Origin of the sequence: Bradyrhizobium sp. AT1 (assembly GCF_001590795.1) — a bacterium.
GTDB lineage: Bacteria > Pseudomonadota > Alphaproteobacteria > Rhizobiales > Xanthobacteraceae > Bradyrhizobium.
The window spans coordinates 105,911-217,968 of sequence record NZ_JXDL01000001.1 but is presented as its reverse complement, the minus strand read 5'-3'; the positions used below and the strand labels follow the sequence as shown (position 1 = coordinate 217,968).

111 protein-coding genes and 1 pseudogene (1 of these 112 cut by a window edge) are annotated in these 112,058 nt (G+C 64.0%); 43 read left to right on the top strand and 69 right to left on the bottom strand.

Features of this window, described 5'->3' with window-relative positions:
* The 3 genes from SE92_RS01035 to SE92_RS01025 all read right to left on the bottom strand — a co-directional run.
* Nucleotides 1-523: the 5' portion of a GNAT family N-acetyltransferase gene (locus SE92_RS01035; protein ID WP_063194078.1), read on the bottom strand. It extends 170 nt beyond the left edge of the window; only the first 523 of its 693 coding nucleotides appear in the window; it begins with the start codon at nucleotides 521-523; its stop codon lies beyond the left edge, outside the window.
* Between the two features lie 4 nt (nucleotides 524-527).
* Nucleotides 528-875: a Lin0512 family protein gene (locus tag SE92_RS01030; protein WP_018646107.1), complete on the bottom strand. Its 348-nt coding sequence runs from the start codon at nucleotides 873-875 to the stop codon at nucleotides 528-530.
* 213 nt (nucleotides 876-1,088) lie between these two features.
* Nucleotides 1,089-2,753, bottom strand: a complete 1,665-nt coding sequence (locus SE92_RS01025; RefSeq protein ID WP_063203273.1) for an acetolactate synthase large subunit — start codon at nucleotides 2,751-2,753, stop codon at nucleotides 1,089-1,091.
* 312 nt (nucleotides 2,754-3,065) lie between these two features.
* On the opposite strand from SE92_RS01025, the gene SE92_RS01020 reads away from it, so the two are divergent.
* A complete protein-coding gene (locus SE92_RS01020) occupies nucleotides 3,066-3,938 on the top strand; it encodes a bifunctional helix-turn-helix transcriptional regulator/GNAT family N-acetyltransferase (protein WP_063194077.1) in 873 nt (290 codons plus the stop codon).
* A gap of 58 nt (nucleotides 3,939-3,996) precedes the next feature.
* Nucleotides 3,997-4,383, top strand: coding sequence for an ester cyclase (locus tag SE92_RS01015; protein ID WP_063194076.1), 387 nt, complete (start codon nucleotides 3,997-3,999; stop codon nucleotides 4,381-4,383).
* Between the two features lie 21 nt (nucleotides 4,384-4,404).
* Here the strand turns inward: SE92_RS01015 and SE92_RS01010 are convergent, their stop codons facing one another.
* The 3 genes from SE92_RS01010 to SE92_RS01000 all read right to left on the bottom strand — a co-directional run bounded on the left by SE92_RS01010 (nucleotide 4,405) and on the right by SE92_RS01000 (nucleotide 7,421).
* Entirely contained in the window at nucleotides 4,405-5,625 is a 1,221-nt protein-coding gene (locus tag SE92_RS01010; protein WP_063194075.1) for an MFS transporter, read from the bottom strand.
* Nucleotides 5,626-5,889: 264 nt separating this feature from the next.
* On the bottom strand, nucleotides 5,890-6,873 hold the full coding sequence (locus tag SE92_RS01005) for an NAD(P)H-quinone oxidoreductase (RefSeq protein ID WP_063194074.1): 984 nt from the start codon (nucleotides 6,871-6,873) through the stop codon (nucleotides 5,890-5,892).
* Entirely contained in the window at nucleotides 6,870-7,421 is a 552-nt protein-coding gene (locus tag SE92_RS01000) for a hypothetical protein (protein WP_063194073.1), read from the bottom strand. Before SE92_RS01000 ends, SE92_RS01005 begins: the two co-directional genes overlap by 4 nt.
* 122 nt (nucleotides 7,422-7,543) lie before the next feature.
* Between SE92_RS01000 and SE92_RS00995 the strand changes: the two genes are divergently transcribed.
* Nucleotides 7,544-8,461, top strand: coding sequence for a LysR family transcriptional regulator (locus SE92_RS00995; RefSeq protein WP_063194072.1), 918 nt, complete (start codon nucleotides 7,544-7,546; stop codon nucleotides 8,459-8,461).
* 57 nt (nucleotides 8,462-8,518) lie between these two features.
* Entirely contained in the window at nucleotides 8,519-8,980 is a 462-nt protein-coding gene (locus tag SE92_RS00990) for a cupin domain-containing protein (protein WP_063194071.1), read from the top strand.
* Nucleotides 8,981-8,997: 17 nt separating this feature from the next.
* Here the strand turns inward: SE92_RS00990 and SE92_RS00985 are convergent, their stop codons facing one another.
* Entirely contained in the window at nucleotides 8,998-9,576 is a 579-nt protein-coding gene (locus SE92_RS00985; RefSeq protein WP_063194070.1) for a hypothetical protein, read from the bottom strand.
* 82 nt (nucleotides 9,577-9,658) lie between these two features.
* Nucleotides 9,659-10,243, bottom strand: a complete 585-nt coding sequence (locus tag SE92_RS00980) for a TetR/AcrR family transcriptional regulator (RefSeq protein WP_063194069.1) — start codon at nucleotides 10,241-10,243, stop codon at nucleotides 9,659-9,661.
* A gap of 76 nt (nucleotides 10,244-10,319) precedes the next feature.
* On the opposite strand from SE92_RS00980, the gene SE92_RS00975 reads away from it, so the two are divergent.
* From SE92_RS00975 to SE92_RS00965, 3 genes are all read left to right on the top strand, one after another.
* Entirely contained in the window at nucleotides 10,320-10,820 is a 501-nt protein-coding gene (locus SE92_RS00975) for a peptide deformylase (protein ID WP_063194068.1), read from the top strand.
* A gap of 275 nt (nucleotides 10,821-11,095) precedes the next feature.
* Complete coding sequence (locus SE92_RS00970; RefSeq protein WP_063194067.1) at nucleotides 11,096-12,142, top strand: permease; 1,047 nt, start codon at nucleotides 11,096-11,098, stop codon at nucleotides 12,140-12,142.
* Between the two features lie 11 nt (nucleotides 12,143-12,153).
* Nucleotides 12,154-12,390, top strand: a complete 237-nt coding sequence (locus tag SE92_RS00965) for a thioredoxin family protein (RefSeq protein WP_063194066.1) — start codon at nucleotides 12,154-12,156, stop codon at nucleotides 12,388-12,390.
* 129 nt (nucleotides 12,391-12,519) lie between these two features.
* Here SE92_RS00965 and SE92_RS00960 read toward each other — a convergent pair whose 3' ends face one another.
* Complete coding sequence (locus tag SE92_RS00960) at nucleotides 12,520-12,882, bottom strand: ArsR/SmtB family transcription factor (RefSeq protein ID WP_063194065.1); 363 nt, start codon at nucleotides 12,880-12,882, stop codon at nucleotides 12,520-12,522.
* A complete protein-coding gene (locus SE92_RS00955) occupies nucleotides 12,882-13,544 on the bottom strand; it encodes an SRPBCC family protein (protein WP_063194064.1) in 663 nt (220 codons plus the stop codon). The genes SE92_RS00960 and SE92_RS00955 overlap by 1 nt, the downstream gene beginning before the upstream one ends.
* 174 nt (nucleotides 13,545-13,718) lie before the next feature.
* Between SE92_RS00955 and SE92_RS00950 the strand changes: the two genes are divergently transcribed.
* Nucleotides 13,719-14,078: a EutQ-related cupin domain-containing protein gene (locus SE92_RS00950; protein WP_063194063.1), complete on the top strand. Its 360-nt coding sequence runs from the start codon at nucleotides 13,719-13,721 to the stop codon at nucleotides 14,076-14,078.
* Nucleotides 14,079-14,245: 167 nt separating this feature from the next.
* Here SE92_RS00950 and SE92_RS00945 read toward each other — a convergent pair whose 3' ends face one another.
* From SE92_RS00945 to SE92_RS00930, 4 genes are all read right to left on the bottom strand, one after another.
* A complete protein-coding gene (locus SE92_RS00945; RefSeq protein ID WP_063194062.1) occupies nucleotides 14,246-15,493 on the bottom strand; it encodes a serine hydrolase domain-containing protein in 1,248 nt (415 codons plus the stop codon).
* A gap of 102 nt (nucleotides 15,494-15,595) precedes the next feature.
* Nucleotides 15,596-16,099, bottom strand: coding sequence for a PIN domain-containing protein (locus SE92_RS00940; RefSeq protein WP_198172514.1), 504 nt, complete (start codon nucleotides 16,097-16,099; stop codon nucleotides 15,596-15,598).
* A complete protein-coding gene (locus SE92_RS35470) occupies nucleotides 16,033-16,338 on the bottom strand; it encodes a hypothetical protein (protein WP_063194060.1) in 306 nt (101 codons plus the stop codon). Before SE92_RS35470 ends, SE92_RS00940 begins: the two co-directional genes overlap by 67 nt.
* Before the next feature lie 90 nt (nucleotides 16,339-16,428).
* The gene (locus tag SE92_RS00930) at nucleotides 16,429-16,869 is read right to left on the bottom strand and encodes an SMI1/KNR4 family protein (RefSeq protein WP_063194059.1); all 441 of its coding nucleotides are present in this window, start codon (nucleotides 16,867-16,869) and stop codon (nucleotides 16,429-16,431) included.
* Nucleotides 16,870-17,242: 373 nt separating this feature from the next.
* On the opposite strand from SE92_RS00930, the gene SE92_RS00925 reads away from it, so the two are divergent.
* Both SE92_RS00925 and SE92_RS00920 read left to right on the top strand, forming a co-directional pair.
* A complete protein-coding gene (locus SE92_RS00925) occupies nucleotides 17,243-17,542 on the top strand; it encodes a hypothetical protein (RefSeq protein WP_063194058.1) in 300 nt (99 codons plus the stop codon).
* Complete coding sequence (locus SE92_RS00920) at nucleotides 17,539-17,967, top strand: type II toxin-antitoxin system VapC family toxin (RefSeq protein WP_063194057.1); 429 nt, start codon at nucleotides 17,539-17,541, stop codon at nucleotides 17,965-17,967. Before SE92_RS00925 ends, SE92_RS00920 begins: the two co-directional genes overlap by 4 nt.
* A 32-nt stretch (nucleotides 17,968-17,999) precedes the next feature.
* Here SE92_RS00920 and SE92_RS00915 read toward each other — a convergent pair whose 3' ends face one another.
* The 8 genes from SE92_RS00915 to SE92_RS00880 all read right to left on the bottom strand — a co-directional run bounded on the left by SE92_RS00915 (nucleotide 18,000) and on the right by SE92_RS00880 (nucleotide 25,788).
* On the bottom strand, nucleotides 18,000-18,509 hold the full coding sequence (locus tag SE92_RS00915) for a hypothetical protein (RefSeq protein WP_063194056.1): 510 nt from the start codon (nucleotides 18,507-18,509) through the stop codon (nucleotides 18,000-18,002).
* 375 nt (nucleotides 18,510-18,884) lie between these two features.
* Nucleotides 18,885-19,346, bottom strand: coding sequence for a Zn-ribbon domain-containing OB-fold protein (locus SE92_RS00910; RefSeq protein ID WP_063194055.1), 462 nt, complete (start codon nucleotides 19,344-19,346; stop codon nucleotides 18,885-18,887).
* The gene (locus SE92_RS00905) at nucleotides 19,343-20,539 is read right to left on the bottom strand and encodes a thiolase C-terminal domain-containing protein (RefSeq protein ID WP_063194054.1); all 1,197 of its coding nucleotides are present in this window, start codon (nucleotides 20,537-20,539) and stop codon (nucleotides 19,343-19,345) included. The genes SE92_RS00910 and SE92_RS00905 overlap by 4 nt, the downstream gene beginning before the upstream one ends.
* The gene (locus tag SE92_RS00900) at nucleotides 20,536-21,825 is read right to left on the bottom strand and encodes a CaiB/BaiF CoA transferase family protein (RefSeq protein WP_063194053.1); all 1,290 of its coding nucleotides are present in this window, start codon (nucleotides 21,823-21,825) and stop codon (nucleotides 20,536-20,538) included. The genes SE92_RS00905 and SE92_RS00900 overlap by 4 nt, the downstream gene beginning before the upstream one ends.
* Nucleotides 21,826-21,878: 53 nt before the next feature.
* On the bottom strand, nucleotides 21,879-23,018 hold the full coding sequence (locus tag SE92_RS00895) for an ABC transporter substrate-binding protein (RefSeq protein ID WP_245324412.1): 1,140 nt from the start codon (nucleotides 23,016-23,018) through the stop codon (nucleotides 21,879-21,881).
* 115 nt (nucleotides 23,019-23,133) lie between these two features.
* On the bottom strand, nucleotides 23,134-23,949 hold the full coding sequence (locus SE92_RS00890) for a PDR/VanB family oxidoreductase (RefSeq protein ID WP_245324410.1): 816 nt from the start codon (nucleotides 23,947-23,949) through the stop codon (nucleotides 23,134-23,136).
* 171 nt (nucleotides 23,950-24,120) lie between these two features.
* The gene (locus SE92_RS00885; protein ID WP_063194050.1) at nucleotides 24,121-25,440 is read right to left on the bottom strand and encodes a Rieske 2Fe-2S domain-containing protein; all 1,320 of its coding nucleotides are present in this window, start codon (nucleotides 25,438-25,440) and stop codon (nucleotides 24,121-24,123) included.
* A 27-nt stretch (nucleotides 25,441-25,467) separates the two neighbouring features.
* Nucleotides 25,468-25,788 (bottom strand): type II toxin-antitoxin system HicB family antitoxin, encoded by a 321-nt coding sequence (locus SE92_RS00880; protein ID WP_063194049.1) that lies wholly within the window; start codon nucleotides 25,786-25,788, stop codon nucleotides 25,468-25,470.
* Nucleotides 25,789-25,995: 207 nt separating this feature from the next.
* Here SE92_RS00880 and SE92_RS00875 point away from each other — a divergent pair, with 207 nt between their 5' ends.
* On the top strand, nucleotides 25,996-26,490 hold the full coding sequence (locus tag SE92_RS00875; RefSeq protein ID WP_063194048.1) for a MarR family winged helix-turn-helix transcriptional regulator: 495 nt from the start codon (nucleotides 25,996-25,998) through the stop codon (nucleotides 26,488-26,490).
* A 46-nt stretch (nucleotides 26,491-26,536) separates the two neighbouring features.
* Here SE92_RS00875 and SE92_RS00870 read toward each other — a convergent pair whose 3' ends face one another.
* The 6 genes from SE92_RS00870 to SE92_RS00845 all read right to left on the bottom strand — a co-directional run bounded on the left by SE92_RS00870 (nucleotide 26,537) and on the right by SE92_RS00845 (nucleotide 34,294).
* Entirely contained in the window at nucleotides 26,537-27,529 is a 993-nt protein-coding gene (locus SE92_RS00870) for a cytochrome P450 (protein WP_245324408.1), read from the bottom strand.
* Between the two features lie 271 nt (nucleotides 27,530-27,800).
* A complete protein-coding gene (locus tag SE92_RS00865; protein WP_063194046.1) occupies nucleotides 27,801-28,916 on the bottom strand; it encodes an NAD(P)-dependent alcohol dehydrogenase in 1,116 nt (371 codons plus the stop codon).
* A 32-nt stretch (nucleotides 28,917-28,948) separates the two neighbouring features.
* Nucleotides 28,949-30,157, bottom strand: a complete 1,209-nt coding sequence (locus SE92_RS00860) for a CaiB/BaiF CoA transferase family protein (RefSeq protein ID WP_063194045.1) — start codon at nucleotides 30,155-30,157, stop codon at nucleotides 28,949-28,951.
* Between the two features lie 9 nt (nucleotides 30,158-30,166).
* On the bottom strand, nucleotides 30,167-31,984 hold the full coding sequence (locus SE92_RS00855) for an acyl-CoA dehydrogenase family protein (RefSeq protein WP_245324407.1): 1,818 nt from the start codon (nucleotides 31,982-31,984) through the stop codon (nucleotides 30,167-30,169).
* A gap of 430 nt (nucleotides 31,985-32,414) precedes the next feature.
* Nucleotides 32,415-33,197 carry an enoyl-CoA hydratase/isomerase family protein gene (locus SE92_RS00850; RefSeq protein ID WP_245324404.1) on the bottom strand — a complete coding sequence of 261 codons (783 nt, stop codon included), beginning with the start codon at nucleotides 33,195-33,197 and terminating at the stop codon, nucleotides 32,415-32,417.
* Between the two features lie 86 nt (nucleotides 33,198-33,283).
* Nucleotides 33,284-34,294, bottom strand: a complete 1,011-nt coding sequence (locus SE92_RS00845) for a FadR/GntR family transcriptional regulator (protein WP_198172512.1) — start codon at nucleotides 34,292-34,294, stop codon at nucleotides 33,284-33,286.
* Here SE92_RS00845 and SE92_RS00840 point away from each other — a divergent pair.
* Nucleotides 34,232-35,371 (top strand): acyl-CoA dehydrogenase family protein, encoded by a 1,140-nt coding sequence (locus tag SE92_RS00840; RefSeq protein ID WP_063194041.1) that lies wholly within the window; start codon nucleotides 34,232-34,234, stop codon nucleotides 35,369-35,371. The two genes, SE92_RS00845 and SE92_RS00840, sit on opposite strands and share 63 nt — an antisense overlap.
* A gap of 65 nt (nucleotides 35,372-35,436) precedes the next feature.
* Nucleotides 35,437-36,621, top strand: a complete 1,185-nt coding sequence (locus SE92_RS00835; RefSeq protein WP_245324790.1) for an ABC transporter substrate-binding protein — start codon at nucleotides 35,437-35,439, stop codon at nucleotides 36,619-36,621.
* Nucleotides 36,622-36,756: 135 nt separating this feature from the next.
* Here SE92_RS00835 and SE92_RS00830 read toward each other — a convergent pair whose 3' ends face one another.
* Nucleotides 36,757-37,929, bottom strand: coding sequence for a phosphotransferase family protein (locus SE92_RS00830; RefSeq protein ID WP_063194039.1), 1,173 nt, complete (start codon nucleotides 37,927-37,929; stop codon nucleotides 36,757-36,759).
* Nucleotides 37,930-38,198: 269 nt separating this feature from the next.
* Between SE92_RS00830 and SE92_RS00825 the strand changes: the two genes are divergently transcribed.
* A complete protein-coding gene (locus SE92_RS00825; RefSeq protein ID WP_084251948.1) occupies nucleotides 38,199-39,395 on the top strand; it encodes an ABC transporter substrate-binding protein in 1,197 nt (398 codons plus the stop codon).
* Between the two features lie 107 nt (nucleotides 39,396-39,502).
* Here SE92_RS00825 and SE92_RS00820 read toward each other — a convergent pair whose 3' ends face one another.
* Both SE92_RS00820 and SE92_RS00815 read right to left on the bottom strand, forming a co-directional pair.
* A complete protein-coding gene (locus SE92_RS00820; RefSeq protein WP_063194037.1) occupies nucleotides 39,503-40,693 on the bottom strand; it encodes a CaiB/BaiF CoA transferase family protein in 1,191 nt (396 codons plus the stop codon).
* 25 nt (nucleotides 40,694-40,718) lie between these two features.
* Entirely contained in the window at nucleotides 40,719-42,101 is a 1,383-nt protein-coding gene (locus tag SE92_RS00815; RefSeq protein WP_283806750.1) for an enoyl-CoA hydratase-related protein, read from the bottom strand.
* A 45-nt stretch (nucleotides 42,102-42,146) separates the two neighbouring features.
* Here SE92_RS00815 and SE92_RS00810 point away from each other — a divergent pair, with 45 nt between their 5' ends.
* From SE92_RS00810 to SE92_RS00790, 5 genes are all read left to right on the top strand, one after another.
* Complete coding sequence (locus tag SE92_RS00810) at nucleotides 42,147-43,328, top strand: acyl-CoA dehydrogenase family protein (protein ID WP_063194035.1); 1,182 nt, start codon at nucleotides 42,147-42,149, stop codon at nucleotides 43,326-43,328.
* A gap of 63 nt (nucleotides 43,329-43,391) precedes the next feature.
* Nucleotides 43,392-44,150 carry an SDR family oxidoreductase gene (locus tag SE92_RS00805; RefSeq protein ID WP_063194034.1) on the top strand — a complete coding sequence of 253 codons (759 nt, stop codon included), beginning with the start codon at nucleotides 43,392-43,394 and terminating at the stop codon, nucleotides 44,148-44,150.
* An 18-nt stretch (nucleotides 44,151-44,168) separates the two neighbouring features.
* On the top strand, nucleotides 44,169-44,963 hold the full coding sequence (locus SE92_RS00800; protein WP_063194033.1) for an enoyl-CoA hydratase-related protein: 795 nt from the start codon (nucleotides 44,169-44,171) through the stop codon (nucleotides 44,961-44,963).
* 7 nt (nucleotides 44,964-44,970) lie between these two features.
* Complete coding sequence (gene kce, locus SE92_RS00795) at nucleotides 44,971-45,900, top strand: 3,5-dioxohexanoate:acetyl-CoA acetone transferase (protein WP_063194032.1); 930 nt, start codon at nucleotides 44,971-44,973, stop codon at nucleotides 45,898-45,900.
* A 23-nt stretch (nucleotides 45,901-45,923) separates the two neighbouring features.
* A complete protein-coding gene (locus SE92_RS00790) occupies nucleotides 45,924-47,069 on the top strand; it encodes an acyl-CoA dehydrogenase family protein (RefSeq protein WP_063194031.1) in 1,146 nt (381 codons plus the stop codon).
* Between the two features lie 18 nt (nucleotides 47,070-47,087).
* Here SE92_RS00790 and SE92_RS00785 read toward each other — a convergent pair whose 3' ends face one another.
* Genes SE92_RS00785 through SE92_RS00775 form a run of 3 tightly spaced genes read right to left on the bottom strand, consistent with a single transcriptional unit; the run spans nucleotide 47,088 to nucleotide 49,598 of the window.
* The gene (locus tag SE92_RS00785; RefSeq protein WP_063194030.1) at nucleotides 47,088-48,275 is read right to left on the bottom strand and encodes an acyl-CoA dehydrogenase family protein; all 1,188 of its coding nucleotides are present in this window, start codon (nucleotides 48,273-48,275) and stop codon (nucleotides 47,088-47,090) included.
* Nucleotides 48,265-49,149: an HpcH/HpaI aldolase/citrate lyase family protein gene (locus tag SE92_RS00780; RefSeq protein WP_063194029.1), complete on the bottom strand. Its 885-nt coding sequence runs from the start codon at nucleotides 49,147-49,149 to the stop codon at nucleotides 48,265-48,267. Before SE92_RS00780 ends, SE92_RS00785 begins: the two co-directional genes overlap by 11 nt.
* Nucleotides 49,146-49,598 (bottom strand): MaoC family dehydratase, encoded by a 453-nt coding sequence (locus SE92_RS00775; RefSeq protein WP_063194028.1) that lies wholly within the window; start codon nucleotides 49,596-49,598, stop codon nucleotides 49,146-49,148. Before SE92_RS00775 ends, SE92_RS00780 begins: the two co-directional genes overlap by 4 nt.
* A 128-nt stretch (nucleotides 49,599-49,726) precedes the next feature.
* Here SE92_RS00775 and SE92_RS00770 point away from each other — a divergent pair, with 128 nt between their 5' ends.
* Together SE92_RS00770 and SE92_RS00765 are read left to right on the top strand one after the other, a co-directional pair.
* Complete coding sequence (locus SE92_RS00770) at nucleotides 49,727-50,740, top strand: NADP-dependent oxidoreductase (protein ID WP_063194027.1); 1,014 nt, start codon at nucleotides 49,727-49,729, stop codon at nucleotides 50,738-50,740.
* 152 nt (nucleotides 50,741-50,892) lie between these two features.
* Nucleotides 50,893-51,478, top strand: a pseudogene (locus SE92_RS00765) (NAD(P)-dependent oxidoreductase).
* A 177-nt stretch (nucleotides 51,479-51,655) separates the two neighbouring features.
* Here the strand turns inward: SE92_RS00765 and SE92_RS00760 are convergent.
* Nucleotides 51,656-52,531: an SDR family oxidoreductase gene (locus SE92_RS00760; RefSeq protein WP_063194026.1), complete on the bottom strand. Its 876-nt coding sequence runs from the start codon at nucleotides 52,529-52,531 to the stop codon at nucleotides 51,656-51,658.
* Nucleotides 52,532-52,583: 52 nt separating this feature from the next.
* Between SE92_RS00760 and SE92_RS00755 the strand changes: the two genes are divergently transcribed.
* The gene (locus SE92_RS00755; protein ID WP_245324400.1) at nucleotides 52,584-53,465 is read left to right on the top strand and encodes an enoyl-CoA hydratase/isomerase family protein; all 882 of its coding nucleotides are present in this window, start codon (nucleotides 52,584-52,586) and stop codon (nucleotides 53,463-53,465) included.
* Between the two features lies 1 nt (nucleotide 53,466).
* Here SE92_RS00755 and SE92_RS00750 read toward each other — a convergent pair whose 3' ends face one another.
* From SE92_RS00750 to SE92_RS00740, 3 genes are all read right to left on the bottom strand, one after another.
* On the bottom strand, nucleotides 53,467-55,092 hold the full coding sequence (locus SE92_RS00750) for an AMP-binding protein (RefSeq protein ID WP_063194024.1): 1,626 nt from the start codon (nucleotides 55,090-55,092) through the stop codon (nucleotides 53,467-53,469).
* A 113-nt stretch (nucleotides 55,093-55,205) separates the two neighbouring features.
* Nucleotides 55,206-56,006, bottom strand: coding sequence for an enoyl-CoA hydratase/isomerase family protein (locus SE92_RS00745; RefSeq protein ID WP_063921200.1), 801 nt, complete (start codon nucleotides 56,004-56,006; stop codon nucleotides 55,206-55,208).
* A 53-nt stretch (nucleotides 56,007-56,059) separates the two neighbouring features.
* The gene (locus SE92_RS00740) at nucleotides 56,060-56,941 is read right to left on the bottom strand and encodes an SDR family oxidoreductase (protein WP_063194022.1); all 882 of its coding nucleotides are present in this window, start codon (nucleotides 56,939-56,941) and stop codon (nucleotides 56,060-56,062) included.
* 227 nt (nucleotides 56,942-57,168) lie between these two features.
* On the opposite strand from SE92_RS00740, the gene SE92_RS00735 reads away from it, so the two are divergent.
* Complete coding sequence (locus SE92_RS00735) at nucleotides 57,169-57,693, top strand: MarR family winged helix-turn-helix transcriptional regulator (protein ID WP_063194021.1); 525 nt, start codon at nucleotides 57,169-57,171, stop codon at nucleotides 57,691-57,693.
* A gap of 47 nt (nucleotides 57,694-57,740) precedes the next feature.
* On the opposite strand, the gene SE92_RS00730 is transcribed toward SE92_RS00735, so the two are convergent.
* Entirely contained in the window at nucleotides 57,741-58,643 is a 903-nt protein-coding gene (locus SE92_RS00730) for an SDR family oxidoreductase (protein ID WP_063194020.1), read from the bottom strand.
* 53 nt (nucleotides 58,644-58,696) lie between these two features.
* Nucleotides 58,697-59,905: an ABC transporter substrate-binding protein gene (locus tag SE92_RS00725; RefSeq protein ID WP_063194019.1), complete on the bottom strand. Its 1,209-nt coding sequence runs from the start codon at nucleotides 59,903-59,905 to the stop codon at nucleotides 58,697-58,699.
* A 247-nt stretch (nucleotides 59,906-60,152) separates the two neighbouring features.
* Here SE92_RS00725 and SE92_RS00720 point away from each other — a divergent pair, with 247 nt between their 5' ends.
* Entirely contained in the window at nucleotides 60,153-61,007 is an 855-nt protein-coding gene (locus tag SE92_RS00720) for a MaoC/PaaZ C-terminal domain-containing protein (RefSeq protein WP_063194018.1), read from the top strand.
* A gap of 1 nt (nucleotide 61,008) precedes the next feature.
* On the opposite strand, the gene SE92_RS00715 is transcribed toward SE92_RS00720, so the two are convergent.
* From SE92_RS00715 to SE92_RS00665, 11 genes are all read right to left on the bottom strand, one after another.
* A complete protein-coding gene (locus SE92_RS00715) occupies nucleotides 61,009-61,983 on the bottom strand; it encodes a Bug family tripartite tricarboxylate transporter substrate binding protein (RefSeq protein WP_063921199.1) in 975 nt (324 codons plus the stop codon).
* Nucleotides 61,984-62,141: 158 nt separating this feature from the next.
* Nucleotides 62,142-62,921 carry an SDR family oxidoreductase gene (locus tag SE92_RS00710; protein ID WP_063194016.1) on the bottom strand — a complete coding sequence of 260 codons (780 nt, stop codon included), beginning with the start codon at nucleotides 62,919-62,921 and terminating at the stop codon, nucleotides 62,142-62,144.
* A gap of 20 nt (nucleotides 62,922-62,941) precedes the next feature.
* Nucleotides 62,942-63,439, bottom strand: coding sequence for a hypothetical protein (locus SE92_RS00705; RefSeq protein ID WP_063194015.1), 498 nt, complete (start codon nucleotides 63,437-63,439; stop codon nucleotides 62,942-62,944).
* Nucleotides 63,436-64,446 (bottom strand): amidohydrolase family protein, encoded by a 1,011-nt coding sequence (locus tag SE92_RS00700; RefSeq protein WP_063194014.1) that lies wholly within the window; start codon nucleotides 64,444-64,446, stop codon nucleotides 63,436-63,438. The genes SE92_RS00705 and SE92_RS00700 overlap by 4 nt, the downstream gene beginning before the upstream one ends.
* Before the next feature lie 17 nt (nucleotides 64,447-64,463).
* The gene (locus SE92_RS00695) at nucleotides 64,464-65,315 is read right to left on the bottom strand and encodes a VOC family protein (RefSeq protein ID WP_063194013.1); all 852 of its coding nucleotides are present in this window, start codon (nucleotides 65,313-65,315) and stop codon (nucleotides 64,464-64,466) included.
* 27 nt (nucleotides 65,316-65,342) lie between these two features.
* Entirely contained in the window at nucleotides 65,343-66,215 is an 873-nt protein-coding gene (locus SE92_RS00690; RefSeq protein WP_063921198.1) for a VOC family protein, read from the bottom strand.
* Nucleotides 66,202-66,528, bottom strand: a complete 327-nt coding sequence (locus SE92_RS00685) for a non-heme iron oxygenase ferredoxin subunit (RefSeq protein WP_063203272.1) — start codon at nucleotides 66,526-66,528, stop codon at nucleotides 66,202-66,204. The genes SE92_RS00690 and SE92_RS00685 overlap by 14 nt, the downstream gene beginning before the upstream one ends.
* A gap of 8 nt (nucleotides 66,529-66,536) precedes the next feature.
* Nucleotides 66,537-67,274 carry an SDR family NAD(P)-dependent oxidoreductase gene (locus SE92_RS00680; RefSeq protein WP_198172510.1) on the bottom strand — a complete coding sequence of 246 codons (738 nt, stop codon included), beginning with the start codon at nucleotides 67,272-67,274 and terminating at the stop codon, nucleotides 66,537-66,539.
* A gap of 44 nt (nucleotides 67,275-67,318) precedes the next feature.
* Nucleotides 67,319-67,828: an aromatic-ring-hydroxylating dioxygenase subunit beta gene (locus tag SE92_RS00675; RefSeq protein ID WP_198172508.1), complete on the bottom strand. Its 510-nt coding sequence runs from the start codon at nucleotides 67,826-67,828 to the stop codon at nucleotides 67,319-67,321.
* Nucleotides 67,825-69,102 (bottom strand): aromatic ring-hydroxylating oxygenase subunit alpha, encoded by a 1,278-nt coding sequence (locus SE92_RS00670; protein WP_063194011.1) that lies wholly within the window; start codon nucleotides 69,100-69,102, stop codon nucleotides 67,825-67,827. The genes SE92_RS00675 and SE92_RS00670 overlap by 4 nt, the downstream gene beginning before the upstream one ends.
* A 22-nt stretch (nucleotides 69,103-69,124) precedes the next feature.
* Nucleotides 69,125-70,354, bottom strand: a complete 1,230-nt coding sequence (locus tag SE92_RS00665) for an NAD(P)/FAD-dependent oxidoreductase (protein WP_063203270.1) — start codon at nucleotides 70,352-70,354, stop codon at nucleotides 69,125-69,127.
* A gap of 212 nt (nucleotides 70,355-70,566) precedes the next feature.
* Here SE92_RS00665 and SE92_RS00660 point away from each other — a divergent pair, with 212 nt between their 5' ends.
* On the top strand, nucleotides 70,567-71,298 hold the full coding sequence (locus SE92_RS00660) for a TetR/AcrR family transcriptional regulator (RefSeq protein WP_063194010.1): 732 nt from the start codon (nucleotides 70,567-70,569) through the stop codon (nucleotides 71,296-71,298).
* A 1,103-nt stretch (nucleotides 71,299-72,401) separates the two neighbouring features.
* On the opposite strand, the gene chcB2 is transcribed toward SE92_RS00660, so the two are convergent.
* From chcB2 to SE92_RS00635, 5 genes are all read right to left on the bottom strand, one after another.
* Nucleotides 72,402-73,145 carry a cis-4-hydroxycyclohexanecarboxylate dehydrogenase gene (chcB2, locus tag SE92_RS00655; RefSeq protein ID WP_063194009.1) on the bottom strand — a complete coding sequence of 248 codons (744 nt, stop codon included), beginning with the start codon at nucleotides 73,143-73,145 and terminating at the stop codon, nucleotides 72,402-72,404.
* Nucleotides 73,146-73,177: 32 nt separating this feature from the next.
* On the bottom strand, nucleotides 73,178-73,972 hold the full coding sequence (locus SE92_RS00650; protein ID WP_063194008.1) for an SDR family NAD(P)-dependent oxidoreductase: 795 nt from the start codon (nucleotides 73,970-73,972) through the stop codon (nucleotides 73,178-73,180).
* Between the two features lie 35 nt (nucleotides 73,973-74,007).
* Entirely contained in the window at nucleotides 74,008-74,346 is a 339-nt protein-coding gene (locus SE92_RS00645; protein ID WP_063194007.1) for an NIPSNAP family protein, read from the bottom strand.
* Between the two features lie 24 nt (nucleotides 74,347-74,370).
* Entirely contained in the window at nucleotides 74,371-75,603 is a 1,233-nt protein-coding gene (locus SE92_RS00640; protein WP_063194006.1) for an ABC transporter substrate-binding protein, read from the bottom strand.
* A gap of 67 nt (nucleotides 75,604-75,670) precedes the next feature.
* Nucleotides 75,671-77,374 (bottom strand): FAD-dependent oxidoreductase, encoded by a 1,704-nt coding sequence (locus tag SE92_RS00635; protein WP_063194005.1) that lies wholly within the window; start codon nucleotides 77,372-77,374, stop codon nucleotides 75,671-75,673.
* 181 nt (nucleotides 77,375-77,555) lie between these two features.
* Here SE92_RS00635 and SE92_RS00630 point away from each other — a divergent pair, with 181 nt between their 5' ends.
* A complete protein-coding gene (locus tag SE92_RS00630) occupies nucleotides 77,556-78,443 on the top strand; it encodes a helix-turn-helix domain-containing protein (protein WP_063921196.1) in 888 nt (295 codons plus the stop codon).
* Nucleotides 78,444-78,458: 15 nt separating this feature from the next.
* Here SE92_RS00630 and SE92_RS00625 read toward each other — a convergent pair whose 3' ends face one another.
* The 4 genes from SE92_RS00625 to SE92_RS00610 are packed head-to-tail and all read right to left on the bottom strand — an operon-like array spanning nucleotide 78,459 to nucleotide 82,122.
* Entirely contained in the window at nucleotides 78,459-79,289 is an 831-nt protein-coding gene (locus tag SE92_RS00625; RefSeq protein ID WP_063194003.1) for a sugar phosphate isomerase/epimerase family protein, read from the bottom strand.
* Entirely contained in the window at nucleotides 79,286-80,179 is an 894-nt protein-coding gene (locus SE92_RS00620; RefSeq protein ID WP_063203268.1) for an NAD-dependent epimerase/dehydratase family protein, read from the bottom strand. Before SE92_RS00620 ends, SE92_RS00625 begins: the two co-directional genes overlap by 4 nt.
* A 21-nt stretch (nucleotides 80,180-80,200) precedes the next feature.
* Nucleotides 80,201-81,049 carry an IclR family transcriptional regulator gene (locus tag SE92_RS00615; protein ID WP_063203267.1) on the bottom strand — a complete coding sequence of 283 codons (849 nt, stop codon included), beginning with the start codon at nucleotides 81,047-81,049 and terminating at the stop codon, nucleotides 80,201-80,203.
* Between the two features lie 17 nt (nucleotides 81,050-81,066).
* Complete coding sequence (locus SE92_RS00610; RefSeq protein ID WP_063194002.1) at nucleotides 81,067-82,122, bottom strand: Gfo/Idh/MocA family protein; 1,056 nt, start codon at nucleotides 82,120-82,122, stop codon at nucleotides 81,067-81,069.
* Nucleotides 82,123-82,312: 190 nt separating this feature from the next.
* On the opposite strand from SE92_RS00610, the gene SE92_RS00605 reads away from it, so the two are divergent.
* From SE92_RS00605 to SE92_RS00565, 9 genes are all read left to right on the top strand, one after another.
* Complete coding sequence (locus tag SE92_RS00605; RefSeq protein ID WP_063194001.1) at nucleotides 82,313-83,575, top strand: ABC transporter substrate-binding protein; 1,263 nt, start codon at nucleotides 82,313-82,315, stop codon at nucleotides 83,573-83,575.
* Between the two features lie 74 nt (nucleotides 83,576-83,649).
* On the top strand, nucleotides 83,650-84,519 hold the full coding sequence (locus tag SE92_RS00600; protein WP_063194000.1) for a branched-chain amino acid ABC transporter permease: 870 nt from the start codon (nucleotides 83,650-83,652) through the stop codon (nucleotides 84,517-84,519).
* Nucleotides 84,516-87,047: a branched-chain amino acid ABC transporter ATP-binding protein/permease gene (locus SE92_RS00595; protein WP_245324397.1), complete on the top strand. Its 2,532-nt coding sequence runs from the start codon at nucleotides 84,516-84,518 to the stop codon at nucleotides 87,045-87,047. Before SE92_RS00600 ends, SE92_RS00595 begins: the two co-directional genes overlap by 4 nt.
* Nucleotides 87,048-87,063: 16 nt before the next feature.
* A complete protein-coding gene (locus SE92_RS00590) occupies nucleotides 87,064-87,873 on the top strand; it encodes a shikimate dehydrogenase family protein (protein ID WP_063193998.1) in 810 nt (269 codons plus the stop codon).
* A gap of 4 nt (nucleotides 87,874-87,877) precedes the next feature.
* Nucleotides 87,878-89,602 carry an FAD-dependent oxidoreductase gene (locus SE92_RS00585; protein ID WP_063193997.1) on the top strand — a complete coding sequence of 575 codons (1,725 nt, stop codon included), beginning with the start codon at nucleotides 87,878-87,880 and terminating at the stop codon, nucleotides 89,600-89,602.
* Between the two features lie 8 nt (nucleotides 89,603-89,610).
* Nucleotides 89,611-91,338 (top strand): FAD-dependent oxidoreductase, encoded by a 1,728-nt coding sequence (locus SE92_RS00580; RefSeq protein ID WP_063193996.1) that lies wholly within the window; start codon nucleotides 89,611-89,613, stop codon nucleotides 91,336-91,338.
* Nucleotides 91,339-91,355: 17 nt separating this feature from the next.
* On the top strand, nucleotides 91,356-91,970 hold the full coding sequence (locus tag SE92_RS00575; RefSeq protein ID WP_063193995.1) for an NIPSNAP family protein: 615 nt from the start codon (nucleotides 91,356-91,358) through the stop codon (nucleotides 91,968-91,970).
* 10 nt (nucleotides 91,971-91,980) lie between these two features.
* Complete coding sequence (locus SE92_RS00570) at nucleotides 91,981-92,811, top strand: sugar phosphate isomerase/epimerase family protein (protein ID WP_063193994.1); 831 nt, start codon at nucleotides 91,981-91,983, stop codon at nucleotides 92,809-92,811.
* Nucleotides 92,808-93,515: an SDR family oxidoreductase gene (locus SE92_RS00565; protein WP_063193993.1), complete on the top strand. Its 708-nt coding sequence runs from the start codon at nucleotides 92,808-92,810 to the stop codon at nucleotides 93,513-93,515. Before SE92_RS00570 ends, SE92_RS00565 begins: the two co-directional genes overlap by 4 nt.
* A 597-nt stretch (nucleotides 93,516-94,112) precedes the next feature.
* Here the strand turns inward: SE92_RS00565 and guaA are convergent.
* A complete protein-coding gene (gene guaA / locus SE92_RS00560; protein WP_063193992.1) occupies nucleotides 94,113-95,711 on the bottom strand; it encodes a glutamine-hydrolyzing GMP synthase in 1,599 nt (532 codons plus the stop codon).
* 146 nt (nucleotides 95,712-95,857) lie between these two features.
* Here guaA and SE92_RS00555 point away from each other — a divergent pair, with 146 nt between their 5' ends.
* From SE92_RS00555 to SE92_RS00545, 3 genes are all read left to right on the top strand, one after another.
* Entirely contained in the window at nucleotides 95,858-96,229 is a 372-nt protein-coding gene (locus SE92_RS00555) for a nuclear transport factor 2 family protein (RefSeq protein ID WP_063193991.1), read from the top strand.
* Nucleotides 96,230-96,399: 170 nt separating this feature from the next.
* Nucleotides 96,400-96,732, top strand: a complete 333-nt coding sequence (locus SE92_RS00550; protein WP_063193990.1) for a DHCW motif cupin fold protein — start codon at nucleotides 96,400-96,402, stop codon at nucleotides 96,730-96,732.
* Nucleotides 96,733-96,996: 264 nt separating this feature from the next.
* On the top strand, nucleotides 96,997-97,206 hold the full coding sequence (locus SE92_RS00545; RefSeq protein WP_008141931.1) for a cold-shock protein: 210 nt from the start codon (nucleotides 96,997-96,999) through the stop codon (nucleotides 97,204-97,206).
* Between the two features lie 210 nt (nucleotides 97,207-97,416).
* Here the strand turns inward: SE92_RS00545 and SE92_RS00540 are convergent, their stop codons facing one another.
* Nucleotides 97,417-98,718 carry an RsmB/NOP family class I SAM-dependent RNA methyltransferase gene (locus tag SE92_RS00540; RefSeq protein ID WP_063193989.1) on the bottom strand — a complete coding sequence of 434 codons (1,302 nt, stop codon included), beginning with the start codon at nucleotides 98,716-98,718 and terminating at the stop codon, nucleotides 97,417-97,419.
* 46 nt (nucleotides 98,719-98,764) lie between these two features.
* Nucleotides 98,765-99,187: an MAPEG family protein gene (locus SE92_RS00535; protein ID WP_063193988.1), complete on the bottom strand. Its 423-nt coding sequence runs from the start codon at nucleotides 99,185-99,187 to the stop codon at nucleotides 98,765-98,767.
* Nucleotides 99,188-99,340: 153 nt separating this feature from the next.
* On the opposite strand from SE92_RS00535, the gene SE92_RS00530 reads away from it, so the two are divergent.
* Both SE92_RS00530 and SE92_RS00525 read left to right on the top strand, forming a co-directional pair.
* Complete coding sequence (locus SE92_RS00530; RefSeq protein ID WP_063193987.1) at nucleotides 99,341-99,967, top strand: hypothetical protein; 627 nt, start codon at nucleotides 99,341-99,343, stop codon at nucleotides 99,965-99,967.
* Nucleotides 99,968-100,036: 69 nt separating this feature from the next.
* Nucleotides 100,037-100,879: a metallophosphoesterase family protein gene (locus tag SE92_RS00525; protein WP_063193986.1), complete on the top strand. Its 843-nt coding sequence runs from the start codon at nucleotides 100,037-100,039 to the stop codon at nucleotides 100,877-100,879.
* Between the two features lie 13 nt (nucleotides 100,880-100,892).
* Here SE92_RS00525 and SE92_RS00520 read toward each other — a convergent pair whose 3' ends face one another.
* The 3 genes from SE92_RS00520 to guaB all read right to left on the bottom strand — a co-directional run bounded on the left by SE92_RS00520 (nucleotide 100,893) and on the right by guaB (nucleotide 104,141).
* The gene (locus SE92_RS00520; protein ID WP_063193985.1) at nucleotides 100,893-101,201 is read right to left on the bottom strand and encodes a hypothetical protein; all 309 of its coding nucleotides are present in this window, start codon (nucleotides 101,199-101,201) and stop codon (nucleotides 100,893-100,895) included.
* 170 nt (nucleotides 101,202-101,371) lie between these two features.
* Nucleotides 101,372-102,394: an NADPH-dependent curcumin/dihydrocurcumin reductase gene (gene curA / locus SE92_RS00515; protein ID WP_063193984.1), complete on the bottom strand. Its 1,023-nt coding sequence runs from the start codon at nucleotides 102,392-102,394 to the stop codon at nucleotides 101,372-101,374.
* A 256-nt stretch (nucleotides 102,395-102,650) separates the two neighbouring features.
* Nucleotides 102,651-104,141, bottom strand: a complete 1,491-nt coding sequence (gene guaB / locus SE92_RS00510; protein ID WP_063193983.1) for an IMP dehydrogenase — start codon at nucleotides 104,139-104,141, stop codon at nucleotides 102,651-102,653.
* Nucleotides 104,142-104,650: 509 nt separating this feature from the next.
* Here guaB and SE92_RS00505 point away from each other — a divergent pair.
* Complete coding sequence (locus SE92_RS00505) at nucleotides 104,651-106,141, top strand: DHA2 family efflux MFS transporter permease subunit (protein ID WP_063193982.1); 1,491 nt, start codon at nucleotides 104,651-104,653, stop codon at nucleotides 106,139-106,141.
* Between the two features lie 56 nt (nucleotides 106,142-106,197).
* Here SE92_RS00505 and SE92_RS00500 read toward each other — a convergent pair whose 3' ends face one another.
* Entirely contained in the window at nucleotides 106,198-106,896 is a 699-nt protein-coding gene (locus SE92_RS00500; protein ID WP_063193981.1) for an RlmE family RNA methyltransferase, read from the bottom strand.
* 1 nt (nucleotide 106,897) lies between these two features.
* Complete coding sequence (locus SE92_RS00495) at nucleotides 106,898-107,983, bottom strand: Ppx/GppA phosphatase family protein (protein ID WP_063203266.1); 1,086 nt, start codon at nucleotides 107,981-107,983, stop codon at nucleotides 106,898-106,900.
* 209 nt (nucleotides 107,984-108,192) lie between these two features.
* Here SE92_RS00495 and SE92_RS00490 point away from each other — a divergent pair, with 209 nt between their 5' ends.
* Entirely contained in the window at nucleotides 108,193-110,565 is a 2,373-nt protein-coding gene (locus SE92_RS00490; RefSeq protein WP_063203265.1) for a xanthine dehydrogenase family protein molybdopterin-binding subunit, read from the top strand.
* A gap of 45 nt (nucleotides 110,566-110,610) precedes the next feature.
* Nucleotides 110,611-111,468 carry a tetratricopeptide repeat protein gene (locus SE92_RS00485; RefSeq protein ID WP_063193980.1) on the top strand — a complete coding sequence of 286 codons (858 nt, stop codon included), beginning with the start codon at nucleotides 110,611-110,613 and terminating at the stop codon, nucleotides 111,466-111,468.
* A 195-nt stretch (nucleotides 111,469-111,663) separates the two neighbouring features.
* Here the strand turns inward: SE92_RS00485 and SE92_RS00480 are convergent.
* A partial coding sequence (locus tag SE92_RS00480) for a hotdog family protein (protein ID WP_502686744.1) occupies nucleotides 111,664-112,058 on the bottom strand: 395 nt, incomplete at its 5' end.

Below are 112,058 nucleotides of genomic sequence, written 5' to 3'. Positions count from 1 at the left end.
CGCGCCCGCGATAGTCCGGGTGCACGCAGACCGCCGTCATCTCGACGAACTTGCCCGGCTTCATTCGCTCGCCCGTCATAGCAACCAATTCACCGCCGACGCGGATGCCGAGGAACGTGCCGAGCTCATGGGTACGCAGCGCGAATGGACCCGGCTTCGTCAGCTCCACCAGCGCCACCATCGCGGGCACGTCTGCCGCTCCCAGTGTGACGATCTCGGCGTCGCGCAGCGGACTGTCGGCGGGCGATCCGATCATCTGCTCGCCGGTCTCGGCCAGCACGACCTTGAAACCGGCGGGCATCTCGACCGGCTCCGGCGTGAACAATGCGGCGACCTGCGTGCCTGACAAGAGATCGCGCAGCGCGGCAAAGCTCGCTGCGGACATGTCGGCCATGTCGGCGAACGGCGTCATGTCGACGGGATAGCGCAGCGCTCGCGGGCCGCCCTCGGCCAGATGCTTGTGGCTGGTCGTCAACGCGCTCCAGATCGGATGATCCAGCAGCGCCTCATCGCTGTCGGACACCGGCCTAGTCCTTGTCGAAGCTGACGATGACGGCGGCGTTGGCGATCAGGATGGGGTCGTTGGCCACTTCCGTGGCCGAGGGGATCTCCAGCCCGCCCTTGACCGCGGTGACGGTCACCGTGCCGTAAGGCAGCTCCTTCGCAACCGCTTCCTTGTCCACCGCCTCGGGGTTGGGCACACCGATCGTGACATCGACGAACATGTCGTTCGCGGTCTTGCCGATCATCCGGAAGAAGCCGAGGCTCGAATGCCTGATGGCATCCGACACCGCGCGCTTCGCCGCCTTGGTGGCGTCCCTGCCGTGGACGTCGACGCCCATGCCCATCTCGGTGACACAACGAACGCGGGTCATTTTTTCATTCCTGTGGTTGTAAAGCGGTTCGGAGTGTCGGCGATCGGAGAGCGCGACACAAGTGTTCCTCTCGTGTCCCGGACGCGCTGCAACGCTCTTCGCGTTGCCGCGCAGAGCCGGGACCCAGGAAGCCGCAGAGCTCGCGGATGCGTGGGCCCCGGCTCAGCAGCGCACCGCCAAGGGCGCTGCGTCCGGGGCGCGAGATCGCTGTCGTCACCCCTTCGCCTTCTCATGCGCCCGCAACTCGTCCACCAGCACGCGCACGTTCTCCGCATAGTCGATGGGGATCACGACCAGGTGCACGCCGCCTTGTTTGAAGGCCCCGTCCAGCGTCGGGCCGAAGCTGTCGATGCTCTCGATCCGATGCCCCTTCGCGCCATAGGCCTGCGCGTACTGGACGAAATCCGGATTGCCGAAGGTCATGCCGTAATCGGCGAAACGATCCACCGCCTGCTTCCAGCGGATCATGCCGTAGGCGTTGTCCTCGAGCACCAGCACGACGAGGTTGAGCTTGAGGCGGACGGCGGTCTCCATCTCCTGGCTGTTCATCATGAAGCCGCCGTCGCCTGCGACCGCGAGCACGCGGCGGTCGGGATAGAGCATCGCGGCCATCATCGCCGACGGCAGGCCGGCGCCCATGGTCGCCAGCGCGTTGTCGAGCAGCAGCGTGTTGGCGAGGCGAGTACGGTAGTTGCGCGCGAACCAGATCTTGTACATGCCGTTGTCGAGCGCGACGATGCCGTTCTCGGGGATCACCTGGCGGATGTCGTGCACGATGCGCTGCGGCGTCGGCGGCCAGCGCGCCTCGGTGGCGCGGTCGGCAATGTGCCCCAGGATCTCTTCGCGCAGCGGCAGCAGCGCCGCAGCCTGCGGCAGCTTGCCTTCGAGCCGGTCGGCGAGCAGCTCCAGGCTCGGGCCGACATCGCCGACAACCTCGGCATCCGGAAAATAGACCTGCTCGACGCTGGCCGAGGTGTAGCTGACGTGAATGACCTTCGGCCCGGACGGACCCATGATGAAGGGCGGCTTCTCGATGGGGTCGTGACCGATCGCGACGATCAGGTCCGCGGCATCGATGGCGTCGTGGACATAATCACGCTCGGAGAGCGCGGCGGTGCCCATATAGAGATTGGTGCCGCCTGGCACGGTGCCCTTGCCCATTTGCGTCGTGAAGAACGGAATGCCGGTGCGCCGCACGAAGCTTGCGATGCCGTGGGTCGAGCGTGGCCCGCTGGTCGCCGCGCCCATCATCACCAGCGGGCGCCTTGCAGCCATGATCATCTCGGCGGCACGGTCGAGCGCGGCGCGATGGGCGACCGGGATCTCGATCGGATGCACCGGGATCGCCGGCGCCGCCGTCACCTCATCGCCGGCGATGTCCTCGGGCAGTTCGAGATGCACCGGGCCCGGCCGTTCCTCCATTGCGACACGAAAGGCATCGCGCACCACGGTTGGAATGCTGGAGGCGCTGACGATCTGGCGTGACAGCTTGGTCAGCGGCTTCATGGTCGCGACCACGTCCACGATCTGGAAGCGCGCCTGCCGGCTGCTCATGATCGGCTTCTGGCCGGTGATCAGGATCATCGGCATCGCGCCGAGATGCGCATAGGCCGCGCCCGTCGACAGATTGAGCGCGCCAGGTCCAAGAGTCGACAGGCAGACGCCGGGCTTGCCGGTCAGCCGCCCATGCGTAGCGGCCATGAAGGCGGCAGCCTGCTCGTGACGGGTCAGCACCAGCTCGATTTTGGAGGTACGGAGCGATTCCACGAGATCGAGATTCTCCTCGCCGGGAATGCCGAAGATGCGATCGACGCCCTCGTTCTCCAGCGCCGCGACGAACAGATCCGATCCCTTGACCTTGCGTTCCTGTTCACTCATGTCGCCTCCCAGTGCTTGTGCTGGCTGGTCCGTGTTCGGCGCCAGCCAGCGCATGGTAGCGGTCTCCAGCACGGGCACAAATCACAATGCATCCGTCACGGCACAGACGATTGCCGGAGCGATCCGCGTCGCCCCGCCATCACGGGATCGTCAAGCTGTCCCACCGCGCAAGCTCGGGGCAAGCGCGGAGAGCACGTCGGCCAGCCGGTTTGCGATCTCGGGAGACGCCCGAACCGCCACCGTTCGCCGGCGGGAACCCCGCTGCCGTCGAAACCATTGACTGAGCATGATATCTGACTAAAGTCAGACATCATGCTCGATCCCGTCTCCCGTGTCCGCCGCTTCAATCGTGCCGTCACCTCCGCGGTCGGCGCGCTCGATACCTCATTCCTGGGCCGTGGCCGGCCGCTGGGCGCGGCACGCGTGCTCAATGCGATCGGTCACGGGCGCTCGGACGTGGCGGAGATTCGTGACTATCTCGGCCTCGATTCCGGGCTGATGAGCCGCCTGCTGCGCAGCCTCGAGGACGAAGGGCTGGTCGAGACCGAAGCGCATCAGGACGATGCACGCCGGCGCGTCGCCAAATTGACGAGGACCGGCAAGCGCGAGTTCGCATCCTATGAGGCGCTGTCGAACGCGCAGGCCGAAGGTTTCCTCGCGCAACATTCGCAGGCCGAGGCACTGCTGGCGGCAATGGATTTGATCGCCTCCACCCTGACGCGCGAGCGCATTGCGCTGGACGAGATGGATCCGCGCAGCGAGCAAGCGCGCCACTGCCTCGGCGAGTACTATGCCGAGCTCGGCCGCCGCTTCAGCCAGGGTTTTGACGTTTCTCTTTCGAGAGATCCGGATGCCAAGGACATGCGGCGGCCGCGCGGCAGCTTCATCGTCGCGATGTCGGACACGCTGCCGATCGGCTGCGTCGGCCTGAAGGGAACCGATCACGGCTACGCCGAGATCAAGCGTTTGTGGGTCGCCCCCGCCGCACGCGGATTGCGGCTCGGCCGGCGCCTCATGGATGCAGCCGAGGATGCCGCGCGCGGGCTCGGCATTGCGCTCTTGCGGCTCGACACCAACAGCGCCCTGCCCGAGGCCGGCCAGCTCTACCGCAGCACCGGCTGGCGCGAGATTCCGCGTTTCAACGACGACCCTTATCCCGACCTGTTCTTCGAAAAACGCCTCTGAGCTGGACCGGTTCGCGACCCCTGCGCGTTAAGGTCGAAGCCGCAAGGGGAGCTTCGACATGACCAGAGACGACCTCGCCGAGACTTACCGCGCTTACATCGCCTGCCTGAACCGGCAGGACTGGCCGTCGCTCGGCCGGTTCGTTGATGACGATGTCGTCCACAACGGCCGGTCGGTTGGCCTCTCCGGCTATCGCGCGATGCTGGAGCGGGATTTTCGCGACATCCCGGACTTGCGCTTCGACATCGCGCTGCTGATCTCGGACCCGCCCCGAATCGCGGCGCGGCTGCAGTTCGATTGCACGCCGGTCGGGACGTTCATGGGACTTGCCGTCAACGGAAAGCGCGTCTCGTTCTGCGAGAACGTGTTCTACGAATTCGGCAACGACAGGATCCGGCAGGTCTGGTCGGTGATCGACAAGCCCGCAATCGAGGCGCAGCTCTGACGCCGCGCCTCGATCCGACACTCACGCCGCCGCCGGCGCCACCTGCCCTTGCGGTTTTGCGAACGGCTTGAAGGTCATCGCCATCAGGAACGCGCCGAGGCCCATCGCCCAGGAGGCAATGTAGAGCCAGGCGTAGCTGGAGAAGGCGTCGTAGATCATGCCGCCGGCGAGCGGGCCGGTGGCCATGCCGAGGCTGCCGGCCATCGCGGTACCGCCGATCACCGTGCCCATCATGCGCAGCGGAAAGTTCTCGCGCACCAGCACCGCGTAGAGCGGCATGGTGCCGGCATAGATGAAGCCGAAGATGGCGCCGACCGCGTAGAAGGTCGCGAGCTGGTGCGCGAAGACGTAAGCCAGCGCGCCGAACGCCTGCAACAACAGGCCGGACACCAGCACGCGCTTGGCGCCGAACCGGTCGCCCATCAGGCCGAAGGCGATGCGCCCGCCCATGCCGGCAAACCCCTCGATGCTGTAGATCGTCACCGCCGCGATCAGCGGGATGCCGCAACTCACCGCATAGCTGACGGTGTGGATGATCGGACCGGAATGGGTGGCGCAGCAGAAGAAATTGGTCGCGAGCAGGACCAGGAATTGCGGCGAGCGCAGCGCCTCGCTTCGCGACATCTCACCCGGCCCGGCCCCCTCGCCCGACGGGGCGGCCGCGGCCTGCATCAGCGCGGGCGGACGGCGCACCAGGAACGAGACCGGGATCATGATGGCGCCGACCACCAGCGCCATGATCTGCATCGAGGTGCGCCAATCGTGGCCGGAGACGAGCCAGGCCGCGAGCGGCGCCATCGTCATCGGCGCCATGCCCATGCCGGCCGACACCAGCGACACCGCGAGGCTGCGATGGGTCTCGAACCAGCCGGTGACGGTCGCCATCATCGGCGCGAAGATCGCCGCGCAGGACGCGCCGGTCAGGAGGCCGAACACGAACTGGAACGCCAGAAGCGAGGTCGCATGGCTCGCGGCAAACAGGCTGACCGACAGCACGGTCGATCCCGTCAGCACCACCGGCAGCGGCCCGAAGCGGTCCGACAGCGTGCCCCAGACCATGCTCGTGAACGCCATCGCCAGAAAGCCGATCGTCATCGCGCTGGAGATGCCGGTCACCGACCAGCCGGTGTCCTTGGCGATCGGCTGCAGGAACACCGGCAGCGAAAACATGCCGCCGATGGCGACGCAGCCGAGCAGGCCGCCGGCGGCGACGATCACCCAGCGATAGGGGGATTGGGTCATTTGGGTCTCCCGTGAGATCTGTCTGGGGAGAAGACGAATGGGAACTACGTCGGCCGACAATGGAACGACATTTTTGCCGAGCCCTTTGTCACCTGCCAATAGAAAAGTCGAAAAACAACCCCATGCACAGTAGGCGGACTCAACGGGATCAAGGACTTGCGAGCCCTGTGCTTTGCGAAACCGTGGGGGCGATTTGACGTGTCGGGCAAAACACGGGCACGATGTCATGATCCCGCCAATCACAAGCGCGATGCTCCCGCGCGCTCAGTCCACCGCCAAGACCACCTTTCCGAATCCTCCGCCGCGCTCCACGCTGCGATGGGCATCGGCGGCCCGTTCCAGCGGAAACACCCGGTCGACCAACGGTTTCAGCCGACCCGACTCGAACAGCGGCAAGAACGCTTCGGAGAAACGACGCACCATCGCCCGCTTCTCGTCCACGCCTCGCGATTTCATGACGGTGCCCACCAAACGCAGGTGGTTGTGGAGCAGCAGGTTGAGCGGAATCGAGGGGGCGTGCTGGCCGCTCAAGATGCCAACTTGAACCAGGGTGCCGCCGGGCCGAAGGCTGCGGAGGTTGCGCGGCAGGTAATCGCCGCCGACGAAATCGATGACGGCGTCAACGCCGCGATGATCGGTCAGTCCAGTGACGACACTTTCGAAATCGTCGCCGCGGTAGTCGATCACGGCGGCGGCGCCGATGCCGGCGACATCCGCCAACCGCGAAGCGCTCGCCGTTGCGTAGACGGTGGCGCCCAGGGCATGGGCGACCTGCACGCAGGCGGAGCCCACTCCGCCCGCCGCCCCGTGAACCAGGACGGTTTGACCTTGCCCAACGCCCGCAACATGTGAGACCGCCTCGACCGCCGTGACGAATGACTCCATGATCGCCGCGCCCTCGACGAACGAGATATTGTCCGGAATCCTGGTCGCCATGCGACGGTCGACCCGAGCGAATTCGGCATACGCGCCGCCGCCGACGATCGCCATCACACGCTGTCCGATCGAGACGTCGTCGACTGCGCTGCCGACGCCAACGACCTCACCCGCCAGTTCGAGGCCAAGCAGAGTGCTCTCGCCAAAGCTCTGGTTGCCGTAGGCGCCGTTTCGCTGGAGAATATCCGCGCGGTTGACGCCTGCCGCCTTGACACGCACCAGGAGATCGTGAGGGCGAACCTCCGGCCTCGATACTTCGGCCAGGCGGAGAACCTCCGCCGGACCGAAGCCGTCATAGACGACGCCCTTCATTTTGCCTGCTCCTTCGTATGGGCCTTGGCGCGCCGCGCGATGCTGGCGGCGAACAACGGCGTCTCCCGCCGATTGTGGTCGCTTCCGGCCGCCTGGCGCGCGTTGGCGGCGTCGTCGAAGGAAATGCCGTGCTTGTCCAGGAATGCCATGAAGACATCGGTCGGGTGTGCCGTCACGCTGTTGGTGTAGCGTGTGTGGCCTTCATCAATTGCTTCGGCCTTCAGCTCCCAGATCACGTTGACCTGGGTCCGGCCATTTGTCGTAAACACGTCGGAGATCGAATTCATGCGGCAGTAGCTCTTGCCGGCCTCCTCCGCGACATAGTGCTGTATGACCAGCCCGGTGCCGATTTGCTCGACATTGATCATCATCCGGCGCCCGTCGTCTGTGGAACTGACGCCGGCCGCAATGTGATCAGGCGGGCAGCAACGCAGATATTCGGCTTCAGAGAGCGTGAACAGCCATTCGGCGATGTCCACTCGGTCGAGAGGCACGTCAATGACCGCGGTATAGGCCGATTGCGACAGGATACGATCGAGAACCTTCATGATATCTCCTTCCATTCAAGGGCTTGGGCCGGTAAGGCCCGCCTTGGGGAGACGAGATACGGTTTTCGAGAGGTGATGATAATGAACGTTGAGCTCGAAACCCTTTTGCGAAAGGCGCAAAGATGAAAGACCCGCGTTTTGCGGAACATCTGGCAATCTATGTCGACGTGGTTCGTGGTGGGAGCTTCTCCAGCGCCGCCCGTCATCGCGGTGTCACGCCCTCGGCCATCGTCAGGCAGATCGACGCGCTGGAGCACAGTGTCGGCGTGCCGTTATTGGTGCGCTCGACCCGCGCGCTCGCGGTGACCGATGCCGGAGAACGACTGTTCGAACGCGCGCAGCGGCTGCTCGACGACCTCGCCGACACGCATGCCGAGATCGCCGCTTTCGACGGTGCGGTCGCCGGCGTTCTTCGCCTTGCCTGCTTTCCGACCTTTGGCAAGCGCTACGTGATCCCCACGCTGGAAACGGTGATGCGGGATCATCCCGGCCTCACGGTCGAGCTCGATCTCACGGAAAGGCTCGCAGATCCCGTGCTGGAGCGGCTCGATGCGGTGATCCGGATCGGCGAACTTGCAGACAGCACGCTCATCGCGACCAAGCTGGCTTCGCAGAACAGGCTGCTGGTCGCCACCCCTGCTTATCTCGATCGTCACGGCACACCGGCCGCAGCGAAAGACCTCACCGGCCATCGGCTGATTGACAAATTGCACGGCGCCGACCTGCTGGGCTGGACGGACGTGCTTGGTCACCCCGCGGGCGCAGCGCCGGGACCACAAGCCGTGTTTCGATGCGACGACTTCGAAGCGATGCGGCTCGCGGCACTCGCCGGCATCGGCATCGCATTCCTGGCAGACTGGGTCGTCGGGACAGATGTGCGTGCCGGTTCATTGACACGAATCCCGCTCGATGGCGAACGGTGGAACGAGACGAAGGCCGGTGTCTATCTGTTGCGTGCCCTCGCTCAGCCGTCTGCCAAACTGACGATCCTGACTGCCGCGCTGCGGGACTCAATCGGGTCGCCGCCGGTGTGGGCATAGTTGCCGACGCCAACACCATCATGACCATCCCTGCCCAAAGTTACAGGGGATTCCTCCATGCCAAAGATCGACATCGCTGCCGTGCCGGCCCGCAAAGGCTCCGGCTATCCGACGCCCTTTGACGCGCCTTGCGCCGAGCGCATCCGCAAGCGGCTCGGCGACGCCGGCGGCCTTAGGGATTTCGGCGTCAATCTGATGCGCCTGCCGCCGGGGGGCTGGTCGAGCCAGCGGCACTGGCATTCGCACGAGGACGAGTTCGTCTACATCCTCGAAGGTGAAGTGACGCTGGTCGAGGACGGCGGCGAAACCGTGCTGCGCGCGGGCGATTGCGCCGCCTTCCCGAAAGGCAGCGGCAACGGCCATCACATGATCAACCGGTCGGACGTGACGGCGGTCTATCTCGAAGTCGGCTCGCGCTCGCAGGATGACCTCATCACCTGCTCCGACATCGACATGATGAGCCCGGCGTCCGACGGCCGGTTCCTGCACAAGGACGGGACCCCGTATCCAGACAAGTGAACGTCCGCAATAAAACCTCAGAGGGCTGCGCCACGGCGCCACGTGCTGATCGTGAGCCAGACCGCCGAGACCAGAAAGTAGAGCGCGCCGACCGCGGCATAGCCCGCGACGTTCGCGATCGACGGGATTGCTGGCATGGTGGCCTGAAAGATGAAGAAGCCGCCGGCGAGCGCTGACTGCCCGCCGCTGAGCACCATGGCCCATTGCGCGCCGAAGCGCTTCCAGCGCCGCACGGCCGTACCAAGCTGGAGCAATCCGGACAGGATCGCCCAGGCGCCGAAAATCCCGAGCACCCAATTCATGCTGACCTGCAAGGCCAGCACGACCGCGAGTGTAGTCGTGAGGCTAACCAGCACGTTCAGGCCCTGCGTGCGGTTTCGGTTCAACCCGCCGCTGCAGAGCGCGTCGAGATAATTGGCCGCGGCGTCCCACGCGGGATACGCGACCAGCAGCGTTGCAGAGACCACCGCCGACGACGGCGCGATCGCAAAGGCCGCAATGACCCAGGCGACCGAAAACGCGGCGCGAAGGAAATAATACTGCTTCAGCCATTGCGCATGGTCGGCAATGTCCGGAGTCATCTCACGAGCTTTCATTGTCTTCTCCTTACCTACTAGTTGGTAGATTACGCGCGAAAGTCAGCACGGAGCGGCCTCGCGCCCCTGGCACGTCTTGTCTTCAGTGTCTGGTGGACAGCCGGTCCAGCAGCGGCCGGGTGATGGTCCCGAACATCCTGGGATCGCCATAGGCGCGGGCCGACAGCATCGCGCCGTGAACGGTCGCCATAAATCCCTCAGCCTCGACCTTCGCAGAGCTGGACAGATGCAGCCGTCCCTTCCGCTTGCCCCGCTCCAGCACCGAGGTCAGCCACGACGCCAGGGAACGGAAATGGGCACGGACCTCCAGCGCCACCTCCTCGGGGAGGATCGGAAGCTCGCTGGCGAGCAGCGCGCAGACGCAGAAGGGAGCGCTTGCATCCGTGATGCACGCCTCCCAATAGGCCACATAGTTTTCGAGCTGGTCGCGCGGGTCCGGGATGTTGCGCTCGAGGGCCGCCAATCCCGCCTGCGCCTCCTCGCGATAGCGCGACACCAGGGTGCGCACCAGATCGACCTTGCTGGCGAAATGATGGTGGATGCTCGGCTTGCGAATGCCGACCACGTCGGCGATGTCGGCGTAGCTGAAGCCGTTATATCCGCCCGCGATGATCAGCGTGCGTGCACAGGCCAGGATGTCGTCGGCGGTGGTGGAGACGTTGCTCATGGAGATTAGCTACCTTCCAGTTGGTAGGCAGTCAAGGCGGGATGCTTCAATGATCCGTGAGTGGTAGGAGCTTCCCATGACCATCCGCCTTATCCTCCGCTATCCCGACCGCCGGCTGGCGTTGCCGGCCCGCCCTGTGACTGCGTTCGACGACGGCTTGCGCGAGCTCGCGCAGGATCTGTTGGAGACGATGCGCGCTGCGCCCGGGATCGGCATCACCGCGCCGCATGTCGGGGTGCCCTTGCGCGTTGTGGTGCTCGAGCTGGACGCGAAGGACGGCCCCCTCACCTACGTCAATCCGGTCATTGAGTGGGTCTCCCCCGAGATGATCATGCACCGCGAGGGCAGCGTCTCGATGCCCGGCGTCAACGACGAGGTGCAGCGGCACGCGCGGGTGCGGATCAGCTATCAGGATCTCGACGGCAGCATTCGAACCGAGGAGTCGGAAGCTTTGCGCGCAGTGTGCCATCAGCACGAGATCGACCAGCTCGACGGAATGTTCTGGATCCAGCGGCTGTCGCGGCTGAAGCGGGAGCGGCTGGTGAAGAAGTACGAGAAGATGGGGCGGAATGCGTAAGCTTTGCTTGCGGCGGGTCCGGGCGGCGCGATCGCCAGGGCACGGGCTGACCGCCGGTCCAAGAACCCGCCGCTGACCTCGCAAACGTCGCGGCCGATTGAGGCCCGGTGAATTGACAAAGGTCAATGCACGCATGCCGGTCGGCGCGTAACCACTTTCCATGGTTTGCCCGCACAAGCAACAAGCCAGACGCGTCGCCAGAGTTGCCAGACGCGGCGCGACGCGCTTGGCCTCGTCCGGATTGCCATGTTCGATCAAGCGCAAGGTCGCGTGACATGACCACCCAGGCACTCGGATTCAGGCGTTCTCCCGTTGCATGGATCGGCGGCATCGCAGTCGCGATCGTCGCATGGTTCGCAATTTACCGACAACTCGAGGATTTTTCGCGATCGGCGGTCGCGCGAATGCCGATCCCCCAGGGCAGCGCGCTCGCCTCCTCGATCGAGTTCTTCCTCTACGACACACCCAAGGTGCTGATGCTGCTGGCCCTCGTGGTCTTTGCCATGGGGATCGTGCGAACCTTCTTTTCGCCGGAGCACACGCGCGCGATGTTGGCGGGCAAGCGCGAAGGGTTGGGTAACATCGCAGCGGCCGGCCTCGGCGTCTTCACGCCGTTCTGTTCCTGCTCGGCGGTGCCGCTGTTCGTCGGTTTCGTCTCGGCAGGTGTTCCGCTGGGCGTGACCTTCTCCTTCCTCATTGCCGCTCCCATGATCAACGAGGTCGCACTCGGACTGCTGTTCGCACTCGTCGGGTGGCGCGTTGCCCTCACCTATCTGGCCTTCGGACTTGCCGTTGCCGTCGTTTCGGGCTGGGTCATAGGTCGCCTGCATCTCGAAGGCTGGTTGGAGGAATGGGTTCGCAATGTCCGCGCGGGAGATATCGATCTCCAGCCCGACCAGATGAGCTGGGTCGATCGGTTCGAGGCCGGCTGGAACGCCGTCAAGGAGATTGTCGGCAAAGTCTGGTACTGGATCATCGCCGGGATCGCAGCCGGGGCCTTCATCCACGGCTACGTACCTGCCGAGTTGCTGTCGCGGATCATGGGCGCCGACGCGTGGTGGTCCGTGCCGGCCGCAGTCGCCCTCGGCATCCCGATGTATTCCAATGCAGCAGGCATCATCCCGGTGGTCGAGGCCCTGTTGGGCAAAGGTATGGCGCTCGGTACCGTACTCGCCTTCATGATGTCGGTGATCGCGCTGTCGCTTCCCGAAATGATCATCCTGCGCAAGGTGCTGAGCCTAAAGCTGATCGCGGTCTTCGTCACCGTGGTCGCTTGCGGAATCCTTGCGGTCGGCTTCCTTTTCAACGCCCTGTTTTCGTGAAAGGACACGTCATGAGAGACATCAAGGTACTGGGCCCGGGCTGCGCCCGCTGCAAGACGACCGAGGAGATGGTCAAGGCCGAAGCGGCAAAGCTCGGCGTTGACGTGACCGTGGAGAAGATCACCGACTACGAGGCGATCGCCAAATTCGGCGTCATCTCGACGCCGGGCATCGTCATCGACGGCAAGGTCGTCCATGCCGGTGGCCTGCCAAAGACGGACGACCTTCAGCGCTGGCTCCGGGCTTGAAGCTTGGAAACGCCGCTCGAAGGGAGGATTTGCAAAGCCATCTAGCCGCACGACGCGATGAGGAAATGGTGGATCGACCCCCGACTGCGCTGCGCGCAGCCGACAGCCAATCCACCCTACGCATCGCACTCACGCCCTCTTCCCGCTCCGCTTGGTGACCGGCGCGTTGCGGCGCTCGCGTTTACCGCGTGCGATCTCGGTCGCCAGCGCGTCCAGCTTCGGCTCCCAGAAATTCCGGAACTGACCGACCCAGTCATCCACCGCGCGAAGTCCTGCGACATCGACCGAATAGAGGCGCCTTTGCGCCTCGGCCCGGACGTTGGCAAAGCCGCTCTCGCGCAACACCTTGAGATGCTGCGAGACCGCCGCCTGGGTGATCCCGAACTCGGCGCCGATCAATTCGACGACCTCGCCGGACGCCATTTCGCCACGCGCCAGCAGTTCGAGGATGCGGCGGCGCACGGGATCGGCAAGGACCTCGAAGATTTGCATCAGCTTCCCGTGCCGGGATGAGCGACGTCGGGCGGCATCTCGCCGCGATAGAACGCGATGGTGCGGTCCGAGCGCAGCTTCGCCTCGTCAGGATCGACGCCGCTTGCGACATGCGCCGCACGCCAAAACCCGCCGCTGGTCGTCATGAAGTCCTTGCCCTCCGGGGAGCCCATCCACGCTTCGGCCGTCTCGTGGTCGACCGATGCGCCGGTCGCAACATATCGCTCCAGCCCCGCAAGGGCGAGATCCCAGCCGATCCCCACCGCACCCGGGCCGAACTGATTCCAATGATCCTCGATGATCGCGGTGTGCTCGAGCGTCAAACGCGCCTGGCTTCGTTCTACCGCCAGCTTGACGTCGATCCAGCTCACCGCGCCGCCGAATTCCCACGTCGCCGCAAAATGCGTCGGCGGCGAACAGGCCGTGATGGTGCCGCCCGCATTGCCCTTGACCTGGTATCGTCCGCCGAGCTGGAGATCCCCCTCGATCGCCGCGAACCAGCGCGGGATGCGCTCCTTGCTGGTCACGGCGTCCCAGAGATCGTCGACGCTGGTGTCGTAAAGCCGCGTCAGGGTCACCGTGCTTGCAGGTTTGCCGTCCTTCTCGAAGTTCGTCACCGAACGCGTCACAAGGCCCAGAACTCTGGCGACATCGAACTGCATGGCGTTCCTCCCGGTCGTTTCGTTCGATCAGGAATATCGCTCTCTGCTAATATAAGTCAATTCTTATATTAGAGCTGGTTGCTGCGTCAAACCGCCCCGCAGGCCGCGTGAACAATACACGCGCTGGAGCGTCTATCCGTCCTCGCCCGCCATGGACCAGACGGAAGGCTTTTCATGAAAGTTCGCAAATTCGCCATCGCCGACGCATCGTTCGAACGCTCGCCGGGACAGAACAGTGACATCTTCGCCGCCAACGTGATCGACCAGCGTCACGGTGGCCCCATCACCATCGGCTTCGGCCGCTACGCGCCGAACCAGAGCCTGGACGAGAAGCTCGGCGTCGACGACGTCATGCTCGTGCTGGAAGGAAAGCTCTCGGTCACCAGCGCAGGCACGACCGTCACCGCAGGTCCCGGCGAGATCGTTTACATGCCGAAGGGCGAGACCGTCACGATCCGCTCACACGAGCAAGGCGCCGTGACCGCCTACGTCACCTATCCGCATTGGCAAGAGGCGCATGATGGCGCCGCTTAGCGGGTGACGGACGTGATCGACGGAGGTTGCGGCTTTGGCTGACCTCGTAGCCCGGATGGAGCGCAGCGCAATCCGGGGTTCGTTCTGCACGGGCAATCGCGCAAATGCAGTTGGTCAGTCCCGGATTACGCTTTCGCTTCATCCAGGCTACGAAGAGGCCCGCGCCCTCACCCGCCCGCCATCAGCGCCTTGGCCAGCGCCATGTAGGCCGGTAGCGTCACGGGATCGTTAGCGGCGTTGCCCGCGACGGGATGCGAGGCGTAGCGCGCGATCACCATCTCGGCTTTGGGGTCGACATAGATGCCCTGGCCGTAGACGCCGCGCGCCATGGTGGCGCCGTGCGAATTGTGCGTGACCCACCATTGATTGCGATAGGACGCGCCGGGCAGCGTGGTGTAGCCGGCCGGCTTGAATTTTTCGGGGTCGCCGCCGCGCGCGATGTCCTCGACGACTTGAGACGGCACGATCTGGCGGCCGTTGAAGCGGCCGTGGTTGCGCATGGTCTCGCCGAAGCGGGCGAGATCGCGCAAGCTCGTGGAGAGACCGCCGCCGCCGCTCTCGGTGCCGATGCAGTCGACGTGATAATGCGCGTCCTCCTCGGCACCCATCGGCTGCCAGATCCGCTCGGACAAGAGCTCCGCCAGCGTCAGCCCGCTGACGCGCCGGCAGATCCACGCCAGGACGTCGGTGTTGACGGTCTTGTAGGCAAACACCTTGCCGTGCTCGCCCTGCTTCTTCTGCGCAATGAGGAAATCGAAGATGTTGGTCGGGCCGTCATAATCCGGCGGGATCGGCGCCATGCCGTTGGCGCGCCGCAGGCCCCAGACATCCGAATTCTTGTCGGTGTAAACCTCGGTGTAGGCGAGCGCCGTGGTCATATCCATGACCTCGTGCACCCGCGCATCGCCGAACGCGCTCGCCTTCAGCTCCGGCACATAGTCGGTGACCGGCGCCTGCGGATCCATCTTGCCCTCGGCAACCAGAATCCCTGCGAGCACACCGGTGAACGACTTCGTGACGGACATCCCGATATGCGGCTTGTGCGGCTTCAACGCGCCGAAATAGCGCTCGTAGATCAGCTTGCCCCGATGCAGCACCGCGATGCCGTCGGTGTAGGTCTCCTCCAGCATCTTTGCGAAGGTCATGGGCCGGCCATCCATCGTGGTCGAGGCGACCGCGCCGATGTCCTGCTCCGCCCGCGGCAGAGGTGATGCCGGCCCTACGCCGCGCCAGACATTCACGGTCGGCACCAGCTGGCGGATGTTGCTCCAGGCCCAGCGCAGTTCGGGGAAGTTGCGGAAGGAGCCGTCCTGGAAGGTGATGAGGCGGTCGGGGGATGGCGGGAAACCGCGCATCCAGCCGAGGGTTTCGGGATCGGATTCGGACGCAGTTGGCTGGGTGGGCGGGACGGACATCAGGGGTAGCTCCGGGACAAATACTCTCAGCCTCGTACCACGGGGCGCCGCGGCGGAGATCCCGCGTTTCCGCCGGTGGGCTGCGCGATGAACTGGAGGCTTCTATTGCGGATCAGCTTCCGCAAGTGCCCGCATGAGGTTGGGCGTCGACCACGTCGCGACTCCCGTTCCCGCAAAGTCGCGGTGGGTTGTCCAGACGTCGGCATCCACACTCCAAGCCAAAGCCAGCACGTGAGCATCGCGTAACGACCCATTGCGGCTCGGCACCGCATCGCGAAGGGTCTCTTCGCAACGGCCGAGAAAGGGCTCCAGCGCGACGACGGGGACAACCGTCAGCAATTCCGCGAGATCGTCGAGCACGGCGAGCAGTTCCGGCCGTTTCAAACCCAGCTCGATCCGCCGGCGTGCTTCCTGAACCACACGGTCCGTCGTGACAAGGATAGTGCCTTCAGCCGCTCGAAGCATGGCGCCGGAGCTGCGGCCCCGCACCGCGGCGATCAGGATGGCCGCGTCAACGACAAGGGTTGTCGACGGCGCTCTCACGGCTTCGGCTTGCGCCGCTTGCCAGGCTTGCCGGTCAGGGCCTTCACCGCTGCGGGCGACCAATCGACCGGATCGACTTCGCCGAATCCAGCCAGCGCCGCATCGTCCGCCTTCGCATCACGTCCCCTGCCCAACGCCTCAGCGCGCCGCAGGACCGCCGCAAGACGATCCGGATCGGCCGCCTTGAGCGGAATGAGCAGCCCCACCGTCCGCTCGCCCGACTTCACCGGCGTCGGGCCCGGCAGGGCTCCGATGGCTTCGCCGGAGATTTTCTGGAGATCGCGGATGCCGATGTAGGCCATGCAGGTTACATACATCCATATGTAAGTCACCGCAAGTTAGAGGAACGGCCTCGTTTGCCGCTCACCCTATCCCAGCGCCCCACCCCCCTCCTATTGCTTGTCTTCGTCACCCGGAAGCTCGTCGGGATCGGGGACCAGAACCGCGAGAAACTCCGGGAAGCTCGCCGCCACCAACTCCACGCGATCCTCACCGAGCTCCTGTTCGTGATCCCACCAATAGACGGCACCGGTACCCGGTACGTCGCGGCAATCCAGAAGATAGAAGTTGCCACCCCCGTCCTCGGCAAACGGCAACATCCCTTCGGGAAGCACGTCCCCGACCAGCTCATAACAATGATCGATCTGAAGGTAGCTGTCCCCATCGCCGATTTCGAAGAATTGGTCGACATCCCAATAGTCCGGATTGGTCGAAACGACCTGAACCGGGCGAGATGGGTCTTCCCTATGCGACTCCAGGAAAGCACGATAGGCCGCAGGCAAGCTGGCCCCTAGCGCCCCTTCCAGGTGTTCAATTCGTCGTTCGGTATCCATGACCCAATGCTAGATCGCGGTCCGATCTGGATCAATCGTCATCCTTGCATGCACCACCTGGTTCGGTTCACGCCCCTCACCTCGTCGATGACGCGCGTGGCGGTCTCATGTCGAAGGGGTCGTGATCGGCAACGATGCCGCCGGTGGAGGTTACACAGAGACGGGTCTTTGCATAACCCGAACTTCACGCAATGCCAGGGTTTCGCAGGAGGGGAGAGCGAACGCGAAACTATCAACTCTCGTTCTAGCGCGATGGGTTTCGCTGGGCTCAACCCATCCTACGGGCTGCGCGCCGATCAGGAAGAGAGCGGCGGCTCGGGCGGTTGTAGACCTCCGGATTTCCGGCTATATTACTGGAAATAGTCGAGGCTCCATGGGAAACTCACAGAAGCGCGCCATCCAGAACTATCGGTCACGCCTCGGTAAGCGCGGCTTGGCGCGTTTCGAGGTGCTCGGCCGGAACGCCGACCGCGATCTGATCCGTTCGCTTGCCAAACGACTGTCGGAGGATACCCCGGAGGCTATGGCGCTTCGCGCCACCGTGAGCAAATCGGTCGGCGGCCAGTCGCCGAAGCCCGGTGGCATTCTCGCCGCATTGCGTCGCTCCCCGCTCGTCGGCGCCGATCTCGATCTGTCTCGCCCCCGTGAAAAGGGCCGCAAGGTCGACCTGTGACGCGCTATCTCCTCGACACCAACATCATCAGCAACGTCGTCAAGCCGCACCCGTCAGAAAATCTACTGTCCTGGATGTCGGCGCAGCGCGACGAGGATCTGTTCGTTGCCTCGTTGACCGTCGCTGAAATCCGCCGCGGCATTTTGGAGAAACCGCGCGGCAGGAAGCGCGACATCCTCGACGTCTGGTTCTCGGGACCCGAAGGACCGCAAGCGCTTTTTTCGGGCCGCATCCTGTCCTTCGACGACAAGGCGGCATTCGTCTGGGCACGGCTGATGGCCGAAGGCAAAACGGCGGGCAAACCGCGAAGCGCGCTCGACATGATCATCGCCGCGGTCGCCGACGTAAACGACTGTGTGGTGGTGACGGACAACGAAAAGGACTTCGTTGGAATCAAGGTTTTCAATCCGGTACGCGGCGCATGAGGCGGTGCTCGCCGACGTCGTGAGCCGGCGCGTTAGTTCAATACCTTGAATGAAGAGATGAACTTCTTGCCGACGTCATCCAAGCCTGTGGAAGGTTTCCGGACCACCACCTGGATGAGGTAGGTGTGTCGACCGGACATCACGATGAGACCTTCGCCCCAAACCTTCGAACTGGCGAACGTAAAGTGCTTGGCGGCAAGTTTCTTGCCGGTCGCGGAAATGAAGTTCCTCTTTTCGATCGAAAGCAGCTCGCCCGAAATTTGGTCAGTGAATCCGTTCAGGACCAATTGCATTGCAATCGTGGGATCCGCATCAGTCGACCAGAGCGCATGCGACATCATGAGAAACCTCTCCTTCTCTGGCGAAGAGTAGATGGTGTGTACCACCCCGGCTTTCTCCGAGATCTTTTGGCTCGGTTGCTTGGGAAAACTCGCAGAGAAAAACTGGCCCTCCGGCGCGAGGAGGACAGTCGCGCTCGCGCCATGGGAAGCAGCGATCATGACAATCGCGAAGACGGCCGCTCGCTGCAGAATGCGGAGCAATCCCCCTACTCCCACTCAATCATTTCGAACGACGCCTCGCCGTTGATCTGCAAGCACATTTTTTCAGATCTGACGGACAAACGCCGACTGTACATCCGCCTCAATTCTTCAGTCTTGAATTCACAGAAAAATTCGAGCCGCGCGCAATGCTAGCCAATCCGCCAACTATCGGAGTCAATCGACTAATCAGGGCTGCCTGCCTAGCCAAGATTGCCATGCCCACACTGGTGCGCCGCAGCTTCAAATACCGTCAAAGATCAGGAACGCGCTGGTAGGTTCTGCGCAAGCACCTCATGGCATTCGCGGCCAGATCGAACGGGTGCTACTCTCGCACTCAGACAAACCGTAGGACCTCCTAGAGGCTCTCGTCTCGCGTCAGAGGGCAGAGGAAAGCCGCCAGTGCAGCAGAGAGTACGGCGGGTCAGAACTGAGATGATGCTCGAACACCCCTTCGACCTGCGCTCCGATCGAGATGTTCTGCATCGGGTCACCCAGCAAATTGCCGACCATCCGCACGCTGCCAGCATGCGGAATCTCCACGAGCACGGCGAGATACGGACCGTGCTGCTTCAGGACCGGGTGCGAAGGATGCCAGACCCGCTCCCAACTGAAGATCCGTCCTTGAGGATCGATCTCTGTCCATTCGGGATCGAAGGCATAGCAGCGATGACAGATCCATTCCGGTCCGAATTGCCACGTTGTGCAATGGCCGCACCGTTGCACCATTAGCCTGTTGCGGCGCAGCCCCGCCCAGTACGGTGCCGACAGGCCATCGGGCTCCGCAACCGGAATGGGCAGACCGTCGGGAAGATAGGTCAGGCGCCTGTTGCTGCTCACAGTGTCGCCTCCGAGCCGAGGAGAAGATTGCTGACCGGCGTCACCATGGGACCGCCGATGACCATCGCCACATCGTTCCGCTTCGCCTGGCTGGTCGACACGCCGCGCACCTGGCGTACGGCCTCGAGCACCAGCTCGAAACCGTGCATGTAGCACTCGGCGAGATTTCCGCCGCTGGTGTTCAGCGGCAGGCGACCGGATGGAGCCATCAAGTTCTCAAACTTCAAGAACTCGTTTGCTTCCTCCGGCTTGAAGAACCCGTGCTCCGCCAGCGCCATCACCACGCCGCCCGTGAAGTTCTCATAACACTGAACGACGCCGACATCGGATGGGCCGAGACCGGCCATCGCGTAGAGATCGGGCGCCACCGTGTCGAAGCTGGCGCTGGCATAGCGCGGCGAGTTATGCGGAATAGCTCCTGTCCGATATCCGGATCCGACGGCCGCACCGAGCACGTAGACCGGCGTGTTTTTGAACTCCTTGGCGCGCTCAGCAGGCACAAGCACGAGCGCGGCCGCGCCGTCGTTTTCCATGCAGCAATCGTAGAGATGAAACGGTTCGGCAATCCAGCGCGACGCATCGTATTTGGACTCGTCCAGCGGTTTGCCGTACATGACCGCACGCGGATTCGATTGCGCATGATGATAGGACGCCAGCGCGATCGCCCGCAGAGCCTCCTGCTTCACGCCGTGCTCGTGCATGTAGCGACGCACGCGCATCGCAAAGCGTTGCGGCGGCGCCAGCACGCCGTACGGCATCAGGTACGCCTTCTCGCCCGAAATCGTATCGATGCCGGTCGCCTGCCCGAACCGGCCATACTGACCCTGCGCGAGCGAACGAAACACGACCACGCAGTCCGCGAGGCCTGCGATGATCGAGGCCGCTGCATTGGCGACCGCAGCGCAGCAGCCACCGCCTCCCCCGCCCCACTGCATCGTCGCAGCACGAAGCCGTCGTGTGCCGAGCGCTGCGGCAAGCCGGGACGCTTCGCTCCGTTCCTCGCTATAGGAGGCGAACCCATCGATGTCGCGCGGATCGATTCCCGCATCGCCGCACGCCGCCAGAATGGCCTTCAGCGCCAGCTTGAATTCCGGGTCCGGCGATGCGCCATGCCGGTAGTAATCCGTCTCGCCGATCCCGACAACGGCGACGCGGCCTCTGAGCGTGCGTTCGGCCCGCGCTGCCGCGTTCACGTCTTTGCCTCCTCCGCCGGTTTTGCCACGTCGGCACCGAAAGCACCGGCCGCTGCGAGCCGCGCGAGACGGGCACCGTCGTAGCCGAGCAGCTCCCGCAGCACAGTTGCGGTGTGCTGTCCGACTGCAGGCGCCGCCACGGGGTCCACGATGGGTGTTTGCGAATAGCGGATCGGCAGGCTGACGTTCGGGATCCAGCCCAGCTTGTCGTCCGGGATGCGGGTGACCAGACCGCGCTCCCGCGCTTCGGGTGACCGGATCGCCTCCCCGACCGTGCGTACCTGTCCGCAGGGAACGCCGGCTGCCCGCATCCGCGTTTGCCAATGGGCCCAGGGCTGTTGCGCAAACGCATCGCCGAGGATCGCGAACAGCTCATCCCGCCGCCGGATGCGGTCGGGTCCGGTCGCATAGATTTCGGCCGCGGCCAGATCGGCTCGACCAACCACCTGCGACATCAGGCGCTGAAAGATCTTGTCGTTACCGCAGTTGATGTAGAAGGCGCAGTCCCGCGCCTGAAAAACACCCGACGGGCAGGTGTCCGGGCTGGTGTTTCCGTGCCGCTGCGGATTTGCGCCCGTGAACAGGTGCTGCATCGTGGCATAGCCCGTCATCAGCACGGCATTGTCGAACAGCGAGACCTCGATCGCCTGGCCCAGGCCGCTCCGCTCGCGCGCAACGAGCGCGCCGAGAATCGCGTTGCAGGCCATCATCGCCGTGCTGATGTCCATGACGGGCGACAGTGCCCGCACCCCTTCGCGATCGGCATAGCCGTTCATGGACACAAAGCCGCTTTCGACCTGTGCGATCGGATCGAAACCGAGCCGGTCCGCAAACGCCCCATCGCGTCCATAAGCCGACACCGAGCAGTAGATGATGTCGGGCTTGATCTTTCGGCAAGCCTCATAGTCGAGCCCGAACCGGTCCATGACGCCGGTCGAGAAATTTTCGACGACGACATCTGCGATCGCGATCAGCTCCCGCACGACCGCAACGCCCTCCGGCGACTTGAGGTCAAGGGCCACACTCTGCTTGTTGCGGTTGGTCCAGACGAACGGCGCACCGTGCTTCAGCTCTGGATGCACCGGCGGATAGCGCCGGAGATCGTCGCCGCGGCCGGGCGCCTCGATCTTGACGACTTCGGCCCCCATGTCCGCCAGGATCATCGTCGCGAACGGCCCGGCGATGAAGTGAGAGAAATCGACGACCCGTATTCCCGCCAGTGCCTTCGGCGCATCGGGGCGTCGCGGCGTATGCTCGGGAAAGTCGGCTTCGATATTGTCAAGCATGGTGCATCCATAGTTTGCGCGACAGCCTTCTCAGGATATCGCTGCGACCCGCGTCAATTGCCCTTCGATTGCTCAACCATGTTGCATCCGCCCTGGTCGACCGGACGAAACGCCTCGGGTCCGCTCAGCACGCCGACATTCTCGAGAAGATCCCACTTGCCTTTCGAGGCCTTGGGCCCCTTCACTTTCAGAATGTACATGTTGTGGATGGCACGACCATCCGCCCGCACCACGACCGGGCCAAAGAGCGCGTCATCGATCGGTCGTTCCTTCATCTTGCGGATGACGGCCTGGGCATCGTTGGTGCCTGCGCCCAGTGCGGCATTCAGATAAGCGAGCACGGAGGAATAGACCCCGGCATGGAAGGCCGTTGGCGATTGATCATGTTGACGCGCGCTGAACTTCGCCGACCAGGTACGGCTGGCATCGTTCATGTTCCAATAGAACGGCTGGGTGATGATGAGGCCCTGTCCTACGGCAAGCCCGCTCGCCTCGACATCGTTCGTCGTGGTCAGCAGCGCGGCGAAGGTCTTGCCGCTTTGCTTCAACCCGAACTCCGCCGACTGCTTGATCAGGCTGACGGTGTCGCCGCCGGCGGTCGCGAACGCGATCACGTCGGCGCCGGACGCGTCTGCCTGAAGTATGAACGAGGCGTAATCGGCGTTGTTGATGGGGACATTGACCGACCCGACCACGGTGCCGCCGCCCGCACTGATCACCGAGGTACCGTCCCGCACCATGGACTTGCCAAGCGCATTGTCGGTGGCGATGAAGTACCATTTCTTGCCGCCATGACGGACCAGGAAATTGCCGATGGTGTGCGACGCCGCCCAGGTGTCGAACGTCCACTGGATGGTGTTGGGCGAACAGTACTTCCCCGTCAGATCGGACGAAGCCGCGCTGGAGGCGATCAACGCCGCCCTGCTGCCACGAACGATCTCGTTGACGGCGAGACCAACCGCCGAGTTGGGCACGTCCGCGACCGCATCGACCTTCTCCTGCTCGATCCAGCGGCGGGCGATGGCCGCCCCGATATCCGCCTTGTTCTGGTGATCCGCCGAAATGATCTCGACCTTGAAGTCGGGGTGCTGCTGCATGAAGTCCTCGGCCGCCATCCTAGCCGCCGTGACCGATCCCTCACCCGCGTTGTCCGAATACGGGCCGGAAGCATCGTTGAGAACGCCGATCTTCATGGTCCGTGCTGAATCCGCCCACGCGGGCGAAGACACGCTCGCGATGAGGAAAGACATTCCCAAAATGCGTAAAGCGACTTTCATGACATCCACCCCGTTGACGACTTTGTTGTTTTCAGAGGTCCAGCACCAGCGTGCCCGACCTCGCTCCCGAGCAGCAGATCATCATCGTCCTGTTCGATGCCTGCTCGTCCTTGCTGAGAAATTGATCCCGGTGGTCAGGGATGCCCTCGAGCACCCGCGTCTCGCACGTGCCGCAGACGCCTTCCGAGCAGGCGTGATTTGCGGCGATCCCCGCATCAAGCAACGCATCGAGGATGGTTTTTCCGGCCTTGACCGCGATGGTCCGGTTGCTGCGCGCGAGCCTCACGTCGAAACCGCCTTCGATGGCGGGGGCTTCCCTGGCCTGGAAGTATTCCACGTGCACGTGACCTGCCGGCCGCTCCTTCGTCGCCGCCTCGAATGCTTCGAGCATCGGCTGCGGGCCACAGCAATAGAGGTGAGCCTGCGCGGGCGCACGATCGACGATGGCCGACAGATCGAACATGCGGCCCGATCGCTCGTCGTCGAAGTCGAGATGCACCTTCACGAACCCCTTGGGCCCGAGCCCCTCGATCTCGTCGAGAAATGCGGCGGCGTGCCGCGCCCTGGCCGCATAGAACAACTGGCAAGAGCGCCCCAACGCGTCGAGGCGGCGGGCCATGGACAGCAACGGCGTGATTCCGATCCCGCCCGCGATCAGGACCGAATGCTCGGCCTGTTCGCAAAGCGCAAAGTTGTTGCGCGGTCGCGACACGCTGACGATGTCGCCCACCCTGAGATTGTCATGCAGGAAGCGCGAGCCGCCGCGCCCCGCCGGCTCCCTGTTGATCGCGATGACGTAGCGGTGGCGCTCAGCCGGATCGTTGACCAGCGAATAGCTGCGGATCATGCCGTTCGACAGATGGAGGTCGATGTGGCCTCCGGCCGTGAAGGGATCGAGATCGCCGCCCGCCGGCGCGATCAATTCATAGGAATTGATCCGATCAGCCTCATAGGCGATGCGCTTGACGCGGAGTTCGATCATGATCTCAGTCATGGGCAGCCGCGCTTCGTGAAACGTTCACAGCTCGTACCCGAAATCGGCGCCGAGCCTGGCGCGCATGAAAGGTGCACCGACGTCGACCCAGGACTCCTCTGGCGGCAGCCGCATCGACACGGCGCGCACCATGAAGACGTCAGGATCGGTCACGCCCTTCGGCTTGGTGCCGTGATCGCGATAGGCTCCGAGCGCTTCCAGGATGAAGCGACGGGTCATCGCGATCCCGGTGTCGCTCGAGCACAGATTCTCCCTGGTGCGATCGAAGATCGGCGACACGCCGCTCTGGCAGGCGCCGTCCTGGACCCAGAGCCCCGGCAGGCCCGAGAACCAGGTCGCCCTTTGCGCCTCATAGTCGAACTGGAAGCCGTTTTGCGGATTGTATTTGGTCCAGTAGTCCGCATAGGGGACCGTCACCGGGTGCTGCACGAGCGCGTGGCGGCTGGCGTGCCCGCTCTCGCGCCCATTATGTCCTTCCGAGAACACTTGCCGCGTCTTCGGCAGCAGCGGCTTCGACGGATGATACGAGAACATGATGCAGAGCGTGTTTTCGTCGTCGATCGGCACCCAGGCGTGACCGCTGAGATCGGGGAACGGCGACAACGGGGGAACCAGCGTATAGAACGGCAGGAGGAACTGATTGACGCGCCAATACAGCGTATTGGCATCGTAGTTCCGCCGCGCCGCGATGCTCATCCCGAAATCCTGCTTGATGCATTCGAACGTCGGGCGCAGGTCGCGCTTCTGGATCCATGCACTCGTCGTGCCCTGGGAATCCAATCGACCGTGCAGCAGCGGCGCGTGGGCGGAGTCGATCTCGCCCTCGACGGCCTGAAGCCAGTTGCACTCCTGGACGCGCAGCGAGATATGCACGTGCTCCTGCGGAACCAGATTCCATTCGACATTCGGCAGCGGCGGAAGCTCGGCCTGGTCGGGACCCATGTAGGTCCAGATCATCCCGTTGCGCTCGCGGCAGGGATAAGCCTTGATCCGCACCCGCTCCTTGAGCCGGCTGCGGACCGGCTCTGCCGGCATGTCCGTCGTGGCGCCCGTCACGTCGAATTTCCAGCCGTGGTAGACGCATCGCAGGCCGCAGTCCTCGTTCCTTGCGAAGATCATCGGTGCGCCGCGGTGCGGACAAGCCTGATCGACCAGCCCGACACGCCCCTCCGAATCCCTGAAGGCAACGAGATCCTCGCCCAGCAGCCTGACGCGCTTCGGCTGCCCGTCATTGACCAGATCTGCGGATGGCAGGAAGGGAATCCAGTAAAGGCGGAAGAGATCCCCGAGGGGGGTGCCCTTTCCAACCTTCACCAGCCGTTCATTGTCTTCGCGTGAGAGCATGAGTCTTCTCCATTGAATCGCGCACCATCAGGCGTCTTGCCCGGGCGTACAGCCCAGGAGCGGCGCCACGCGGCCCGACAGTCCGAGATCATTTGCTGTCCAAAGCGGATCGGCCGCGGCCAACGGCTTCCGCGGCACTGGCGGTGCCCGTCCCGTCTCCACGAGGCCCACGATCGTTTCGATCCGGCGCCGCTCCAGTTCCTTCAGGGCATCCTCGATGACGACGCCTTCCGAGATGCAGCCGGGCAGTTCAGGGTAGGACAGTCGCACGAGCCATTGGCCGGGCTCGGTTTCAACCGCCTCGGCTTCAAGAAGATAGGGAATCGACAACAGCTCGCGCAGATTCAAGCAGTCCTCCCCGGCGATGCCATTTCGCTGGCGTCTTCCATTGATACGTATACGTACTATCTTGGCGAACGATTTGCAATAGCAAATTGAGGCAGGTGGGCGACCGAGCCGGGCGGCTTGTCCGGACGCCGATCGGAGCGGGGTTGAGAGCTCTGGGCTAAGCTGCTAACGCCTAGGTGTATTTCGACAATTCGGATCAATGACGGCATGTCAGCCCCCAAAGGAACAAGTGCGAGCGCGGCGGATATCGCGCGCAACTGGCGCCTCGAAGGGGGAATCGGATTTCTGCTTCGCTTGCTCGAGGCCCGCTATGACGTTCTCTATCAGGACCTGACCGGCCAGAGCGACATCACGCCGCGGCAGTTTGGCGTGTTGATCGCACTCTATCAGGACGGTCCGCTCACCCCCTCCGCCCTCGCGGAGCGCGTCAGCAGCGATCGAAATACGCTGAGCGAGATGCTCAAAAGAATGACGGCACGGAAGCTGATCTCGAAGAGAAACAATTTGGAAGACCGCCGGTCGATCCAGGTTCAGATCACCGCCAAGGGCGAAGAGGCCCTCCTGGGCGTCGTGCCCGCCGCCGCCGAACTTCAGACCTCCCTGCTTGCCCCCTTGAGCAAGGAGGATCGCGCGCACTTTCTCAAGTGCATGCTGGCAATCGCAAAAGCCGCGGCCGCGCCGCCCCCGCCCTCAAAGACCTGACCCCGTTGCCGTCGGGAGCGCACGCGCCGCGATCGTCCGAGGCCTGCTACCGTGCCGAATAGCGCACCGGCAGCCGCTTCACTCCCCCGAGGAAGGAAGTTTCGGTCCAGGCCGGCTCGCCAGCGAGTTCGATCCGCTCGACCCTGCTCAGCAGTTCGCGGAAGAAGGCCACGACCTCCGCCTTGGCAAGGTGCCTGCCGATGCACGCATGAATGCCAAACCCGTAACCGAGATGACGATTGGGCGAGCGGTCGGGAATGAATTCGAAGGGGCGATCGAAAGCTTCCTCGTCGCGATTGCCCGAGGGATAGCTGATGAGCAGACTGTCCCCGGCCCTGATCGTCTTGCCGCGAAGCTCGTAGTCGGCCGCGGCCGTACGGAAGAAGTGCTTGACGGGCGACACCCAACGCACCATTTCCTCCGCCGCGTCGGGCAACAAATCCGGCTGACGCTGAAGTCGGGCCATGCAATCCGGATTTTCGATCAAGGCAAGCAACCCGCCGGCGATGGTGGCGCTCGTCGTATCGTGGCCCGCGCTCGCCAGAGCAATGTAGTACGAATAGGCCTCGAAGTCTTCGATCGGCCGCCCGTCGATTTCGGACGTCGCGATCACCGTTGCCACGTCGTCTTTCGGATTTCTTCGCCTCTCCTGCGCGACGTCCTTGAAATAATCAACATAGGCAATCGTGGCATCGATCAGGTCGGAGCCCTTCTGCATCTCCGGATCCCCACCGCCGAAATAAGCCTGGGTAATCTTCAGCAGCCGCTCCTCATCGCTCCGCGGCAGTCCAAGGATCGTCATCAGGACACGCAACGGATAGTAGATCGCGATCTCGTTGTAGAAGTCACACGCGCTCCCCATCTCGACAAGACGGTCGACGCTGTCCTTTGCGAGCGCCGCCATGCGCTCCGAAAGTGTTCGAATGTGGCGCGGCTGAAACCAGGCGTGGGTCAGCTTCTGGTACTTGGCATGATCCGGATTATCCATCTGCGGCAGCGCCCGGACCAGCATCGGCTTGCCGCTCATCGCCTCCTTCACCTTGCTCTCGAACTCGATGCTGAGCAGCTTGGTCCTGGGCGCATTGATGAAGCGATCGGGCTGGCGCTCGATTTCGATGATGTCGGCATATTTCGTGATGGTCCAGAACGGCCGATACCCGACGGGCTGTGTCCAATGGACCGGATCCTCACGCCGCAGGCGGCCAAACAGCCGGTGCTGCGCCTCGACACTCCCATAGGTCCTGTGATCGGCGATTGCGTTGTCCAATGCGATATCGAGCATCTCTCCTCCTCCCTGCTTGTTTTATCTCTTATGTCGTGCTCCCGATCTCCCGCATGGTCAGAACGGGCTTGACCACACGGCCGCTCTCGAGGTCGTCAACAGCCTCGTTGATCCTTGCGAGCGGATAAGTCTTGACGAATTTGTCGAGCGGCAACCGCCCGTCTCGGAAGAAACCGATCATTCGCGGGATAAACAGCTGGGGGTTGGCATCGCCCTCGACGACGCCGCGAATGCCAATTCCCCGACCGACCACGACGCTTGCTTCGGCCGCGTAGAGGGTCCCGCGGGGCGGCGCCGCAACCTGCGCGCTGGTGCCTCTCGCACGCAGGCAATTGATGGAGCTCGCCACGGCCGCTGGTACACCCGTCGTATCCAGCGAAAAATTTGCCCCGCCTCGCGTCAGTTCGACGATCTCCGCCACCGGATCATCGGCGCGGCCTGACACCGCATGCGTCGCGCCCAGTTCTCGCGCCATGCGCAGCCGCTCGGGGACGACGTCGACGGCGACGATCGTCGAGCAGCCGACGATCCGCGCCGCGATGATGGCGGAGAGGCCGACTGCGCCGACGCCAAAGACCGCGATCGAGCTCCCGGCCTGCGGCCGAAGCACGTTCATGACCGATCCCATCCCGGTCTGGATGCCGCATCCGAGCGGCGCAAGAAGCTCGAGCGGCAGATCGGCATCGACCTTGACGATGTTCCTGGTGGTGGCGATCGCATGGGTTGCGAAGGCCGATTGCGCGAAGAAATGCCCGCCCAGCTCGCTCCCGCCACGCCTCAGCGCCGAGCCGCCTGGCCGGTTTCCGAACAGATTGATGGCACGAAACTGATCGCAATAGCCGAGCGCGCCGTCGCGGCAATTCGAACACTCACCGCATGAGCCGAAGCTCATCAACACATCGTCGCCGGGTTGAAAGGACGTCACGCCGGGGCCGACCTCTTCGATCACGCCCGCCCCTTCATGGCCCAGAACCTTCGGCATCGGCACCGGGATGTGTCCGAGCTTGACCGCCAGATCGGTGTGACAGATGCCGCACGCGTGCACCCGGACCATGACTTCCTCGGCTCGCGGCGCCGAGAGTTCGCAGGGCTCGATCTCGAACGGATCGCGCGGCCCATTTGCTATCGCAGCAATGATTTTCATGGGACGGGTGGCCTCCGGCGCGCTCGTGCGAACTAACCTTTCGACCGGGCGTTGGGGCTTCCGAACACCCCCGCTTCTGCAAGGCCGGCGATGGCTTCACCGGAGAGCCCCAGGACCCGGGACAGCACATCGTCCCGGTGGGCTCCGACCGCGGGGATCTCCCGCTGCATCGCCGTCGACCCTCCCGACATTTTCCATGGCGCATTGACGCCCAGGAATTCCCCAGCGCTATCGGCGATCGTGGCGAATGCGCCTCGCTGAAGGAGGTGCGGGTCGCTCAAGGCAGCTTTCGGATCGCGATATTCGGCACTGGGAACGCCCGCCTTATCAAGGGCAGCCATACACTGGCGCACCGTATGCTGCTCGGTCCATTTCTCGACGACCTGCATCATCGCGGTCCAGTTCGCGGCCCGGCCGGGCACCGTCCCGAAACGCGGGTCGTTCGCGAGCTCGCCCTGCCCCGTCACCTCGCACAGAGCGGCGAAGTTTCGCGGCGTGATCGGCGCAATCAGGATATCGCCATCGGAGGCCCGGACTGGACCATAAGCGGCCCTCGGCGCTTGGGGCGGGAACTGCGCTTCCTGCAATTCGTAGACGAGCAGGTTGAGCATGCAGTCCATCAAGGCGACATCGATCCGCTGACCTGTCCCGGTTCGGGCACGTTGGACCATGGCGGTCTGGATCGCCGAATAGCCGAAGATGCCGCCGAGCACGTCTGCGACAAAAACGGCACCCGCCGCCGGCCGGTCGCGATCGCCGGCATACCGCATCAGCGAGCGATCAAAGCCGCTCTCGGCATGCACGATCATGGCGTAGGCAGCGCGCTCCGCGGCCGGACCTGTTTGTCCGTAGCCCGAGATCGAGCAATAGATCAGGCGCGGATTGATCGCCCGCAGTGCGTCGTAGCCGAGGCCGAGCCGGTCCATCACGCCGGGCCGGAAATTCTCGACCAGGATATCGGTCTCCTTGACCAGCTCGTGCACCAGCTTGATCGCATCAGCGCTCTTCAGATCGAGGGCGAGACTGCGCTTCCCGGCATTGAGCTGACCGAAATACGCGCTGTGGCCGTCGCGCAGCGGCGCTCGCAAACGCATGTCGTCCCCTTCGGGCGGCTCGATCTTGATGACCTCCGCGCCCCCGTCGGCGAGCAGCCTTGCGCAATAGGGGCCGGCCAGCATGATCGAAAAGTCGAGTACGCGAACCCCCTCGAGTGGCAGGCTTGCTGGTTGCTGCTCCGGCATGCGTAACTCCTATCTCGGCAGCCCAAGCGCCCGCTGCGCGATGAGGCTTCGCTGAATTTCGTTGGTGCCGATACTGATGACCCACATCAACGAATGACGCAGGTTCTGCTCGAACCTGCCGTTGTCGATCGCACCCGGCATCTGCTCGGACAGCGTCGCGCGCATGCCAAGAATGTCGAGGGCCGTCTCACCGAAACGTTCCATCAACTCCCCGGAGAACACCTTGCTGATCGCGCCATATTCCGGCGGCGTCAGGCCGTCGGCGGCCAGCTCCGCGCAGTGCATCATCAATTGGCGTCCGATCTCGATCTCGGCGGCCAGTGTCGCCATTCTATCGCGAACGATGGGATCGTCGCTCAGCGCCGTACCGGTCTCGTCCTTCGCCATGACATGCCGGCGCAATTGCTCAAATGCATGAGCGACCTTCAGGACGATGCCGCCGCCAACGAGGCCACGCTCGAACGCAAGCGCGCCGGTCAGGACCTTCCACCCGCCATTGACCTCGCCGACGATGTTGTCGAGGGGTATGCGGACGTTGTCATAGAAGATGTTGGCGAAGGAGCCGTCGTACATCGTGGTCGCCGGCCGGATCGTGACGCCCTCGGCGTCCATCGGCACGATGAACATGCTGATGCCGGCGTGCGGCGGCTTCGCATCCTTGTCCGTTCGCGCGGCGAGGAACATGTATTTTCCCCACCACGTCGTTGTCCAGATCTTCTGACCGTTGATCACCCAGTGATCGTCGTCGCGCACCGCGCTGGTGCGCAACACCGCGAGGTCGGAACCGGCCTGGGGCTCGCTATAGCCCATGCCATGCATGGCCTCGCCGCGAAGGATCTCCGGCAAATATCGTTGCTGCTGCTCGCGCGTTCCAAACATCATCAGAGCATTGGCCTGGATCGCAGCACCGATGCGCGGCGCCTCACCGCGCTCCATCGTCTCCATGAAGGCGATCAGTTCGAGCGCCGAACGCGCCTGGCCGCCGAACTCCCGAGGCCAGCCGAGGCCGACCCAACCGGTCATGCCGATATCGCGTGCGAACTCGGCATCGAACTCGCGCTTGGCGAACGGCTTGCGCTCGAATTCGGCCTTCCGCCCCCCGGACCAGTTCTGTCCGAGCCATCCCCTCACCTGCTCGCGCAACGCGTTGCCGGCGGGGCCGAGATCATATTCGGGCAGGCCGGAGCTATCGGGATCAAGCAGGGACGAAGCCAGCAGCCGTTTGGCCTGCGACGCTCCTCCCAGCGCAAGCGTGTCAAGGTGCACCCGCTTGAAGTGCAGCGGCGCCTCGTGTTCATCGGCATAACCGATGGCTCCGAACGCGTGATGGGTCTCGAGGGAGGCCTGCCGCAAGGCCCCGCTTGCGAATGCAACCGCGCAGTTGGCGAAGTAGCGCCACTCGCGATCGTCCAGATCATGCAATTTCGCCGCATGATCGACGATCAGCCGCACGCCTTCGAGGGCGATCAGACCATTGGCGAGCTTGTGCTGGATCGCCTGGAATCGTCCGATCGGCTGGCCGAATTGATGGCGCTCCCTGGCATAGTCCGTCACCAGTTCGAAGGCGCGCCGAGCGGCGCCGTGCGCCCGTGCCGCCAGCGCCAGCTTTCCCTTGAGCAGCAAATCGTCGAGCCCGCCGTCCTCCAGCGCAATGGGCGTGACAGGGGCCTCGTTCAGCCGGACCTCGCAGAGGCCCCACGCCCCCATGGCGCGGGTCGGAACGATCTCCACCCGTGCGTTGTCCAGCGCGACCAGCCCCAGAACCGACCGGTCAATCGCCACGAGCAGATGCGTGCAACTTCCCGCCGCCTCGACAAATCGGACCATTCCGTCCGCACGATCACCTTTGACTCGGATCACGCCCGCGCCGGAGTCCGGGTCGAGCCTGCCGAACGAAAGCGCCAGCCGCGCCGAGCCGGCGTGCAGCCGACCGAGACAATCGGCCGCTGCCTCGGACCGTGAGGTCGAGAGCGCGAGATTTGCGAGCGCCGCGGACCACATTGGAGCCGGGCACGCGGCGCGACCAAGCTCTCCGAGCACGACCGCAACTTCGCGGAGTCCGCCTTCATCTGGATTGCTGCCAAGGCTGGCAACGCCCTGCCCCACCAGCGCGGTCCATATCGCCACAACCTCCTGCGGCGATGGTCCGCGCCTGATGCAGTCGACGTTCCATCGCGCGGCCAGAAATCCGCGCAGGGAGTTGCGGAGCATCTCCCTGATGTCGTCTCCTGGAAGTCCCGTCGCGTCCATAGGCCGATTAGCCCTGGCCGAACCTGGGCTTGCGCTTCTCCTTGAACGACGTCGTCGCTTCCTTGTGGTCGGCGGTCTCGAACGTCACCTGTTCCAGCGCCATCGAGGCCTCGAGCAGCATGTTCACCCGGTCCTTGACGATCTGATTGATCGACAGCTTGGTCCATCGAATGGCCCAGGTCGGGCCGTTCGCGAGCTCGACGGCGATCTCACGGGCTTTCGACAAAACCTCCGCTCGAGGTACGACATGATTGACGAGGCCAATCCGCTCGGCCTCCTTGCCCTTCAAGAGGGTCCCGCGAATGAGAAACTCCTTGGCCTTGTTGATACCGATAAGCAGCGGCCAGATCACCGTCCCGCCGTCGCCAGCAACCAGGCCCACGCGCGAGACATGAGTGTCGCCGATGCGCGCATCTTCGGCCATCACCGTGATGTCGCAGAGCAGCGCGTGCGTCGCCGCAAGGCCGATGGCATCGCCATTGATGGCCGCGATGATCGGCTTGTCGAGCTCGAGCTGGCGGGTCACCCCGCGACGGCTGACCATGGGGTCGTGGACCTCGCCTTCTTCCAGCACATCGCCGCCCGGCCGTTCCGACATTGCCTTGACGTCGCCGCCGACGCTGAAGAATTCCCCGGCGCCGGTCAGGATCACGACGTTGACGGCGTGATCGTCGGCCAGATCGTCCCAGATCGTTCGGAACTCACGGATCAATTTCTGATTGATGGCATTGCGCGCCTGCGGCCGGTTCAAGGTCACCGTCGCGACGTTGTCGGCGACATCGACGGTCAAGCACTCATATCGATCATAGCGGGACACATCTTCCTCCTCTGATTTTATTGTTCATCCTGCGATCCGGCGCCTCGCCGGATGGTCTCTTACCGCCTCATGCCGGGCTTCATCTCCGCCAACGCGATCTGCAGCGACATGGCACCGGGATCCTGCTCCAGCATTCTCTGAACCGCCCCCAGATGACTGCGCATCAATCGCGCAGCGGCGGTCGCATTTCGCGCGCGCAGCGCCGCCAGGAACTGCCGTCGCCTCTCGACCAGCCGCGCCATCGCAACCCCGCTCGACGCCACCTTCGCATAGACGAACCGCATATGGATCTCGGTGACGGCATCCGTGATCATGGCGATCACCTTGTTGCCGCTCGCCACGGCGAGCAACTTGTAGAACTCTCGCGCGCACTCGACGCGATCGAGCAGACGACCCTCGCGGGTTGCGAGGTCGGTGCGCTCGACATTCGCCTGAAGCGCCTCGAAGTCCGACTGCCGCGCGTTCGCGCTGGCAAGCCGCACCACGAGGTCGAGGACATGCACGCGCGCCTCCGACAGCTCGCGCACCGAGATCGTCCCCAGGCTCAACATGTCGCGCATGACCACGTTCATCCGCGAGGTGTCGCCCTGTTGAACGAAGGCACCGCCCTTCACGCCCTTCTGCAGCCGAAGCACACCGGCCATTTCCAGGCTGCGCAAGGCCTCGCGCAGGACGTTGCGGCTCACCCCGAGTTGCTGCGCGAGATCGCGCTCCGGCGGCAGCTTGTCACCCGGCTTGAGAACCCCGAGCGCGAGCTGCTCGCGAATCCGCTCGCAGATCTCCTCGAAGGCGCGGCGCGTGTGAATGGGCCGAAAGGCCAGCGGCGCGGGCGATCCGGCTGCACGATGATCCGAAGTCCGGCTCCGCCGCTTGGGCGATGCCGTGCGTGGACTGGCGGGGGCTTGGGGGCTTGACTTGGTCGACATGCGGTGAATTATTAAATGGATCACCCATTCAATGGAAGCCACTTTTTCGGCCTCCCAAAGAAAAAACCACCGGAGACGTCCATGAGCTTCACCGAGGAGCAGATCGCCTTTCGTGACAACGTCAGGAAGATGGCCACCAAGCACGTGGCGCCGATCGCGGCCGAAATCGACGAGACCGATCGCTTTCCCCTGGAGCTCGTGAAGCTCTTCGGCGAGATGGGACTGATGCAACTCTGGGTCCCCGAGCAATATGGCGGGCCGAACGGCAATTTGACCATGGCCTGCATCGCACGGGAGGAGATCTCCAAGTTCTCCCCTGCCTGCGCGTCGATTGCCGCGCTGAACACCATGTTCATCATGCCGCTGCTTCACTTCGGCTCCGAAGAGCAGCGCAAGAAATACCTGCCTATCGTCGCGAAAGGCGGCATCGTAACCGCGATAGCCATTTCAGAGCCGCAGGCCGGCTCCGACGTGACCGCGATCAACACACGCGCCAGGAAAGACGGCGATTGCTACGTCCTCAACGGCCGCAAGCAATGGTGCAGCTACGGCGTGGCGGCCGACTATATCGTCGTGATGGCGCGGACGAGCGACAGTCCCGGCGCCGACGGCATCAGCGCCTTCATCGTCGAGCCGAAGAACATGGCGGGGATCACATTCGGCCGACACGAGCGCAAGATGGGCTTTCGCGGCGCGCCCAACACGCCGATCTTCTTCGACAACGTCCGGGTACCGATCGAAAACCTCGTCGGAGAGGAAGGCAAGGGCTTTCGGGCGTCGATGCGCGCCCTGGACCTCAACCGTCCGACCATTGGCGCGCAATCCGTCGGACTGGCCCAGGGCGCGCTCGATGTCTGCGTCGCCTACGCGAAAGAGCGAAAGCAGTTCAAGAAATCGATCTCCGAATTTCAGGGCGTGCAATTCATGCTCGCCGACATGGCCATGCAGATCGAAGCGGCGCGCGCCCTCGTCTACGAGTGCGCGCGTGCCGGCGACGCGGCCGATTGGAAGCGCCTGAACGTGCTGGCCAGCATGGCCAAGTGCGTCGGCAGCGACATGGCCATGAAGGTGACGACCGACGCCGTACAGATCTTCGGCGGCTACGGCTACACCATGGACTATCCGGTCGAGCGCATGATGCGCGACGCCAAATTGACCCAGATCTTCGAGGGCACCAACCAGATCCAGAGAATGGTCATCGCCCGCGAGCTTCTACGATAAGAACCAAAAAACAATCAAACTTGGGAGGAAACATCTTGAACAGGCACCTTGGCCGCTCTCTCTTCATTATTGCGGCGTCAGCGGCGCTCGCATCGACGCCACTTCACGCGCAAAAGGACTATGGTCCGGGGGCCAGCGATACCGAGATCAAGCTCGGGCAATCGACGCCGCTCAGCGGCCCCGCCTCGGCCTTCGGTGCCGGCGCCGGCCGCGCCGTCGTCGGCTATTTCGACATGATCAACGAACAGGGCGGGATCAACGGGCGCAAGATCAGTTTCACGCAACTCGACAACGCCTACAGCGCGCCGAAGGCGGTCGAACAGTCGCGCAAGCTCATAGAGGACGTCGGCATACTCGCCGAGGTGGGCACCATCGGCACGGTCCCAAACGTCGCAATCCAGAAATATCTCAATTCCAAACAGGTCCCGCAGCTTTTCATCACCGCCGGCGGACGTCGATTCAACGATCCGAAGACCTTCCCATGGACGGTGCCGCTCTATCCCGATTTCGAGACCGAAGGACGGGTCATCGCAAAATACCTCCTGAACGCCAAGCCGGACGCGAAAATCGGCGTCCTGTTCCAGAACGACGATTTCGGTCGGGACTATGTCAAGGGATTGCGCGCCGGTCTTGGCGTAAAGGCATCGCAGATCGTCGCCGAGGCCTCCTACGAGCTGGCCGATCCGACGATCGACTCCCAGATCGTTCAGCTCAAGGCGGCCGGCGTCGACACGTTGATCGAGCAGTCGTCGGCAAAAGCCGCGGCTCAGTCGATCCGCAAGGCGCACGAGCTCAACTGGAGGCCGCTCCACATCATCGGCGGCTCGACGGCATCGGTCGAAACGGTCCTGAAGCCGGCCGGGCTCGACGCATCGAAGGGACTGGTCACCACGCAATTCCTCAAGCAGCCGGGAGATCCTGCCTGGGCCGACGACGAGGAGATGAAGGCGTACAAGGGCTTTCTGAAGAAGTACGCCCCGTCGGCCAATCCCGACGACTATTCCGTCCTGGTCGCCTACATGAATGTGAACGCTCTCACCACCGTGCTGAAGAAGTGCGGGGACGAATTGACCCGGGAGAACCTCATCCGCCAGGCGACATCGCTTCACGGCACCCGAATGCCCCTGATGCTTCCAGGCGTCTCGATCAGCACGTCGCCCGGGGACTATACGCCGTTCAAGGTTCTCCGCATCGCCAAGTTCGACGGTACCAGCTGGGCGATCTCCGGCGACCCAATTTCCGCCGACTGACGCAACGCCGCTGATGGCGGTCAGGCCGAGACCAGCGCGCTGTCCCCAGCATGTGCGGTGCGCTCGGCTGGCCGCCGCTCTGGATTACCGCAGCACAAACCCGGATCGCATGAGCCAAGGCCCTGCCGATCACGGTTAGCTACGCAGTGCATCCAGGTCGGCCATCGCCGTCGAGATGCGCTCGATCATGGCGAGCGTGGTCTTTTCCGATTGCATGGCGGGCAAGAGCGGCGAGTGGCATAGGGTGATCGTCCACATCAGCAGTGCGTGCACCATCTGCTGGCGGTAGCGCAGGAAGCTGGTGTCGAAATCCGGGCGGGCGCCGGTGAGTTCAGCAAACCGGTCGAGGTAGCGATTGAGCAGATCCTTCTCCCATTTGCGGCGGTCGTCGGGTGTCAGTGCCGCGGTCACCGCATACGAAAAATCGCGCGACCAATGGCCACGGGCAAGACATTGCCAGTCGCACAGGCCCATCCTGCCCGCCCCCGTGCGATACCAGTTTCCGATATGCACGTCGGAGTGAATCAGCCCCTGCGGCTCATTGTCGTGGACAGCGAGAGCACGGGTGGCGGCCGGCCACACCTCGTCGCGCTGCGCCAGCACGCTTGCGGGAATGACGCGCGCGGCGGCGTCGAAGGCCTTGCGGGTGTAGTACTCCAGGCTCATCTTCGCCGCGCCGATCGTGAACCAGCGCGGATAGCTGGCCACCCAGGGATAGCGGGTCGCAAGCTCACTGGCGCCGTGGAAGCGGGCGTGGAGCGCGGCAAGGACGTCGATCATGTCCTCCGCCATCTCGCGCGAAACGTAAGTCCGATCATTGCAGAACGTCGCCGACTTCGTTGCGACCATGTCCTCCAGGAGCAACATCGACGCAAACGTCTTGCGGTCTGAAGCGGCGTGATAGGCGATCGGGGCCTCGATCTCGAGCTGCGGTCGGAGCTGCATGTAGAAGCGACCCTCGACCCGCGCGGTACCGTTAAATCCGCCGATCATCCGCGTCACGACGCTGGGCAGCGATTTTGTGAAGATCGATCCAGGCAAGCCCGCACGCCGACCAGCCTCGTTGTAGCTGATGATCAACTGATGCCGTTCATGGGTGCCCGCGCTGGACGGCTTGACGACGACCCCGATTACGACCGCGCCAGGGACGTTCTGACAGAGCACAGCAGTCAGCCATTCGGGCGTAATGGCGTCGGGCGAGCATGGCACGTCCTCCGCCCGCCGCGCCTTCGGTCTCATCAGTCGCTCGAAGGCGACCCGTCCACCGATCTTCAGCGCGGCCAGTGCCGTTGCGCCTGAGGCAGCCATGGTCCCTCCCCTACGCCGGCCGTCTCACCGGCAAATTCGTACACGTCCGTACTATCTGAACCACAATCAATATGCCGTCAAGGCAAGGCTCTGCTGAAACCAGCAATAGCCGCTACTGAATCGATCATCCCGCAGCGCAATGCGCGCAAATCCGAAAAGCCCGCGCCCTCCAAACTCTCCATTTTCGTTTCCCAGAATATGGTATAGTAGTGTACTTACTGAGATCGCAGCTCCGTCATACGCTCACAAGAAACGACATGGGGGAAAGCATGAGAACTTCGATTCTAGTCAGCGCTACTGTCCTCTTCCTATCCGGCGCCATCTTCGAAGCCTGCGCTGCCGACAAACAATATGGCCCCGGCGTCACAGACACCGAGATCAAGATCGGCCAGACCGTCCCCTACAGCGGCCCGGCTTCCGCCTTCTCGAGCTATGGCCGCGTCATGAGCGGCTATTTCCAGATGCTCAATGAATCCGGCGGGATTAATGGCAGAAAGATCAATCTGATATCGCTCGACAACGCATTCAGCCCGCCAAAGGCCATCGAACAAACCCGCAAGCTGGTGGACGATGACGGCGTCCTGGCCGAGGTGGGGACCGTGGGCACAGTGCCGAATGTGGCCGTTCAAAAATATCTCAACCAGAACAAGGTTCCCCAGGTCTTCATTTCGGCCGGCGGACGCCGCTTCAATGACCCGCAGAACTTCCCTTGGACGGTCCCGTTCTATCCCCCATTCGAGATGGAGGGCACCACCTTCGCCAAATTCATTCTCAAGAAGATGCCGAACGCGAAGATTGCCGTGCTCTACCAGAACGACGACTACGGTAAGGACTACCTCACGGGCCTCAAGGCGGGCCTGGGCGCCGACAGCACGGCAAAGATCGTCGCGGAAGCATCCTACGAACTCAGCTATCCGACGATCGACTCCGAGATTCTCAAACTCAAGGCGTCGGGAGCCGACACGCTGATCTACTTTACGACACCCAAATTTGCGGCCCAAGGTCTCAAGAAGGCCAACGAGATAAACTGGAAACCCGTTCAGTTTCTGGCCAGCCCCGTCAACTCCATCCAGGGCGTGCTGACGCCGGCCGGACTCGACAATGTCCAAGGCGCCTATACGACACAGTTTGCCAAGCAGACCAGTGATCCTGCCTGGGCCGAAGACGCCGAGGTCAAGGACTACGTCGCGTTCATGAAGAAGTGGGCGCCGAACGACAGCCCGAACGACTTCATTGCACTGTCCGGCTACATCAATGCGCAAGCCATCGCAAAGGGCCTGCAGCGATGTGGCGACAATCTGACACGCGAGAACCTGCTTGCGCAGGCCACGAGTTTCAACAAGGAGCGCGTCGGCATGCTTCTTCCGGGAATCGAGTTGACCAATTCCAAGGAGAACTACGCTCCCTACCGTTCCCTGCGCATGGCCATCTTCGACAAGACGTCCTGGAAGTTGCTCGACGACTAGGAACGGCAGCATCCCCAACCTGCCGGGCGTCGCCCGGCAGGCATCACCGGCTGCCGCTCATCACCACGACTTGAGCGGCCACATCGCGTGCGCGACCAGCGTGCCAATCAACTGACGATCTCCTCACCGCGCAGCTCAGCGATGCTCGCCGCGGAGAGCCCCAATTCCTCGAGCACGTCGTCGGTGTGCTGGCCCAGCATCGGCGGCGGCAGGCCGGGGCTGCGCTCCTCTCCGACAAACGTGACGGGGTGGCCGACGCAATTCAGGCTTCCGGCCGCAGGATGATCGTACTGCATGATCAGCTTGTCGGCCCGGGTGTGCGGATGGTCCAGAAGCTGCGCGAGCGTATTGATCGGCGAGCAGGGAATGCCGACCTCGTTCAGCACTGCATTCCAATGCACGACGGTCTGGGTCGCGAGCACCGATTGCACATGGTGAAGCGTCTCGGCGCGGTGCTTGACCCGCTCGGCATTGGTGCGGAACTTCGGGTCGTCCACGATCGCGCTCAGACCGGCGACCGCGCAGAACTTACGCCAGAGATTATCGTTGGCCACCCCGATCATGATCGGCCCGTCCGCAGTCTCGAAGGCCTGATACGGACACAGCGACTCATGGCTGGAGCCACACTTGGCCGGCTGCGTTCCCCGGTCCCAGAAGGTCTGGAGGTTGTAGCCCAGCAGTCCCAACGCGGTATCGAACAGCGACACCTGGATCGCCGCCCCCTTGCCCGACCTCTCACGCGCAAAGAGGCTGGCAAGTATGCCGCTGAAGGCGTGCACGCCCGTCATCTGATCGATCGGTGAAATCGGGCTGCGGATATAGCCGCCGCCCTCATCGCCCGTCATGGACATGATCCCGCTGAAGGCCTGCAGGATCACGTCGTAGCCGGGGGAATTCTTCAGCGGTCCCGTCCGGCCAAAGCCCGATATGCTGCAATGGATCAGCCGGTCGTTAAGCGCACACAGGCTCGCGGCATCGATTCCCAGCCGTTCGGCAACTCCGGTGCCGAAGCTCTCGATTGCGACATCAGCGGACCTCGCGAGCTCATGCACCAGCTTGCGGCCCTTGTCGGACTTCATGTTGATGGCGATGCTTCGCTTGTTGCGATTGGCGCTCAGAAACACGGCGCCGAGGCCGGGCGCGGGGAACGGCGGCCATCCGCGCGTCTCATCTCCCTGCCCCACCGCTTCGACCTTGATCACCTCGGCGCCGAGATCTCCGAGATATTGCGCGCAGAGCGGACCCGCGAGCACCTTCGAAAGATCGAGAACCTTGATACCTTCAAGCGGTCTGGACACGACTTTTCTCCCTCCGGGGCACTGACTAGCTCAGCCCGGCGGCAAACAGGCCGCCGAGATAGGCGGGAAAGCCCGCCTGCGTGACCAGGACATAGTCGGCAGCCCGGCGTTCCGCCTCGTCAAGCTGGGATCGCCAGCTCACGGCCGCGGCCTCGGCATCCGCCAGGCGCGCGCGCAACAGCTCCTTACCCCAGGTCCTCGGCTCGTCGTCGTGCCAGTAGACCGCTCCTGCGATGTGCCCATCGAACTCGACCTTGCGCGGCCGATCGACACGAAAACCTGCCCTCGCAAATGCTTCGGAGAGCTCCTTGCCGCACTCCGATGGAACGCCGAGCGCCTTCCACACCGCGGTGACGGCGTCGGCAATCTTGGGATTCATGCCCTTCTTTTTCAGCCGCTCATGGTCGAGCCGTCCGAGGAACAATGTCCTGATCATGTTGCGCGGCTCCCGCCTCTGGATCAGCTTTGCGAAAATCTTCATCTCGGTCCGGATGGCGGTGTCGAAGTCTTGCGGCAGTCCCTGTTCGACACAGTCGAGAATAGCTGACGGAGCTGGATAGTGGCCGAGCGTCTCGGCCAGCATCTTGTTTCGCTTCTCTCTTATGGCTGCCCTCACGCCTGCCGCATCCGCGACGCTCCAGGTCGGCTGATCCCATGGCTGCGCAGCCTGCGGTCGCGACAGCACCCAACGCTCAGCGGCCGCGACTTCCTCGCCCGGTGCGGCCAATTCATGGGCAAGCCCGGCAGCAAGGGCCGCCTGTCCGCCGAGCCGCGCACCTTCGAGCAACACGGGCAGCGCCGCTTCGATGCCGATCAGGCGCGGCAATCGCTGTGTTCCACCGCCGCCCGGCAGCAATCCGACGAGCGATTCGGGCAAACCAAATGTCGCCTGCGGATGATCGGCGATCACCCGGTGATGCGCTGCAAGCGCGAACTCGCAGCCACCGCCCAGCGCGAGGCCGCCGATCGCCACGGCAACCGGCTTGCCGGCCGTCTCGAGCCGGCGCAGGCCATGGCTCAATCGAAAGAAGTGATCGAAGGCTAGACGATCGCGCGCGTCAGGCGGCGCCGCCATGATCATGTCGTAGGCCGTCTCAAGCTCGGCCAGGTCGGCGCCCGCGCAGAAGGCGGATGACTTGCCGGATCGGATGACAACGCCAACCACATCGCTTTGCCTGAGCCAGCCCGCAAACAGGTCAAGCTCCTCGATTGCCGCATTCGAAAACACGTTCATCGATCTTCCCGGCATGTCGAAGATGAGGTGCAGGACGCGCTCTTTCGATAGCTCGATGCGAAACTGCTTCAGCTCCGGTCCGAATGCCATGATCTCCTCTCCCTTCCCGCTACCGTGCGTTGATGTACGATCTAACTTGGCTGTTCCGCGTTTCGAGTTGTACTCGCCAACCAAATACTGTACACTAGCAAACTAAATCAGACGGGACGTGTTTTGACAATGATCGAGCGCACCATCTTTCGCGAGGAACATGAGATTTTCCGGCAGACGGTCCGCCGCTTCGTCGAGCGCGAGATCGTCCCGTTCCATGCCAAATGGGAAGAGGATGGCATCGTCCCGCGAGATCTGTGGCTGAAGGCCGGCGCAGCCGGCCTGCTCTGCTGCACCGTGCCCGAGGAGTATGGCGGCATGGGCCTTGACTACCTCTTCGACGTCGTCGTGTTTGAAGAACTGTGGCGCGCCGGCGCCAGCGGCCCCGGCTTCCTCATCCACACCGACCTGGTCGCCACCTATCTGCTGTCATTCGGAACCGAAGCCCAGAAGCGAAAATGGCTTCCCAAGATGGTCTCGGGCGAAGCGATCGGATCGCTGGGCATGACCGAACCTCACGCCGGCAGCGACCTCAAGGCGATCCGGACTCGCGCGACGCGTGATGGCGACGATTTCGTCATCAGCGGCCAGAAAGTCTTCATCTCCAATGGCCAGCTCTGCGATTTCATCGTGCTGGCAACCAAGACCGACAGCCAGGCCGGCGCCAAGGGCGTCACTCTATTCATCGTCGAGAGTAGCCGTGACGGCTTCAAGCGTGGCCGAAATCTGGAAAAGCTCGGCATGAGGGCGCAAGACACCTCCGAGCTGTTCTTCGACAATGTCCGCATTCCCGCCAGCAACATGCTGGGCGCGGAAGGCAGGGGCTTTGCGCAGATGATGACCAAGCTATCGCAGGAACGGCTGGCGCAGGCCATCCGGTCGGCGACCGTCACCGAGACCGTGATCGACTGGACGCTGCAATACACCTCTGAACGGAGCGCCTTCGGCCAGAAACTCGCTGATTTCCAAAACACGCAGTTCAAGCTGGCCGAACTCAGGACCAAGGCCACCGTCGCGCGCGTCTTTACCGACAAGTGCATCGCTCTGTTCATGGAAGGGAAGCTCGATCCCGTCGATGCGGCAATGGCCAAGATGTTTACATCCGAGCTGCACTGCGAAACCGTCGACGAATGCCTCCAGCTCTTCGGCGGCTGGGGCTATATGTGGGAATATCCGATTGCCCGAGCCTATGCCGACGCACGTGTAGTGAAGATTGCCGGCGGCTCGATCGAGATCATGAAGACGATCATCGCGCGGCAAATGTATTCGCAGCGGGGATATGACATCCAAAAGAACGGGTCGGCTTCATAGCCTCCTCACCTTTGATAAATCGAAGGTCACCAGAGAAACGACAAGCGACAAGGGAGATCGACGTTGAAGGGCCTATCGGGAAAAGTGGCCGTCGTGACCGGCGGCGGACAGGGCATCGGACGAGGATTGACGCTGCGGCTGGCCGAGGAAGGCTGCAAGATCGCGATCTTCGATATCAATCCGCAAGGCGGCGAAGAGACCGCAAAGCTCGCTCCGAAGGCTGTCATCAAGACCTATGCCGTCGATGTCGGCGACCCGGAATCCGTAGATGCCGCGGTCGCCAAGGTCGAGGCCGAGCTGGGACCGATCTGGCTCCTGGTCAACAATGCCGGCTGGGACCGGCCGATGCCTTTCCTGAAGACTGACAGGGAACTTTGGGACAAGATCATCCGCATCAACCTCTATGGCCCGCTGAACACGCACAAGGCGATTGCCCCGCTGATGGCCGAGCGCGGCGGCGGCCGCATCGTCAATATCGCTTCCGATGCCGCGCGCGTCGGCACCAGCGACGAGGCGGTCTATTCCGCCTGCAAGGGCGGGCTGATCTCCTTTACCAAGTCGCTGGCCCGCGAACTGGCGCGCAAGAATGTCCTGCTCAACGCCGTCTGCCCCGGTCCGACCAATACGCCGATGATGGCGGCCGTGCTTGGCGAGGGCGAGCACGCCGTGAAATGGAAGGACGCCATGCTCAGGGGCATTCCGCTCCGCCGCATGGGCGAGCCGGACGACTATGGCGGAATCGTCGCGATGCTGGCCTCCGACGACGGAAGATTCATCACCGGGCAAACCATTTCCGTCTCCGGCGGAATGAACATGATCTAACCTGCGCGAGGACATGCCATGACCGATCCCAAGCAATTCACCGACGTCATCTACGAAATCCGCGACCGCGCCGCATGGATCATCATCAACCGGCCGAAGGTCTATAACGCCTTCCGCGCGCGGACGCTCGACGAGCTCATCCAGGCCTTCCAGCTCGCCGCCAACGACCGCAATGTCGCAAGCATTGTGCTCACCGGCGCCGGCGAGAAAGCCTTTTGCACCGGCGGCGATCAATCCGCTCATGAAGGCCAGTATGACGGCCGCGGCGTGGTCGGACTCCCGATCGACGAGATCCAGGGCTTGATCCGCGACGTGCCGAAGCCCGTAATCGCCCGGGTCAACGGATTTGCGATCGGCGGCGGCAACGTGCTTGCAACGCTCTGCGACATGACGATTGCCGCGGATCACGCCCAGTTCGGCCAGGTCGGGCCCAAGGTCGGCTCGGTGGATGCCGGCTGGGGAACGGCTTTCCTCGCCCGTCATGTCGGCGACAAGAAGGCGCGGGAGATCTGGTACCTGAACGAGCGATATACCGCTGAGCAGGCGCGCGAGATGGGTCTCGTCAACAAGGTGGTTCCGATGGCGCAGCTCGATGCTGCCGTGAAGGACTGGACCGACAAGCTCGCCCAGCGCTCGCCGACCGCGATCGCGCTCGCAAAGCGCTCCTTCAACGCAGATTCCGACAACATCCGCGGCATCAGCAACTTCGCCCTCCACGCGGTGAAGCTGTTCTATGACACGGCGGAATCGAAGGAAGGCGTCGCGGCCTTCAACGAGAAGCGCGACCCGGACTTCCACAAATTTGCACGCTAAGGCCGCCATGGCGCCCCACAAGGTCATCATCTCCTGCGCGGTCACAGGATCGATCCATACGCCATCGATGTCACCGCACCTGCCGGTGACGCCGGCGGAGATCGCCGAAGCCGCGCTCGGCGCTGCGGCGGCAGGGGCCGCGATCGTGCATCTGCACGCGCGCAATCCCGTCGACGGACGGCCGGATCAATCGCCGGAGGCTTTCGAGCCCTTCCTGCGCGTGATCAAGCAGGGCTCCAACGTCGTCGTGAACCTGACGACGGGTGGTTCGCCCTACATGACGGTCGAGGAGCGCGTACGTCCGGCGGCGACCTGGAGGCCGGAAGTCGCGAGCCTCAATATGGGCTCGATGAACTTCGGTCTGTTTCCGATGCTGAAGCGGTACAAGTCGTTCAAATACGACTGGGAGCCCCAGATGCTGGAGGGCTCGCACGACCTCGTCTTTCGCAACTCGTTCAAGGATATCCGCTATGCGCTGGAGACGTTGAACAGTTCCGGCGTGCGCTACGAGTTCGAATGTTACGACACGAGCCATCTCTATAACCTGCACTATTTCTGGACGGAGGGGCTGGTCAAGGCTCCCCTCTTCATCCAGACGTGCTTTGGGCTGCTCGGCGGCATCGGCTCGCATCCGGACGACGTCATGCACATGAAGCGGACGGCGGACCGGCTTTTCGGCGGCAACTACCGCTGGTCGGTGCTTGGCGCCGGTCGTGCGCAGATGGCGGTTGCCGCGATGGCGGCGGCGATGGGCGGCAATGTCCGCGTCGGACTCGAGGACAGCCTCTGGATCGGTGCAGGCCGTCTCGCCGAAACCAACGCGACTCAGGTGACGCAGGTACGCAAGATCATCGAAGGCCTCGGGCTCGAGATCGCAAGTCCCGACGAGGCGCGTGAAATCCTTCAGCTCAAGGGCGGCGACAAGGTCGCCTTCTAGCTCCCAACGTATGGCCGACAGATATGCTGCCCAATCGCCCAGTATTCGACGAAGAGCACGCCCTGCTGCGCGAAAGCGTCCGACGCTTCGCCGCGTCCAAAATCGCGCCACACTTCCAGGAATGGGAGAAGGCCGGGATCATTAATCGCGCATTGTGGCCGGCGGCTGGCCAGGCCGGCCTGCTCTGCCCCCAGGTGTCCGAAGAGTACGGCGGCATCGGCGGCGACTTCCGCCACAATGCCGTCGTCATCGAAGAACTGGCCTATTCGGGCTTCGCGGGTCCAGCGACCGACTTTTCGGTCCACAACGACGTCTGCTGCGGCTATCTCCTGAGCTACGGCACCGAGCAGCAGAAGAAGACATGGCTGCCGCGCATGATCTCGGGCGAGGCCGTCTGTGCCATCGCCATGACCGAGCCCGGAACCGGCAGCGACCTACAGGGCATTCGCACGCGAGCCGTCCGCGAGGGAGACGAATACGTCATCTCCGGACAGAAGACCTTCATCTCCAACGGACAGATGTGCGACCTCGTCATCGTGGTGACCCGCACCAACCCGGACGGCGGCTCCCGCGGCATGAGCCTGATCCTCGTCGAAACCAACCGGCCGGGCTTTCGCCATGGCCGCAACCTCGACAAGCTGGGCCACCTCTCCTCCGATACGTCGGAGCTGTTCTTCGACCAAGTCCGGGTGCCCGTAACCAACCTCTTGGGCTCGGAAGGCGGCGCGATGGCAGCCCTGATGAGCGAGCTGCCGCAGGAGCGGTTGACGATCGCACTCCACTCGATCGCGTCAGCGCAGAAGGCATTCGACATCACCAAGGCCTATGTCCTGGAACGCAAGGCGTTCGGACAGGCGATCGGGACCTTTCAGAACACGCGCTTCAAGCTTGCCGACCTCAAATCCGACCTTCAGGTCGGCTGGGCCTATGTCGATCAGTGCCTCAGCCAACATATCCGCGGCGAGCTGACCACCCATGCTGCATCGACTGCAAAGCTCTGGGTCACCGAGATGCACGGGCGGCTGGTCGATCAGTGCCTGCAATTCTTCGGCGGCTACGGCTTCATGCGCGAATACGAGATCTGCCGGCTGTTCGCAGACGCGCGCGTATTGCGGATCTATGGCGGTACCTCGGAGATCATGCGGGAATTGATCTCCCGCAACCTCTGACGCGCTTCCAGCCGCGCGTCAGTAGCTCTTCGGCAGGTCGAGCACCTTCTCGGCGATGAAGCTCAAAATCAGCTGCTCCGTAATTGGCGCCAGCCGGGTGATCGACACCTCGCGGAACAGCCGTTCGACGTGATACTCCTTGGCGTAGCCAAAGCCGCCATGGGTCATGATCGCCTGCCAGGCGGCATCGTGACCGGCCCGCGCGCCGAGAAGCTTGGCGCTGTTGGCCTCGGCGCCACACGGCTTGTCGGTATCGTAGAGCCAAGCCGCGCGCATGGCCATCAACCATGCAGCCTCCAGATACATCCATTTCTCGGCGAGAGGATGCTGGATCCCCTGGTTCTGGCCGATCGGACGGTCGAACACGATACGCTCCTTGGCGTACTGCGTTGCCCGTCGAAGTGCATCCTGTCCGATCCCGATCGCTTCAACCGCAATCAGGATCCGCTCCGGGTTGAGGCTATGCAGGATGTAGGAGAACCCTTTCCCCTCCTCACCGATCCGATCGGCCTCCGGAATGAACAGGCCGTCGATGAAGATGGCGTTGGAATCCACCGCCTTGCGCCCCATCTTCGGGATACGGCGCACCTCGATCTTGGAGCGATCGAGATCGGCGTAGAAGATGGTGATGCCGTCGGTCGGCCGCTTGCAGTCTTCGAATTTCGTGGTCCGGGTCAGCAGCATGATCTTGTTGGCGACCTGCGCCGTCGAGGTCCAGACCTTCTGTCCGTGCACCCGGTAGCCTCCGGGGACTTTCTCGGCGAAGGTCTTGATGCGCGTGGTGTTCAGCCCGGCATCCGGCTCGGTGAAGCCGAAGCAGCATTGGTCTTCGCCCGAAACCAGACGCGGCACCCAGCGTCGCTTCTGCTCATCGGTCCCCTTGACCACGATCGGGTGCGGCCCGAACAGATTGATATGCACGGCGGATGCCGACGTCATGCCGCCACCGTGGCTTGCGACCTCATGCATCATGATCGCGGCCTCGGTGACGCCCAGCCCGGAGCCGCCATACTCTTCGGGCATCGTAATGCCGAGCCAGCCGGCTTCCGCCATCGCACGATGGAATTCACGCGGAAACTCGCCGTCGTCGTCGCGCGCCAGCCAGTACTCGTCATCGAAACGCGTCACGACTGCGCGCACGCCTTCGCGGATCGCGGCGTGGTCCTCGGGCACATCGAGCTGTTTGGAGAACGACCTATTGTCCATTCGAATGCTCCTCCCCGACCGACGCCAAGGTTCGCCGCGCCGCAACCAGGTGCGGAATGTCGTACATCTTCCCGTCGATACCGACCGTGCCGACGTCCGGCGCCGCGGCAAACGCCGCGACGACGCGGCGCGCGTGCGCGAGGTCGGTATCCGACGGCGTGAAGCAAGTGTTGATGGTCGAGACCTGATCCGGATGGATCGCGACCCGGCCGACAAAACCGTCACGGCGCGCGAGGCGACAGCTTTCGGCGAGGCCATCCTGATCCCTGAAATCCGCATAAAGCGTATCCAGCGCCGCGACGCCTGCCGCACCCGCGGCAAACAGGCACTGTGCGCGGGCTACCTGGTACGGGAAGGTCCAGGCACCATCCGACTCCTTGTTCGTGAGCGCGCCCAAGGCCGCGCTCAAGTCCTCCGCGCCCCAGGTCATCGCGACCAGCCGCTCATTCTTGCGGGCGTAGCCGTTGAAGCCGATCATGGCGGCAGGCGTTTCGGTCGCGACAACCAGCAGCTTGACGTGCCCCGGCGAGATACCGGTTGCGACCTCCAGGACATCGACATAGTGCGACACGAGATTGACATCCTCGATGCCGTTGACCTTCGGGATGAGGATGCCGTCGAGGCCCGGCCGGACCACCGCCGCGAGATCCTCGAGCGTGAGCCCGGTACCGAACGGATTGATGCGGACCAGGAACGACCAGTTGCGAGGCCCGCCGCCCAACAGCCCTTTCACGGCATCCCGGGCAAAAGCCTTGCGCCCCGGCGCCACGGAGTCCTCGAGATCGAGGATCAGTGCGTCTGCGCCGACGCCCGAGGCCTTGACGTACTTTCGCTCGCTGTCGGCCGGCACGAAGAGCAGCGAACGGAGCTTCATGCCGGCCTCCGCATCATCAAACCGCTCCTGCGGCAGCAGACAACTTCCTCGTCGCGCTGATTGAAGCCGCGATGCTCGAATGTGACGATACCCTGCGTCGGACGCGACTTGCTTTCCCTGACGGCAATCACCTTGGTCTCGGCTCGCAGGGTGTCACCGGCAAACACCGGGCGCGGGAATTTGGTATCCTCCATGCCGAGATTGCCGACGGTGGTTCCCAGAGTCGTGTCCTGGACGGACAGACCGATGATCAGGCCAAGCGTGAAGATCGAATTCATCAAGGGCTTCCCGAACTCGGTGCCCTTGGCGTATTCGTGGTCGATGTGGACCGCCGCCGGATTGTAGGTCAGCGACGAGAACAGGATGTTGTCCATGTCCGTCACCGTGCGCCGGATTTCGTGCACGAATGTCTGTCCGACCGAAAACTGCTCGAAGTAGAGCCCCGCCATGTGCTTGCCTCTTGCTGTTTCTTGCAGGGCCAGGCGACGGTCGTGGCCGCCGCCCTGTCCTTGTCTCCCGTCCGATTTCTACCGTATAGTCATATCGTACACAAGCGTACTACTTATGAGGATCGCTCATGTCCGTCCGTGAAAATCGGCAGGTCCGCCTGACGTCCCGACCAAATGGGATACCGCAAGCGGAACATTTCTCGCTCGTGACCGCGCCGGTCGCCGCGCCCGGCGAGGGCGAAATGCTGGTTGAAAACCGCTATCTCTCGGTCGATCCGGCGCAGCGTGGATGGTCCAATGACGAGGGGAACTACAGCGCGCCGGTGCCATTGAACACGCCGATGCGTGCCCTCGCCGTCGGCGAGGTCGTCGAAAGCAATACGCGGGAGTTTAGCGTCGGCGAATTCGTCTATGGATGGTTCGGTTGGCAGCGCTATTGCGTCACCACGCCCGACAGCGTTTTGCGGCGTGTTGCTCCATCCGCCCTGCCGCTCAGCGCCAATCTGAGCCTGCTCGGCATGAACGGCCTGACCGCCTATCTTGCCTTTCACGGCCTTGGTGACCCCAAGCCCGGCGAGCATGTTCTGGTGTCGACGGCAGCCGGCAGCGTCGGAAGCTTCGTCGGCCAACTCGCGCAAATCGCCGGATGCCGCGCCGTCGGGCTTACCAGCTCCGCCGACAAGATTGCGCAAGCCAAGGCCCGCTACGGCTACCAGGACATGATCAACTACCGCGAGGCCACCGATCTCGGCGCGGCCATTCGGGCCGCATGCCCTGAAGGCAATGATATCTTCTTCGACAACACCGGAGGCGCGATCGCCGATGCCGCCATCCGGACCATGCGGCTGCGTGGACGGATCATCCAGTGCGGCACGGCCGCGAACGCCTCATGGACCCCCGTCCCGGCCGGCCCGCGCCCCGAACGGGAGATCCTCACGCGCCGCCTGCGATGGTCCGGCTTCATCATCTTCGATCATCTGGCCGAGTTCGAGGCGGCTGCCACGCGCCTAGCCGAACTCGCGCTGGCCGGCAGGATCGTCCATGACGAAGAGATCCTGCCGGGACTGGAGCACGCGCCCGGCGCGATCGCACAACTCTATCGCGGGGAAAACCACGGCAAGCTAATCATCGCGGTGGATTAGGCCGCTGGAGTGCGCGGTTCGCGAGGTCCGCGATGCACCGATAACGGGCTTACAGTCACAGCGGCGAGACGCTATGTCCAACTGGGATTGTCGGCCCTTATGCGGCCGTCGCCCGACAACACCCTTCCATAAGCAAAGAAGAGCCGCCCAGCATGAAAGTGACCATATTCGGTGGCACCGGCGCCGCCGGAAAACTGACGATCGCGCAGGCCCGGCGCGCTGGACACGAGGTGACCGTCTACGCCCGAAATCCGGACAAGATCGACACCTCCGAATTCGAGGTGCACATCGTCAAGGGCGACCTCAGTGACAGACCGGCGATCCAGCGCGATCGCAGGGCAGGATGCCGTCATCAGCCTTCTCGGACCGACCGGAAAGTCCACCGGCATGCCAATCAGCGAAGGCATGCGGAATATCGTGGAGGCAATGCAGGCAAATGGTGTCATGCGGCTGATCGCCACCGCGACGCCGAGCGCCAGCGATCCGCACGACAGGTTCAGCCTGCCGTTCTGGCTGGCGATCCGCATGATCAAAGCACTGGCGGGCACTGCCTATGCCGATATCACGGCCGAGGTCGATGTGATCCGGACATCGCAATTGGACTGGACCATCGTCCGGCTGCCGTGGCTGACCTCCAAGCCAAACCCGAGACGGGCGGTGGCCGGCTATGTCGGAGATCCCCGCATCAAGCTGTTCTTCCTGTCGCGCCAGCGGCTGGCTGAGTTCGTGGTCGAATAGCTGACCGACCCGACATGGCGCCGCACGGCACCTGCGATCAGCAACGGCTGAACCATGGAACTGCGCATCTGCGCTTTCGATGATCGCCTCACGCGTCCGGTGACGGGAAAGAGGATCTACCCGGCTGTCGTCAAACTCGCCTCAATCCGAATTTGGGCTCACGCCCCAGGCGATCCGCTACGCGCTGGCCTTGCGCTTCATCACGTCCGGCAGCTTCGTGCGATGGAACCCCTCGAACGGCTGGCTGCGGTTATGCGGCTCGAGCTTCCAGGTCGTGCGTGCATTCGGCGTCCCCCCATCGACGCGGATGCAGGAGCCGGTGATATAGGCCGCCGCCGGTGACAGCAGGTAGGTGATGGCGGCCGATATCTCGGCTTCGGTTCCGAAGCGCTGGAGCGGCACGCGTTCGGTGAAGTCGTGGAGTTTCTTCTGCATCTCCGGCGTGTAGGTATCAAAGCCGCTGGATACGATGCCGCCGGGGGCGACTGCATTGACGCGGACGCCTGAGGAAGACCATTCGCAGGCGGCCGTCTCGGTCAAGGTCAGCATGCCGCCGCGCGCCGCGGCGGAGTGACCGAACTCCGGCCACCCGTGCCAGATGTCCGCAATCATGTTCACGATCGAGCCACCGTTGGCCTCCATCCAGCGGTTGTAGACTTCGCGCATGAAGATGAATCCACCGGTCAGATTGTTGCGCACGACGGCCTCGAAGCCCTTGGTCGAGATCGACTTCAGCGGCGCGCGGAATTGTCCACCGGCATTGTTGACCAGGCCATCGATGCGGCCGTAGCGCGCCAGCACTGCATCGATCGTGCCGATCACCATGGCTTCATCGCGGATGTCGCAGGCAAGGCTCATCGCCTGTCCGCCGTCCTCCTCGATCTCGCGCTGCACCTCAACGAGCTTATCCGGGGTACGGCCGAGGATCGCGACGTTCGCGCCAAGAGCAGCGAGTTCGTGGGCGGTGCAACGCCCGATTCCGCTGCCACCGCCGGTCACGATGATCGTCTGTCCCTTGAACAGGTCCGATCTGAACACGGACTGATATGGCATCTCCGGCCTCCCTGAGTTCGTTTCGCGCGGCCGTCGCCATTGCCTCGAGGGAATGGACGGCGTTGCGCTTGATGATCGTACACTTTATTACTATCTATCCTCAAGGACAACAACGGATGGGAGCGAGCCCATGACGCAGCCGAGCACCGTCATCGTCGAAACGCGGGGCGCGATCGATGTTCTGACACTGAACCGCCCGGCCGAGCTCAATGCCGTTTCGCCTGACATGATCTCTGAGCTGACCGGGTATTTCTCCAATCTTCACGATCGGCCGGAGACTCGCGTCGTGATCCTGCGTGGTAACGGGCCTCAATTTTCCGCCGGCGCTGAACTCGGATCAGACGCGTTCGCCGCGCCCGGCAAGGGGCGCCCGCAACGCCAGCTCAGGATGCAGCAGAGTTACTCGGGCGTGATCCGCCTCATGCGGTCTTGCCCGCAGCCCATCATCGGACTCGTCCATGGAGCGGCATGCGGTGCCGGCTTCTCCTTTCTGCTCGCCTGCGACGTCCGCTTCGCGGCACCGGACGCGCGGATGAACGCGGCCTATATCCGCATCGGCGTCGGCGGCTGCGACATGGGCTCGGGATACCTGTTGCCGCGCCTCGTCGGCCTCTCCGTGACCTCAGAGCTGCTGCTGACCGGACGCTTCCTCAAGGCGGAGCGCGCGAAAGCGATCGGGCTGGTCAGCGATGTCGTACCGGCCGGCGAGCTGCTCGCCAGAGGCCTCGAATTCGCCGAGGAGATGCTCCGTGTGTCTCCAATGGGACTGCGCATGACCAAGCAGGCGCTGAACACACTGATCGACGCGCCGAGCCTGGACGCCGCCCTGTTGATGGAAGACCGGCAGCAGGTCATTCTCCTGGAAACGAACGACCATGCGGAAGCCGTCGCCGCGTTCCGCGAGCGACGGAATCCGACCTATTCCGATCAGTAGCTTACCTTGCGTTGCCAAGGTCCGCCGCCAGCTCGCGCAGTTTGAACTTCTGGATCTTTCCGCTGGCAGTACGCGGAAGCTCGGCGACGACCTCGACGCGCTCGGGCCAGAACTGCTTTGCCATTTTGGCCTCGCCGAGATAGGCCTGCACCGCCGCCAGATCGATCCTGCTCCCCTCGCGTGGAACGATGAAGGCACAGCCTCGCTCGCCGAGCCTTGAATCCGGGAATCCCACGACCGCAACGGCGGACACCGCTGGATGCTTGTAGAGCAGGTTCTCGATCTCGACGACCGGGACGTTCTCTCCGCCCCTGATCAGGATATCCTTCACCCGTCCTGAGATGCGGATGTAGCCCTCCTTGTCCATATACGCGAGGTCACCGGAATCGAACCAGCCTTCGCTGTCGAACGTCTGCAGCTCCGGCCGCTTGTAGTAACCCTTGAACATCTGAGCCCCGCGGACCAGCAACCGGCCCGACTCTCCCGGCGGCAGCACCTTGCCTTCGGTATCGACGACCTTGACCTCCATGCCCTCGAGCGAGCGTCCGTCCGTGCCGGCCGATTTCTCCGCGGCGCGCGCAGGCTCGGTCAGAGTGCCTGACAAGACTTCGGTCATCCCCCAGAGCGAGCAGACTTTGAGGCCAAGCTCTTCGGCCGCCCGGTCGATCAGGACCGATGGGATCGGCGCGCCCCCGCACAGAAAGGAGCGAAGGCTCTTCGGCTGAGGCGCGCCGGCCTGCACGGCGTCGCAGATGTCACTGAGGAACGGCGTCGACGCCGCCGTATAGGTCACGCCTTCGCGGGCCATCAGGCCAACCCCGCGCCTGGCCTCCCAGATATCCTGGAGGATCATCGTGCCGCCCAGATAGACCGAGAGCAGCACGATCGCGGCATAGCCCGTCATGTGTCCGACCGGCGAAGCCACCAGAAGGACATCCGTTGAATCGAGCCCGAACCGCCCCGACAGGGCCTTGCAGCACGCGATCAACGAGTTGGAGGTGTGCATGACGCCTTTCGGCTCGCCCGTGGTGCCGGACGTGAACATCAGCACGGCCATATCATCCGGGCGGAGACCAGGAGGAAGCCTGTCCGGCTCGGCCGCCAGCAACGTGCGATCAAAGCTGGTCTCGTCCTCTCCATCGGCGACGATCACGTGCTTAAGATGCGGCAGGTCGGCACGCATCGCCAGCGCCATCGCGCCGTAGTCGAAGCCGCGATAGGCCTTCGGCACGATGAAAACCTTCGCTTGGCAGAAGTTCAGAATGTAGAGCAGTTCGCGCTCACGAAGAATCGGCATCACCGGGTTCATCACCGCACCGATCTTGCTGCAGGCGAACGCGGTGACGACGAACTCCCACCAGTTCGGCAGTTGCACCGTAACGACATCGCCTCGTCCGACGCCGAGCCGCACGAGCGAGCTCGCGGCGCGATCTGCAAGCTTCTCCAGTTCCTTGTAGGTGAAACGCGGGGCCTGCTCTCGATCTGCGCGGTCGGCGACGATCGCGACCTTATCGGGCGCTCTCGCAACAGCCTCGGTCAGAAGCTGATCGACAGTCTTGTCGAGCCAATAGCCCGCTTCGCGAAAATTGGCGTAAGACGCATCATTTCTGGCTGCCGCCACGGTCATTGTTTCCTCCTGCAGCGTTGTGTCTTTTCCGACCTGTCTTTCGTTTATCCGTATAAGTTATGGTCGCGTATTATTTCGTAGTTTGTCGCTTGCGCCGTGCAATTGGCTTGCCGTCACTTCCCGACGAAAGCCGGCTTTCGCTTCTCGACGAAAGCCTTGACCCCTTCACGCGCATCCGCCGTTCGGGAGATTGTCGCGAGCATCTCCGCCTCCTGCTCGAGCTGGCTCTCGAACGATCGATCGGATGTCTCGGCAAACAGGCGCTTGATCGCGCCAAACGCTTGCGTCGGACCGGAGGCAAGCTCTTTCGCTATTCGCTCAGCTTCGGACTGCACATCGCCTTCCGGAACAACGAAATCCACAAGACCGAGCGACAGCGCCGTCCTGGCATCGAGCGTCTCGCCAAGCAGGAAGAAACGCCTCGCGCGCGCAACGCCGATGCGGCGCGTGATCGTCGTGGTCGACCCGCTGTCAGGGCTGAACCCGATCTTGGAAAACGCAGCTGAAATCCGCGCCGATTCCGCCATCACCACCAGGTCAGCGGCCGCCATCAGAGACACGCTTCCACCGGCAACATTGCCGTGAACGCTCGCGACGACCGGCGCCCGCATGCGGACCATTCTTGCGATCGCGACGTGAATATCTGCCGTCCAGGACTTGATCGTTGTTGGCAGTGCGTCTCCCTGGCTGACCAGGGACATCAGGTCGCCGCCGACGCTGAACAACCGGCCGCGCCCGGAGAGCAACATCGACCTCACGTCGGAGCGCTCGCTTAATTCGGCAATACACAGGCCAAATTCGCGGCAGAATTCTCCATCAATTGGATTCCCACGATCGGGCTGGTTCAGGACGACATGAGCCAGACCATTCTCGATGGTGCAATCGAAGCTCCTTGTCGGTGTGGCCAATCCCATCGGCGTCTCTCCTCTCGCTTTCAGGCAGCCTGTCGGCGGCTCGAACCAGGGGCTTAGATCGAGCGTGCCTGCTTTTCTTTCTGCACCGAGGCCTGAATGGCTTCTCGCGCGCGCTGCCAGTCGGCCGGCGATAGTTTCGAGAGCCCAGCGAAGGTGCTGGGCGCCGCCAGATGGTGACCGCCGTCGATGGCGATCGTGTCGCCGGTGATGTAGCTACAACCATCCGACATCAGGAAGATCACAAGATTGCGCAATTCATCCATCTTGCCGAAACGGCGCAGCGGCACGTCGTCCGCCTGCGTCGCGCCAACACCGGTCTCGGCCAGCGGATTGAGCTTGTCCCAGGCACCTTCGGTCGGGAACGGTCCGGGCGCGATTGCATTGACGCGGATGTTCTTGGGACCCCACTCAACCGCGAGCGACATGGTCATGGCATGGACGGCCGCTTTCGCCATCGCCGCCGGCACGACATAGGCCGAGCCAGTCCACACCCAGGTCACGAGGTTGCTGATGATCACGCCGGGCAGGCCCCCGGCGATCCACCGCTTGCCACAGGCGAGCGAGGTGTAAAACGAGCCGTCCATGACCGTCGAACGGACGGCCTCATAGCCGCGCGGAGACAGCGTTTCGGTTGGCGCCAGGAAATTGGCGGCGGCATTATTGACGAGACCGGTGAGCGGACCCTCGGCCCAGATGCTGGCCAGCATCGCCTCGATGCTGTCCGGATCGCGCACATTGGCAAGTCGCGCCGCGGCCTGTCCTCCGAATCGTTCGCTGATTTCCCGCACCGCTTGGTCAAGGACCTCCCTGCGCCGCCCGCAGATGTAGACGTAGGCGCCGTGCGCGGCGAAACCGACCGCCATCTCCTTGCCAAGCCCGGTCCCCCCGCCTGTGATCAGGATGCGCTTTCCCTTGAGGACAGCAGCGTCGAACATGGGCAATCCCCTCCCTGGCGGATTTTTCTTGCGGTTCGCGGCATTATCAGCCTGCCGAACCATCGCCGCAATACAATTAATACACTAGTGTACTGCTTCTGTAAATCAGACCGCAATCCGTTGAGTGAGGCAATTTTCGCCGATACTTCGCGGCCTTTCCTTTAAAATACGCTGGTGTATGGTATTGGTTGAAATTCTGCCCCCGACTCGCCTCAAGGGAAATATCAATGGTTGAACAGCCCGATTGGGATCTCCGGCTTGGATATCTCATTCATGACGTGTCGCGGCTCAGGAGGATGATGTTCGATCGGGCGTTGGCGCCGCTCGGGATCACCCGCTCGCAATGGTGGGTGCTGGCCTTCATCTCGCGCAAGGACGGCCTGCCCCAAACCCAGCTTGCCAACGAACTCGACGTCGGCAAGGTGGCCGTCGGGGCTCTGATCGATCGCCTGGAGTCCTCCGGCTTCGTTGTACGCCAGGCCGATCCGGTGGACCGGCGGGTCAAGCGCGTCTACGTCACCAAGCAGGCCCGCGGCTTCCTCGAGAAGTTGCGGAAGGAAACCGACAAGTTCAACGCCAGGATCGTCAACGGGATCGACCGGAAGCAGTTGGAAGCGGCCTCAGAGGCGCTCCTCGCCATGAAGCACAACCTCATCGCCATGTCGGACGGCACCGAAACCCAGAGCGGACAGGACGAGCATGAGGACACGCAGTCCTCAAAGAGCCGGAAAAAGCGGCGGGCGGCGGCTTGAGGCCTGCCACCCGCCTGAGGTGCTCCGGGAGGAGTTCGTTGGGAGCCTCATGAAACGATGTCGCGTCCCCAGATATCGGCATTGGGGCGCGCTTTTTGCATCAGCTCCGCCACCTTGGGGCCGAGGACGTTCGGATCCTCCACGGGTTCGATTCCCGGACCGGCATGCCAGCCTTCAGCCACTTTGAGAATTCCATCGCCAGCTTCGAACACGCGGCCAGTCACATCGGAGGACTCCTCGCTCGCGAGCCAGACCACGATCGGTGCGACCCAGCGCGGATTGCGGCGCCTGATCTCGTCTTCGGTGCGCTCTCTCAGCCCCTCGGTCATCCTGGTTTGCGCCCGGGGCGCGATTGCGTTCACGGTGATGCCGTATTGCCGCAGCTCCATGGCGCTGATGATTGTGAACGCTGCAATGCCGGCCTTCGCGGCGCCGTAGTTGCTCTGGCCGACATTGCCGAACAGACCGGATGCAGATGAGGTGTTAATGAGGCGGGCGCTCACCGGCGCACCGCGCTTCTTGGTCTCCTGGCGCCAATATTGCGCGGCGTGGTGCGACGGCGCGAAAGTACCCTTCAGATGCACCTTGATGACCGCGTCCCACTCCGCCTCGGTCATGCTGACCATCATGCGGTCCCGCAGAATACCGGCATTGTTGATGAGAACATCGAGCCGGCCGAAGGTGTTGATCGCATCGTCGATGAGCGCCTTGGCACCGGCCCAGTCGCTGACGTCGTTGCCGTTGACGATGGCATCGCCACCGGCACGCTTGATTTCCTCGACGACCTGCTGGGCTGGGGAGAGGTCGGCCCCCTCACCCGCTGCCGTGCTGCCGAGATCGTTGACGACCACCTTGGCGCCCTGCTCTGCAAGCATCACCGCGTATTCGCGCCCGAGCCCCCGTCCGCCTCCCGTCACGATCGCAACCCGTCCGGCACAAAGCTGTCCCATTCACCGTCTCCCTTCCAAGCCCCTTGCGCGCCAATCCGCCACGGAGACCTTTCCTAGTTCTTCGTCTCGCCGCTCATGGTCTCGCCGAACAGATGCCAATTGGCTCCTTCAAAACGCATGAGCTGCCATTCCTTGATCGGCGCGAAATCGCCAGGCGAAGTATTCATCCGAATGCCTGGCAGCAGCATTCCCAGCTCGACCATCTTCATATTGACCGCATTCCGCATCACGTTCTCACGCGTGAGATCGTCGCCACATTGCTTCAACACATGAACGAGCGCCTGTGCCGTGTTGTAGCCGTTGACGATCAGCGTGTCGCTGCGATCGGCGCCAGGAAAATATGCGTCCAGGAACCCGTTGAGCTCCCTGAGGCCAGCATCGTCCTTCCATGTGGGATCATTCGGATCCTTGAAATAGGCCGCCGAGATCAGCCCCTGCGCATTCTCGAACCCGACAGGTTTGATCACACTGCCGATCGAGGCCGACACGTAGCTGAGGATATGCAGCGGCTTCCAGTCGAGCTCGGACACCTTCTTGATTGCCTGCGCCGCGAATTTGGGTGTTGCAATATCGAACAGAACGTCGGCGCCGCTCGCTTTCAGCTTGACGAGATGGGAGTCGATGGTCGGTTCCGAAACGTCGAATGCCTCTTCCGCGACGATGACTGACGCCGCCTTGTCGCCAAGTCCACGCTTGATGCCTCTGAGATAGTCTTTGCCGAAATCGTCGTTCTGAAAGAAGATTGCGACCTTCGCCGCCGGCCGCTCCCGCAGCACGTATTGTGCGTAGATGTAACCCTCGGTCTCATAGCTCGGGGTGAAACCCATCGTCCACGGGAAATTCTTGGGATCATTCCATTTGGCGGCTCCGCTCGACACGAAAAGCTGCGGCACCTTCTTGGCGTTCAGATACTTCTGGACGGCCGAGTTCGGCGCGGTGCCCATGGCGTTGAAGACCAGTAGAACTTCGTTACTCTCAACCAGGCGCCGCGTCTGTTCGACGGTCTTCGGTGGCGAATAGGCGTCATCATAGGACAGGAAGACGATGCGGCGCCCGTTGATCCCTCCTTCCGCGTTGATCTTGCGGAAATAGGCCTCCTCCGTCTTGGCTACCATGCTGAAGGCAGACGCCGGGCCGCTGTAGGGGGACGTGTTGCCTATCCTGATCTCGGTGTCGCTGACGCCCGGGCCATACTTCTTCTCTCCGGCCACAGCTTCGGTCGCGAGCGTGGCAGCGAGGGCGAGCGCCATGACTTGCACCATGGCGCGACAAGCCTGGCGGGACGCCGTCCATCCGAACCGTTCCCGGATCAAGGCCCAACGGCTTGATCCGCCAGCGCTTCCAAACCCAGCTTTGCTTCCTGTTCGCCTCATCCCCTGCACGCCCGCTTCCACTTAGTACACTTGTGTACTATACGCGAAGACAACATTGCAACCGCCTTGCGAGCATCGCGAGCGGTGCAGTCGGCACGCTTCGGCAGTCGATGCACAACATGCGGGGGAGGACATCTTGAATCTCGAAGCCGTCCGAAACTTCCGTTTCGAGCCCGTTTTCCACACCTACACCCATCGCGATACAATGCTGTACGCCTTGGGGCTCGGCTACGGTTCAAACCCGCTCGACCCGTCGCAGCTGGGCTTCGTCTACGAAGCAGGCCTGCAGGCAGTCCCGTCGATCTGCTGCGTGCTAGCCCATCCAGGATTTTGGGCAAGACGACCCGAGCTTGAGATCGACTGGCTCAAGCTGCTGCACGGCGAGCAAAGCTTCGAAATCCATCATCTGATCCCGCCGGAAGGCACTGTCAAAGCCAGCTACGAGATCGCGGCTGTGATGGACAAGGGCGCCGGCAAAGGCGCCGTTCTTCACCTCGTCAAGTCGCTGAACGATGCGGATACGGGGGAGAGACTGGCGACCGTCCGCAGTGTGCTCTTCCTGCGCGGCGATGGCGGCTACGGCAGTTTCGGCAATGCGCCACCAGAGCCGAGCCCTCTCTCCGAGCAGTCCCCCTCGCACGTCAAAGATATCCCGACCCTGCCGCAAAGTGCGCTGATCTATCGGTTGAGTGGCGACTACAATCCCATTCACGCGGATCCCGTGGCCGCCACGAAGGCCGGGTTCGAACGACCGATCCTGCATGGTCTGTGTACGCTCGGAATTGCAACGCGCGCGATCCTCGCCACCTTCGCGGATGAGGTGCCCGGCCGCCTCAACTCACTATCGGTTCGTTTCAGCCGGCCGGTCTTTCCGGGCGAAACCATCCGGACTGAGTTCTTCGCGGCAGGCGGCCAGGTCCGCTTCCGTTCGCGCGCCGTCGAACGGGATGTCATCGTGCTCGATCGCGGAACGGCCGTTCTTCGCGCTTGAGCTATTTCTTCTCGATCTTCGCGATCTCGACGATCTCCGCCCAGCGGCGCGTATCCGCCTCCTCGAACGCCTTTAGCTCATCCGGTCCAGCCGGAAACGGCTTGGCGCCGACGGATTGCAAATAGGCTTCAGTGTCCTGGTTCTTGACGAAGGACAGCACGACCTTGCTGAGCTGCGCCACGACATCGGACGGCGTACCTGTTCGCACGAACACGCCAACCCAAGCGGTCAGCTCGGCGCCGGACAACCCGGCCTGCGCAAGCGTCGGAACATCCGGCACGCTCGCAAGCCGCTCCGCGCTCGTCACCGCAAGGACGTGCAACCGGCCATCCTGAATCAGGCCCTGCGCGCTGGCAGGGTCGGCAAAGACACAATCGATTTCGCCGGCCAGCACGTCAGTCAAAGCCTGCGGCATTCCGCGATAAGGGACGTGCTGCATGTCGATCCCGGCCCTATGGCGGAACAACTCGGCGGCGCCCCTGCTGGACGTATTGCCACTTCCGAATGACAGCGGCTTTGGTCGCGATTTTGCGACCGCAATAAACTCCGCGATGTTCTTGGCCGGAAAGTCTGGTCTGACGCTCAGCAGCATCGGGATGGTCATGATCCCCGCCACAGGCATGAAATCTGCAGCCGGATCATAGGGCATCGCGTTGAACAGATTGACGTTGGCCGCCTGCGTCGAATTGGTTGTGACAAAAACGGTATATCCATCAGGGTCGGACTTGAGCACGGAGAGCGCGGCGAGATTGCCGTCGGCTCCCGGCTTGTTCTCCACCAGAACCGTGACACCCGCTTCGCTGCGAATGCTCTCCGCCAGGCGTCGCGTTACCGCGTCGGTCGCACTGCCCGCGGGAAATGGCACGACGAAATTGATCCTGCGTGACGGGTAGGACTCCGCCGGGACAGCGTGAACACCGCCTATACTGACGAATGTGGCGGCAAGCAACAATGTCATCGCAACGCGAAACCGCATCGATCCTCCCTCACGCCCCGCCGCAGCGGGTTGCGCGTTTCGGCACCCGTGCCGCCGGCGCGCAATCCCGATTTGTTCTTGATCGTACCCTACTTTACGATCTGGGCGAGCAAGACGGAAGTCCGGCCTTCGGGATACGGCGCTGCAATGTGCCGGCCTCAGAACGTCCCGGGATAGGCTCCCCCGTCGATCAGGATGTTCTGCCCCGTGATGTAGCCCGCCTTATCGCTGCACAAGAAGGCACAGGCCGCGCCGAACTCCTCGATCGTGCCAAATCGCCCGGCCGGATTTGCGCTGCGGACAGCATCCGTCGTTTCGTCAGCAGACTTTCCCGAGCGCTGTGCCAGGGCCGACAGATTTGACTTAAGCCTGTCAGTATCGAAGGTGCCGGGCAGAAGATTGTTGATTGTCACATTGTGCCTGACCGTCGAACGCGAAAGGCCAGCCACGAATCCGGTCAGGCCCGTCCTCGCGCCATTGGACAGCCCCAGCATGTCGACGGGCTGCTTCACTGCGTGCGACGTGATGTTGATGATGCGGCCGAACTTCCGGGCGATCATCCTGTCGACCGTCGCCTTGATAAGCTCGATCGGCGACAGCATGTTGGCATCGAGCGCCTTGATCCAGTCGTCACGCACCCAATTGCGGAAGTCGCCGGGCGGCGGCCCGCCCGCGTTGTTGACCAGGATGTCGGGATCCGGACAGGCGGCGAGAACTGCGGCACGCCCCTCGGCCGTGGTCACGTCACCCATCACCGTGCAAGGACGACTGCCGGTGAGCCTTTCGATGTCCGCCGCCGCACTTTCAAGCGGGGCCGGTTGCCGAGCAACGATGAAGACAATGGCGCCCTCGCCCGCAAGCGCCGCGGCACAGCCCTTGCCCAAACCCTTGCTTGCGCCGCAGACAATCGCTCTTCTGCCCCGAATTCCGAAATCCATTTCAACCCTCGCAAACCGGATCAACCATCGAATCTGCACACCGCAGAGGATGGCGGTAGCCGAACCGCGTCGATCCGCTCGAAATCGTCAGCGTTCATCGGCAGCCACGTGGAATACGTCAACGGATCGCATCGACCCGAACTGACTTCACGAAATTGCCAGGAGGCAGCTGCAACGACCTCCTCGCCCGCCAGGAGTTCGATCCGCAGCCCCTCGCCACTCGGCAGTCCCGCACCACTCTGATGTCCGTCGCCCGAGCAATAGAGATCGAGCCGGAAACGACCGTCGGGCCGATGCTGAACCGACATCTCGATGTCGATAAACCCGAACGCGGGATCATCGGGACGGTTCGCGTCGTAAAAATAGACGTGCGGCAGTTTCGCGTAGACGGCCGGACCTGCTGTCGGATCCTCCGGCACCTGGGCATCGGGACGCCCCGGGGTGCGCGGCGGCACAGGTCCGAGTGAGACGAACTGAAGCAGCGAACGGCACCGCACCAGCACTGGAGCCACGGTCATCGAGCCACCTCCCGCATTGCGGCCGGTTCGAATGTCATGCCAAGCAGGGCCTCCGCGTTGTCGCGCAGGCACGGAGATCCAGCACCGAGCGCCCGCACGGCAAAGGCGGCCGGCTGCTGCTGCTTGATCGCAAACGGATAGTCCGAGCCGACCACGATATGGTGGTCGCCGAGCGCCTGTGTCATGAAACGCAGCGTGTCCTCCGAATAGACGATCGTGTCGTACCAGAAGCGCCGCGCGATGCTCGAGGGATCGTCCTGCATGGCCGCTCGCATCGCCGGCGAAATCTGACGGCCTTGATCGAGGCGCGGCAGGATCCAGGGCAGCGCACCACCACCGTGGCTGAGCAGAAACTTGAGACGTGGATACCGATCAGGCACGCCATGAGCGAGCAAGGAGACGGCAGCCAAGGCTGTCTCTAGCGGAAACACGGCAATCGCGGCGTATTCGCTGGCCGCACCAACCCGTTCGACGCCCGCCGGATGCAGAGGATGCACGAACACCACAAGGTCGAGCGCCTCCGCCGCCTCATAAATCGGCCAGAGTGACGGCGCGCCAAGTGGCGTTCCATTGATATGCGAGCCGATCTCGACTCCGCGGAAGCCGAGCGCCTTGATATGCTCCATCTGCCTGACCGCACGCGACGTATCCTGCATGCAGATCATGCCAATGCCTGCGAACCGCCCGGGTGCTTCCTCCATCATGCGCGCGATGTCCGCGTTCATGATTTCCGCCAGAGCCTCCGCGGCCTCGGGCTCCAACCAGTGCGACAGCAGTTCCGGCATGGGAGAGAGGACGTGAACATCGACGCCATCCCCGCGCATGTCAGCGAGACGGCGAGGCACATCCCAGCAGCGCGAATCGATCCGGCGAAACACCTTGCCGCCGATCATAACGCTGGCGTCTTCGCCTTCGCGCGCGATGCTCGGCCAGAGCGATCCACCCCTTCTATCGGCGGGTATGTGCGAGGGAACGACATGCGTATGCACGTCGATGACGAGCGACATGGGCGACTCTTTCCGACCTACATCGGGACGAAATTGCTCTTGGAGCCCCACATGCAGAGGCTCGTCGGCTCGAACCCGAACTGGCGTGGGCGATGCGCCGCTTCATCCTGGATCTCGTCGACCCCGACCGAATATTCGAACACCATGCCGTTCGGTCCCCGGAAATACAGGAAACGGGCGCCCGAGGTCGGATGACGACCCGGGCCGAACACGATCGGCACGTGTTGCTCCGTCAAATGATAGAAGGACCGCATCACGTCATCATTGCTCTCGACCTGGTGATTGACGTGCTGGATGCCGGGCCCCTTGGCGGGCGCCAGCGCCAGCGTATGGTGGATCGCATTGACCCGCATCAGCGCAATGTCGCCGATGCGGTCGCTGACCCGCGCATTGCAGACGGTGGTCCAGAACTTTTCATCGCGCACCGGATCGATGGAATTCAGGCCGACATGGTTGAACCCGGTGATGCCTGCATCACGCATGCCGTAGTAGCGTTTGCCGCTCATTTCGGGCCGGGCCACGAGTTCGACACTGTTGCCGGTCGGATCCTTGAAACCGATGAAGGCGCGAACCTTTCGTGCGGCACATTCGCTCGCCGTGCCCCGGTGGACCGGGTGACCAATCGACTCCAGCACACCCGCCGCGGCATCGAGCGCCGCAGCATCACGAACCTCGAAGGCCACCGTCTGTTCCCGCGGATCGCCCTCGTAGTAACAGAGCGTGTGAGCGCGCTGGTCGGAGCGCAGATAGACCGACTTGCCACCGCGCTCACCGACCTGCAGGCCCAGCACGCGGGTTGCAAAATCCTCCGCTAGCCCAAGATCCGGCGTGCCCAGCCGGACGTAGGAAATGTCGATTAGTTCAATCATGTGGCGCCTCCCGCTCTCTTCATAAGACTAAGCCGCGGCCAATTCCCGCACGTCACGACAGGGGCTCCCCCAGGCGCAGAGCGCGTATCGATCGAGCGCGAACTGCCGCGGTCGCCGGTCGCCCCGCTCCTCGTTTCCGTTGAATTCGAACGCGAAGACTGCCCCATCCGGCGCCTGGAAACGCACGAACATCCGATTAGATACCGTCTCCAGGCCCGGGCCATGGACGATGCGAACCTGCCGTTCTTCAAGAAGATAGGCATTACGCATCAGGTCGTCGTGGGACTTCACCGCAAAGCTCGCATACAGCAATCCGCCCCGGTCGGATGGATAGAGCGCGATGCGGTGATGTGCGGCATCGAACCGAAGATAGGTGATGTCGCCGACGCGGTCGGCCACCTCGGCGCCGATTGTCTCGCACCAGAATCGAACGTCGGCGTCGATGTCGCGACTCCGCAGGCCGACCGTCGAAAATCCCGCAAGGCCCGAATCTCGCAGCGGATGGAACCGCCGGGCCGACAGCTCGACGCAAGCAACCAGCTCGATCGAATGCCCCGTCGGATCGGAAATTGAAAAGCACCGTCGGACGGCCCGGCGTCGGCATGCCTCCCCGTCCAGCTCAGCGACGGAGATATGCCGTGACGACAGCGTTTCGGCCAGCCGCACCAGCGCCTCGTCGTCTGCCAGCGCAATGCCAATGGCCGGCGGCGCGGCCTCGTCCGTAAACATGATCGACCTGCGCCGCTCGTCGGAGCGAAAGGAAAACTCCCTCTCATCGGAGCGTTCGAGCCCGAGAACGTCGATCGCAAACCGGGCGGCCATCGCGAGGGACGGCACCGGAATGCGCGAATAGGCCAGCGGCTGATCCGAGAATGGCGTCACTGCATCAGATCTCGACATGAATGAAACCGTCCTGGACACGAACGGGATAGGTCTTGAGCGGCACCTCGCACGGCATCGCAACCGGGGCGCCCGTCGTGACGTTAAAGGATCCGAAGTGAAAGCTGCATTCGATGATGCAGCCGCTCAGCGTCCCTTCCTCGGTCAGCGAGACCTCGCCGTGCGTGCACTTGTCGTCAGTCGCATAGAACTGTTCGCCCACCCGGTAGACAGCGATCGGATTCCCCTCGGGAAGATGCGCCTGGCGCATCTCGCCGTTCTGAAGCTCATCGACGGCGAACAGAGCAACGGTCCTGGTCCTGGTCTCAGTCATGCCTGCCATCACAACATCGTACTGCCGCCATTGACGCTGATCACCTGCCCCGTCACGAATGAGGCCTCCGCCGACGACAAGTAGCTCACCATCGAGGCTACTTCGGTCATTTCGCCCGGTCTCCCCATCGGGATGACGCTGACAAATTTGGCGGCGAGCTCAGGGGCCTTCTGCGTGATCTCAACCATCTGCGGCGTGTTCACCGCGCAAGGCGCCACCGTGTTGACCGTGATCCCGTCCCGCGCATATTCGCGCGCAAGACCGGTGGTCAGGCCATGAACACCGCCCTTCGCAGCGTTGTAGGCCGCATGATCCCACAAGCCGTTCCGGACCGAGTCTGCGCCGATGTTGATGATGCGGCCATATTTTTGCGCGCACATGTGCGGTAGCGCGTGCCAGCAGGCCCAGAGGACCGTCCACAGGTTGCGGTCGATGGTCGTCTTCAGGGTTTGGGGCGTCTGCTCGGAAAACGGCTTGATAATGCCCCCACCAGCATTGTTCACCAGCACGTGCACGGCGCCGAACGCCTTGATTGCGGTGTCGATCAGCCGCTTCGAGACCTCCTGATCCGAGAGGTCACCGACGACGCTCACCGGCCTTCTTCCGCTGGCGCCGCCGACCTTGTCGCACGCCTGCGCCAGGACATCGCCATCCAGGTCAGACAGTACGAGCTCGGCGCCATCCGCGGCCAACCGCTCCGCGATCGCAAGACCGATGCCTCGCGCTGCGCCGGTCACGATGGTCACCTTCCCACTCAAGTGCTTCGACATCACCACTCCCGGCGGACCAATCAGAGAATGAAACTGACACGGCCCTGCTGCCGCAGTCCGTCGGAGGCCAGAATTGACCGCTTTTCCCGGATCGCGAGGCGGCCGTCGCGCACCACGAGACGGTAGAGGCCCGTCCCGAAGTAGACGTCCGTAACTGCATTCTTGGTCCGGTGCGCAATGAAGGAGGTGCTGATCTTCAGGTCGTCCCCATCGCGCTCGAGAATGCGGATATTGCCGACGATGTGACGCACCTTGGAGTGCGGAAACTCAACATGGGCCGTGCGTTTCATGAGGCGCTTCACCCTCTCCCCGAGCCGGAAACGATCGTCCGCAATGTAGAACAGGTTATCGTTCGGCCTGGCTCCTGGATCGACGTCGGTCGAGGGCACGAAGTAGTGCGCGTCGTCCGTGAACAGTTCAAGCCATTCCGGCAGTTTCCAGGCATCGATCAGGTCGGCTTCCGCGAAGAGAAAGTCCTCGACGTCAGCGCGGGTGATGGTTTGGAGGGTTGCTGTTGCGGTCATGCTCATGCCCCGTAGATCCGGCGGTTCCATTCCGTCCAATAGCCGCGCATTTGCGCTTCATCGTCAAAGGACGGCGTTTCCTTGGTCAATCCCTTTGAGATGTCGTTCCAGCCAACTTCCGCGAGATTCGAATATCCGTCCTGGCATTGCTCCAGCGCCTCGATGTCATCGGGCGTCGCGAAACCGCCCGGTCCAAGAAACTCGAGGAAGTTGAACAAGCGCGCGCTTCGGTCGCCGGGGTCCTCCTGCACAGGCGCGAGCGCCCACGCATTGACCGTCATGAAGTCCGGCTCGGACGGGTAGAACGTCCGGACCGTCAGGGCCATGATATCGTTGATGACCAGGTTCGGGAAAACGTGCAGATTGCGGTTGTAGAGCGCAATTCGGTCGGCGCGCTCCTTGCCGTGTCTCGACATCAGATTGTCGTAGATCGCTTCAACCCGCTTCTTGCCGTCGTCACCCCAGGCCGGGATCCATTGTGCGACCGGCCGGCCCCAGGGGGCCCGATATTCGACGACACCATGCCCCTTTCCGAGATCGCGGCCCGATCCCGTCAGCTGGATCGGCACAAGGCCGCCCGTCGTACCCTTGAGATACTCCAAATAGGTCGCGTGATTTGTCGCCGCGTGGTAGCCGTCGTAACTGTTTTCCGCGAGCAGCTTCCAGTTCGCGCGGATCGAGTATTCCTGCGTTCCGCCGACAACCGTCATCCCCGCCTCGGACTGGTCGGCGACGATGTCCATATATTCCCTCGCATTGCCGAGATATTCGGGAAGCGACTCCACATTCGGGTTGAACGAGACGAAACAGAAGCCGCGATACGAGTCGAATTTCGGCGCGGGCTGCAGGCTGGATGTCGACCGCTCGGCAAAGCCCGGCGGATAGGATTCCTTGCCCGGCATGTCTCGCAGCGCACCGTCGAGCCCGAATACCCAACCGTGATAGAAGCACTGGAACGACTTGGCATTGCCGCTTCGTTCCCGGCAGACACGGGCGCCGCGATGCGGGCACGTGTTCATCAGCGCGTGGAACTTGCTCTTGTTGTCACGCGTGAATAGCAGCGTGCGTCCGCCGACCGACCGCGTCAGGAAATCGCCGGGCTTGGCGAGCTCACTCTCATGGCCGAGATAGAGCCAGACCTTGTCAAAGATATTGGCCCGCTCCAGCGCCAGGATCTCCTTCGACACGAAAGCCGTCCGCGACACACGGAAGCGCTGCCCCTCGCGGTCGTCATCCACCAGCCTGTCATTGTCGACGACTTTCTTCAGCGGTGCCGCCATCGCTTCCTCCCCTTGTGCCCTTTCAGACCAGCGCCTTGCGCAAATCGAACGAGGGATTCTCGAGATCTGCACGGTTTACAGGACGCGTCGCGAGTTTCCTCAGGACGGCCATGTCTTTTCGATTGTTGACTGTGACGGCGCCGCACAGCGTACCGTCTTGCAGGCCGAGCGCCGCGAAACGGCCGCTCCTGACGTCGCCGCGCAGCACCAAATCCGTGCCTGAAAGCTCGCCAGCGACCTGGATGTTGATGTCGTATTGATCGGTCCAGAACCACGGCGCCTCGCCGTAACCTGCTCCCTGCCCGACCATCCCGCGCGCGACGGCAATCGACTGGTTCTGGGCGTTGGCCCATGTCTCCACCCGCGCCCACCGCTGCTGATGTTCGCTCCATTGCGCGGCGACATCGCCGATCGCATAAACGCCCGGTGCATCCGAGCGGCCCCACGCATCGACGCGGATGCCACCGTCACAGTCAAGGCCGAGCTGCCGGCCAAGCACAACGCGTGGCTCGGCACCGATGCCAACCACAATGCAGTCGGCCGGAATTCGCGATCCATCCGAGAGAATGAGGTGGCCATCTGCAGTTGCCCGACCAGATACGCCAAAGCGAAATTGGACACCGGCGTCCTCATGCCTTTTCTGCAAATAGTCCGCGACAACGCGCGGCAGCGCCCGCGAAAGCAGACCTTCGGCGGCTTCCACGACCGTCACAGCGCAGCCGGACTTGATCGCCGCGGAAGCGACTTCGAGGCCAATGACCCCTCCGCCGATCAGCACGATCCGCGCCCCCGGCCGGAACAACTCTCGCAGAGACAGAGCGTCCTCGATGGTCCGAAGCGTTCGCACCGGAATATCGGCTCCATCAAGCTGTGGTAGCTCGCGCGCCGCTACGCCGGTCGCCAGAACGAGGCGGTTAAAGGCAATGCGACGACCGTCCGCGAGCTCCACGGCTCGACGATCCAGATTGCACGACGCAACATGCGTGCCGAGATCGAGATCGACATCGATGCCTTGCCAGCCGGTGCGTTCCTTGATCGAGGCCGGAAGCGATGCGCGGTCGAGCAGGACTTCCTTCGAGAGCTGCGGACGCTCGTATGGAAGATGTGCCTCTTCGCCGACAAGAGCGATCCTTCCCTTGTGACCGGCCGCCCGTAGGGCCTCGGCCGCGCGCGCACCAGCCTGACCGGCGCCGACGATTACGATCGCGTCGTCGTCTGCATGAAGATCGGCTGCGGAGGAATCCGTCCTCATCGACTTGCGCACCTCTGTCTGACCGTTGCCCGCCGGGCGCAATCTCCGTTGCGTCCTCAATCCAAACTTTCCGGACAGTTGTCCTGTTTGTCAAGCTGCGCAGGAAGGCTTTCGTCGCTGCATTGCAGTATTTACAGGATGATTATCCTGTTTCTTGTTGAGATTGCCCGTTGGGTCGGTATTGTTGAACCGGAGCAATCAGAGGCGAACAGATGGCGACCAGAAATTCAAAGCCGAGGCTCGAAGCCGATCCCTCCGTGTCATCGCGGCGCGCTTCGAGGACGAACGCCCGCGCGCCACTGCTGAAGCCACGCCGAACCCAGGCGGAACGCAGTGAAACGACGCGCAGGAAGCTGATCGAGGCCGCTATCGTGCTCCTGCGGGAGCGCGGGTATGGCGGGCTGCGCACCAACGAGGTCTCAGATCGCGCCGGCGTATCTCGAGGCGCGCAGCTTCACCATTTCCCGACCAAATATGAGCTCATTCTGGCGACACTGCAGTATCTCAATGAGCAAATGCTCGTGGGAAGCCGCCGCCGTGCGGTCGCCGCACGGCACTCGGCTAATCCGGTCGCCGATGCGATCGAGGACGCGAAAGCCTTCTTCTTCAGCGATTACTTCTTCGTATCGCTCGCCATTACCATGGGCGACGCCCGGGACGAGGATCTGATGCGGCATACCGTGCCGATGTCGCGCGATGCTCGTTTCAGTGCTGAAAAGGCTTGGCTCGAGACCCTCGTCAAGCGTGGCATTCCACGCCGCTTGGCCTCGGATATACTTCAGTTGACGCTGAGCATCGTGCGTGGCCTTGCGGTACGCACGCTCATCGACAACAACCCAAAGAAATTCGAAGAACTCCTGCATCGCTGGCGCAACATGGTGTCCTTGTTCGTCGAGCATGAGCTGGGGCAGCGAGCAGCGAGGCAGGAATCAAAGGTGATATGACGCTGGCACCGGAACGGCCAACGCCTGCCATCATCACCTCGCGAGGCGAGTCCCGACCATCATAACTATCGGCGACGCCGATGCCCGCACCTTCTCAGAATTGCGGAGCAGGTCCTCCACTTCAGTTGCAATGATGGATCTGTGACATCGCCGACCGCATTCAAGCGATGGGAACAGCCGGAAGATGTTGCCGGTTCAGCCGCGCTCCTCTGCATGCCTCATCGCAATGGACCGTCGCTCTCGTACTTCACAGAGCTGTCCACCCTGGACCTCGCAAGATTTTTCATGATCCCCCGATGCGCACGTCTCGCGCAAGAAACCAACTAACAGGCTGAAGCCAGCCTCTCGGTCCAATCCATTATGGGGAAATTTGAACCCCGCTTCTCCCAAGCGGGGATTTCCGAGCCGGCCCAGCCCTTCTGCACGGCTCAACCGCTGCAGTACGCTGTCAGCAAAAACGCCATGGAATGCCAACGTTCATCGAGGTTAAACCGTGGCCCGCAAGTCTCCAGCGGCAGTTCGAAGAAAATGAGACCTCCTACCCAAGACTACGCCAAGACGCGCAACACCACCCGATCCCCCTACTCCCACTCAATCATTTAGGAAGACGTTTCCGCATTGATTTCCAAGCATAGATCCTTAAAGCCCACGGTCTAACGCCGACGATATATCCACCTGAATTTTTCGGTCTTGGGTTCACAGAAAAATTTGCGAGACTCTGAGGACCGACACCTTCGGCAAGTATCGAAAACAATCGACACACTAGACGTACGCCCAAGGTCGGTACGGCCTCCTCCGGGGCTTTCGCCGGCTCCCAGCCGATACCGTCAGCGGTCACTCGAATAGCCATTCGAATAGCCATTGAGGGGTCCAGTTTGCATCAGGAGCTGCCAGCGACCGAGTTGAAGCTGACGAACCCCGCAGCATCAACCCGGGGGATAACCAAGGTGGTCTGGAAACGAGCCAACTAATTCGCTCCACAGACTGAGCCTGCAAAACTTGATTCCTGCCCATCGCCGACTCCAACTGCGCTGCCATAGCGTATTTTACCCGCAGCGGCCCCTACGAGATCGCAGGCAGGCCGACTCTGAACGGCCGTTGCATCAAATCGCTGTGTAGCCACCGTCGGCATTGATGCAGGCGCCCGTGATGATCGAGGCCCTGTCGCCGGCGAGAAAGGCGACGACCTGCGCGATCTCCTCGGGGCGGGCCAACCGACCAATCGGCTGCCGTACCAGCATCGCTTGGCGAGTGGCGTCCGGCAGCTTGGACAACAATGGCGTGTCTACATAGCCCGGAGACACACAATTGGCGCGGATACCCTGGCGCGCATAGGTTAGCGCCACCGAGCGCGTGAGATTGACGACCGCGGCTTTCGCAGCCGAATAGGCATTGCTGTTCTCTTGGCCGACATGGGCAAGAATGGATGCCATGTTGACGATCGCGCCACCGCCGGTCGCGAGCATGCTGCCTGCGGCGAACTTGTTGCAGATCGCCACGCCGGTGAGATCCACGTCGATCACGCGGCGCCAGTCGGCAAGATCGAGCTCATGGATCGGCGACTTGCGCTCGGGGATACCAGCATTGGCAACGAGGATGTCGAGCCGGCCGAACTGCGTAACGGCCCCCTGCATCAGCGCGGCAACCGAGGCCTCATTGGTGACATCGACCTGCTGGAAGACCGCCGCATGACCATCGGCGGCAAGCTCTGCCGCAAGCGCTGCGCCGCTTTCGGCGAGATCGCCGAGCACGACGTTCGCCCTCTCGACGGCAAACAGCCGTGCAGTCGCGGCTCCAATCCCGGATCCGGCGCCCGTGATAACGGCAACCTTTCCCTTGAGCAGCACTACACCCTCCCGTTCGGCCCGATTTACCGAGCTCAGCTCCGCTCGAAGCCCGGGCGCGCGATCAAGCCCATCGGCGTCCGCGTGAAACCGCCATCCACGACGATCTCCTCGCCCGCGATGTAGCTCGCGCGCTCGCTCGCGAGAAAGACGACCGCATCGGAAATGTCCTCGGGACGGCCGATGCGCCGCGCCGGAACCAGGGCCCGGCGTGCCTCGTGCACGCCCTGGGTCTGATAGATGGCCTCTGTCATCGGCGTGCGGATCATGCCCGGGCTGACAACGTTGCTGCGCACGCCGCGCGGTCCCCATTCGACCGCGAGCTGACGGGACAACATGACCACTCCGGCCTTGCTCACGCTGTAGGCGCCGCTGTAGCTCTGCGGGAACGTGGCCGAGATCGACGCGACATGGACGATGGCACCCGCGCCGCGCGCCAGCATCGGCCCACCAAAGACCCGCGCACAGCGCAGGTAACCTGTCAGGTTCAATGACAGAATGCGGTCCCAATCCGCCATGCTCGTGGTCTCGAGCCCGCCCGACAACATCGTGGCGGCATTGTTGACGAGGATTGCAGCCGCGCCGACCTTCGCCGCGACCTCGCTTGCGGCGCGCGCGACGCTGTCATCGCTTGTGACGTCGCAGGCGAAGAACTCCGCGCGTCCGCCATTTGCGCGAATCTCCGCGGCCACAGCCGCGCCGGTCTCGTCGCGGTCGAGCACGACGACGGTCGCGTCAACGGCCGCAAGACCAAGAGCGATTCCACGCCCGATGCCGGCACCGCCGCCCGTGACGACAGCGACTTTTGCCGAGAGATCGATCCACGCCATGCGGAGCTCCAAACGTTGGGAAGGCGACCGGCGCCTCAGGTGGCCAGGCCGGACAGGGACGGCAGCTCGATCCTGCGGATCAGCCGGTTCTCCTGGGCGACGATGAGATGCTTGGAGGCTTGCAGGTAGGCCGGCCAGTCCGGATCCTTGTCGCGCGCGGCGTGCCGGCGCTCGAACTCGCCCATGTCGGGGAACCCCCAGAGATGGACGATCTGGTTGAGCGGACCGACCGCGCTCGTGAACATGCCGAGCGGACGTCCCAGATATTTGAGTTGGACCGGCATCGCGAGCCGGTCGAACACCTCGATGAACTCCGCCATCTTGCGCAGGCGGATGGTGTAGACGCGCAGGTCGACAATGGCATGCTCGGTCATCGGACGATCTCCCGGTTGGCCCTCTCAGCTGCGAACGAGTGCGCAGCTTCCCTCTTCGAGCGGCCGGAATGCTTCAGCTGCGCTCAGCGTCGAGACCAGCCTGTAGACATCGCCGGTCGACATACTCTCCGCGGGCTTCTTCACCTCGAAGAGATAGGCCGGATGGATCTTGCGCCCGTCGGCGCGGATCGTGCCCTGGCCGAAGCAGTCGTCGTCGGTCGGCATCTTCTTCATCAGCTCGACCACCTCGCGGCCGTTGCGCTTGGCCTGCTCGACGCCGAGCTCCCTCACTGCCTTGAGGTAGTGCAGCACGCAGGCATAGTCGCCGGCCTGGCTCATGTTGGGATAGACGTTCGATGCCAGGCGCGGCTTCACCCGGTTCATGAAGGCGCGCGTTCGCTCATTGAGATCCCAGTAGAAGGTCTCGGTGAGCGACAGGCCCTTGGCCGTCGAAAGTCCCATGCCGAGGACGTCGGTGACATAGCCGACCAAGGCCGCCATGCGCGTGCCGCCCTGGTCCAGGCCGAACTCCTGAGCCTGCTTCAGACAGTTGATCAGCTCATTGCCGGAATTGGCAAAGGCGATCACATTCGCGCCGCTCGACTGGGCCTGCAGCAGGAAGGACGAGAAGTCCGAGGTCGAGCCGAAGGGGTAGCGCACCGAGCCGAGCACGGTGCCGCCCGCCGCCTTTGCGAATTTCGCCGCATCCGCCTCGGCTGCATGTCCGAAGGCGTAATCGGCGGTGAGGAAGAACCATTTCGAGCCGCCGGTGCGCACGAGCGAGGTCGCCGTCGAATGGGCTAGGCACCAGGAATCCCAGGACCAGTGCACGAGGTTGGCGCTGCAGCTCTTGCCAGTCAGGTCCGACGAGCCGGCGGTGGTGATCAAGGCAACCTTGTTCTTGTCCTCGATCAGATATTTGGCGCCAAGCGCGATCGAGGAGTTGCCGACATTCTCGATCACGTCGACACCATCCTGGTCGAACCATTTGCGGATGATCGCAAGACCAACATCGGCCTTGTTCTGGTGGTCGGCGACCAGGATCTCGACCTTGATGGAGGGATTGTCCGCCATGAATTCGGCGGCCGCCTGCTGCGCACAGGCAACCGTGGTGGGCCCCGACACGTCGCGATAGATGCCGGACATGTCGGTAATCACACCGATGCGGATCGTGTTGTCGGACTGCGCCCTGGCCAGGCGCGGCGCTAACGTCGTGGCGAGGCCGGCACCGACGAAATTGCGGCGTGTCATTTTCATGTCGTCTCTCCCTCACCCGCCCTGCCTTCCGGCATGGACCGTTGTTGATCGCGCTCGATGGTGTTGATCAGGCTTGCTGCCCGGCCAGATGACGGCCGGTGATGTAACCGAAGGTCATGATCGGCCCGAGCGTGATGCCGGCGCCGGGATAGTTGCCGCCCATGATCGAGGCGCGATCGTTGCCGACGGCATAGAGGCCCGCGATCGCCGTGCCGTCGCGGCGTACCACGCGGCCGACCACGTCGGTGGTCAGACCGTCGAACGTTCCGAGATCGCCCATGATGAGCTTCAGCGCGTAATAGGGCCCCTCGCCGATGGGGGCGACGTTCGGGTTCGGCCTGTGCTCGGCGTCACCGAGATAGCGGTTGAAGGCCGTCGAGCCGCGATTGAACGCGCGGTCGATGCCGTAGGACGCACCCTCATTGTACTCGCGCACCGTTGCTTCCAGACCGTCGGCATCGATGCCCACAGCCGCGGCGAGCTCGCGCAGTGTCACGCCGCGGCTCAAATAGCCGTTGCGCACGAAAGCGCCGACCGGGACGGGCGCCGGCTTGGCATAGCCGAGGCCGTATTTGCGGATCGTGGCATGATCGCAGATCAGCCAGGCCGCGGTCTCCTTGCCGCCCGCGCCATCAGCGATCATCGCGGCGCCGACGTCGTGATAGGAGTCGGACTCGTTGGTGAAGCGGCGTCCTTGCCTGTTCACCGCGATCACGCCGGGCTTGTAGCGGTCCACGAGGTGCGGAAACACGCCGGTGCGATTGCCCAGTGGCACGCGCGACACCGGCATCCAGGCCGCAGCGCTCGGAAAGCGGATGTCGCAGCTGCCGCCCGCCTCCTCCGCCATGCGGATGCCGTCGCCGGTGTTGGCCGACGGGGTCGGCGACAGATGCTCGCCGCCGCGGGCAAGGTGCGGATAGGCGCGCGCGATGCGCGCCTGATCGTGTGGAAATCCGCCACTCGCCAGCACCACCGCTCGGCGCGCCGTGATCTCGTACTCGCCCTTGGCGTCGCTGACGACCGCGCCCGCAATAATACCGTTTCGGACAATCAGCCGCTGTGCCGGCGTTGCCGTAAGCAGCGGAATTTCGAGGTCGAAGCCTGTCTTGGCAAGCCGCGCCGCCAGCGCATTGCCGCTGGTGACCTTGACCCCGCGGCGATAGCGCGCGAGATCCCAGAGATGGCTCGCAAGCCGTTTGGCGACGTACACTGCGGACGCGAGCGAGCTGGTCACACGGAAGAAATGCTTCAGCTCGTCGTTGGACGAGTTGAACATCATGCCGATGAAGGTGATCGTCTCGAGCGGTGGCCGCAGCCGGCGGACCTCCGCACCGAGCGCGCGAGCGTCATAGGGCGCCGCGGTCACCGAGCGGCCGAGCCTGGCGCCGCCCTCGACTTCCGGATGATAGTCGGGATAAGCCGACAGCACGAACTTCGCTTCGGTCTCCTTCTCGAAGAAATCGAGCATGCGCGGACCGGCATCGAGAAAGGCATCGATCGCCGCGTCGTCGAAGTGATTGCCGGTCTCGTGCTTGAGATAGATACGCGCTGCCTCGCGGCTGTCCATCACGCCCGCATTGCGCGCATGGCGATTGCCGGGAATCCACAGCACGCCGCCTGAGAAAGCCGTCGTGCCGCCGAAATAGACGTCCTTCTCGACGATGATCACGTTGAGCCCGCATTTTCGCGCCGTGATCGCGGTGGACATTCCGCCGGCGCCGGAGCCAACGACCAGCACATCGCACGACAGATCGCGCCCTTGTCCCGACATTGCCGCTTCCTCCCATGGCCTCGCCGCACCGTCGTTTCTTTGAGTCGGACGACACGTCGTCCTCTGGATAGGCGCGGCCGCGGGCGCCGCCAATGGACGAAACTCCTTTTGTATTGTACTTTTCATAAGTGCGGTGCAGCGGCGAGCAACGGCCGCCAAAGCCGCGGAGGGAACCGCAAGCATGATCCCGCACTACTTCTTGTACGAGGAGGCGGCTTCGAAGGTCGAACCGTCATTCCTCCATATCGAGCCAATTCCGGTGCGCAGCGGGCACCATAATTGGACAATCCGGACCCACACGCACCCCGACCATCACCAGATCCTGATGATCAGCAAGGGCGGCGGCGCCATCGAGGTCGAGAGCGTGAGTTGGGAGGTCTCGCCGCCGGCGCTGGTCATCATCCCGGCGCTGACGATCCATGCCATCCGCTTTAAGCCTGGCACCGACGGCTATGTCATCACCGTGGCACCGCCCTTCCTGCAATCCGCGCTCGATGACGCTGCCGATCTCGTCGACGGCTTTCGCGTGCCGGCGCGCTTCCTGCCGCAACAGATCGGCCGCGACATCGACCTTGTCGGGCTGTTCGCCGCGCTCGAGCATGAATTTGTCTGGTCGGCCCCCGGCCGCCGCACTGCCATCAAAGCCTATCTGCAACTGCTCGCGGTGACGGTGCGCCGGCTGCTCGAGCAGGAGCGCGTCCGCCCGGTCACCAGCGCGCGGGAGGCGGAGACGGTGATGCGCTTTCGCGAGCTCGTCGAGAAGCACTATCGCGATCATCCCTCACTCGATGTCTACGCGCGCAAGCTCGGCGTGACGGCGGCCCGCCTCAACTCCTGCTGCCGGATGACGACGGGCAAGTCCTCGCTGGCGCTGATAAATGATCGGCTGCTCACGGAGGCCAAGCGTAACCTGCTCTACTCCGATATGACCGTGAATGAGATCGGCGCCGCGCTCGGCTACGCCGATCCGGCCTATTTCAACCGCTTCTTCTCCCGCAATGTCGGCCTGTCGCCGGGCCGCTTCCGCGAGCGGATGTTCTCCAGCGAGATTCGCGCCGCTGCCGGCTGAGCCGGCACTGCGCAATCAGCCGGCGAGAGAGAACACCAGGCCCTGCCGCTCGAGTATCGCGGCGCCTTCGTCGATGTCCTTGAGCGGCTGGTCCGACAGGATCTCGAGAACGATCCTGCCGTCATAGCCGCGCTGCCGCAATAGCGTGGCGATGGCCGCAAAATCGATCTCGCCCGAGCCGATCGGATCGTGTCGCCACTGCGCCTTCGGGCTATCCGACAAATGAACGATGCGGAGACGGGGCCACAGCGCCTTGAGCCCCTCGACCGGATCCTCGCCGATCGCAACGGCATTGGCGACATCGTAGATCACCGGCATCCCGGCATAGCCTTCGACATCGAGAAAGCGAACGATATCGGCGGCGCTGGCGAGCAGCCCCTGCGGATGGTTTTCGAGGATGATCGGCACGCCGGCGCGCTCCGCCTTGTCGTGAATGCGGGCGAAAGCGTCGCGAAAGCTCACCATCAACCGATCGTTGGCTTTGGCGAGCAGCGCATGCCGGCGTCCGGAGCCGACGCAGATCCAGCGGGCGCCGAGCTCGGCGGCGCGATCGATGGCGGCCGAATAGGCGTCTACCGCGAAATCGACCACGTGCGGCGCCGGGCTCGCAAGATTGATGTCGCTGCTTGCAAGATCGAGCGCGAGTAGCGAGAGGCCATGACCTTCGAGAGCGGCGCGGATCCGCCGCGTCCGCGCCGCATCCTCGCGCCAAGGATCGAAATGCGGCGGCGTCGCCATGAGCTGAACGGTGCGATAGCCGGCTGAGGCGAGCCGCTCGATCGCCGCGTCGGCAGCGCAGTCCCAGGCAAAACCGAACGTGTGGGCACCGAGCACCGGCAGCGTCATGATGCGGCCCGATACTGCTCGACGGTGCGGCGAATGCCGGCGCGCAGCGAGGTCGCGGGCAGATCGGGAAAGACGCGGCGCAAATCGCCCTCACCGATGTCCTCGGCGAAGGGCAGCACCGGTCCGTCGATGCCGATCTCCGCATCGGGCACGACGGCGCGCACCGCGGCGACGACGTCGTCGTTCGACACCATCTCGCCCGGCAGGTTGAAGACCAGCGCGCCGTCGGGCTTGCGGCGGAGCGCCGCCACATAGGCCGCGACCACGTCGTCGACATGAACGAGGCCGGCCGTGCTGGCATAGGGAATCACATAGCGCTCGCCGCGCGCCGCCGCGCGGCAGGCGAGCGAAGGTCCGGCCGTCAATCCGGTTTCGCGACCAAAGCCGTAGACGATATAGGGGCGGAAGCCGACGCTTGCGATCCCGTGGTCCGCCCAATAGGCCCGCGCGCTGCCCTCGCAGGCGAGCTTGAAGGTGCCGTAATGGGTAATCGGGCGCGGCGTGGTGTCGTCATCGGGGCCGTAGACGCCAGCGCTGCTGGTGAACACGATGCGGCGGATCCCCAGCGCGCGCGCCGACTCGAAGACGTTCAGCGTTCCAACCAGGTTGATCATCGCGCCGCGGATCGGGTCGTCCTTGCAGGCCGGCGTCAAAATACCGGCGAGATGAACGATTGCGTCGCAGCCCCCGGTCGCCGCGCGCACAGCCCGCGCATCGGCAATGTCGCCGCGCCGCCATTCGACGGCGGCAGCAGCCGGCCCGACGATCCGCTCGAACTGCGCGCTGCGCGCGACCGGCTCGAACACGACGAGACGATGGCCATCGGCGGCGAGCCGCCGCGCCAGCCATGCGCCGATGAAGCCGCCGCCGCCCGTGATCAATATCTGCATGGCCATCGATGTCCGCGCCGTTCAGGACGCATTCGTGTTGAAGAAGCTGCCGTGCTGGCCCGCGCCATGGAGGCCCGGCGAGGCGAGCGTCGCCATCGAGAGCTCCTGCGCGGTCTGGAGCAGGGCCGGCACCAGCGCGAGCATCCGCTCTTCGGTGAGACGGATATGAGGGCCGGCGATCACGACCGCGCCGGTGACCTCCCTGGTCTTGGGATGGCGGATGGGCGCGGCGGTCGCGCTCATCCAGGGCGTATAGGTCTGTAGGCAGATGCTGACGCCGCGCTTGCGGGTCTGGCGCAGATATTTCAGCAGCGCCGGCCAGCTCTCGGGTGCGCGCGGACCATAGTCCTTGCGCAGCCCATAGCCCTGCTTGTCCACCAGCGTGCGCGCATCCTCGTCCGACAGGCACGACAGCCAGGCATGGCCGCTCGCCGAGCAGGACAGCCGTCCCACCTGCCCCATGTCCGGGTCGTAGCGCAGTCCGGAAGGCGATCCTTGCGCCTTGGCCACCCAAACGAGCTCACGACCATCGATCATGGCGAGACGCACAAGCTCGCCGCTCTCGCGCGCCAGGCGATCCAGCAGCGGCTGGGCGAAGTCGGTGATGCCGCTGCCAGCGAGGAAGGTGAAGGCAAGCGATGCGACCTTGGCGGTGAGCTGGTAGGCGCCCTGCTCGCGCTCCTGCTTCACATAGCCATGCTCGATCAGGCTCGTCAGCACGCGGTGCGTGGCGCTGCGCGGAATGTGCAGCGAGTCGGCGACCTCGAACAACTGCATCCCGCGAGCATTCGTCGCGAGCAGCTCTAGCACGCCGAGCGTGCGCTCCAGAAGGCCGCTGGGTGCATCGACGGGATCCGAATTCTTCAGCATCAAGGCAGCATCCTGATTCACAATTCCATCTCCTGATCAGGCTGTACTATCTGACCGGTTTTAGCGGCTTTGTGAACTGCCAACGTCGCCCGCAGGGTCAGCATGCCGTCGCGGGCGGAAATCAGCGGCGCTTCCTGTGCTCGGACCACCCGCGCCAGATGATCGATCTGCGCCAGGTAGGGATCGCCGCGCTCGAAATGAACCGAGCCGCGCGAGATCGGGACAAACCAGCTTTTCGCTGACGAATAGTGCCAATAGTCGAGCGTCGGCAGCGCCAGCGCGCCTTCGGTGCCGCTGAGGAAGTGCGTCTGCACCGCGGCCGGCTGCGGCGGATAGTTTGGGCTCTCGCCGCTGGCGAGATCCCAGCTCCAGGGCGAGGCCGCGGTGTCGCTCAGGTTCAGCGTGACCAGCGCGCCATTGATAAGCCGCAGCAGGACGGCGGCGCTGTCCTCGACCGCAAAACCGCGCACTGCGTTGGACGAGATGGCCTGGACCGAGCTGATCTCGCCGCACAGATGGCGGACCAGATCGATCTCGTGGATCAGATTGATGAGCACCGGCCCGCCCCCAGCCTCGCGCCGCCACGCCACCTCGAAGTAATCGGCGGGCTTATAGAAGATGGAGAGCACGGTGGCGTTGGTCAGGCGGCCGAGCGCGCCCTCCGCGACCATCGCCCGTGCCCGCCGGATGATCGGATTGTGCCGTCGATGATGCCCGACGAGGACGGGCACGCCCGACCGTTCCGACGCCGCCGCAATCGCCTCGGCATCGGCAAGCGTGCTTGCGATCGGCTTCTCGACCAGCGGCACGATGCCGCGCTCGATGCATGCGATGGCGAGCTCACGATGGGTCGCGTTCGGCGTGGCGATGATTGCCGCCGCCGGCTTCACCTCACGCAACAGATCGAGCGGGTCGGCGTAGCAGCGCACGCCGAGGCCTTCGGCGTAAGCTCTTCCTCCGGCTGAGGGTTCGGCAATCGCAGCGAGCACGCAACTGTCCGACCTGCGCATCGTTTCGACATGCTCCCGCCCAATCGCGCCAGCGCCGATCACGCCAACCGCGGCCCTGGTCATCTCCGTCCTCTCCTTGATCTGCGGTTGCTCGCTGACCGCCCTTAGCACGCGTCGTCTGCAATTGGAATTGGATTCTAGTTTTGCGATTTTGAGATTGGAATCCAATTCCAGTCATGCTACGGGCTGCCCCTGCAAGAGCCGCATGCACGGCCCGCCGGCAACGACTGGCTCAAAATAGGGGAGGATCGACATGACGGAACCTACGAAGACTTGCGCGGCCACAACCTTGCACATCGGCCGGCGCGGCCTGTTGCTGGGCGCCACGTCGCTCGCCGCCTCGCGCCTCGGCATGCCCTATGTCGGCAACGCCGCGGCGGCCGAGCCGATCAAGATCGGAATGATCTGGGCGAAGACCGGCTCAATCGTCGACCAGGCGGAATATCTCGCCCAGGGCGGCATGCTCGCGCTCGAGCAACGCAACAACACGCTCCTGGGGCGGCCGGCCGAGATCGTCTGGCTGGACGAGCCCAATCCGCAAGGCGCGCAGCAGAGCGCCGAGCGCCTGGTCGGCGAGCAGAAGGTCGTCGGCATGGTGGGCGGCGCGCTGTCGTCGTTTGCGCTCGCCATCTCCTCGGTCGCCAAGAAAGCCAAGATCCCTTACGTCGCCGCCAACGCCGCCACCGGCGACCTGACCGGAAAATCCTGCAACAAGTACACGTTCCGCCTGCAGCCGCCGGTCGACGTGCACGCTCGCATCCTTGCGCCCTATTGCGCCTCGATCGGCAAGAAGTGGTACCTGCTGACGGCGTCCTACGCCTTCGGCCAGGACATCAAGCGCGCCTTCACCGACTACATCACCGCTAATGGCGGCACAGTGGTCGGCGCCGACGAAGTCCCGGTCGGGACGCCGGACTATTCGTCCTTCATCCTGAAGATCCGCGCCGCCAAGCCCGACGTCGTGATCGGCGGCATCGCCGCCAGCGACCTCACCACCTTCCTCAAGCAGTGGAACGAGCTCGGCATGAAGGGCAAGATTCCCTTCGCCGAGATCTCGGTCGGCAATACCGATCTGTGGGGCGTCGGCCCAGAAGCCGCCGACGGGCTCTACACCATCACCTGGTGGTACAAGAATCCCAACAATTCGCCCGAGGAGCAGGCGATGGCGGCGGCCTATGAGAAGAGACACAACCGCCCCGCCGCCGACAAGGCGTGGATGGGCTGGCTCGGCATGAAGAGCCTGCTCGATTCCATCGAGATGGCGAAGTCGACCGAACCCGGCGCGATCGTCCAGGCGCTCGAGGCCTGGAAATATCGCCGCGGCGACATGGACGTCGGCTATCGCGACTTCGACCACCAGATGACGAGCCGCCTCCTGGTCGCCGGCATCCATCCGAAGATCAGCGACAAGTGGGACTATTTCGACGTCAGGGCCGAGTTGCCGAAGACGCCGGACGAAATCGCAAAGGCCTTCGGTTCGTCGGCCGACAGCGCCTGCAAGATGGACACGCTCTGACATCGCTCACGGCGGCGCGATGTCGGCGCCTGTGCCTTCACATCGCGCCTCGTTCGCCAACAACGGATGACGCCATGCTCGATATGATCCTGTCGCAGGCCGTCAATGGCCTGGTGCTGGGCTTTCTCTACGTGCTGATCGCGATCGGGCTCTCGATCATCTTCGGGATGCTCGGCATCGTCAATTTCGCCCACGGCGCCTTCTTCGCGGTCGGCGCCTATCTCGCCTATGCGCTCGGCAAGGAGTTCGGCTGGTGGGCCGCTCTTGCCGCTCCGCTTCTGACCGGCGCGATCGGCGTCGTCGTCGAGATGGTTCTGATCAGGCATCTCTACGGCAAGGAGCCGCTGCTCGGCCTGATCCTGACCTTCGCGCTGGCGCTGCTGGCCGAAGCCGTGCTGCGCCTGATTTTCGGCGGCGCCCCGGTGCCGTTCTCGGCGCCCAAATTCCTCGCGGGCTTCGTCGAATACGGTCCGATCCTGATCACCAAATACAGGATGTTCGTGCTGGTGACGACCGTGCTCGTGCTCGTGCTGTTCTGGGCGTTCCTCGCCTACACACCCTACGGCCGGATCATCCGCGCCGGATCGCGCGATCCGGAAATGGTCGGGCTGCTCGGCATCAACCTGCCGATCGTCTTCACCGGCGTGTTCAGCATCGGCTGCCTGCTCGCCGGGCTCGGCGGACTCCTGGCCGCGCCGCTCTGGACCATCACGCCCTCGATGGCCGCTGGCGCCATCATGCCGGCCTTCGTGATCGTGACCATCGGCGGCCTCGGGTCCTTCGAGGGCGCCATCGTGGCCGGACTCCTGGTCGGCCTCACCACCGCCATGACCATTCAGTTCCAGCCGGAATGGTCCGGCGCGGCAATGTACATCCTGATGGCCGCCATCCTGCTCGTCCGTCCGCGTGGACTGTTCGGTGAACGCTGGGAGAGGTTCGAGTGACACTTCTATCCATGCTGCGCCATCCGGCGCTCGTCGTTGCGTTCGTCCTCGCTGCGCTGACCGCGGTCTGGTCGCTGCTCGGCGCGCCGATCTCGCTGATCACGCAGATCGCGATCTACACGCTCTATGGCGCCGGGGTAAATATGCTGGTCGGCTATACCGGCCTCGTGCCGTTCGGCGCCTCGGTGTTCTTCGGGTGCGCCAGCTATGCGGCCGCGTTCTTCGTCCTTGGACGCTACGGCAACGACCTCGTCTCGCTGGTCTTCGCGACCGTGTTCTCGGCCCTGCTCGCGCTGGCGATCGGCGCCGTCATCCTGCGCCGCAGGGGCCTGTACTTCTCCCTGCTGACCCTCGCCTTCTCCCAGATCGCCTTCGAGGTCGCGTTCAAATGGACCGCGGTGACCGGCGGCGAGAACGGATTGCAAGGCGTTCACCGGACCAGCTTCACCACCGCCTGGTCGTTCCACGTTTTCGTCGTGGCGGTCACCGTGGTCTGCGTGTGGCTGCTCTGGCGGATCGCCCACTCGCCCTTCGGCCGCGTGCTCCAGGCGATCCGCGACAACGAGCAGCGCGCGAGCAGCCTCGGCTACAACGTGCACCGCTTCCGCCATGGTGCGCTGATCCTGACCGGCACCTTCGTCGGCCTCGGCGGTGCGCTGCTGACGCTGATGCTGGAGGGCGTCTACGCCAACAATCTGAGCTGGCAGCATGCGGGCGATTCCCTACTGATGACGGTCCTAGGCGGTGTGCATCACGTGCTCGGGCCGTTGTGGGGCGCGATCGCCTTCATCATGCTCGAGGACCGCCTGTCGGCGGTGACGGAGAACTGGTGGCTGGTGTTCGCGCCGATCCTGATGCTGTTCGCACTGACGTCCCCGGAAGGCATGCAGGGACTGTGGCAACGGCTGTTCGGCCGGCAGCGCTGGACCCTGGTGCGTCCCGACATCCCGCAGCGCCCCGACATCATCGCCCCGTTCGCGAGCAGCACCGCCGGCTTCGAGCGCGGCAAGCTGTTGTTGCAGACCTTCGCCCTCAGCAAGAATTTTGGTAGCCTGGTGACAGCCAGGAGCGTCGACCTCGAGGTTCGCAGCGGCGTGCTCCACAGCATCATCGGGCCGAACGGCGCCGGCAAGACCACGTTCTTCAACATGCTGTCCGGTGCACTGAAGCCGAGCGGCGGAAGCATCGCCTTCGACGGCACCGACGTGACGCGGGCGCCCATGCATGTCCGCGCCCGCCTCGGCATCGGTCGCTCGTTCCAGATCCTCTCGATCTTCCCAAACCTCACCGTGTTCGAGAACGTCCGCGTCGCGGTGCAGGCTCAGCGCGCGGGATCGGCCCGGCTGCTCGCCAACGCCTACGCTGTCGACGCGGTGAACGCGCGGACATGGTCGATCCTCGACGCCGTCGGCCTTGCCGACGCAGCGGCCGAGCAATGCGTCAATCTCCCACACGGCGCCAAGCGCCTGCTCGAGATCGGCATTACGCTCGCGATCGATTCCAAACTGCTGCTGCTCGACGAGCCGCTGGCGGGCCTCGCGGAGGCCGACCGTGTCGTCGTCGCCGAGCTGATCAGAAAACTCGCACAGAGCCACGGCGTGCTGCTGATCGAGCACGATATCGACCGGGTGCTCGCGATTTCCGACCGCATCTCAGTCTTGCATCAGGGGCGGATGATCGCCGACGGCAGGCCTGCCGAAGTCGCCGCTAATCCGGATGTGATCGCGGCCTATCTCGGCGCCGCCAAGGACGGCGCGCAGGCCCCGCCGCCGGCGGTCGAGCGCATCGCACACGCCCGGGCTGCGCCCCTGCTCGTCGCGAACGGCGTCTCTGCGGGCTATGGCGGCAGCACGGTGCTGGAATCCGTCGATCTCACCGTGCACGCGGGCGAAGCCGTCGCGCTGCTGGGCCGCAACGGCGTCGGCAAGACGACCCTGCTGCGCAGCCTCAGCGGGACTCTGATGGTGAGCGGCGGCGACATCCTGTTCGATGGCAAGCCGCTGACGCGTCTCAAGCCCTACGAGATCAACCGGCTCGGCGTATCGCTCGTTCCCGAGGGACGGCGACTGTTCCCCAATCTGACGGTCACCGAGAATTTGCAGCTCGCGGCCCGGGCAGGCGGCATTGGACTGAACGGCGCGTTCGAGCTGTTCCCGCGCCTGCGCGAGCGCCGTTCCGCCAAGGCCGAGAACCTGTCGGGCGGCGAACGCCAGATGGTTGCGATCGCACGCGCGCTGATGGTGCCGAGCAAGCTGATCCTGCTCGACGAGCCTTTTGAAGGCCTCGCCCCGGCCGTCGTCAAGGAAGTCATGGATGCTCTCATAAAGCTGCGCGGCAAGGTGGCGATGGTCATCGTCGAGCATCACGCCGAGCTCGTGCTGCCCATCGTCGACCGTGCCTATGTGCTGGTGAACGGCCAGATCGCTTTCACGGGCGATGCGGCCGTGCTGGAACAGGACCATGAGTTGCAGGCTCGCCTGCTCGGCGTCGTACAGGCCGAGCAGGCAGAGGCCCGCGGAGCGGCATAACAAGAAGAGAACGAGAATGATCAGCCTCAACCTGACCGGCGCGACGCGCCTCAACGTCATCGTCGGCGATCCCATCGCACAGGTGAAATCGCCCGGCGGCGTTACCAAAGCCTTCGTCGATCGCGGCTATGACGGCATCCTGGTGCCCGTGCAGGTCGATGGCGCCCATCTCGAAGGGCTTCTCAAGGCGCTGACGGAGGTCCGCAATCTCGACGGCATCATCGTCACGGTCCCGCACAAATTTGCCTGCTTCGCATTCTGCGTCAGCGCGACCGAGCGCTCGCGCCTGCTGGGCTCGGTCAACATCATGCGGCGGCGGCCGGAAGGCGGCTGGCATGGCGACATCGTCGACGGACTCGGCTTCGTCGGCGCGGTGCGCGCCAATGGCGGCGAGCCCTCCGGCAAGCGTGCGCTGTTGGTCGGTGCCGGCGGCGCGGGTTCGGCCATCGCCATGGCGCTGGTCGAAGCCGGCGTGCACTCGCTTGCAATCCATGACAGCGACACCGCGCGCCGGGATCAGTTGATCGCCAAGCTCAAGACGCTCGGCCGGGCCGAGATCTCAGCAGGCATCGCAGACCCGTCCGGCTTCGATCTGGTCGCCAACGCGACGCCGCTCGGCATGCGCGCGGGCGATCCCTATCCGGTCGATGTCTCAAAACTCAACTCTGAAACCTTCGTCGGCTGTGTCGTCACCAGCCCGGCGGTCTCGCCGCTGGTGGAAGCGGCCCGGCGGCTGGGAAGCCGGACCTCGACCGGAACCGATATGTACAATGCGCTGCAAAGCTCGATGATCGACTTCCTGCTGACGCGCGACGGAGCGAGGTAAGGCCATGTTCAGAACCATCGACGCGATTTCCAACGGCGGGCGCTACGACGTCGTCGTGATCGGCTCCGGCGCCGCCGGCATGGCGGCTGCACTGTTTGCTGCGATCGAAGGACGCAAGGTTCTGGTGGTCGAACGCACCGAATATGTCGGCGGCACCAGCGCATTGTCGGCTGCCACCACGTGGATGCCGAATTCACATCATTCCAAAAGCGTCAACCCCGACGACAGCCGCGAGAAGGTCCGCAAATTCCTCGACGGCGTGGTCGGCAACTATTCCGCGCCGGCGATGCGCGAGGCCTTCCTGGACAGCGCGCCCGAAGCAGTCGCGACGCTCGAAGCGAGCAGCGAGGTCAAGTTCCGACCCTACGCGACCCATCCCGACTATGAGCAGCAGTGCGAAGGCGCGACCATGCGCGGCCGCGCGCTGGAGCCCGTGCCGTTCGACGGGCGCAGCCTCGGCGCCGATCTCGACAAGATTCGGCCACCGATTCCGGAGTTCACCATCTTCGGCGGCATGATGGTCGACCGTACCGACATCGGTCATCTCCTCGCCATCCGCAAGTCCGCGCGCTCCCTTGCGCACGCGGCGAAGATCCTGGCTCACTATGCCGGCGACCGGCTGAGAGGCCGGCGCGGATCGCGCCTGGTAATGGGTAACGCCCTGATCGGCCGCTTCCTGGCGTCGCTCAACGCGCGCGGCGTCGACATCCTGCTCCGCACCGAGGTGGAGGATCTCGTCACGGAGAACGGCACCGTCACCGGCGCTGTGCTGAAATCGGGCACAACCACGCGTCGCATCGCCGCGTCCCACGGCGTGGTGCTTGCCGCCGGCGGCTTTAACCGACATCCGCAACGGCGCAGCGAATTGTTGCCGAAGGGCGAGACCTACAGTCCCTCGGGGCCCGGCCACACCGGCACGATGCAGGACATCGCGCTCAGGCTCGGCGCGCGTCTTGGCGAAGGCAATCTCGACAGTGCGTTCTGGGCACCGGTCTCGATCCGTCGGCGCGCCGACGGCAGCACCGCTAGCTTCCCGCATTTCGTCATGGACCGGAGCAAGCCCGGCACCGTCTGCGTCGACCAGACCGGCTGCCGCTTCGTCAACGAATCCGTATCGTACCACCTGTTCGGCCGGGCGATGTTCGAGCACGACAAGACCGCGCCATGCATTCCCTGCTTTATCATCACCGATGCGGCGGGCCTCGGCAAATACGGCCTCGGGATGGTGCGCATGGGCACGCGCGACCTCGCGCCTTATCTGGCCGACGGTTACCTGACCGCAGGCGCGACGATCGCCGAGCTGGCGGGCAAGATCGGCGTGCCAGCGGCGAACCTCGAAGCCACGGTCGCGGCAATGAACCGCTATGCCGTGAGCGGCACCGACACGGAGTTCGGCCGGGGCACCACGCCCTATCATCGCGTCAACGGCGACGCTTCGGTGGATCCCAATCCGACGCTCGGCCCGATAGCGACGGCACCCTACTACGCCGTGCGGCTGTATCCTGGCGACATCGGAGCTGCGACCGGTCTCGTGATCAATGAATGGGCGCAAGTGACGCGGGCCGACAACAGCCCGATCGCCGGCCTCTATGCCTGCGGCAACGAAGCCAATTCGATCATGGGCGGCACCTATCCCGGACCAGGCATCACCATCGGCCCCGCCATCACCTTCGCCTACCGCGCGATCCGTCATGCGCTCGGCGAGACACAGGCGCGGCGCGCCGCGTGAGTTCGAGCATGGTCAAGACTGACATCGCCGATTGTGACCTGCTCGTGATCGGTTCGGGCGCGGGAGGATTGGCCGCGGCCGTCACCGGCGCTTCGCTCGGCCTCAACGTGGTGCTGATCGAGAAGGAAGCGCAGCTCGGCGGCACCACGGCATGGTCCGGCGGCTGGATGTGGATCCCGCGCAATCCGCTGGCACAGGCGGCCGGCATCGTCGAGCCCCCGGAACAACCCAGGCGTTATCTGCGGCACGAGCTCGCCGACGGTTACGATCCTGCTCGCATCGAGATGTTCCTCGCTCAGGGTCCGCGCATGATCGACTTCTTCCAGCGCGAGACCCACCTCGCCTTCATCGACGGCAACCAGATTCCGGATTTCCACGGCAAGAGCCCGGGCGCGGTGACGGGCGGACGATCGGTCTGCGCGGCGCCGTTCGACGGCCGTGAGCTCGGCCCGCGGATTCGCGATCTCCGGCCGCCGCTCGCGGACGTGTCGCCCTTCGGCATGGGGATCGCCTCCGGTGCCGATCTCCGGCACTTTCTGAACGCCCGTTCGTCGCTCGCCTCATTCCTGCACGTCGCGCGGCGGCTGGTGCGGCATTTCCTCGACCTGCTGCGCTTTGGCCGCGGCATGCATCTGGCCAATGGCAACGCGCTGGTGGCGCGGCTCCTCAAATCGGCCGACGAACTCGGCGTGCGGATCATGACGGCGACGCCGGCGCAATCGCTCGCGATGGAAGGATCGCACGTGGTCGGCGCCCGCGTCGGACAGGGTGACACCACCTTCGTCATTCGCGCGCGCCGCGGCGTCGTGCTCGCCTGCGGCGGCTTTCCGCACGACGTCGCACGAAAGGCGGCGCTGTTCGCCCACGCGCCGAGCGGCCGCGAGCACTGGTCTGCGGCGCCGGAGAGCAACACCGGCGACGGCATCCGCCTCGGCGAAACCGTCGGCGGCAGGACGCGCACCGATCTTTCCGACACCGGCGCCTGGGCGCCGGTGTCGCTGGTCCCGCATCAAGACGGCTCGGTCGGCCGTTTCCCGCATCTGATCGAGCGCGCCAAACCGGGTCTGATCATAGTGCGCAAGGATGGACGGCGTTTCACCAATGAGGCCGACTCCTACCACGACGTGATGAAGGCGCTGTTCGCCGTGACGCCCGCCGGCGAGCCCGCGGAAGCCTGGGCGATTTGCGATGCGACCTTCATCGGGCGCTACGGCCTGGGCCGGGTTCGGCCTTCGCCTTTCCCGACACGTCCCTGGCTTCGCAACGGCTACCTCAAGCGCGGCAAAAACGTCGCGGCGCTTGCGCGCGCCTGCGGTATCGCCGTGGCCGGGCTGGAAGCGACGATACAAGACTACAACGGCTCTGCCGCGCGCGGCGAAGATCCTGCCTTCGGCCGCGGCGACACGCCCTACAACCGCGTGCAGGGCGAGGCCGCGCATCAACCCAACCCGTGCGTCGCGCCGGTCCAGGCCGGCCCGTTCTATGCGGTGAAGATCGTCGCCGGCAGCCTCGGTACCTTCGCGGGCCTCGACACCGACGAGCATGCGCGCGTGCTCGATGGCGAGCGCAAGCCGATCGACGGCCTCTATGCCGTCGGCAACGACATGTCGAGCATCATGGCCGGCCGCTACCCGTCCGGCGGCATCACGCTCGGCCCGGCCATGACGTTCGGTTACATCGCCGCGCATCATGCCGGCGGAATTCCGCTTGAGAACAACCGGTCGGCAGCCGCCTGACCGCAGGGAGAAATGACATGCTGTACGAGATCGCAACATTGACGGTGAAGCTCGGCACCGCGGCCAAGGCCGTGGCCGGCATTGGCGAATATGTCGGCGCGGCGGAGAGCAAGGGCACGCTGCTCGGCTGCTGGGCGACCGAGATCGGCGATCTCAACCAGCTCCTGGTGCTGCGCTCCTTCGCCGATGACAGCGAATGGCGCGGCGAGCGCGAGCGCGCGCTACGCACGACAAATCCATTCAACGCGGGAGAGGCCATCACCCAGTTGAGCTTTGACACCTATGCGCCGTTCCCGTTCCTGCCGCCCGTGGCGCCGGGCAAGTACGGTAGCTTCTACGAGATCCGCACCTATCGTCTCAAGCATGGCGGCGTTGCACCCACGATAGCAGCGTGGGCGGCCGCGATGCCGGAACGCGGCAAGCTGTCGCCGCTCTCGATCGCCATGTATGCGCTCGACGGGCCGCCACGCTTCACCCATATCTGGCCATTCGCGAGCCTCGACGCCCGCGCCGCGGTGCGTGCCGACTCCGTCGCCAAGGGCGTCTGGCCGCCGAAGGGTGGACCGGATTGGCTGACCGGCGACATGCGCTCGGTCATCGCGCTGCCGACCGCAATCTCCCCGCTGGCTTGAGGCGATACTCATGCCGCACATCTATTCGCTCGCCTATCTCACCTCGGCGCCGATGGCACCACCGGACGCGCTGGTGCTGGCCGAGAAGCTCGGCTACCAGGCAATTGGCGTTCGCATTGCACCTGCCGCCCCCGGCGGCGACTTCTCACCGCTCGCGACCGACCCCGCCATGCTGCGCGAGACCATCCGCCGCATCGAGGACACTGGCGTCCCGGCGTTCGACGTCGAGATCGCGCGCTTGGGTGCGGATTTCGCGCCGGATCGCTTCGTGTCCTTCCTCGAAACCGCGGGCCGGCTGAAGGCGCGCGCGATCCTTGTCGCCGGCGACGATCCGGACGAAGCACGCCTGACGGAGTCGTTCGCAAAATTCTGCCGCGCGGCGGCGCCTTACGGCCTCACCGCCGATCTCGAATTCATGCCGTGGACCGCAGTGAAGAACGCAAAGGCAGCTATGCGAATCGTGACCAATGCTGGCGAGCCGAACGGCCGCGTGCTGGTCGACGCGCTGCATGCCGCGCGCTCGGCCACCACGCTCGACGACATCGTGAGCGTGCCCCGCGAACTGCTAAGCTATGCCCAGCTCTGCGATGCGCCGGCCGGTATCCCCGCCACCAATGACGAGCTGATCTACACCGCGCGGTGCGCACGACTTCTCCCGGGCGATGGCGACATCGATCTCGTCGGGATCGTCCGCGCATTGCCTGACGATCTTCCGCTGAGCCTCGAGATTCCGAACGATGAGTGGCTCCCCAAGCTCGGCGCCGAGGAATGGGGACGACGCGCGCTGGCAGCGGCACGCCGCATCGTCGCGCGCGCCGCAGACAGTGGAGCGACAAAATGAGCGGTCTCGATCTCTCCGGGCGCATCGCCGTCATTTCCGGCGGCTGCGGCGGCATCGGCCAGGCCGTTCGCTCGCAGCTTGCCGCCTCGGGCGCGAAGGTCGTCATCTGGGACGTCGCAAATGGCGCCGACGAACGGATCGATCTCACCGACGAGGCCGCAGTCAATGACGTGATGACGGGCCTCCTCGCGAGCTTCGGCCGCATCGACATCCTGGTTAATGCTGCGGGAATCACGGGCCCTACGGTCAATATCGAGCAGTACAGCCTTGTCGAATGGCGGCGTGTGCTCGATGTAAACCTGACCAGTACTTTCCTCTGCTGCAAGGCTGCCGTCGCACCGATGCGACGGCAGAACGCGGGACGCATTGTCAACCTGGCCTCGATCGCCGGCAAGGAAGGCAATGCCGGCATGACCGGCTATTCCGCGGCCAAGGCGGGCGTGATCGCGCTGACGAAATCTCTCGGCAAGGAGTTGGCCGGCACGGAAATACGGGTCAATGCCATCGCGCCCGCCGTGATCGCCACCGATCTCGTCAAGCAGATGTCGGACGAAGCCTATCGAAACGTGTTGGCAAAGATCCCGCTCGGACGTGCGGGACGACCGGACGAAGTAGCGGCAATGGTCACCTGGCTCGCCTCCGACGAATGCTCATTTTCGACTGGTGCGGTTTTCGACCTGTCTGGTGGGCGAGCGACGTATTGAGCCTTCTGCCGAAATTCCCTCTCGAAGGGCAGGCTGTCACGGACTGGCGAGCCAGTGAACTAATTGCGACCCGGACGCTACTTTTCACCCTCACTGCGAAGGGCAGCGACATCGACGGCCGCTGGATAGAGATCTCCGTTCGTCACGAGCATCGCCATGTCTAAGTCGACACTTGCCCCTGCCCTAAACGCCCGCATCACTCCAAGACCTGACGGCTCACGCTTGCTGACGCTAGACCTTTCTTGAACTCCCGGTGCACAGGCCACTTCTAACTACTTGAAACACTTGAACCCTCGCTCCAATCAATCATAGGGAAGTTTGAGCCGGGTCTGGTCACTGAAAGCCTGCGAAATCCAAGTCGCAGATCCAACGAACGCTTCGCGCCGACAGCTCCCCCTCCTCCCAAGCAAGCATTCCGAGCAGACCCAGCCTTTCTGCACGCTGCAACTCTCTGCAGTACGCCATCAGCGAATACGCTATGGAATGCCGACCTTCATCGAGGCTGAGCCAAGGCCCACAAGTTCCCGCCGGCATGTTGAAGAAAAGGAGATTTCCTACCCAAGACTACGCCAAGACGCGCAACACCACCCGATCCCCCTACTCCCACTCAATCGTCCCAGGCGGCTTGCTCGTCACGTCATACACCACCCGGTTCACGCCCTTCACCTCGTTGATGATGCGCGTTGCGGTCTCCCCTAAGAACTTCATGTCGAACTGGTAGAAGTCCGCGGTCATGCCGTCGGTCGAGGTGACGGCGCGCAGGCCGACCACATAGTCATAGGTGCGGCCGTCGCCCATGACGCCCACGGTCTTCACCGGGAGCAGCACGGCGAAGGCCTGCCAGATTTCGTCGTAGAGGCCGTGCTTGCGGATCTGGTCGATGTAGACGGCATCGGCCTTGCGCAGGATGTCGAGCTTGTCACGGGTGATGTCGCCGGGGCAGCGGATGGCAAGGCCCGGGCCCGGGAACGGGTGGCGGCCGACGAAGATTTCGGGAAGGCCGAGCTCGCGCCCCAGCTTGCGCACCTCGTCCTTGAACAGTTCGCGCAAGGGCTCGACGAGCTTCATGTTCATGCGCTCGGGGAGCCCGCCGACATTGTGGTGCGACTTGATGGTGACCGAGGGGCCGCCGGTGAAGGAGACGCTCTCGATCACGTCGGGATAGAGCGTTCCTTGCGCGAGGAAGTCGGCGCCGCCGATCTTCTTGGCCTCCTGCTCGAACACCTCGATGAAGAGGCGGCCGATGGTCTTGCGCTTGGCTTCGGGATCGGTGACGCCTTCGAGCTCGCCCAAGAACTGTTTCGAGGCATCCACATGCACGAGCGGGATGTTGTAGTGGTGGCGGAACAGGTCGACCACCGTCTTGGCTTCATCGAGGCGTAGCAAGCCGTGATCGACGAACACGCAGGTGAGCTGGTCGCCGATGGCTTCGTGGATCAACACAGCCGCGACGGCGGAATCGACGCCGCCGGAGAGGCCGCAGATCACCTTGCCCTTGCCGACCTGCGCGCGAATCTTGGCGATCTCCTCCTCGCGGAAGGCGCGCATGGTCCAGTCGCCGGACAGGCCGGCGATCTTGCGGACGAAGTTGCGGATGAGTTTCGCGCCGTCGGGCGTGTGCACCACTTCGGGGTGGAACATCAGGCCGTAATATTTGCGCTTCTCGTCCTGGATGATCGCGAAGGGCGCGTTCGGCGAGGTGCCGGCGACGGAGAAACCCGGCGGCATCTTCGTAATGCGGTCGCCATGGCTCATCCAGACCTGGTTCTTGCTGCCTGACGACCAGACGTCTGCGAACAGCTGGCTCTCGGCCTTGACCTCGACATCGGCGCGGCCGAACTCGCGGTGATGGCCGCCCTCGACGGTGCCGCCGAGTTGGGCTGCCATGGTCATCTGGCCGTAACAGATGCCCATCACGGGCACGCCGGAATCGAAGATGGCTTGCGGCGCGCGGGGCGAACCGGCCTCGTGCACCGATTCAGGGCCGCCGGAGAGGATCACCGCTTTCGGCTTCATCTCGTTGAAGGCGGCTTCGGCCTTGTTGAACGGGACGATCTCGCAATAGACGCCGTCCTCGCGCACGCGACGCGCGATCAGCTGCGTCACCTGGCTGCCGAAGTCGACGATGAGAATCTTGTCGTGCGCCGAGGCCACGGAGGGCGTCGACGCGGAGCGGTCGTTCTGTGCTGCTGTCATGGCCAGCAAATACGCGACGCGCGGGCGAGCCGCAACCGCGCCTGTCGCGCGCCCACATGCTTCTTTGGGCATGGACAAATGGATATAGGTAAGTAATATTGACCTATTATGCCCCGCTTCGAACAGGGCTGATCAGGGAGAACGCCATGTCACAGCATCATGCACCGTCAACGCTGGCCGCACTCGGTCGGACCTGGGTCGAGGCCTGGAACGCGCGCGACCTGGAGCGCGTGCTATCCCTCTACGACGACGCCGTCGTGATGGCCTCGGACCGCATCCCCGCGCTGGGCTTCGACGCCAGCGGCACCGTGCGCGGCAAGGACACGCTGCGGGCGTATTGGGCCAAGGCGCTCGGGCTGTTGCCGGAGCTGCATTTCACGCTGGTCGACCTGTTCGTCAGCCCCGATAGCGTCGTGGTGTTTTATGCGAACGAACGTGGCAAGAAGATCTGCGAATATCTGCGGGTCAACGAGGCCGGGCTGATCGTGCAGGGCTCGGCGAACCATCTGGTGGGGTGACGGAGTCGAGCGTGCTGCTTCCACCGTCATTGCGAGCCCTCGCGACAACGCAATCCAGACTGTCGCCGCGGATGCATCCCTGGATTGCTTCGCTATGCTCGCAATGACGGAGACCGGGGCGACGGCATGAGGTAACGACAACACTGCCGGCTCTCACTTCAGGACTCCCCATGAAACTCCCCGCCTCCCCCTTCACCGTCACCGACTGGAGCAAGATCGAGCCGACCTCGCATCCCGGCGAGCGCGGCGAAGCCACATGGCGCACGCTCAATATCGGTGATCTCCGGGTGCGGATGGTCGAGTATTCGCCGGGCTATCTGGCCGACCATTGGTGCGACCGCGGCCACGTGCTCTACGTGCTGAAGGGCGAGCTCGACAGCGAGCTGCGCGACGGGCGCAAATTCAAGCTCACCGCGGGCATGAGCTACCAAGTCTCGGATTTCGGCGACGCCGCCCACCGGTCCTCGACGACGACCGGCGCCACGCTCTTCATCGTGGACTGACATGCGCCGGCGGTTACTTTGCACCGCAAAATAGAAAAGTCGCGTGAGGTCCCGGGCCACGGGTGGTGCCTTGAACTGGCCCCAAATTCTCGCTATATTGTGATCATCGATACTTGGCCGAACGACTGGGCCGCTTCGCCTCGTTGCTAACGGGCGCGCACGCTTCAGATGACTTCTCCAAACATCGACTGAACAGGGCTATGGGCGCAAGGCTGCGTACCGGTCCACGTGCGTACTCTCTCTAACTAACTAAAGGAAATTCCCATGGCTATGGGCACCGTGAAGTGGTTCAACACCCAAAAGGGTTATGGTTTCATCCAGCCGGACGACGGCCAGAAGGACGTGTTCGTGCACATCAGCGCCGTCGAGCGCGCTGGCCTCTCCTCCCTCAACGAGGGTCAGAAGGTCTCGTTCGACATCGTCGCCGACCGCCGCAGCGGCAAGTCGTCGGCTGACAATCTCCGCGTCGGCTAACGCCCACGCAGCGTTCTGACCACGGACGTACCGGCAGAACGTTAGAGTTGGAAAGCCCCGCGACCGGGATTCGGTCGCGGGGCTTTTTTTGCCCCCGGTCATTCCGGGGCTCGCGAAGCGAGAGCCCGGAATCCATCGAACCGCACACACTGCCGCACGATGGATTCCGGGCTCGCGCTGCGGGCGCCCCGGAATGACGGCGGAGTGAGATCAGGCCGTCTTCTTCAGCACCGACACGAAGAACCCGTCCGTTCCCGTGCGGCGGGGCGTCAACAGCCAGCCCTCGTCCGACTGCAGCGCGGCCTTCCCAAAATCCTCGGCCTTGTCCCACAGCACGCTCGCGGTCTGCTCGGGCGGGACGGCCGTGAACTCGGGATGGCGCGCGACGAACGCCCTCATTTGCTCGCCGTTCTCTTCCGACAGCACCGAGCAGGTGATGTAGGCGATGCGGCCGCCGGCCTTCACCAGCGGCACCGCACGCTCCAGCACCTCGACCTGGTCGCGCAGGCGGATCTCCAGCGCGCCCGGACGCATGCGCCATTTGGCATCGGGATTGCGGCGCCAAGTCCCGGTTCCCGTGCAGGGCGCGTCGATCACGACCAGATCAGCCGAGGCGCGAATGTCGGCCAGTGGATCGGCCTCGCCCTTGGGCGTGCGGACATCGGCGTTGTGGACGCCAGCGCGCGACAGCCGCTCGTAGATCGGCGCCAGTTGGCGCTTGTCGCTGTCGGTCGCGATCAGCCGGCCCTTGCCCTGCATCAGCGCGGCGAGCGCCAGCGTCTTGCCACCGGCGCCGGCGCAGAGGTCGATCACCTGCTCGCCGGGCTTTGCCGCGGTGAACTGGGCCGCAAGCTGCGATCCCTCATCCTGCACCTCGATGGCGCCCTTGATGAAGTCCTCCTCCGCCTGGACGCCGGGGTTGCGCGCATCGGCGGAAAGCTCGATGCGGAGACCCGTTGCCGACCATGGCGTCGGTTTCGCATGAAGATGAGCCAACGACTGCATGACCTTGTCGCGATTGGATTTCAGCGTGTTGACGCGCAGGTCGAGCGGCGCCCGGCTGGCCATCGCGGCCGCTTCGGCGGCGCGGGTATCGCCGAACACTTTGGCAAGGTGGGGATCGAGCCATTCGGGATAATCGCCGGCGATCGCAGCCGGCGCATCCTTCAGGGAGCGCGAGGCGAGCGCGGCCTGCTCGGCCGCGGTCAGCGGCGCCGGCGCAAAGCGGCTGCCGTCGAACAACGCACCCATCGTCGCCGCGTCCATGTTGCGCTCGAGCCGGAGCATGCCGATCAGCCGCGCACGCGCGGTATCAGCGTCCATCAGGAAGGCGCTCGAGGCGTAGCGGCGCAATACGTCCCAGACCAGGCCGGCGATGGCGGCGCGGTCGCCGGAACCAGCAAAGCGGTGCGCGGTGCCCCACTCCTTCAGCGCCTTGGCCGCGGGCACGCGGTCTTTCTCGATGGTGTCGATCAGTTCGATGGCTGCGGACAGCCGGGCAGCGGGGGTCATTTGAATCTTTCAGTGAATCTTGCAGGTCAGGAATTGCGCGCAAGCGTCAGATCAGCAACAGCATCTTCAGCGCGAAGTAGATCCACATCGCCAGCAGCACGAGACAGCCGGCGAGCCAGACCGTGGAGCGGCGGCCGAGATCGTTCGAGGAGACGAACACGCCGGCATGGGCGAACCGCGTCACCACGAACACCCAGGACATCAGCACGATGAAGAGGTCGGCATGGCGGAGCGGGAGCGCCAGCGCGATCAGGACATAGAACAGCACCGGCAGTTCGAACTGGTTGCGGTAGCAATTGGCGATTTGCGTGGCGCCCTTGGGCCAGTTCGGCTCGCCCAGCGCGATGTCGCGAATTTTGGTCTCGCCCGCGACCAGCGTGCGGCGGCGCGCCAGCACCATGCCGATCAGCAGCGCGAAGGTGAGCCCCAGCTGCACGAACACAGGCAGCAGAACCATCTGGATAGACATCGGAACTTTCCCGTAAGGCGGCACACCGCGGACCGTCATTAGCCGCGTCGGCTGGTCCTGACAATCAACGAATTGAACCGGTGTTCCCGCTTCCGCGACCAACTGCCGATCGTTAAAGCAATTTTGCCCCTCGGGCCGCACGGCGAGCCAGCCATGACCACCCTGTCCAGCCTTTGGACCGAATCCGCCGACGGCCAGATCGGTATCCTGATGTCGGCCCTGTCAGGTATCGCGATGGCGCTCGCGGTCGCGCTGGCGATGACGGTCTACTTCCGCTTGAGCTACCGGATGAGTTATTCCCCTTGGCGCGACGTGGTCAGGCATGGCCTCGCCACCCTCGCCGCGCTGATCCTGTTCGCCTTCGCCGCCTACGACATGCGCCATGCTGCGGCGGCCTATCTCGGCCTCAACCCCTCCAAGCCGGCGGTCGAGTTCGAGATCCGCATGCCCCGGGAAACGCTCACGGCGGTGTCCGATACCCAGATCGCGTTGCACACCGACCGCAACCAGACCCTGGCGCTGGTTGGCGGCGTGCAGGAACTCGGTGACGGACGCTCGGTCCTGCGGGGCGCGGTCGCGCTGAGCCAGCGCACCGCCGACCGCGTGCTGGTCGTGAACCTCCCCGGCAAGGGCACGTTCGAATTTCGCCTCCGTCTTGCGGCCGAGCCGCATCGCTCCGAGCAATTCGGTCCCTGGCACCTCGCCGACCGTATCGCCTCACCGCTCGCCGGCTCCGTCGCGCCGCAGGACGCCTACACCATCCGCTACCGCGTGCTTTAAACTTTGTTCGCTGCGATCCATGCCGGCGCCGTGATCGTTCCGACGTGCGAGGCCGGCTAAGCTGATCGCATGCCCGAATTTCGCCTCACCCAGATTTCCGACACCCATCTCGGCCGGCGCTTCCCCGGCCTCGTCAGCAACTTCCATCGCGTTTGCGAGCACATCGATACCAACAGGCCCGATCTCGTCGTCAACAGCGGCGACGTCGCCTTCGACGGGCCGACCAGCCGCGACGATGTCGTCTTCGCCAAAGGCCTGCACGACGCGCTGCCCGTCGCGTGCCGCTACCTTCCCGGCAATCACGACATCGGCGACAATCCGACCGAGATCGGGCCGGCGCCGAAGCCGCCGGTCAGCGAGGCGCACCGCCGGCAATTCTGTGACATTATCGGCGAGGACCATTGGTCGTTCGAGGCCGCTGGCTGGCGCTTCATCGGCCTCAATGCGCTGGTGATGAATTCAGGGCTCGCCTTCGAGGCCGAGCAGTTCGACTGGCTGGCATCCGAGATTGCGCAGACGAGCTGCAAGCCGGTCGCACTGTTCCTGCACAAGCCGGTGTTCCTCGACCTGCCCGACGACCCCGAGACGCCGGAGACCTCCATCCGCTACGTGCCGCAGCCGGTGCGTGCCCGGCTGATCGACATGTTCGCGCATGTCGACCTGCGCCTCATCGCCAGCGGGCATGTGCACCAACGGCGGGACTTCACCTGGCGCCACACCCGCCACGTCTGGGCCCCATCGGCCGGCTTCGTCATCAACGATCAGCGTCAGGACCGGATCGCGATCAAGGAAGTCGGCCTGGTCGAATATCGCTTCCAGCCGGATAGTCTCGAAGTCCGCCACATCAAGGCGGCGGGCCAGCGCGATATCGATATCGAGGAGATCCTCGCCCAGATGGGCGGCGAGCACTAGCACGCTTGGCCGCTCAGGCGACGCTCTTGAGATCCTGCTGGATCGCGGCGAGCAAGGATTGCAGCGCCTCGCTGTTCACGGGCTTCGCCTCAGCCTTCGCGGAGACATTGGCCGGCGATTGGCGGACCGGCTGACCAGCCTTGACCGGACGCTTCGGGAATGGCGGCGGCGGTGCCGGCATCGCGGAGCGCGCAAGGTCGCCCTCGTCCTCGATGTGCACGAACTTGCCGTGGATGACGTCGTCGCGGCGGCCCATGACGAACATCGTCGCCCAATAGCCGGCGGCCAGGAGAATGACGCAGAAAACACTGATCTCTAACATCGCAACACCCAAAATATGCGCGATGATTCAATGCCTTCGCAGGCCCGTCAATGAACAGCCGGTCACACCTGCGGCTTTTGCTGGCAGGTGTGACCATTTGGTGACTCTTTCTTAACTATCCCCACGCGGCGTGTAGCCCTGGAGCCACGGGAGGCCCAGTCCCTGTCGCGCTAGGCCTTATCCGGCCCCACCCGGACCAGCTGCTTGCCGAAATTGGCGCCCTTCAGGAGGCCCATGAAGGCGCCGGGCGCGCTCTCCAGGCCCTCCGTGACGAACTCCTTGTACTTGATCTTGCCGTCGCGAACCCAGGCGGACATGTCGCGCAGGAAGTCGCCATGGCGCGCGGCGAAGTCGGAGACGATGAAGCCGCGGAAGGTCAACCGCTTGGTCAGCGTCGCGCGCATCATGGCGCCCGCCCATTTCGGCGGCCTGGATTCCGTGTCGTTGTAATGCGCGATCAAGCCGCAGACCGGAACGCGCGCGAACGGGTTGAGCAGCGGGAACACCGCCTCGAACACGGCGCCGCCGACATTCTCGAAATAGACGTCGATCCCCTTGGGGCAGGCGTCCTTCAGCTTGGCGGCGAGATCGGGGTCGCGGTGATCGATGCAGGCATCGAAGCCGAGCTCCTTCACCACGTAGTCACACTTGTCCTTGCCGCCGGCAATGCCAACGGCACGCGCGCCCTTGATCTTCGCGATCTGGCCGACCGCCGAGCCGACCGCACCGGAAGCACCGGCGACGACGACGGTCTCGCCCGCTTGCGGCTTGCCGATGTCGAGCAGGCCCGTATACGCGGTCATGCCGGGCATGCCGAGCACGCCGATCGAGGTCGAGATCGGCCCGAGCTTGGGATCGACCTTGATCAGGCCCTTGCCGTTCGAGATCGCATTGGTCTGCCAGCCGGTACGGGCACGAACGATGTCGCCGACCGCGAAATCAGGATTTTTGGACGCGACGACATCGCTGACCGCCTCGCCTTCCATCACGCCGCCGATCGGAACCGGCGCGGCATAGGACGGACCATCGCTCATGCGCCCGCGCATATAGGGATCGAGCGAGAGCCAAATCGTACGCAGCAGAACCTCGCCCGCGCCGGGCGCCGGCACCGCGAATTCCTCCAAGCGGAAATCAGACGGCTTGGGCTCGCCGACGGGACGCGCGGCGAGAACGATGCGTTTGGCTTGGGACATGGTGCTTCCTCCGAATTTTACTTCGGCGTGGACGGAAGCGGAGGCGGCGAGGCGCGTCAACACAAAAGCGGAGGAGGTTGATGGCGTTTCGCCACGCGCATCTCTCGTGTCCCGGACGCGCTGCAGCGCTCTTGCGCTGCTGCGCAGAGCCGGGACCCACATCGCGAAACGCGACAAAGTATAGCGATAGGCCCCGGCTCTGCAGCGCATCACCGACGAGGTGCTGCGCTGCGTCCGGGGCACGAGAGCGAAGTAACTAACCCCCGCCCGGATAGTTCGGGCTCTCGCGCGTGATGGTGACGTCGTGGACGTGGCTTTCGCGCAGGCCTGCGCCGGTGATCCGGACGAACTGGGCCTTGTCGTGCAGCTCCTTCATGTCGCGCGCGCCGACATAGCCCATGGCGGCGCGAAGGCCGCCGGCGAGCTGGTGCATGACATGGCCGACCGCGCCCTTGTAGGGCACCTGGCCCTCGATACCTTCAGGGACGAGCTTCAGCGTGTCCTTGATGTCCTGCTGGAAGTAGCGATCAGCCGAGCCACGCGCCATCGCGCCGACCGAACCCATGCCGCGATAGGCTTTGTAAGAACGGCCCTGCCACAGGAACACTTCGCCGGGAGTTTCGTCGGTGCCGGCGAGCAGCGAGCCGACCATGGCGATGTCGGCACCGGCAGCGAGCGCCTTAGCGAGGTCGCCGGAGAACTTGATGCCGCCGTCGGCGATGACGGGGATGTCGGCCTTCTTCGCCGCTTCCACCGCGTCCATGATCGCGGTGAGCTGGGGCACGCCGACGCCGGCGACGATGCGCGTGGTGCAGATCGAGCCCGGGCCGATGCCGACCTTGATGCAATCCGCGCCCGCGTCGATCAAAGCCTGCGTGCCTTCGGTGGTGGCGACATTGCCGGCCACGACCTGCACCGAATTGGACAGCCGCTTGATGCGGTTCACGGCGTGCAGCACGTGGCGGGAATGGCCGTGCGCGGTGTCGACGACGACGAGATCGACGCCGGCATCGATCAGCCGCTCGGTGCGCTCGAAGCCGGTATCGCCCACGGTGGTGGCGGCGGCGACGCGCAGGCGCCCCTGCGCGTCCTTGCACGCGAGGGGATGAGCGACCGCCTTCTCCATGTCCTTGACGGTGATGAGGCCGACACAGCGATATTGCTCGTCGACCACAAGCAGCTTCTCGATGCGATGCTGATGCAGCATCCGCCGCGCTTCGTCCTGGCTGACATTCTCGCGCACCGTGACGAGGCCTTCATGCGTCATCAGCTCGGAGACTTTTTGCCGGCGGTCGGTGGCAAAGCGGACGTCGCGGTTGGTGAGGATGCCGACCAGCTTGCCGGGCGTGTTCTTGCCGGCGCCGGTGACGACGGGAATGCCGGAGATGCCGTGATCGCTCATCAACTTGAGCGCGTCGTCGAGCGAGGCCTCGGGGCTGATGGTGAGCGGGTTCACCACCATACCCGACTCGAAGCGCTTGACCTGCCGCACCTGGGCGGCCTGCCCTTCGGGATCGAAATTGCGGTGAATGACGCCGAGCCCGCCGGCCTGCGCCATGGCGATGGCCATGCGGGCTTCGGTGACGGTATCCATGGCCGAGGCCATGATCGGGATGTTGAGCGGAATGGCGCGGGTGACGCGGGAGCGGATGTCGACCTCGCCCGGCATCACGTCCGACAGGCCCGGCTTCAGCAGCACGTCGTCGAACGTAAAGGCTTCGCGGATGCCTTGAAGTACCGTGGCCATTTGCCAACTCCTTCCTGCGGCCCTGCCGCAAATGCTAATGGATGAGCGCCGCCCTCGGCGTACCTTGCGGCAACGCCTTGAGAATCGGAGCCCATCGGTGGGGTTGACGCGGGTCGATAGCACGGCCGCGTGACGAATCAAAGCAATTCGGAGCGCCGGCCAGCCATGCACAGGCTTTTTACGCAAATTCGGCGGGGATAGCCCATGCCCCCGCCCACCCGCAGTCATTCCGGGGCGCGACAAAGTCGCGAACTATGGGCGCAATTGCGCACCTGAGCATCCATCCCACAGCGGTCCCGCGGCCCAATGGATTCCGGGCTCGCGCCAAGCGGCGCGCCCCGGAATGACGAGAGAGCGGCCTGCGGCGGCCTCGGAATGACGGACACGGAGGGTCATCCCGTCGTCACGCAGGATTTAGGTGCCATGCGTCGATCCGCAATGGTCGCAGGCGGGCAGCAGTGATAAGCCGCAAGGCACCTCCTCCTTCCGATTTCCCTTACCAATCCGTCATGGTCGACAAGCAACGCATCATTCCGCTGATCGTGGCCACCGCGCTCTTCATGGAAAACATGGACTCGACGGTGATCGCCACCTCGCTGCCGGCGATTGCGGCCGACATCGGCACCAGCCCGCTGACGTTGAAGCTCGCGATCACCTCCTATCTGCTGTCGCTCGCGGTGTTCATCCCGGCGAGCGGCTGGACCGCCGACCGGTTCGGCGCACGGATGGTGTTCGCGATCGCGGTCGGCGTGTTCATGGTGGGCTCGGTCGGCTGCGCGCTGTCGTCCTCGGTCACCGATTTCGTATTCGCGCGCATCCTGCAGGGCATGGGCGGGGCGATGATGACGCCGGTCGGGCGCCTCGTACTGCTGCGATCGGTCGACAAGAGCGCGCTGGTCAACGCCATGGCGTGGGTGACGGTCCCTGCCCTCATAGGTCCGGTGATCGGCCCGCCGCTCGGCGGCTTCATCACCACCTACGCGTCCTGGCACTGGATCTTCCTCATCAACATCCCGATCGGACTGCTCGGCATCTTCATGGCGCTGAAGTTCATCGATCCCATCAAGAGCGAGACCCGGGAGCCGTTCGATCTCTACGGCATGGTGCTCGCGGGTATCGGGCTTGCCGGCATCGCGTTCGGACTCTCCGTTGCCGGACTGAACCTTCTGCCGTGGAGCACGGTCGCCGCGCTGGTCGTGGGCGGCGCGATCTCGATGACGCTGTATGTCCTGCACGCCAGGCGCACGGGTTCGCCGGTGCTGGACTTTTCGCTCCTGAAGCTGCCGACGCTGCGCGCGGCGGTGCTCGGCGGCTTCATGTTCCGGCTCGGCATCGGCGCGCTGCCGTTCCTGCTGCCGCTCCTGATGCAGATCGGCTTCGGGCTGTCGCCGTTCCATTCCGGCCTCGTCACCTTCGCCTCCTCGCTCGGCGCGATGGGCATGAAGACGCTGGCGGCCCGCCTGATCCGCACCTTCGGCTTCCGCAACCTGATGACGGTGAATGCGATCGTCAGCGCCTTCTTCCTCGCGGTGTGCGCGCTGTTCACGGTGACGACGCCGCTGCTCATCATCATGGTCATCCTGGTGGTCGGCGGCTTCTTCCGTTCGCTGGAGTTCACCGCGATCAACACGGTCGCCTATGCCGACGTCGAGACCGCGCAGATGAGCCGGGCCACGACGCTCGTCAGCGTCAACCAGCAGTTGGCGGTCTCGGCCGGCGTTGCCGTCGGCGCAGCCTGCGTGGAGACCACGATGTGGTTGCACCATGTCAGCGAGATCGACGCCACCGTGTTCGCGCCGGCTTTCGTCGTGATCGCGCTGACCTCGGCGGCCTCGAGCTGGTTCTTCTGGCAGATGCCCGCTGATGCCGGCCACGAGATCTCCGGCCGCAAGGCGGTGGAGATCGCAAGCCGCAAGGGCGCGGGCAAGGGTGCAGAAAAGGCGGCGGTCAAGGCGGCGAGCGAGGATACGCAGGACGTGCGGGATCAGCGGCTGGGGTGACGACCTCCTCGGTCATTCCGGAGCGATGCGAAGCATCGAAACCGGAATGACGGCGGCTACCCTGTTCCCTCGCCGCGAAACCCTGTCGCCAGCACGTAACGCTCCGAAGAATCCTGCCGGCTCGCCGCGGGCTTCACATGCCGCACCGTCGCGAAGTCGCGCTTGAGCTGGGCGAGCAGATCGGCGTCGGCGCCGCTCTGGAAGGTTTTTGCCAGAAAGGCGCCGCCCGGCTTGAGCACGTCGCAGGCAAAGGCGGCCGCGGTCTCGACCAGGCCGACGATGCGCAGCTGGTCGGTCTTGCGATGGCCGGTGGTGTTGGCGGCCATGTCGGACATCACGACGTCGGCGCCGCCGCCCAGCATCGCGGTGAGTTTTTCGGGCGCGTCGTTGTCCATGAAATCGAGCTGCGCGAATTCGACGCCGGGAATCTCGGGCATCTCCAGGAGATCGATCGCGACGACCTTGCCCTTGCCCTCCGTCGATCCGACGCGCTTGGCAGCGATCTGGCTCCAGCCGCCGGGTGCCGCGCCGAGGTCGACCACGGCCATGCCGGGCTTGAGAAAGCGAAACTTGTCGTCGATCTCGAGCAGCTTGAATGCCGCGCGCGAGCGATAGCCCGCCGCCTTGGCCTTGACCACATAGGGATCGTTGAGCTGCCGCTCCAGCCAGAGCTTCGACGACAATTTGCGCTTGCCGCCGGTCTTGACCTTGGTCTTGACCTGGACGTGCAAGCGGCCGGTGGTGTCTTTGGCCATCTCACCAGCTCCTGAGCGCGCCGTCCTCACGCATCATCTCGACCAGCATGCCCTCGCGCAGGCCCCGGTCGGCGACGCGCAGGCGCGGCAGCGGAAAGGCGCGGCGGATCGCATCGAGGATGGCGCAGCCGGCGAGCACGAGATCGGCGCGCTCGACGCTGATGCAATTGTTGGCCGCCCGCTCCTCGTAGCTCATGCCGAGCAGCTTGTTGATGGTCGCGGTGATGTCGGAATCGTTCATCCAGATGCTGTCGATGCGGCGGCGGTCGTAGCGCGCGAGGTTGAGGTGGATGCCGGCGAGCGTCGTCACGGTGCCCGACGTGCCGAGCAGGTGCATGTCGGCGAGATCGCCGCCGTGCTCTTGTGCGAACGGGGTGACGTGGTTCGCGACCTCCTGCTCCATCGCAGCGTAGATCTCGGGCGTCACGTCGCGTCCGCCGAACTGCTCGGCGAGCGTGACGACGCCATAAGGGATCGACATCCAGGCCTTGATGCGCGGCTCCGGATTTTCCGGGTCGCGCTCGATCCGCACCAGCTCGGTCGAGCCGCCGCCGATGTCGAACAGGATCGCGCCCCGCCCCCTCGGGTCGACCAGGGGCGAGCAGCCGAGCACCGCGAGGGCGGCCTCGGTCTCGCGGTCGATCACCTCCAGCTCGATGCCGGTCTCGGCCGCGACGCGGCTGCGGAAGCCTTCCGCATTGGAGGCCGCGCGGCAGGCTTCGGTTGCGATCAGCCGCAGCCGGCGCGCTTTCCGCAAGTTGATCTTGTCGCGGCAGATGCTGAGCGCGGCGATGGCGCGCTCGATCGCGGCTTCGCTGATCGAGCCGGTTGCGGAGACACCCTCCCCGAGCCGGATGATGCGCGAGAAGGAATCGACGACGCGAAACCCGTCCTGGGTCGGACAGGCGATCAGCAGCCGGCAATTGTTGGTGCCAAGGTCCAGCGCCGCATAGACGCCGGTTCCCGACGCCTGTGCGCCGACGGCCGGTTCGGTGGCCAACGCCACCGCCGCCATCGACCCATTCAGCTCACCGTGCGGCCCATGTTGGCTTACATGGCCGTCGCGGAGCCGCGTGTGGTCATTCATACAAACTGTCTTTCCGCGGCCGGTCGGGCCGGTCTGGAATTGCTTTTTCGCCTGAAACATTAGCAGCGCGGCGGGTATGCGCAACAACGCATCACATGGGACCATGCCCATTCGTGCGTTGTCGTGAACGGGGTCGTGGGTTATTTCAATGGAGTCCGGTGCCCCGCTGCCGCGAAAATGCGCAAATGCCGGCTTTTCAGGTCAATTCCATGCAAGAACACACCAAATCGTCCACGCTCGAAAACGCTATTGCACTGCAAAAATATGGCGTCGGGCAGCCTGTCCGCCGCAAGGAGGACGACACGCTGGTGCGCGGCAAGGGCCGCTATACCGACGATTTCAACCTGCCCGGCCAGGCCTATGCCGTGGTCGTCCGTTCCACCCATGCCCACGGCATCATCCGCAGCATCGGCATTGATGCCGCCAAGGCATTGCCGGGCGTGCTGGGGGTGTGGACCGGCAAGGATCTCGATGCCGCCGGCTACGGCCCGTTCACCTGCGGCCTGCCGCTGAAGAGCCGCGACGGCTCGCCTCTGCTGCAGACCAACCGTCAGCCGCTCGCGACCGACAAGGTCCGCTTCGTCGGCGATCCCGTCGCCTTCGTGGTGGCCGAGACGCTGGCGCAGGCCCGCGATGCCGCTGAAGCGGTCGAGCTCGACATCGAGCCGCTGCCGGCCGTGACCGACCCGGAGGAAGCCGCCAAGCCCGGCGCGCCGCAGCTTTACGACCACATCCCGAACAATGTCGCGCTCGACTACCATTATGGCGACATGGACAAGGTCAACGCCGCCTTCGCCAGCGCCGCCCATGTCACCAAGCTCGACATCGAGAACACCCGCGTCGCGGTGGTCTCGATGGAGCCGCGCGTCGGCCTTGCCTCCTACGACAAGAAGACCGAGCGCTACACGCTGCAGGTGCCGACGCAGGGCGTCGCCGGCAACCGCGCCAACCTCGCCAAGAACCTGAAAGTACCGAACGAGAAGGTGCGCATCCTCACCGCCAATGTCGGCGGCTCCTTCGGCATGAAGAACATCAACTACCCCGAATACATGTGCATCCTGTACGCGGCGAAGACGCTGGGACGGCCGGTGAAGTGGCTCGACGAGCGCTCGACCGCCTTCCTCTCCGACAGCCATGGCCGCGCGCAGAAGATCCACGCCGAGCTCGCACTCGACGCCGAGGGGCATTTCCTCGCGGCCAAGCTCGAAGGCTACGGCAATCTGGGCGCCTATATCACCGGCGTTGCGCCGGGACCGCTGTCGCTCAACACCGGCAAGAATTTCTCCAGCGTCTACCGCACGCCGCTGATGGGCGTCGACATCAAGGTGGTGCTGACCAACACCACGCTGATGGGCGCCTATCGCGGCGCCGGCCGGCCCGAGGCGAACTATTACATGGAGCGGCTGATCGACCGCGCCGCCGACGAGATGGGCATCAACCGGCTGACCCTGCGCAAGCGCAACTTCATCAAGCCGAACCAGATCCCGTTCGCGGCCTCCTCCGGCGTCACCTATGACAGCGGCGACTTCCAGGCCGTGTTCAACAAGGCGCTGGAAATCTCCGACCACGAGAACTTCGCCAAGCGCAAGAAGGAGAGCAAGAAGGCCGGCAAGCTGCGTGGCATCGCGGTCGGGTCCTATCTCGAGGTCACCGCGCCGCCGAGCCCCGAACTCGGCAAGATCGTGTTCGAGCCTGATGGCACCGTGCAGCTGATCACTGGCACGCTCGATTACGGCCAGGGCCATGCCACCCCGTTCGCGCAGGTGCTGAGCGCGCAGCTCGGCGTTCCCTTCGACAGCATCAAGCTGGTGCAAGGCGACAGCGACATCGTCCACAGCGGTAACGGCACCGGCGGCTCGCGCTCGATCACCGCAACCGGCCAGGCCATCGTGGGCGCCGCCAAGCTCGTCATCGAGAAGGGCAAGCGCGCCGCGGCACACATGCTCGAGGCGTCCGAAGCCGACATCGAATTCGAAGGCGGCAACTTCACCATCGCCGGCACCGATCGCAGCATCGACATCATGGAGCTCGCCAAGCGCTTGCATGACGGCAAGACGCCGGAGGGCGTGCCCGACAGTCTCGACGTCGATCATACCAGCGAGCCGGTCGCCTCGGCCTTCCCGAACGGCTGCCACGTCGCCGAAGTCGAGATCGATCCGGAGACCGGCGTGGTGCAGATCGTGCGCTACAGCGCGGTCAACGATTTCGGCACGGTGATCAACCCGCTGCTGGTCGCCGGCCAGCTCCATGGCGGCGTCGTGCAGGGCATCGGCCAGGCGCTGATGGAGCACATCCGCTACGACGAGAGCGGCCAGCCGATCACGGGCTCGCTGATGGACTACGCCCTGCCGCGCGCCGAGGACGTGCCCAACATGACGGTCGGCGATCACCCCGTGCCCGCCACGACCAATCCGCTCGGCAGCAAGGGCTGCGGCGAAGCCGGCTGCGCCGGCAGCCTGTCGACGGTGGTGAACGCCGTGCTCGATGCGCTCTCGGATTACGGCATCAAGCACATCGACATGCCGCTGACCCCGGAGCGCGTGTGGCGGGCGATCCAGGACGCGAAGGCCAAGGCGGCGTAAGGAGCAGATCTTCCCGTCCGGCACGATACCATTGGCAGTGGCGGCATGCTGCGGCGACTGAAGGTCCTCTTCCATTATCTCCGCGCGGACGCAGCGATGCGGCGCGATCAGTTCGATCGCGCCGCCGAACGGCTGAGCAAGGTGCTGGAGCTCGAGCCCGGCAATCCCTTCGCCCATCACGACCGGGGCGTGGCGCAGCAGGGACTGGGTGACTACCGCGGCTCACTCGCCGACTTCGACAGGGCCATCGCCGTCGCTCCCCGCATGGCGGCCGCCTACAGTAGTCGCGGCATTTCCTGGAAGTTCCTCGGAGATTTCGATCGCGCCATTTCGGATCAGCTCGCGGCCATCGCACTGTCCCCGCATCTTGCAGATGCCCATACCGAGCTTGGGACCGCCTATTTCTGCAAGCACGATTTCGATGACGCCGTCCGCAGCCTGACGGCCGCGATCGATCTGGCGCCAAAGAACCTCGATTGCCTCAAACAACGCGGCATAGCCCTCTTCTGCCGTGGAGACTTCAAGGCCGCGATCGCCGACCTGCAGCGCGCCTTCGAGAGCGCGAACGACACTTACGCCCTCCTGTTTCTGCATCTTGCGCGCGCCAGGGCGGGTCAGAGTTGGGCCGCGGCGCTGGAGACGGATGCGGCGAAGATCAAAACCTGGCACTGGCCCTCCGCCGCGGTTGGCTTCTACCTGGATCGGCTCGCGGCCGACACGATGCTCGCGGTCACCACCACACCGGACGAGGCGGGCGAAGCGCAATTCTATCTCGGACAGTGGCATCTGCTCCAGGGGGAGCAGGCCGCGGCGAGGAAGGCGCTCGAGGCGGCTGCCGCAGCATGCCCGCCATGGTTCAACGAGCACGTCGCCGCGTTGGCGGAGCTGCGACGGCTGGGCTAGAGGGACGACGGCCTGGCGAGACACCCGCTGGGCCGCACCTGCATCGCGTCCACCCACAACTGTCATCGCCCGGATTGACCGGGCGCTCCAGTATTCCAGAGGCGTTAGTGATTGACCCGAGAAGCGGCGGCGTACTGGATTCCCCGCCTTCGCGGGGAATGACACAGTCTTTGAGGTGACGGGCTCGTCCCTGCCCTACGCCGCCGCCTGCTCGCGCGGCTGGTAGATCGCGGTGTGCTGGCAATGCGCCAGCGCGGTGGTGCCGTTGGCGACGACGAGCGCGTCGAGCTCGACGAAGCGGTGGCCCTTCTTCTCGTAGTTCGCGGTAACCTTGGCCCGCGCGGTGATCTCGTCGCCAGCGCGTGCTGCTGACAGCAGCTGCATGCGGCTGCCGACATGGATCCACGGGCCCAGGATGGTGTTGTCGACCAGCACGCGGTTCATCACACGCTGGATCAGGCCGGGATGGCCGAGCCCCTCGCTTGCAAAGATCGGATCGGTCTCCCTGATGTCGGCGAGATAGTCGGCCGCGTCCTGCCCGGCCCAGCGGCGTGGCGTCGTGCTGAGCCATTTGCCCATTTCAAACGTCG

Bases quoted from the DNA above. Each gene is read 5' to 3' on its own strand.
- SE92_RS01030 (WP_018646107.1), bottom strand. From the start codon at position 875: ATGACCCGCGTTCGTTGTGTCACCGAGATGGGCATGGGCGTCGACGTC.
- SE92_RS01025 (WP_063203273.1), bottom strand. From the start codon at position 2,753: ATGAGTGAACAGGAACGCAAGGTCAAGGGATCGGATCTGTTCGTCGCG.
- SE92_RS01020 (WP_063194077.1), top strand. From the start codon at position 3,066: ATGCTCGATCCCGTCTCCCGTGTCCGCCGCTTCAATCGTGCCGTCACC.
- SE92_RS01015 (WP_063194076.1), top strand. From the start codon at position 3,997: ATGACCAGAGACGACCTCGCCGAGACTTACCGCGCTTACATCGCCTGC.
- SE92_RS01010 (WP_063194075.1), bottom strand. From the start codon at position 5,625: ATGACCCAATCCCCCTATCGCTGGGTGATCGTCGCCGCCGGCGGCCTG.
- SE92_RS01005 (WP_063194074.1), bottom strand. From the start codon at position 6,873: ATGAAGGGCGTCGTCTATGACGGCTTCGGTCCGGCGGAGGTTCTCCGC.
- SE92_RS01000 (WP_063194073.1), bottom strand. From the start codon at position 7,421: ATGAAGGTTCTCGATCGTATCCTGTCGCAATCGGCCTATACCGCGGTC.
- SE92_RS00995 (WP_063194072.1), top strand. From the start codon at position 7,544: ATGAAAGACCCGCGTTTTGCGGAACATCTGGCAATCTATGTCGACGTG.
- SE92_RS00990 (WP_063194071.1), top strand. From the start codon at position 8,519: ATGCCAAAGATCGACATCGCTGCCGTGCCGGCCCGCAAAGGCTCCGGC.
- SE92_RS00985 (WP_063194070.1), bottom strand. From the start codon at position 9,576: ATGAAAGCTCGTGAGATGACTCCGGACATTGCCGACCATGCGCAATGG.
- SE92_RS00980 (WP_063194069.1), bottom strand. From the start codon at position 10,243: ATGAGCAACGTCTCCACCACCGCCGACGACATCCTGGCCTGTGCACGC.
- SE92_RS00975 (WP_063194068.1), top strand. From the start codon at position 10,320: ATGACCATCCGCCTTATCCTCCGCTATCCCGACCGCCGGCTGGCGTTG.
- SE92_RS00970 (WP_063194067.1), top strand. From the start codon at position 11,096: ATGACCACCCAGGCACTCGGATTCAGGCGTTCTCCCGTTGCATGGATC.
- SE92_RS00965 (WP_063194066.1), top strand. From the start codon at position 12,154: ATGAGAGACATCAAGGTACTGGGCCCGGGCTGCGCCCGCTGCAAGACG.
- SE92_RS00960 (WP_063194065.1), bottom strand. From the start codon at position 12,882: ATGCAAATCTTCGAGGTCCTTGCCGATCCCGTGCGCCGCCGCATCCTC.
- SE92_RS00955 (WP_063194064.1), bottom strand. From the start codon at position 13,544: ATGCAGTTCGATGTCGCCAGAGTTCTGGGCCTTGTGACGCGTTCGGTG.
- SE92_RS00950 (WP_063194063.1), top strand. From the start codon at position 13,719: ATGAAAGTTCGCAAATTCGCCATCGCCGACGCATCGTTCGAACGCTCG.
- SE92_RS00945 (WP_063194062.1), bottom strand. From the start codon at position 15,493: ATGTCCGTCCCGCCCACCCAGCCAACTGCGTCCGAATCCGATCCCGAA.
- SE92_RS35470 (WP_063194060.1), bottom strand. From the start codon at position 16,338: ATGGCCTACATCGGCATCCGCGATCTCCAGAAAATCTCCGGCGAAGCC.
- SE92_RS00930 (WP_063194059.1), bottom strand. From the start codon at position 16,869: ATGGATACCGAACGACGAATTGAACACCTGGAAGGGGCGCTAGGGGCC.
- SE92_RS00925 (WP_063194058.1), top strand. From the start codon at position 17,243: ATGGGAAACTCACAGAAGCGCGCCATCCAGAACTATCGGTCACGCCTC.
- SE92_RS00900 (WP_063194053.1), bottom strand. From the start codon at position 21,825: ATGCTTGACAATATCGAAGCCGACTTTCCCGAGCATACGCCGCGACGC.
- SE92_RS00895 (WP_245324412.1), bottom strand. From the start codon at position 23,018: ATGAAGATCGGCGTTCTCAACGATGCTTCCGGCCCGTATTCGGACAAC.
- SE92_RS00890 (WP_245324410.1), bottom strand. From the start codon at position 23,949: ATGATCCGCAGCTATTCGCTGGTCAACGATCCGGCTGAGCGCCACCGC.
- SE92_RS00885 (WP_063194050.1), bottom strand. From the start codon at position 25,440: ATGCTCTCACGCGAAGACAATGAACGGCTGGTGAAGGTTGGAAAGGGC.
- SE92_RS00875 (WP_063194048.1), top strand. From the start codon at position 25,996: ATGTCAGCCCCCAAAGGAACAAGTGCGAGCGCGGCGGATATCGCGCGC.
- SE92_RS00865 (WP_063194046.1), bottom strand. From the start codon at position 28,916: ATGAAAATCATTGCTGCGATAGCAAATGGGCCGCGCGATCCGTTCGAG.
- SE92_RS00860 (WP_063194045.1), bottom strand. From the start codon at position 30,157: ATGCCGGAGCAGCAACCAGCAAGCCTGCCACTCGAGGGGGTTCGCGTA.
- SE92_RS00855 (WP_245324407.1), bottom strand. From the start codon at position 31,984: ATGGTCCGATTTGTCGAGGCGGCGGGAAGTTGCACGCATCTGCTCGTG.
- SE92_RS00840 (WP_063194041.1), top strand. From the start codon at position 34,232: ATGAGCTTCACCGAGGAGCAGATCGCCTTTCGTGACAACGTCAGGAAG.
- SE92_RS00830 (WP_063194039.1), bottom strand. From the start codon at position 37,929: ATGGCTGCCTCAGGCGCAACGGCACTGGCCGCGCTGAAGATCGGTGGA.
- SE92_RS00825 (WP_084251948.1), top strand. From the start codon at position 38,199: ATGAGAACTTCGATTCTAGTCAGCGCTACTGTCCTCTTCCTATCCGGC.
- SE92_RS00810 (WP_063194035.1), top strand. From the start codon at position 42,147: ATGATCGAGCGCACCATCTTTCGCGAGGAACATGAGATTTTCCGGCAG.
- SE92_RS00800 (WP_063194033.1), top strand. From the start codon at position 44,169: ATGACCGATCCCAAGCAATTCACCGACGTCATCTACGAAATCCGCGAC.
- kce (WP_063194032.1), top strand. From the start codon at position 44,971: ATGGCGCCCCACAAGGTCATCATCTCCTGCGCGGTCACAGGATCGATC.
- SE92_RS00790 (WP_063194031.1), top strand. From the start codon at position 45,924: ATGCTGCCCAATCGCCCAGTATTCGACGAAGAGCACGCCCTGCTGCGC.
- SE92_RS00785 (WP_063194030.1), bottom strand. From the start codon at position 48,275: ATGGACAATAGGTCGTTCTCCAAACAGCTCGATGTGCCCGAGGACCAC.
- SE92_RS00780 (WP_063194029.1), bottom strand. From the start codon at position 49,149: ATGAAGCTCCGTTCGCTGCTCTTCGTGCCGGCCGACAGCGAGCGAAAG.
- SE92_RS00775 (WP_063194028.1), bottom strand. From the start codon at position 49,598: ATGGCGGGGCTCTACTTCGAGCAGTTTTCGGTCGGACAGACATTCGTG.
- SE92_RS00770 (WP_063194027.1), top strand. From the start codon at position 49,727: ATGTCCGTCCGTGAAAATCGGCAGGTCCGCCTGACGTCCCGACCAAAT.
- SE92_RS00760 (WP_063194026.1), bottom strand. From the start codon at position 52,531: ATGCCATATCAGTCCGTGTTCAGATCGGACCTGTTCAAGGGACAGACG.
- SE92_RS00755 (WP_245324400.1), top strand. From the start codon at position 52,584: ATGGACGGCGTTGCGCTTGATGATCGTACACTTTATTACTATCTATCC.
- SE92_RS00750 (WP_063194024.1), bottom strand. From the start codon at position 55,092: ATGACCGTGGCGGCAGCCAGAAATGATGCGTCTTACGCCAATTTTCGC.
- SE92_RS00745 (WP_063921200.1), bottom strand. From the start codon at position 56,006: ATGGGATTGGCCACACCGACAAGGAGCTTCGATTGCACCATCGAGAAT.
- SE92_RS00740 (WP_063194022.1), bottom strand. From the start codon at position 56,941: ATGTTCGACGCTGCTGTCCTCAAGGGAAAGCGCATCCTGATCACAGGC.
- SE92_RS00735 (WP_063194021.1), top strand. From the start codon at position 57,169: ATGGTTGAACAGCCCGATTGGGATCTCCGGCTTGGATATCTCATTCAT.
- SE92_RS00730 (WP_063194020.1), bottom strand. From the start codon at position 58,643: ATGGGACAGCTTTGTGCCGGACGGGTTGCGATCGTGACGGGAGGCGGA.
- SE92_RS00725 (WP_063194019.1), bottom strand. From the start codon at position 59,905: ATGGTGCAAGTCATGGCGCTCGCCCTCGCTGCCACGCTCGCGACCGAA.
- SE92_RS00715 (WP_063921199.1), bottom strand. From the start codon at position 61,983: ATGCGGTTTCGCGTTGCGATGACATTGTTGCTTGCCGCCACATTCGTC.
- SE92_RS00710 (WP_063194016.1), bottom strand. From the start codon at position 62,921: ATGGATTTCGGAATTCGGGGCAGAAGAGCGATTGTCTGCGGCGCAAGC.
- SE92_RS00705 (WP_063194015.1), bottom strand. From the start codon at position 63,439: ATGACCGTGGCTCCAGTGCTGGTGCGGTGCCGTTCGCTGCTTCAGTTC.
- SE92_RS00700 (WP_063194014.1), bottom strand. From the start codon at position 64,446: ATGTCGCTCGTCATCGACGTGCATACGCATGTCGTTCCCTCGCACATA.
- SE92_RS00695 (WP_063194013.1), bottom strand. From the start codon at position 65,315: ATGATTGAACTAATCGACATTTCCTACGTCCGGCTGGGCACGCCGGAT.
- SE92_RS00690 (WP_063921198.1), bottom strand. From the start codon at position 66,215: ATGTCGAGATCTGATGCAGTGACGCCATTCTCGGATCAGCCGCTGGCC.
- SE92_RS00685 (WP_063203272.1), bottom strand. From the start codon at position 66,528: ATGACTGAGACCAGGACCAGGACCGTTGCTCTGTTCGCCGTCGATGAG.
- SE92_RS00675 (WP_198172508.1), bottom strand. From the start codon at position 67,828: ATGAGCATGACCGCAACAGCAACCCTCCAAACCATCACCCGCGCTGAC.
- SE92_RS00670 (WP_063194011.1), bottom strand. From the start codon at position 69,102: ATGGCGGCACCGCTGAAGAAAGTCGTCGACAATGACAGGCTGGTGGAT.
- SE92_RS00665 (WP_063203270.1), bottom strand. From the start codon at position 70,354: ATGAGGACGGATTCCTCCGCAGCCGATCTTCATGCAGACGACGACGCG.
- SE92_RS00660 (WP_063194010.1), top strand. From the start codon at position 70,567: ATGGCGACCAGAAATTCAAAGCCGAGGCTCGAAGCCGATCCCTCCGTG.
- SE92_RS00650 (WP_063194008.1), bottom strand. From the start codon at position 73,972: ATGGCGTGGATCGATCTCTCGGCAAAAGTCGCTGTCGTCACGGGCGGC.
- SE92_RS00645 (WP_063194007.1), bottom strand. From the start codon at position 74,346: ATGACCGAGCATGCCATTGTCGACCTGCGCGTCTACACCATCCGCCTG.
- SE92_RS00640 (WP_063194006.1), bottom strand. From the start codon at position 75,603: ATGAAAATGACACGCCGCAATTTCGTCGGTGCCGGCCTCGCCACGACG.
- SE92_RS00635 (WP_063194005.1), bottom strand. From the start codon at position 77,374: ATGTCGGGACAAGGGCGCGATCTGTCGTGCGATGTGCTGGTCGTTGGC.
- SE92_RS00630 (WP_063921196.1), top strand. From the start codon at position 77,556: ATGATCCCGCACTACTTCTTGTACGAGGAGGCGGCTTCGAAGGTCGAA.
- SE92_RS00625 (WP_063194003.1), bottom strand. From the start codon at position 79,289: ATGACGCTGCCGGTGCTCGGTGCCCACACGTTCGGTTTTGCCTGGGAC.
- SE92_RS00620 (WP_063203268.1), bottom strand. From the start codon at position 80,179: ATGCAGATATTGATCACGGGCGGCGGCGGCTTCATCGGCGCATGGCTG.
- SE92_RS00615 (WP_063203267.1), bottom strand. From the start codon at position 81,049: ATGCTGAAGAATTCGGATCCCGTCGATGCACCCAGCGGCCTTCTGGAG.
- SE92_RS00610 (WP_063194002.1), bottom strand. From the start codon at position 82,122: ATGACCAGGGCCGCGGTTGGCGTGATCGGCGCTGGCGCGATTGGGCGG.
- SE92_RS00605 (WP_063194001.1), top strand. From the start codon at position 82,313: ATGACGGAACCTACGAAGACTTGCGCGGCCACAACCTTGCACATCGGC.
- SE92_RS00600 (WP_063194000.1), top strand. From the start codon at position 83,650: ATGCTCGATATGATCCTGTCGCAGGCCGTCAATGGCCTGGTGCTGGGC.
- SE92_RS00590 (WP_063193998.1), top strand. From the start codon at position 87,064: ATGATCAGCCTCAACCTGACCGGCGCGACGCGCCTCAACGTCATCGTC.
- SE92_RS00585 (WP_063193997.1), top strand. From the start codon at position 87,878: ATGTTCAGAACCATCGACGCGATTTCCAACGGCGGGCGCTACGACGTC.
- SE92_RS00580 (WP_063193996.1), top strand. From the start codon at position 89,611: ATGGTCAAGACTGACATCGCCGATTGTGACCTGCTCGTGATCGGTTCG.
- SE92_RS00575 (WP_063193995.1), top strand. From the start codon at position 91,356: ATGCTGTACGAGATCGCAACATTGACGGTGAAGCTCGGCACCGCGGCC.
- SE92_RS00570 (WP_063193994.1), top strand. From the start codon at position 91,981: ATGCCGCACATCTATTCGCTCGCCTATCTCACCTCGGCGCCGATGGCA.
- SE92_RS00565 (WP_063193993.1), top strand. From the start codon at position 92,808: ATGAGCGGTCTCGATCTCTCCGGGCGCATCGCCGTCATTTCCGGCGGC.
- guaA (WP_063193992.1), bottom strand. From the start codon at position 95,711: ATGACAGCAGCACAGAACGACCGCTCCGCGTCGACGCCCTCCGTGGCC.
- SE92_RS00555 (WP_063193991.1), top strand. From the start codon at position 95,858: ATGTCACAGCATCATGCACCGTCAACGCTGGCCGCACTCGGTCGGACC.
- SE92_RS00550 (WP_063193990.1), top strand. From the start codon at position 96,400: ATGAAACTCCCCGCCTCCCCCTTCACCGTCACCGACTGGAGCAAGATC.
- SE92_RS00545 (WP_008141931.1), top strand. From the start codon at position 96,997: ATGGCTATGGGCACCGTGAAGTGGTTCAACACCCAAAAGGGTTATGGT.
- SE92_RS00540 (WP_063193989.1), bottom strand. From the start codon at position 98,718: ATGACCCCCGCTGCCCGGCTGTCCGCAGCCATCGAACTGATCGACACC.
- SE92_RS00535 (WP_063193988.1), bottom strand. From the start codon at position 99,187: ATGTCTATCCAGATGGTTCTGCTGCCTGTGTTCGTGCAGCTGGGGCTC.
- SE92_RS00530 (WP_063193987.1), top strand. From the start codon at position 99,341: ATGACCACCCTGTCCAGCCTTTGGACCGAATCCGCCGACGGCCAGATC.
- SE92_RS00525 (WP_063193986.1), top strand. From the start codon at position 100,037: ATGCCCGAATTTCGCCTCACCCAGATTTCCGACACCCATCTCGGCCGG.
- SE92_RS00520 (WP_063193985.1), bottom strand. From the start codon at position 101,201: ATGTTAGAGATCAGTGTTTTCTGCGTCATTCTCCTGGCCGCCGGCTAT.
- curA (WP_063193984.1), bottom strand. From the start codon at position 102,394: ATGTCCCAAGCCAAACGCATCGTTCTCGCCGCGCGTCCCGTCGGCGAG.
- guaB (WP_063193983.1), bottom strand. From the start codon at position 104,141: ATGGCCACGGTACTTCAAGGCATCCGCGAAGCCTTTACGTTCGACGAC.
- SE92_RS00505 (WP_063193982.1), top strand. From the start codon at position 104,651: ATGGTCGACAAGCAACGCATCATTCCGCTGATCGTGGCCACCGCGCTC.
- SE92_RS00500 (WP_063193981.1), bottom strand. From the start codon at position 106,896: ATGGCCAAAGACACCACCGGCCGCTTGCACGTCCAGGTCAAGACCAAG.
- SE92_RS00495 (WP_063203266.1), bottom strand. From the start codon at position 107,983: ATGAATGACCACACGCGGCTCCGCGACGGCCATGTAAGCCAACATGGG.
- SE92_RS00490 (WP_063203265.1), top strand. From the start codon at position 108,193: ATGCAAGAACACACCAAATCGTCCACGCTCGAAAACGCTATTGCACTG.
- SE92_RS00485 (WP_063193980.1), top strand. From the start codon at position 110,611: ATGCTGCGGCGACTGAAGGTCCTCTTCCATTATCTCCGCGCGGACGCA.